Raw genomic sequence first — 112,513 nt, 5'->3', positions numbered from 1 at the left:
GGTGAGGTTGAGGCCGACCGACCGGCCGCCGTCGGGTCCGTCGTCGAAGGTCTTGGCCTCCAGTCGCGTCAGCAGCCGCAGGGTCTGGGCGTTGCCCTCGAACCCGCCGCACGCCTGGCTCACCTCGGCCAGCGCCCGCTCGCCGTTGTGGCCGAACGGCGGGTGGCCGAGGTCGTGGGCCAGCGCGGCGGTCTCGGCGATGTCGGGCTGGCTGCCGAGGGCGCGCGAGAGGTCGCGCGCGACCTGGGCGACTTCCAGGGAGTGGGTGAGCCGGTTGCGCACGAAGTCGTCGGACTGGGGCCCGACCACCTGGGTCTTGGCCGCAAGGCGCCGCGAGGACGCGGCATGGACGACGCGCGCCCGGTCGCGCTCGAAGGGCGTGCGGACGGGGGCGTCGACGCGCTTGGGTGGCTCGACGACGACGCGCTCCGCAGCGGCGGCGTCGTAGCGGTCGTCAGGGATCATCGAGACCAGCCTAGGGACGCCCACCGACCGCCGGGCCCGGGGTCGGGTCGATGGCTGGCACGTCGGCTGCGGTCGCGCGGTCTCGAGACGGCCGCGGGCGGCCTCCTCGACCACCGTGCGCGAGTGTGATCTCCCGGACCACCGTGGGGAGCGGGTCACCCGGCGCCCCGAGCACAGCAGGACCGGGCCACACGGCGCTCGGAGCGCAGTGGTCAGCCGCCGCGCCGGCCCGGCCCGCCGGACCAGATCGGCGGCAGTCCTACGAGAGCGGTGCGGGAACGCGGCGCGAGCCACCACGGAGCGACCAGATCAATAGACGGTGACGTGGACGTGGTCGTAGTGGTTGGCGGTCACCGAGCCGCGGTCCTCCATGGCCCGCCAGCCCTCGCTGGACCGGTCGACCGACCAGATGTGCTGGGAGAAGATCACGTAGTTGACTCCGAGCTCGGCGTAGTACTTGCGCACGAAGTCGGCGACGGCCTGACCCTCGGAGCCGGAGACCATGATGTCGACGGCGATGCCCTGGGCGTGCTCGCCGTCGCCGCGGAAGGTGCCGTAGACGGTGATGTCGGGGAACTCGGCACAGACGGCCTCGTGCACCTTGACGATGTTGGGGCTGACCCCGGACGGGACCGAGGTGCCGTTGGTGCAGTCGCCACCGAGCGTGAAAGGCTCCTGGTCGGTGAGGTAGCCCGCGGTCACCCAGCGGGTCTGCGTCTTCTCCCACACGATCTCGACGCGACCGAACAGCTCGCGGCCGGTGACGAGGACCTGCTCGCCCGCGTCGACCTCGCCGGTGTTGACCGCCCGCTTGCCGGGCTCGGTCCACAGGTTGAGGGACTCGGTGGTCCAGCGCTGGGTCGTGGCGCCGGCGATGGCCTTGCGGATCGCGGCCGGGGCCATCGTCTGCGCGAGCAAGGTCTGCGGGGCCGGCGTGACCGGCGTGGCCGCCACCTCGTCGGCGGCCGGGACGCCCGCGCGGTCGCCCGAGCCGCGGGACAGGCGCTGCTCGCGCAGCACCCGGCCGGCGAGGTCGCCGGCCGGTGCGGCGGTGTCACCCACGACGGGGCGGGCTGCGGCGCCGGTAGCGAGGTCGACGCTGCGCACGTCGGCCCCGAGGACGCCGAGGGAGACGACGCCGACGGTGGCCACGACCGCCAGAGGGGCGGCCAGGGTGGTGGCACGAAGCTGGGTGAGTCGGGTTCCGGGGAACCGGCGGGCATTGGTCTCCCGCTTGTGGCGATGATGAGCCACAGCGCTGAATCCTTTGCTGTAGAAGGCAGGACGGTGCCCGCCGGGTTGGCGGCGGGCACGAAGCATCGAGGATGGCACAGCCCGAGGGTCGCCACTCAATCTCTACCGGTTCGGTTGACAGTGCGTTGGGTCACCACGGTAAAAACCCCAGGTCAGCGGCCTGCGGGACGCCGAGCCGCTCGGCGAGCTTTTACCCGCCGGTGGTCTCCGCAGCGTCCTCGCGCAGCACGCAGCCGGTCCCGTCGGTGTCGTCGAGCCATCCCTCGGGGAGCACGACCTTGCCGCGGGGGCTGCCCTGGCGACCACGCGGCGTACCGAGCTCGGAGGCGGGGAACTCCTCGTCGGGGTCGAGCCCGGCGAGCAGCCCGTCGAGGTCGGCGAGGGTGGAGACCAGGCCCAGCGAACGGCGCATCTGACCACCCGCGGCGAAGCCCTTGAGGTACCAGGTGACGTGCTTGCGGAACTCCTTGCAACCCCGCTCCTCGCCCATGTGCTGGCACAGGAGCTCGGCGTGGCGGCGCATCATCGTGGCGACCTCGCCGAGCGTGGGCAGGGTGCGCACCTCCTCACCGGCGAAGGCGGCCGCGAGGTCGCGGAACAGCCACGGGCGACCCAGGCAGCCCCGGCCGACGACGACGCCGGCCACGCCGGTTTGCTCGACCATCCGCAGCGCGTCGCGCGCCTCCCAGATGTCGCCGTTGCCGAGGACGGGGATGGTGTCGACGTGGTCGACCAGCGCGGCGATCGCGTCCCAGTCGGCCTGGCCGCTGTAGGCCTGGGCCACGGTCCGCCCGTGCAGGGCGATCGCCGCGCAGCCGGACTCCTCGGCGATCCGGCCTGCGTCGAGGTAGGTCAGGTGGTCGTCGTCGAGACCCTTGCGGGTCTTCATCGTGACGGGGACGTCGTAGGGCGCGGCCGCGGCGACGGCCTGCTCGAGGATGAGGCCGAGCAGGTTGCGCTTCCAGGGCAGCGCGCCCCCGCCGCCCTTGCGGGTCACCTTGGGCACCGGGCAGCCGAAGTTGAGGTCGACGTGGGCCACGCCGTACTCGCCGCAGAGGATCTCGGTGGCCTTGCCGACGTAGACGGGGTCGGTGCCGTAGAGCTGCACGGAGCGGACGGTCTCGAGCTCGTCGAACACCAGCATCTTCATGGTCGTGTCGTCGCGCTCGACCAGGCCGCGGCTGGTGATCATCTCGCAGACGTAGAGGCCGGCGCCCTGCTCGGCGCACAGCCGGCGGTAGGCGGCGTTGGTGATGCCGGCCATCGGGGCGAGCACCACGGGGGTGTCGACCGTGAGGGAGCCGAGGCGCAGTGGTGCGGTCACCCGTCCATGATGGACCGGCCGACCGCCAGCCGGGAAACTGCGGAGCGACCGCGGGAGAACGCGTCGTCGTCCGGGTCCGGTCAGCCGCTGTCGCGCTTGTCCTTCTTGTCCTTCTTGTCCTTCGCGCCCGACGAGCGGCCGACGACCTCGACCTTCCCGGACCAGGTGATCGGCACGACGCCCTCCGGGGGGCGGAACATCACCGAGACGAGCTTGGCACCCTTCGGCACCAGGAAGATCAGGCACGAGCGGGCCTCGTCACCGGGAGCGAAGATCGCCGGCAGGGCCGAGCCCGGACACGGCTCGAAGGCCTGGTCGATGCCGGTCGGTGGGATCAGCCGGCCGTCGCTGTCGACGACGTAGAGAGGGAGCTGGCGACCCCCGAGGTCGGTGTCGCCGCCGTTGCCGACCTGGGTGGAGACGAAGTAGGGCGTCGACGCCGCGGCCACCGGGTCGAGGTCGAAGCCCGGCAGCGACTTCTTCACGGTGGTGCGCTGGACCTTGAGCACGGTGACGCCGACGACGCCGACGAGGTCCTGACGGGGCTTCCACGCCGCGAGGGCGGCCTCGCGGAACGCCAGCTCGGTGCCGGGCGCGGTGAGCTCGACACCGTCGGGGACCGGGAGGTAGGCGGCCGGATCACCGGCGCCCGCGCTGTCGGTGGCCGTCGGGACCGACGACGCAGACGACGACCCGGACGACCCCGGCACGGGGCCAGGCTGCGGGTCGTCGGACCCGCCGCCGCACCCGGTGAGCAGCGCGCTCACCACCGTGCCCGCGAGCACGACCGCGACCCCACGGCGTGGCATGTCGGCTCAGACCCCGACGAGGCGCTCGGCGAGGTAGGCGGTGACGCCCGACAGCGGGATCCGCGACTGCGCCATCGAATCACGCTCGCGGATGGTCACCGCGTCGTCCTCGAGGGTCTCGAAGTCGACGGTGATGCAGAAGGGGGTGCCGATCTCGTCCTGGCGGCGGTAGCGCTTGCCGATCGCACCGGCGTCGTCGAAATCGATGTTCCAGCCGCGGCGCAGCTCGGCGGCGAGGTCACGGGCCTTCGGCGACAGGTCGGCGTTGCGGCTCAGCGGCAGCACCGCAGCCTTGATCGGGGACAGCCGCGGGTCGAGGCGCAGGACGGTTCGCTTGTCGACGCCGCCCTTGGTGTTGGGGGCCTCGTCCTCCTCGTAGGCGTCGACGAGGAAGGTCATCAGGCTGCGGCTCAGGCCGGCCGCGGGCTCGATGACGTAGGGCACGTAGCGCTCGTTGTTGGCCTGGTCGAAGTAGCTGAGGTCCTTGCCGGAGGCCTTGCCGTGGGTGGACAGGTCGAAGTCGGTGCGGTTGGCGATGCCCTCGAGCTCGCCCCACTCCGACCCGGCGAACCGGAAGCGGTACTCGATGTCGACGGTGCGCTTGGAGTAGTGGCTGAGCTTCTCCTGGGCGTGTTCGTAGTGACGCAGGTTGTCCTTGTCGATGCCGAGGTCGACGTACCAGCGGGTGCGCTCGTCGATCCAGTACTGGTGCCACTCCTCGTCCTCGCCGGGCTTGACGAAGAACTCCATCTCCATCTGCTCGAACTCGCGGGTGCGGAAGATGAAGTTGCCGGGGGTGATCTCGTTGCGAAAGCTCTTGCCGATCTGGGCGATGCCGAACGGCGGCTTGGCGCGGCTGCTGGTCACCACGTTGGCGAAGTTGAGGAAGATGCCCTGCGCGGTCTCGGGGCGCAGGTAGTGCAGGCCCGACTCGTCCTCGACGACGCCGAGGTAGGTCTTGAGCAGCCCCGAGAACTGGCGCGGCTCGGTCCAGGCGCCGCGGGTGCCGCAGTTGGGACAGGCCAGCGCCGACAGGTCGATGGTGTCGGGGTCGATGTCGGCCTCGCCGTCCTTCGACTTCTTCTCGGCGGCCGCTTCCTGGAGGTGGTCGGCGCGGAAGCGCTTGTGGCACGACTGGCACTCGGTCAGCGGATCGCTGAAGGTCGCGACGTGACCGCTGGCCTCCCAGGTCTGGGTGGGCAGGATGATCGAGGAGTCGAGGCCGACCACGTCGTCGCGCATCTGCACCATGGACTTCCACCACTGGCGCTTGATGTTGTCCTTGAGCTCGACGCCGAGCGGGCCGTAGTCCCAGGCCGAGCGGGTGCCGCCGTAGATCTCGCCGCACGGGTAGACGAATCCGCGGCGCTTGGCGAGGGAGACGACGTTGTCAACTGCGGACGGGGGCGGCTTGGCCACGGGGTTGCTCCTGGTGCGGGGTCCGGTCGGCTGGCTGCCGATCGTGGAGCCGTCAGCCTAACGAGCGTGTCTGCCGGATATTGAGGTCGGTGCCGGGGTCGGCGACCTCGTAGGCACTGGGCTCGTCGAGCGCACGGCTCAACGTGGCCACCGCGTGCAGCTTGACGTCGTACGACGACAGCGCGCGGCGGTAGGCGCCGACGTGCTCCCAGGTGGTGGTGAGCACCCACAGCTCGGGGTCGTCGACGTTGCGGCCCATGGTGCCGGTGAGGTACCCGGGTCGGGCGGCCAACGCCTCGCGGGCCCGCTGGAGGTCGGCGCGGAAGGCCGCGCCGTCGGGTTCCGGCACGCGGAAGCGGTTCACGACGATCACGTGCTCACCCTAGGGTCGGGCCATGACCGCCTCCTCCGAGCTTCCCTACGTCAAGCCCGCCGGGATCACCTATCCCGACGCCCCCTGGCAGATGGTGGGGTCGATGTGGCTCACGGTGTTCCGCTTGGGCCACGACGCCCGACTGCCCGACGGTGCCGTGCGTCCCCGGGGCGTCTACGGCGCCACCTTCGTGTCCTACGAGGAGGGCAGCCCGCTCACCTACTCCGAGCTGCTGGTCGCGCGGGCGCTCCCCTCGAGCGCGGGCAAGGGCCGCAAGGTCTCGATCACCGACATCTGGGTCGACTCCCCCGCGTCGGTCGCCGGTGGACGCGAGCTGTGGGCGATCCCGAAGGGGTTGTGCGACTTCGACCTCGAGACCAGCCACCGCGGCCCCCTGTCGCACACCGAGTGGTCGGCCTCGCTCGAGCGGCGTCCGATCGCGAGCGCGTCCTTCACCGACGTCTCGCGCGCCGCACCCCGGCTGCCGTTCAAGGGCAGCACGTGGCAGCCCGAGCTGCCCGAGGGCGGCGGCGAGAAGGGGGCCGTGCTGAAGGGGTCGTCGAAGGCCCTGCCCGCCCGGGCGCGCTGGGACTTCGCCCCCGACGGGCCGCTCGGCTTCATGCGCGAGGCCCGACAGCTGGCGTCGTTCCGGATGGCGTCGTTCCGGTTGTCCTTCGGCTGACTGGTCAGGCCCAGAACCCCCGGTGGGCGGCGGCCGCGTCGTCCTCGAGGTGGGGGCCTGAGACCTCGACCCGGCGGTTGCCCGCCCCCAGGACCAGGCGGCAGGGGTGCGCGAGCGTGGGGACGTCGGCGCGGTCGCCGGTGAGGTCGCGCAAGCCCGACTCGGACAGGGCGAACACGACCCGTCCGACGCCGGCCCAGTAGATCGCTCCCGCGCACATGGCGCAGGGCTCGCACGACGTGTAGAGGGTGTAGGCCCCCAGCTCCTCGGGTGGGTGGGCCCGACCCGCCTCGCGCACGAGGTTGGTCTCCGCGTGACCGGTCACGTCGCGCTCGGTGACCACGGTGTTCTCCGCCTCGAGCACGGCGGCGCCGTCGGGCCCGACGAGGACGGCGCCGAAGGGATGGTTGCCGGCGGCGCGCGCGGCGTGGGACACCTCGATCGCGCGGCGCAGGTGGTCGAGGTCGGTGGCGACGGTCATGCGGCGATTGTCGACGAGCCTGTGTGTGAGGGTGGTGCGTGGCCATCGGGACCCAGTCTGCGGAGAGGTCGCCGGAGTTCCGGCGGTTCTGGTGGGGCGAGGCCGTGTCGGGCATGGGCAGCGGCATCAGCAACCTGGCGCTGCAGACGGTCGTGCTGGTCACCCTCGGCGGCAGCGCGGTCGAGGTGGGCTGGCTCAACTCGGCGCGTCTGCTGCCCTACCTGCTGCTCGGGTTGGTCGTCGGCGCCCTGGTCGACCGCGTGCGCCGCCGTCCGGTGCTCGTCGCCACCGATCTCGCGCAGGCCGCGCTGCTGGGCCTGGTCCCGTTGGCGTGGGCGCTCGGCGCTCTGTCGTTCCCGCTGCTTCTGGTCGTGGTCGTGCTCTTCGGCACCGCGTCACTGGTCGACGCCGCGGCCTCCATGTCGTTCGTCCCGCGTCTGGTCCCCCGCGACCGCCTGCAACGGGCACACGCCCGGCTGGACAGTGCCGACGCGGTGGCGCAGACCGCGGGTCCGGCGATGGCCGGCGCGCTCATCCGGGTGCTGGGCGCGCCGCTGGCGGTGGTGGTCGACGCGGCGACGTACGTGTTCTCGGCGGTGATGATGGCGTCGCTGAAGGACGTCGCGGAGCCCGAACCCACCAAGCCGGACCTCCCCGGCGTACGCGGCCTCGCCCGCGAGATCGGCGAGGGCGCGCGCTGGGTCTACGGCGGGTCGGGGCTGCGGCGCCTCGCGGTCTCGACGCACGTGTGGTTCGCCGCGCAGGCCGTGCTGACCGTGGTGGTCGTTCCCTACGCCTACCTGCGGCTCGACCTCTCGCCGGTGCAGGTGGGCCTCGTCTTCGCCGTGGCCGGCGTCGGGGCGCTGGTCGGGGCGGCGACGAGCACCCGGCTGGGCCTGCGCGTGGGCACCGGCGGGGCGATCATCAGCACCCGCGTGGCGTCGTCGGTCGGCGTCGTGGTCATGATGGCCGCGACTGTCGTGCCGGTGGGATGGGCCGCAGGTGCGGTGCTCGCCGCCGGCCAGCTGTGCCACGGCTGGGCGATGGGCACCAGCAACTCCCACGAGATGGCGTTCCGCCAGGCGATGACACCGGACGCGCTCCAAGCGCGTACCAACACCACGATGCGGTCCCTCAACCGCGGGGTCGTGGTCGTGGTCTCGCCGTTGGCAGGCCTCCTGGCCGATCGCGTCGGGTACGGGCCGGCGCTCGCCGTCACCGCCGCCGTCTTCGCGGGGTCGGCGCTGCTGCTGATCTTCTCGCCGTTGCGTCACGCCCGCATCGACTGAAGCCGCCTTCATCCACAGGTCCTGGCCGACCCGTCGCGTAGACGCGACGGGTCGCCGTAGTTGTCCACAGATCCTGGTCGACCCGTCGCGTAGACGCGACGGGTCGGCGAGGGGTCAGTTGGCGAGGGGTCAGTCGTCGAGGTGCTCGTCGGCGGCCCGGCGGGCGGAGTCGCGGATCTCGAAGACCTCGGTGGCGAAGCCGCCGATGGCCGAGGCGACGTCCTTGACGGCCGTGGTGATGATGGTGGCCACCTCGCCGACGGTGGTCGCGGCGGCCTCGGCGGCGGCCTGGATGGAGTCCTTGCCGATCTCGGCCTTGGACAGGTGGTCCTGGCGGTCGGGGTCGCTCATGCGACCAGTGTGCCGGGTGCGCGGGGCACCGTGACAGTTGGGCGCTGTCGGTGGGGCCGTCGTAGCCTGCGACCCCCATCTCGCACCTCTCTCGGATCGGCACCATGCACCGCACTCTCGGGCTCGTCCTCGCCGCCCTCGCCCTGGTCGTCACGACCGTCCTCGCACCCGCACCCGTGCCTGCGTCCACGCCCTCGGCTGCGGCAGCCACGTCGGGCATCACCGGCACGATCACCTCCCCCGGCAGCGGACCGTTCACGGCGATGGCCCGCGTCGTGCCTGTCGAGCAGGTCGCCGGCTGGCCGGCCGGGGGCCGTGTCTACCGCAGCGACGACGAGACCTTCACCGTCTCGCTGCCCCCGGGTCGTTACCGGGTCCAGTTCTTCGGTGCCCCCGACTACGCCCACGAGTGGTGGGGCGACGCCGTCACGCGCGGCCTCTCGACCGAGGTCCTCGTGACCGAGGGCACGTTCGTCACCCTCGACCCGGTCCTCGAGCGGGGCGGTTCGATCAACGGCACCGTGCCGGAGGCGGTCGGCGCCGACGGTGTCGACCCGGTCGGCCGCGTCGAGGTGTGGGCGGCCGATCCGTCACGTCCCGACGGGCGGGAGCTCGTCGAGACCGTGACGGTGGACCCGACCACCGGCGCCTTCGCCGCGACGGTGCTGCACACCGGCACCTACCTGCTGCGCGCGACCACGGAGCGCACCAAGCTGGAGGGCTGGCATGCCGTCACGACCGGCGTGGCGTCCTCGGCGACGACATCGCAGGGCGCGACCCCGGTCGACGTCGTGGCCCCCGACGACGTGAGCGGGATCGAGATCCGTGGCCTCCACCAGCAGGGCTACCTCGCGGGACGGCTGACCCGGGCCGACGGCGCCGGGCTGAGCGGTGCCAGCATCACGGTCTATCCGCGCGACCACGCGGGTGTCTTCGGCGGCGTCCTCCACGGCGTCGCCACGGTGGGCGGTGGGCGGTGGGCGATCCAGCTGCCGGCCGGGACCTACCGCATCTACGTCGCCGGCACGATCCGCGACGACGTCACCACCAAGCCCGAGTACTCCCACGACGCGACCACGCTCGCCGGCGCCGACGACACGACGATCACCGTCGGCACCGTCACGGCCGTCGACGAGGCCGTCGAGCCCACCTCGGTCGTCGTCAGCACGCCACCCCGGCAGCGCGGGACGACGCAGGTCGGCCGCACCCTGTCGTTGGTCGATGGTTCCTACTACCCGTCGACCACCCAGGTGGGCCTCCAGTGGCTGCGCAACGGGCGGCCGATCGCGGGCGCCACGGGGTCGTCGTACCGGCTGCGGGCCGTCGACGCCGGCCGCTACGTCACCGTGCGGGCCACCTTCACCGGGGCCGGCTACGAGACCACGGTCCGCACGATCGCCCCGCCGGGCCAGGACCTGGTCGACCGAGCCTTCCTGCACCGGGTGGCCCGGCCGACCTTCAGCGGCCGGCTCCAGGTCGGTCAGACCCTACGCTCGACGCCCCCGCGCACCAGCCCGACCTCGACCCCGTCCTACCAGTGGCGGCGGGGCGGCAGGCCCATCCGCGGTGCCACGCACCGGACCTACACGATCACGCGCGCCGACATCGACGGCTACCTCTCGCTCTGCGTCGTCAGCCGACGTCCGGGTCACGGGCCGGTGCGTTGGGTCGTGGACCGCTTCGACGCGGTCTCTCCACGCTGACCGACCGTCGTCGTCGCCGTCAGTGCTCGCGGTCGGCGGCCCGGCGGGCCGCGTCGCGCAGCTCGAACACGTCGGTGGCGAAGCCGCCGATCGTCGCGGCGACGTCCTTGACCGCCGTGGTGAGGATGACGGCCACCTCACCGACCGTCGTGGCCGCCGCCTCCGCGACGGCCTGCACGGTGTCCTTGCCGATCTCTGCTCGCGAGAGCCGGTCCGGCGTCACGCGCCGGCGGTCTTCGGGGGCAGGGCCATCTTGCAGATCTTCCTGGCGACGCTGAAGAGCTGCTTGCCGAGCGGGCCGGTGTTGTACTGCAGGCCGTAGCGCTCGCAGATCTCCTGGACCTCCTCGGCGACCTGGGGGTAGCGGCGCGCCGGCAGGTCGGGGAAGAGGTGGTGCTCGATCTGGTGCGACAGGTTGCCGGTCATCAGGTGGAAGAGCTTGCCGCCGGTGATGTTGGCCGAGCCGAGCAGCTGGCGGTAGTACCAGTGGCCGCGCGACTCGTTCTCGCACTCCTCCTCGCTGAAGGTGGCGACGCCCGCCGGGAAGTGGCCGCAGAAGATGATGTTGAACGCCCAGATGTTGCGCACCAGGTTGGCCGTGGCGTTGCCGACCAGGGTCAGCGGGAACAGCGGTCCGGTCAGGGCCGGGAAGAGCAGGTAGTCCTTGATCGCCTGGCGCTTGACCTTGCGCATGATGCCCGCGTGCAGGGCCTTGTTGTCCTCGAGCGTGCGGGTGCCCTTGACGATGTTCTCGACCTCGAGGTCGTGCATCGCGACGCCCCACTCGAAGAACACCATCAGCAGGAACGCGTAGAGCGGGTTCCCGAGGTAGTAGGGGTGCCACGGCTGGTCCTCGTCCATGCGCAGGATGCCGTAGCCGATGTCGCGGTCCTTGCCGAGCACGTTGGTGAACGTGTGGTGGATGTAGTTGTGGCTGTACTTCCACTGCTCGCCCGGGCACACGTTGTCCCAGTCGTACATGCGCGAGTTGAGGCCGGGGTCGCCCATCCAGTCGTACTGGCCGTGCATGACGTTGTGGCCGATCTCCATGTTCTCGAGGATCTTGGAGACCGAGAGCGACGCGACCGCGAGCGGCCAGGCCGGCGGCAGGTAGAACAACGCACGGCCGGCGACCTCGAAGCCGCGCTGGAGCTTGACGACCCTGCGGATGTAGGCGGCGTCCTCCTCACCGAGGTCGGAGAGGATGCGCTGGCGGATGGCGTCCATCTCGGCGCCGAAGGCGTCGAGCTGCTCGGCCGTGAGCTTCTTGGTGGTCTCGACGTCGAGGGTCTCCAGGACGTCTTCGATGTGTGCAGCGGACATGTCGTGTCTCCTTACAGCTCGACGGCGCAGTCGCCCTCGGGGGCGGTCACGCAGATCTGGATGTCCTCGCCGGGGAGCGACGAGGTGACGCCTGTGAGCACGTTGCGGACGGTGCCCTCGGTCTTGCGGGTCGTGCAGGAGAAGCAGATGCCCATCCGGCAGCCGAACTCGGGCTTGAGCCCGAGCGCCTCGGCCTGCTCGAGCAGGGTCGCGCCCGTGTTGGCGGCCTCGGCGAGGGTGGTGCCGGACCGGGTGAAGGCGACGTCGCCCTCCGTGGAGCCGGCAGCCGGCCGGGGGGCCTTGAAGAACTCGGTGCGCAGCCGGTGCTCGCCGCCCCCGTCGTACGCCGCCACGACGAGCTCCATCAGCCCGGCGGGGCCGCACGCCCACGTGTCGGTGTCGCGGTAGCCCGGGACGAGCCGGCGCAGCTCGAACTCGGAGAACACGTGGTCGCCGTGGCGCAGGTGGACCGTGACGTCGTTGTCGGCCGCGGCGATCTCGGCGAGCTCGGCGGCGAAGATCTGGTCCTCGGCCGAGCGGGCGTAGTGCAGGAAGGTGACCTTGCGGCCCGCCCTGCCGTCGTAGCCGTCGCGCAGCAGGGTGCGCACGATCGACATGGCCGGGGTGATCCCGGAGCCACCGGTGATGAAGAGCAGGTGGTTGTTGGTCGGGGTGGCCGGGCTCTCGTCGAGGGTGAAGTCGCCCTGGGCCTGGCTGAGGTGGACGATCAGTCCGGGCTCGGCCGCGACCAGGTGCTTGGAGACCTGGCCCTCGTCGTGCGCGCGGACCGTGAGGGTGATCTGCTCCCCCGGCACCGAGGCGGCCGACGACACGGTGAAGCACCGGGTCATCCGCTTGGCCGAACCGGGCAGGTCGACGCCGACCTGGACGTACTGGCCGGCGCGGTGCCCGCGCCACGTCGAGGTGGGCTGCAGGGTGATGGTGGCGACGGCAGCACTGCCGGGGCCGTCGGCCAGCGGGTTCTCGCGCGTCACCGAGACGACCCGGGCGCGCACCTCCTCGGCCGCCCACATGGGGTTGACCATCTCGAGGTAGCGGTCGACGCCGTGCGGCGTCGTCAGGGCGGCCAGGACGCGCGAACGCAGGATGCGCCGTCCGAGCGCCGGCAGTGGGGCGGTGGTGCTCATGTCGCCTCCGGAAGTTTGAGTGTACGTCTGTACACCCAAAGCATGGTGTCATCGTCACGAGTGGTCAACCGGGCTGGCCCGTGAGGGTGGACACACGTGCACCGAGACCGTCGGAACCGGTCGCCCCTAGAATCGCCTGATGACCGAGAGCACGCAGACGCGCGTCGAGCGCAAGGAGCGCACGCGGCGCGCCATCCTCGACGCGACGCTGGTGCTCTGCGAGGAGAGCAGCCTGGTCGCGCTGTCGCTGCGCCAGGTCGCCAAGCAGGTCGGCATCGTGCCGACGGCGTTCTACCGCCACTTCGACTCCATCGAGTCGCTGGGCCTGGCCCTGGTCGACGAGTCGTTCGTCTCGCTGCGCGCGATGCTGCGCGACGTACGACGCCACGACCCGACCTACCGCGACATCGTCGACCAGTCCGTCGACACCCTGGTCAGCCACGTGCAGAAGGAGCGCCAGCACTTCCTGTTCATCGTGCGTGAGCGCGCCGCCGGGCCGCTCACGGTCCGCGCCGCGATCCGCCACCAGATCGAGCTGTGCGAGCGCGAGCTGGCGACCGACCTGGCGCGCCTGCCCGGCACCGAGCCGTGGAGCCCCGAGGACCTGCAGGTGCTCTCCAACCTCATCGTGACCGCGATGGTCGCCACCGCCGAGGACATCCTGGTGGCCACCGGCCGCGCCGACGCCGAGAAGGCTGTCGCGGAGCGCGCCCGCACCCAGCTGCGGATGGTGATCATCGGCGCGCTGGGCTGGCGGTCTCGCACCTGAGCGGAAGCCCCACGGGGGTGGTCCGACCTCAGTAGGGTCGCGCCATGGAGCACAAGGACTACGCCGCCCACGACGCCGTCGGGCTGGCTGAGCTGGTCAGGACCGGGGACGTCACGTCGCAGGAGCTGGTCGACGCCGCCCGCGCCCGCATCGCCGAGGTCAACGGCCGTCTCAACGCCGTCGTCGTCGACGTCGACCCGCCGGCGGTCGGCGACCACGAGGCCACGAGCGGAGGCCCGTTCACCGGCGTCCCGTTCCTGGTCAAGGACCTGCACCAGGACGTCGTCGGCTACCCGACCAGCGGCGGCTCGCGCTCCCTGGCGACCACCGTGGCGACCCAGAACGCCGACGTGGTGCAGCGCTGGCTCGACGCCGGCCTGGTCGTGCTGGGCAAGACCAACACCCCGGAGTTCGGGGCCAAGGGCGTCACCGAGCCCGCGCTGTTCGGTGCCGCGCGCAACCCCTGGAACACCGACCACACCCCCGGCGGCTCGTCGGGCGGCACCTCCGCCGCGGTCGCGGCCGGCATCGTGCCGTGCGCCGGCGCCAGTGACGGGGGCGGCTCGATCCGCATCCCGGCGTCGGCCTGCGGCCTGTTCGGGCTCAAGGCGACCCGGGGACTGGTGCCGTCGGGTCCCCTGCACGGCGAGCCGCTCGGTGGCACGTCCACCGACGGCGTCATCTCCCGCAGCGTGCGCGACTCCGCGGCGATGCTCGACGTGCTCGCCGGGCCGACCGCGCGCTCGCCCTACCTGCCGGCGCTGCCGGTGACGTCGTACGCCGACGAGGTGGGCCAGGACCCCGGCACCCTGCGCATCGGCCTGTGCACGGCGAGCTCGATCAACCCCTCCCCCGACCCCGAGGCCGTCGCTGCGGCCACCGCGACCGCCGAGCTGCTCGAGAGCCTGGGCCACCACGTCGAGCTGCTCGACACCCAGCCCTTCGACGACGCCGCGCTGGCCAAGGACTTCCTCACCAGCTGGTTCGTCTACTGCGCCCACTCCGTCGACGAGGCCAAGCGGCTCACGGGCAGCGGCGACAGCGGCTTCGAGGACGACACCCTCACCATGGCCGCGCTCGGTCGCGCGACGAGCCCGGTCGACCTGGTGCGGGCGATCGAGGACCGCCACCACCACGTACGCCGCCTGGCTGCGTTCCACGAGACCTACGACCTGCTGCTGACCCCGACGACGGCCACCCCGCCGCCGCGCATCGGCGCCTTCGACGCACCGCTGCCGGTGCGTCTGGCCCAGAAGGCCCTGCTCACCGCACGCGCGGCGAGCGTGCTGCGGCTGACGCCGATCGTCGACCAGATGATCACCGAGAACCTCGGGTGGGTGCCCTACACCCAGCTCGCCAACCTCACCGGCCGCCCCGCGATGAGCGTGCCGCTGCACTGGACCGCCGACGGCCTGCCGATCGGCAGCCAGCTCGTCGGCCGCCTCGGCGCCGACGGCCTGCTGCTGCGCCTGGCCGCGCAGCTCGAGGAGGCCCGGCCCTGGGCCGACCGGCGCCCGGCGCTGTAACTCACCGTCCGTCGCGCTTCCCCACCGGTCTACCGGTGGGGAAGTGCACGTAACGGTGAGTTACAGCTGACGCGTCAGGTCGCGCGCGGCACGACCGGCCGCACGGTCACCTCGGGGATGGTCGCGTCGCCGGGGAGGTCGAGCACGTGCAGGATCGTGTCGGCGACGGTGTCGGGGCTGATCCAGCGCGACGCGTCGTAGGTGCGGCCCTCCTGGGCGTGCACCCGCTCCTGCATCGGCGTGGCCGTGCGGCTCGGGAAGACGCTGGTGACCCGGACCCCGTGGTCGACCTCCTCGGCGCGCAACGAGTCGGCGAAGGCGCGCAGCCCAAACTTCGAGGCGGCGTACGCCGACCAGTCGGCGCTGGCACTGAGCCCGGCGGAGGAGTTGACGTAGACGAACAGGCCGCGGGCCCGGCGTACGGCCGGCAGCAGGAGCCGGGTCAGCACCATCGGCGAGACCAGGTTGACGTTGAGCTGCGCGCTCAGCGAGCCGAGCCCGAGGTCGGCCACCGGTGCGAGGTCGACCACGCCCGCCGACATGATCACCGAGTCGAGCCGGTCGGGAAGCGCCCCGGTGGTGTCGTCGACCAGCACGGGCGCGACCAGGTCGCACACGATCGTCGTGGCGCCGGGCCACCGGGCCCGCAGGGCGTCGGCCCGGTCCTCCGAGCGCGCGATCAGCACCAGGTCGTCGCCGCGGGCGTGCAACCGGTCCGCGACCGACCGACCGATGCCGGACCCGGCACCGGTGACGAGGTGGGTGGGCATCAGCGGGTGAAGACGATCTTGCCGAAGACGTCGCCGCCGGCCATGGCCTCGAAGCCCTCGCGGGCGTCGGTGAGCGCGATCTCGCGGTCGATGAGCGGCTTGGTGCCGGTGGCGTCGAGCAACGTCACCAGCGACGCGAGCTCGTCGCGGGTGCCCATCGTCGAGCCGACGACGGAGAGCTGGAGGAAGAAGATCCGGGTCAGCTCGGCGTCGTCGAGCCGGGGACCCGACGTCGTGCCGCTGATGACGATGGTGCCGCCGGGGCGCAGCGCCCGGATCGAGTGCGACCAGGTGGCACGACCGACGGTCTCCATGACGGCGTCGACCTTGACCGGCAGCCGCGCGCCGGACTCGAAGACCTCGTGGGCGCCGATCTCGAGCGCCTTGGCCCGCTTGGCCTCGTCGCGGCTGGTGGCGAGCACCTTCAGGCCGGCCGCGCGCGCCAGGATGATGCAGGCCGTCGACACGCCGCCGCCGGCACCCTGGACGAGCACGGTGTCGCCGGCCTTGAGGCCGCCGCGGGTGAACAGCATCCGATAGGCGGTCAGCCAGGCCGTGGGCAGGCAGGCCGCCTCGGCGAACGACAGCGACGCGGGCTTGGGCACCACGTTGCGGCGCGGCACGACGACCTTGTCGGCCAGGGTGCCCTGGTGGCGCTCCGAGAGCAGCGACCGCTGGGGGTCGAGGGTCTCGTCGCCGCGCCAGGTCGGGTCGCTGATCACGGCGTGGACGACGACCTCGTTGCCGTCCTCGTCGAGCCCGGCGGCGTCGCAGCCGAGGATCATCGGCAGCTGCTCCTGCTTGAGGCCGACGCCGCGCAGCGACCAGACGTCGTGGTGGTTGAGCGAGGCGGCCTTGACCGTGACGGTGGTCCACCCGTCGGGGGCGACCGGGTCGGGGCGCTCGCCCAGGACCAGGCCGTCGAGGGGCGACTCGGGCGAGAAGGACTCTGCATAGACGGCGAACATGGTGCGACAGTATCGGCGTCACGTTCCCGCAACCTGCGAGGTCTACCGTGGAAGACATGGACCAGCCGTACGTCGTCGTCCTGTTCGGCGCCACCGGCGACCTGGCGCGGCGCAAGCTCCTGCCCGGGCTGCTGCGCCTGTTCGAGGCCAGGCTGCTCTCCGACTGCCGGGTCATCGGCACCTCGCTCGAGGAGCTCGACGGGCCCGCCTTCGACGCCCTGGCCCGCACCGCGTGCGAGGAGTTCGGCAAGGGCGACATCACCGACGAGCGCTGGAGCCACTTCTCCAAGCGCCTCCACTACGTGCCGACCGGGGCCGGCCCCGACGCCCTCGCCTCGGCGGTCAAGGAGTGCGAGGCCGACCTGGCGGCCGCCACGGGGCTCGAGGTCGGCCGGCTGCATTACCTCAGCGTGCCTCCGAAGGCCGCGCTCGACGTGATCCACCAGCTCGACGACGCGGGCCTGGTCGAGCGGGCCAAGATCATCATGGAGAAGCCCTTCGGCACCGACCTCGCGTCGGCCAAGGCGCTCAACGACGAGGTGCACCAGGTCTTCGACGAGGACCAGGTCTTCCGCATCGACCACTTCCTCGGCAAGGAGGCCGCCCAGAACATCCTGGCCTTCCGCTTCGCCAACGGCCTGTTCGAGCCCATCTGGAACCGCAACTTCATCGACCACGTGCAGATCGACGTCCCCGAGACCCTGGGGCTCGAGGGCCGCACCAAGTTCTACGAGTCCACCGGGGCCTACCGCGACATGGTGGTCACCCACCTGATGCAGGTGCTGGCCTTCATGGCCATGGAGCCCCCGACGACGCTGGCCCCCGGGCCGATCGGCGAGGAGAAGCTCAAGGTCTTCCGCTCGATGCGCCCGATCGACCCCCACAACGTCGTGCGCGGCCAGTACCAGGGCTACCGCGGCAAGGAGCAGGTCGCCGACGACTCCGACACCGACACGTTCGTGGCGCTGAAGGTCGAGATCGACAACTGGCGCTGGGCCGGGGTGCCCTTCTACCTGCGCACCGGCAAGAAGCTCGCCGAGGGCGCCCGGATCATCTCGATCGCGTTCAAGGAGCCGCCGCTGTCGATGTTCCCGGCCGGCTCCAACGCCGGGACCCAGGGCCCCGACCACCTCACGTTCGACCTCGCCGACCAGTCACGCATGTCGCTGTCGTTCTACGGCAAGCGGCCCGGACCCGGCATGAAGCTCGAGAAGCTGTCGATGCAGTTCGCCACCGTCGACACCAGCAGCACCGGTCTGGTGCTCGAGGCCTACGAGCGGCTCATCCACGACGCCATGCGCGGCGACCACACGCTGTTCACCTCGGCCGCGGGCATCGAGACGCTCTGGGAGAAGTCACAGATGCTCCTCGACAACCCACCGCCGGTGCGCGGCTACGCCCCCGGGTCGTGGGGCCCCAACGCGATCCACCAGCTGATCGCCCCCCACGCCTGGCGGCTGCCGTTCGAGCGCGGGTGGCGCGACCGCAACACGAGCACGGGCCCGTAGCGCCGGGTCCTGCGGCGTACGACGTCAGGCGCGCGCGACCCCGTCGGCCCGCGCGGCCGCCGCCACCGCGGCCGATACCGCGGGGCCGACCCGCGGGTCGAACGGCGACGGGATGACGTAGTCCTCGGCCAGGTCGTCGCCGACGAGCTCGGCCAGGGCGTTGGCCGCGGCCAGCTTCATGCCCTCGGTGATCGCGGTGGCGTGCGCGTCGAAGGCGCCGCGGAAGATGCCGGGGAACGCGAGCACGTTGTTGATCTGGTTGGGGAAGTCGGAGCGGCCGGTGGCCACGACCCGGGCGTAGCGGTGCGCGACGTCGGGGTGCACCTCGGGAGTCGGGTTGGCCATCGCGAAGATGATCGCCTCGGGCGCCATCCGCGCGATGTCCTCCTCGGGGATGGTGCCGCCCGAGACGCCGAGGTAGACGTCGGCGCCGTCGAGGGCGTCGGCGAGCGACCCGGAGCGACCGGTCTTGTCGGCGGTGATCTCGGCGAGCGCCTTCTTGACCGGCGTGAGGTCGCTGCGACCGGAGTGGACGACGCCCTTGCGGTCGGTCACCGCGAGGTCGACGACGCCGGCCTCGATGAGGATCTTGGCGATGGCGACACCGGCCGCCCCGGCGCCGGAGATCACCACGCGCGTCGTGGCCGGCTCGCGGCCGGTGAGCGTGAGGGCGTTCTTGAGGGCCGCGAGCGCCACCACGGCGGTGCCGTGCTGGTCGTCGTGGAACACGGGGATGTCGAGCCGCTCCTTGAGGCGGTCCTCGATCTCGAAGCAGCGCGGGGCCGAGATGTCCTCGAGGTTGATGCCGCCGAAGCTCGGCGCGAGCCGGACGACGGTCTCGATGATCTCCTCGGTGTCGGTGGTGTCGAGGCAGATCGGGACGCCGTCGACGCCCCCGAACTGCTTGAAGAGCACGGCCTTGCCCTCCATCACGGGCATCGCGGCCGCGGGCCCGATGTCACCCAGCCCCAGGACGGCGGTGCCGTCGGTCACGACCGCCACGACGTTGGGCACCCAGGTGTAGAGCCGCGACAGCGACGGGTCGGCCGCGATCGCCTCGCAGACCAGGGCCACCCCGGGGGTGTAGGCGAGGGCGAGGTCGTCCTTGCCGTCGACCGCGACGGTCGAGACCGTCTGCATCTTGCCGCCGACGTGGAGGTCGAAGACGGGGTCACCCGCGCGGGGGTGCTGCGGAGTCTGGGGGGTCGTGTCAGCCACGGTCGGCGATACTTCCACAACCGACCTCACCCGGTCGGGGCGTCTCGGGAGAGACCTCTCACACCCGCCGGGGCCACGGCCAGAGTCGCCACCGGACCACGCCGAGCACGTCCTGCTCGGGCACCACGCCCCGCGCCCGCGAGTCAGCCAGCCCCTCGTCGGCGTTGTCGCTGAGCAGCCACCAGCCGGGCGCGCCGGACCTCGTCGTACGCCGCTCGGTGGCGCGCTTGACCGCCACCGTGCCGTCGACGAACCGGGCCACGACGACGTCACCGGGGCGCGGCGCGGCGGCGTACCGCACCAGGAGGCGGTCTCCGTCGCGCAGTCGCGGCAGCATCGAGCGGCCGCGGACGATCGCCACCCCCAGGGGTCTGGATCGGGCAGGGCTCACGCGGAGTAGTGTCGCAAGCGCCGTCCACCCACGTTCGAGAGGAACCACATGCTCTCCCGTCTCTTCGCTCCCACCGTCGAGGTCCAGGCCCACTGCGACCTGCCCTGCGGTGTCTACGACCCCGCCCAGGCCCGCATCGAGGCCGAGTCGATCAAGGGCATCATCGCCAAGGTCGCCGACAACGACGACTCCGACTTCCGCACCCGCGCGATCCTCATCAAGGAGCAGCGCGCCGAGATGGTCAAGCACCACCTGTGGGTGCTGTGGACCGACTACTTCAAGCCCCCGCACTTCGAGAAGTACCCCCAGCTGCACGTGCTGGTCAACGAGGCCACCAAGCTCGCCGGCGCCTCGGGCGCCAAGGGCGCGCTCGACGCCGACGTCGCCGACCAGCTGCTCGCCAAGATCGACGAGATCGCCGAGATCTTCTGGGAGACCAAGAAGGCCTGACACAGGCCGACCGCCTCGCGCGGTGACCGTCGACGGGCGCCCCTCCTCACGGAGGCGGCGCCCGTTCGTCGTGCTGGGCCGGCCGACTAGCCGCGAGCGATCGCGACCAGGTCGCGGACGGGGCCGGCCGGCGGCTGGGCGGAGCCGACCCAGATCGCGCGGAACCGGCGGCGCAGGTCGAGCTCGGTCGGTACGGCGACCAGGTGGCCGGACTCGAGGTCGCGGGTCACGACGCGGGTGCTGAGGAAGGCCGGGGCGCTGCCGGCGAGGACCGCCTCGCGGACCGCGGTCGTGGTGGTCAGCTCGACGACGGACGGGTGCATGAGCAGCCCTGCGGCGGCGAGCGCCCGCTCGACGACCTCGCGGGTGCCCGAGCCGGGCTCGCGCCCGGTCAGGCCCATGCCCGCGACCTCCTGCGCCGTGAGCGGCCTGCGGCGACGCCCGAGCGGGTCGCCCGCGGCGACGACGAGGACCAGCTCGTCCTCGGCGACCGTCGTGGAGCGCACGCGGCGGGGTGCGTCGACCCCCTCGACGAAGCCGAGGTGGGCGCTGCCGTCGACGACGGCCTCGACGACCTGGTGGCTGTTGCCCGCGGTCAGGCTCACCGAGGTCGGGGCGGCCCCGCCGGGCTGGTGCAGCTGGCGCTGGCGCAGCTGCACCAGCCAGCGGGGCATCAGGCTGTCGGCGATCGTCATGCTCGCCCACACCGACAGGTCGCGGGAGCGCTCGCCCCGCAGCCCCTCGATCGCCGTGTCGATCTCGTCGGTCAGGTCGATCAGGCGGGCCGCCCAGGCGGTGACCACGACACCCGAGGGCGTCAGCTCCGAGCCGCGCGGGCCCCGGCGTACGAGGGTGAGACCGGTCTGCGCCTCGATGCCGCGCAGCCGCTCGGAGGCCGCCTGCTGCGAGACCCCCGCCTCGCGGGCGGCGGCCCCGATGCTGCCGTGGCGGCCGATGGTCACCAGCAGGCGCAGTCCGGCCAGGTCGGGCACGCGGGAGGTCGACACAGCACCACCCTAGTCCGTCACCCACAGGTCTGCCCTGTGGCCGCACAGGGCCAAGCCGCCTACCGCGAGCGGTCGGCCCGACCCAGGCTGCAGCCGTGACCACCGCACTGCTCGAGGCCCCCCGCCGCACCGGCTTCCTCGCCGACCTCCGTGGCCCGGCGCTGGGCTTCGTCGGGCCCGGCTGGTTCACCCCGGTCATGGGCACCGGCATCGTCGCCAACGCCGCCGCCACGCTGCCGTGGCACTGCCCTGCGCTGCTCGTCCTCGCCCGGGGCGTGTGGGTGCTCGACGTCGTCCTGCTGCTCGTGGTCGCCGCCGCCACCGTCGCCCACTGGCGGCGCCACCCCACCACCGCCCGGGGCCACCTCGACGACCCCGCCACCGCGCCGGCGTACGGCGCCCCGGCGATGGCCCTGATGACCGTCGGCGCCGGGGCCCTGCTGGTCGGGCAGCCGGTGGTGGGGCGCACGACGGCCGTCGTCCTCGACGCCGTGCTCTGGACCGCGGGGACGCTCCTCGGGCTGTGGACGGCGTACGCCGTGCCGAAGCGTGCACTCACGCGCGGCCCCCAGGGGCGGCCCGTCGGTCGCCACGAGGCCCACGGGTCGTGGCTGATGCCCGTCGTCCCCCCGATGGTCAGCGCGGCCACGGGCCCGCTGCTGGTGCCCCACCTGCCCCCGGGCGGGTGGCGGCCGGCGCTGCTGCTGGCGTGCGCCGCGATGTTCGGCCTCGCCCTGCTCGCGAGCCTCGTCGTCATCGCCCTGGTCTGCGACCGGCTCGTGCGCCACGGCCCCGGCCCCGCCGCCGGGGTGCCGACCCTGTGGATCGTGCTCGGCCCGCTCGGGCAGTCCGTGACCGCGGCCCACACGATCACCGCCGCCGGGGCCGGGCACACCGGGCTCGGTGTCGCCTACGGCGTGCCGGTCTGGGGCCTGGCCCTGGCCTGGCTGGCCCTCGCCGCCACGACCACGGTCCGGACCGCGCGCCGGGGCCTGCCCTTCTCGCTGGCGTGGTGGTCGTTCACCTTCCCCGTCGGCACCGTCGTGACCGGCAGCTCGGCCCTCGCAGCCGCGACCGGGTCCCGCGGCTTCGGCGTCGCCGCCGCCGCGCTGTACGCCGGGCTCGTCGTCGCCTGGCTGGTGGTGGCGACCCGCACCGCCCACGGGGTCTACCGCGGCCACCTGCTCGACGCGCCGATCGCCCGCCGGCAGCCGCTCGCGGTGGGATGATCGAAGCGGCCGGCGCGACCGCCGGTCGACGGCGAAGGAGGGACCGTGCTGGTGCTGCCCGGCTTCGTCGCCGGCGCGAGCTCGACCAGCTTCGTGCGCTCCTTCCTGCGGTCGAAGGGCTACCGCGTCTACGACTGGGGCCAGGGCGTCAACCGGGGCGTGCGCGACGGGTTGCGGGGGCGCCTGACCGACCGGCTCGACCACATCACCCAGCGCAACCAGGCGACCATCAGCCTGGTCGGCTGGAGCGCAGGCGGCATCTACGCCCGCGAGATCGCGCGCGTGCGCGGCAACCTGCGCGCCACGTCGGCGTGGCCGGCGTACACCCTGCTCAACCGGGGCCGCCACGCCGTCGACCTCACGCCCGAGGTGCTCGGCAGCCGCGCGGAGCCGCTGTCGACCCCCACGACCTGCCTCTACAGCCGCTACGACGGCATCGTGGCCTGGCACCTGTGCACCAGCCTGCCCTCGCCGACGACCGAGAACATCGAGGTGCGGTCCACCCACCTCGGGTTCGGCCACCACCGCCGCACCCTCGGCATCGTCGCCGACCGGCTGGCCCTGCCCGAGGGCGCCTGGCGGCCCTACGCCTGCTGAGCGGGGACGGCGTGGCAGTAGGGTCGCAGCAGTCGTGCCTCGTGAGCGAAGGACCACCCTGATGTCACTGCCGTCCCACCCCGTCGACCAGCCCGTCGACAAGCCCGGCGGGCGACCCGAGGTCGAGCTGCGGCTCCCGGCCGACAGCGCCTACGCCTCCGTGCTGCGGACGACGACCGCGGGCCTGGCCGCGCGGCTCGACTTCACCATCGACGACATCGAGGACCTGCGGATCGCCGTGGGCGAGGCCAACGCCATGGTGCTCGACCACGCCGACGTCGGCAGCGACCTCACCGCCGCCTTCCACCTGACTCCCGGGTCGATGGTCGTCTCGATCACCGTCGACGCCTCGCACACCCCCGAGCCCGACCTCGACAGCTTCGCCTGGCAGGTGCTCACGACCCTGGCCTCCTCGGCCGAGATCGAGGCGGGCGGCGGCCGGTTCGGCATCGTGATGACGATGACCTCGTCGGCCGTCGGAGCCGGTGGCTGACCATGGCGGTCGACCAGGCTCGGGAACCGGCCGACACCCCCGACGAACCCCCGCTCACCGCGGAGCAGCTCGAGCGTCAGGCGCGCGTCGCCAGGACGCGCGCGACGAGCGCCGACCTCTTCGTCGAGCTGCGCGACGACCTCGGCTCCGAGGCGAGCCGGGCGCACGCCCGCGACTCGCTGGTCCACCTCCACCTGCCGCTGGTCGAGCACTGCGCCCGTCGCTTCCGCAACCGCGGTGAGCCCTACGAGGACCTCGTGCAGGTCGGCACGATCGGGTTGATCAAGTCGATCGACCGCTTCGACACCGACCGCGGCGTCGAGTTCTCGACCTACGCCACCCCCACGATCATCGGCGAGATCAAGCGCTACTTCCGCGACAAGGGCTGGGCGATCCGGGTGCCGCGCCGGCTGCAGGAGCTGCGCATGCAGATCGGCGCCACCACCGCCGAGCTCACCCAGACCCTGGGCCGCTCCCCCACCCCGCGCGAGCTCGCCGAGTCGATCGGGTGCACCGTCGAGGAGATCGTCGAGGGCATCGAGTCGAGCAACGCCTACTCGACGCTGTCGCTCGACGCCACCGACGACTCCGACGAGGGCGGCTCGAGCATGCTCGACGCCATCGGCATCGACGACGCCGGTCTCGAGCACGTCGAGGTCCGCGAGTCCCTCAAGCCGCTGCTCGAGGAGCTCGCCCCGCGCGAGAAGCGGATCCTGTTGCTGCGGTTCTTCAAGAACATGACCCAGTCGCAGATCGCCGAGGAGATCGGCGTCTCCCAGATGCACGTGTCCCGGCTGCTGACCCGCACCCTCGACCAGCTGCGCACCTCCCTCGAGGCGCCCGACCCGGACTGACGCCCCGGACCGACGACCCGGACCGACGACCGCGGGGACCGACGACCGCGGGGACCGGTACGTTCACCCGGCCGGGGCGGCGTCCTCGGGCTCGCCGAGCAGGGCCCGGATGCTGGCCGGCTGGAGCACGGCGACCAGCGTCACCAGCGCTACGACGGCCAGGGGTACGGCGAGGAGCAGGTTGCCCCGGACGTTCCAGGCGATCCCGAGCTGGATGAGCTGGGTCAGCAGCACCGGGCCCCGCGCCCAGCCGTGCCGCCGCGTGAGCGCCCACGCGCAGGCCAGCAGCGTGGCGCCGTAGACCGCGAAGAACACCGCGACCGACACGCCGACCTCGACGCGCGACGAGACGACGTCGAGCAGTCCGACCACGGCCAGGACGACCAGTCCGACCCCCTGGAGCGCGACGAGCACGGCGGCCACGAGCAGGGGCGTCGGCGGTCGGGGTACGGTCTCCGGGACACCTGCGGGCACACTCATGGCCTCGACCCTACGGGCCCCTGTGATCCAACTGACCACCGCAAACACTTGATCCGGGCATCGATAGTTGCCACAGTGGGCGGGCGTTCGTGAATTCCTTCACACACAGGAGCACACGCACGCCCGCAGGCCTGAGCATCCCTGCCTGCACGTCTCTACTTCGAAGGATCCACCTGCCATGGATTGGCGCCACCGTTCCGCCTGCCTCGACGAGGACCCGGAACTGTTCTTCCCGATCGGCAACACCGGACCGGCCATCCTCCAGATCGAGGAGGCCAAGCAGGTGTGCCGACGCTGCGACGTGCGCGAGCAGTGCCTCGCCTGGGCGCTCGAGGCAGGACAGGACCACGGCGTCTGGGGTGGCCTGAGCGAGGACGAGCGCCGCGCGCTCAAGCGCCGCAACGCCCGCGCCCGGGTACGCACCGCCTGACCGGCCCCACTCTCCGGGCCCCACTCTCCGGACCCCGCTCTCCGGGCCCCGCTCGTCAGCCCTCGACGGCTAGGCCTCAGGCACGTCGATCGCCACCCGCGTCCCCCCGTCGGCACGGGTGTGCATCTCCAGCTGACCGTCGAGCTCCGACTCGACGAGCGTGCGCACGATGGACAGGCCCAGGTTGGTCGACCCGTCGAGGCTGAAGCCCTCGGGGAGGCCGCGGCCGTCGTCGTCGACCAGCACGTGCAGGCGGCCGACCAGGTGGTCGACGCTGACCACGATGGTGCCCCGCACCTCGGGGTCGGCGTCGTCGTAGCCGTGCTCGACAGCGTTCTGCAGCAGCTCGGTGAGCACCATCGCGAACGCGTTGGCCGCTTGGGACGGGAGCACCCCGAAGCTGCCCTCGCGACGTACGCGCACGCGCCCGGTGAAGGCGCTGACGTCGGTGACCATCGCGCCGAGCCGGTCGGCTATCTCGTCGAACTCGACGGTCTCCTCGACCGCCTGGCTCAGGGTCTCGTGCACGATCGCGATCGAGCCGACGCGGCGCACGGCCTCCTCGAGAGCGAGCTTGGCGGTCTCGTTGTCGATGCGGCGCGCCTGCAGCCGCAGCAGCGCGGCCACCGTCTGCAGGTTGTTCTTGACCCGGTGGTGGATCTCGCGGATGGTCGCGTCCTTGGTGACGAGCTCGCGGTCACGCCGGCGCAGGTCGGTCACGTCGCGGACCAGGATCAGCCCCCCGATGTGGCGCCCGCCGGGTCGCAGCGGGATCGAGCGCACGATGATCGACACGCCCTCGTTGCCGTCGGTCCCGATCTCGACGTCGCGGTGGGCCCGACCCCCGAGGACCGCGCTGAGGGTCTCCTCGTCGGGCCGGCGCCGCGGCGGCACCAGCTCGCGGACCAGGTCGGCCAGTAGCAGGCCGGCCAGGTCGCCGGAGAGCCCGAGCCGCCGGTAGACCGACTGGGCGTTGGGGCTGGCGTAGACGACGTGCCCGGCCTCGTCGACGCGCAGGAAGCCGTCACCGACGCGCGGTGAGTCGGCGTGGTCGCTGCGTTGCCCGGTCGCCGGGAAGTAGCCGGTGGCGATCATCTGGGTCAGGTCGGCGGCCGTCTGCAGGTAGGACAGCTCGAGGCGGCTGGGGGTGCGGACGCCGAGCAGGTTGGTGTGGCGACCGATCACGCCGATCACCCGACCGGCCCTCACGACCGGGATCGACTCCATGCGCACCGGCACCTCGTCGCGCCACTCCGGGTCGCCCTCGCGCGCGGTGCGGCCCTGCTCGTAGGCCGCGTCGAGCAGCGGCCGGCGGCCGCGCTCGACGAACGTGCCGACCACGTCGTCGACGTAGGCCGTGGGGCCCGTCGTGGGCCGCATCTGCGCGGCCGCCCAGAACCCCGTGCCGGCGCGGTCGGGCAGCCAGAGCACCAGGTCGGCGAAGGAGAGGTCGGCGATGATCTGCCAGTCGGCCTGCAACAGCTGCAGCCAGGCGACGTCGTCGGGCCCGAGATCGGTGCTGGTGCGGACGATCTCGGTGAAGGACAGCACATCGCGAGCCTAGTGCCGTCACCCGTGTGGGTAGATGTCCCCCGCCTCTGCCAGGATGCTGCGCGTGCCTCGGGTGAACTGGAAGCAGGTCCACGACGACGACTTCCGCGTGCCCGAGGGACTCCCGCTCGCCGACCTCACCCAGGAGCTCACGGTGATGCTCGGTGACGTCGACCCCCAGCTCCGCGACGGCACCGCCTACCCCACGCTGGCCACCTGGATCTCCCGGGGGATCTACGACGACCTGCTGCCGGGCCTGGGCGACGGCATGGTCGCCGGACTGTCGGCCGGCCTCGGCGAGCGCGACACCGACAGCGTCTTCCGCCGGGCCTTCTCGGTGCTCGTCCTGGCCGAGTGCATCGAGCGCGACAACAGCCGGCCGCTCGTGCTGGGCGGCAAGGTGCTGCAGTGGGGTGACGCGATCGCGACCTGGCTGCTGCGCGAGCAGGACCTGCGCGGCTACGTCGACGGCAAGGGCTGGGCCCACGCCGTGGCCCACGGCGCCGACGCCCTGGCCGCCCTGGCCGCCTCGCCCCACCTCGGTCACGCCGAGCTCACCGTGGTCCTCGACGTCATCGCCGACCGGCTGCTGCTGCCGGTCGAGCAGCCGCTGGTCCACGGTGAGCCCGACCGCCTGGTCGGCACGACCATGGCGGTGCTGCGCCGCGGGTCGGTGCCGTTGACGGTCCTCGAGCCGTGGCTCAACCGGATCGCGGCCGGCGCCTCCCCCTACACCCGCGCCGCCGGGACCGACCCGTTCCTGCCGACCAACACCGCCCAGGCGTTCCTCCGCTCGCTCTACCTCCAGCTCGCCGTCGGCAGCCGCCCACCCGCGGTGCGCGCCGACCTCATGCTGGTCCTGGTCGGCCTGCTGCGCGAGACCAACCCCGCCTTCCAGCACCCCTGAGGTCGTCGTCGGTAGCCTGCCAGGCATGACCGACCTCACAGACGTCCAGCCCACCGGCGCCCAGGATCCTGCCGAGCAGGTGCCCGGCCAGGTGTCGGGCCACTCCGGCGAGCTGGCCGTGGCGGCGGCCCGCGCCCACGGGGTCGAGACGATGTTCACGCTGTCCGGGGCCCACGTGTTCCCGATGTACGACGGCGCGGTCAAGACGCAGCAGGAGGGCCAGGGACCGCCGGTGCGGCTGCTCGACGTGCGTCACGAGCAGACCGCGGCCTTCGCCGCCGAGGCCACCGGCAAGCTGACCCGGGTGCCCGGGCTGGCGGTGCTCACCGCCGGGCCCGGGGTCACCAACGGCGTCAGCGCGATCGCGCAGGCCCAGTTCGCCGGGTCGCCGATGGTCGTGGTCGGCGGCCGGGCGCCGCAGAACCGCTGGGGCACCGGCAGCCTCCAGGAGCTCGACCAGCCGCCCATCGTCGCCTCGATCTCCAAGCACGCCGCCACGCTGCCCACCGCCGGCGACGTGCTCGGCGGGATGGACGAGGCGTTCCGGCTGGCCGGGTCGTCGCACCGGGGCCCGGTCTTCGTCGACGTACCGATGGACGAGTTCTTCGCCTCCGCCTCCGGCCCCGCACCGACCGGCGAGCGGGTCCGCGGCGCCGAGCCCGACTCCGACGCCGTGGCCCGCGTCGCCGCCCTGCTCGCGAAGGCTGCCCGCCCGACCCTGATCCTCGGCACCGACGTGTGGGCCGACGGCGCCGAGGTCGCGGCCCTCCGGCTGGTCGAGACCGTGGGTCTGCCGACGATCACCAACGGGATGGGCCGCGGCATCGTGCCCGGCGGCCACCCGCTGCTGGTGACCAAGGCCCGCGGCCAGGCGCTCAAGGAGCCCGACCTCGTCGTGGTGGTCGGCACGCCCCTGGACTTCCGGCTCGGCTACGGCGTCTTCGGTGACGCCCAGGTCGTGCACGTCGCCGACTCCCCCGCCCAGGTCTCGAGCCACGCGACCCTCGCCGCCTCGGTGTGCGGCGACCTCACGACGTTCTTCGACACGCTGCTGGCCGCGCTCGAGCGTGGGCCCAAGCCCGCGTGGGGCCCCTGGGTCTCCTCACTGCAGGACGGCGTGACCGCGGGCGTCGAGCGCGACCGTGCCCTGCTCACGGCCGAGGCGGACCCGATCCACCCCGCCCGCATCTACGGCGAGCTGGTGCCCCGCCTGGCCGACGACGCCGTGGTCATCGGCGACGGCGGCGACTTCGTGAGCTTCGCCGGCAAGTTCGTCGAGCCCCAGCGCCCCGGCGGCTGGCTCGACCCCGGCCCGTACGGTTGCCTCGGCGCCGGTCTCGGCGCCGCCATCGCGGCCCGGATCGCGCGGCCGTCGGCCCAGGTCTGCCTGCTGCTCGGCGACGGCGCCGCGGGGTTCTCGCTGATGGACGTCGACACGCTGGTGCGTCACGACCTGCCGGTCGTGATGGTGATGGGCAACAACTCCGCCTGGGGCCTGGAGAAGGGCCCCATGCAGATGCTCTACGGCTACGACGTCGTCGCCGACCTCGCGCCCCGCACGGCCTACGACGGCGTCGTCAAGGCCCTCGGCGGCGCCGGGGAGACCGTGACCGACCCGCGCCAGATCGGCGCAGCGCTCGATCGGGCCTTCGCCTCGGGGGTGCCCTACCTGGTCAACGTGATCACTGACGTCGACGCGGCCTACCCGCGCGCGACCTTCGGCATCTGAGGGTGCCGGTGCTGCTGCGCCGCGCCCGGCCGGACGAGCACGAGGCCGTCGGACGGGTCACCGTGGCCGCCTACGAGCCCTTCCTCGACGGCCCCCACGACCCCTACCGCGTGCGGCTGGCCGACGTCGCGGGGCGCGACCGCGACGCCGAGGTCTGGGTGGCCGTCGAGGGCGGGCAGGTGCTCGGCAACGTCACCGTCTGCCCGCCGGGGTCGCCGTGGCGGGAGGTGGCCCGCGACGGTGAGGGCGAATTCCGGATGCTCGCGGTCGCCCCTCAGGCCCAGCGACGGGGCGTGGGCGCCGCACTGGCGACGATGGTGGTCGACCGCTTCCGCAGCGACGGCGCCCGGGCCGTGGTGCTGTCGTCGCTCGAGGCGATGGCCGGGGCGCACCGCCTCTACGAGCGCCTGGGCTTCGTCCGCGCCCCTGACCGCGACTGGTCGCCGTACCCCGGCGTCAGCCTCGTCGCCTACACCCTGGAGCTGTGATGACCGACCGCCCGAGCGAGCCCCTGACCGCCACCCTGCGCTTCACCGTGACCGACGACGACACCGCGCTGGCCGTGGGCTCGGGCTCGTTGCCCGTGCTCGGCACCCCGCGGCTGCTCGCCTGGCTCGAGGCCGCCACCTGCGCGGCCCTCGAGCCGACCCTGGCCGAGGGATCGACCAGCGTCGGCACCCGGGTCGCCCTCGAGCACCTCGGCGCGTCGGCGGTCGGCCAGGTCGTGGAGGTGTCGGCCTCCCCGGCCTACACCGACGGCCGGCTGCACCGCTTCGCCGTCGCCGCGCAGCACGTGGGCGGGACCGGCGCCGGCAAGGTCGTTGCCAGCGGCGAGATCACCCGGGTCGTGGTCGACGCCGCACGCTTCCTCGGGCGTCTGTGAGCAGCGCGATTTCACCCGCGCCCGGCGACCTGAGAGGATGGCACGATCGAGATCCCAGGAGGACACCATGGGCAAGACCGGACGCAAGCGTCGCGCGCGACGCAAGAAGGCCGCCAACCACGGCAAGCGCCCCAACAGCTGATCACGGCTGACGCGACGAACCCCCGGCCATCGGCCGGGGGTTCTCTCGTCCTACAGGCTGCGTGCCGGTGTCGCCAGAGGCGCTCAGCGCTCGGGCGAGACCTGGATCTGCACCTGGACCTCGCGGATGCGGACCCGGACGCGCTCGCGCAGGTCGGCGGGCGCGACCTCGCTGCACGAGCGGGCCACGACGGCCTTGACCGTGCGCTGCAGGTCGTACTTGACCAGGCAGGGGTTGCACGAGTCGAGGTGGAGCCGCACGTCGGCGCAGTCGGCGTCGTCGAGCTCGTTGTCGAGGAAGTAGACGATGCGCTCGAGGAAGTCGGCGCACTCGGCGTCGGCGGCGTGGTCGGCGTGCTCGCCGTGAGCGTGGGTCATCGGTCCTTCGCCTCCTTGGCGTCCACGGTGCCCGCGGGCAGCAGGTCGTTGCTGCGCACGTAATCGGAGAGCATGTCACGCAGCTGCCGGCGTCCGCGGTGCAGACGCGACATCACGGTGCCGATCGGCGTCTCCATGATCTCGGCGATCTCCTTGTAGGCGAACCCCTCGACGTCGGCGAGGTAGACCGCCAGGCGGAACTCCTCGGGCAGACGCTGCAGCGCGTCCTTGACCTGCGAGTCGGGCAGGTGCTCCAGCGCCTCCATCTCCGCGGACTTCAGGCCCGACGAGCTGTGTGACTCGGCACGGGCGAGCTGCCAGTCCTCGACGTCCTCGGACATCGACTGCTGCGGCTGGCGCTGCTTCTTGCGGTAGTTGTTGATGAAGGTGTTGGTCAGGATCCGGTAGAGCCAGGCCTTGAGGTTGGTGCCGGGCCGGAACTGGTGGAAGGCGGAGTAGGCCTTCGCGAAGGTCTCCTGCACCAGGTCCTCGGCGTCGGCCGGGTTGCGGGTCATCCGCATCGCGGCGGAGTAGAGCTGGTCGAGGAACGGCAAGGCGTCGCGCTCGAAGCGCAGCGACCTCTCGGCCTCGGTCTCGGTCTCGAGGTCGACGACCTCGGGTTCAGCGTCAGTCACGTCAGTCATCAGGTCCCAGCGTACGTCGCTGGCGGGACGTTCCATCACAGCCATCACGTTGGGGTGAACCGTTCAGCGCCGGGTGGCATTCCCCACGACCTCGCGCACGACCCACTCCAGGACGGACTCGACGAGGATCTCTAGGGCCTCCTCCTGCGACACCGAGCCCTTGCGGGGCACCACGAAGGAGTGGTCGCCGCCGGGTACGACGACGAGGTCGAGGTCGTCGGGGAACTCCTCGGGACGACCCATCGGGTCGCGCTCGCCCTGGACGACGAGGGTCGACACCCGGGCGCCCCGCAGCTCGTCGAGACGCGACTTCTCGGGCCTGCCCGGCGGGTGCAGCGGGAACGCGAGCGCCAGGCAGCCGACGGCGCCGAGGCTCTTGGCGGTGCGCGCGGCCGAGCGGGCCCCGGCGGAGCGCCCGCCGACGACCAGCGGCGAGCGCGTGCGCAGCTTGTTGGCGCCGGCGACGAACGCCTCGTCGAGGGTGGTGGGCGCCGTCGCGACCTGGCGGCCGGCGCGCTTCCAGGGCTGCTCGAAGCGGACCACCGTGATGTCGTTGCGGGGCAGCGCGTCGGCCAGGGCCTCGAGGTCCGGGGTGTCGATACCCGCCCCCGCGCCGTGGCTGAGCAGCACCGTGGCGATGGGCCTGCGGGAGCGGTCGGTGACCAGCAGCCCCTCACCGTGGGGCGTCTCCACCACCAGTTCGTGACGGGTCATAGGAGCGTCTCCTGGTCGTCGGGGCCCTCCAGGGCCAGTGGCTCGAGCAGCCCGGGGCCGTTGTTGCGGACGTTGCCGACCGCGGCCGACACAGGGTAGGCCTCGAGGCGTCCGGGGACGGCCGGCACGAGCAGCGCCAGCAGGTCGTCCTGGTCGGTGCGCGGGTCGAGCCAGGTGTGCCAGCGATCGGGCTCGACCATCAACGGCATGCGGTCGTGGATGCGACCCAGGTCGTCGGCGGCGTCGGTGGTGATCACGGTGCAGGTCCAGCGGAACTGCTCGGGGTCGTCCTCGTCGCGGGTGGGGTCGCGCCAGATCTCGTAGAGGCCGGCCATCGCGAGGGTGCCGCCGTCGGCGGGCCGGATGAAGAACGGCTGCTTGCGGGGCTTGCCCTTGGCGGTCAGCTCGGCGGTCTCGTACCACTCGTAGTAGCCGTCGGCGGGCAGCAGGCAGCGGCGCTTGGCGAAGGCCCGACGGAAGGCGGGCTTGTCTGCCACGGTCTCCATGCGTGCGTTGATCATCCGGCTGCCGATCGCGGGGTCCTTGGCCCACGAGGGCACCAGCCCCCACCGCACCACCCGCAGCTGGCGAACCGGGTCGACCGGGTCGGGCCCGGCGTCGCGGACGTCGCCGCCGTCGGAGGCGGACGGGACGCGCTCGAGGACGGCGTAGACGTCCTTGGTGGGAGCCACGTTGTAGTCGGGCTCGAGCGCCTGCGTGACGTGGGAGTCGAGGACGTCGAACTCCTCCACGAGGTCGTCGGGGCGCCGGCTCGACGCGTACCTGCCGCACATGGGTTCAACACTAGGGGTGGCCAGGGACGGCGACGGATCACCTAGGTTGGTCGACATGAGCCTCAGCCGACGTATCGCCCGTCCCCTCATCGCCGTCGGGATCATCTACGCCGCGCAAGGCGTCCTCCGTGACCCCGCCCAAGCCGTGCCGCGCGCCAAGAAGGTGACCGACCGTGTCGTGCCGCTGGCCCGCAAGGCCGGCGTCCCGCTGCCCGACGACACCGCGACCCTGGTGCGCCTCAACGCCGCCGCCCAGGTCACCGGCGCCCTCGCCCTGGCCACCGGTCGCGGCCCGCGTCTGGGGGCCTCGGTCATCACCGCCTCCCTGCTGCCGACGACCGTCGCCGGGCACTCCTTCTGGAACGAGACCGACCCCGCCGCGAAGAAGGCGCAGAGCATCGCGTTCTTCAAGAACCTCTCGCTCTTCGGCGCCATGCTCATCGTGTCCGGCGACACCGACGGCAAGCCGGGCGTCGCCTGGCGAGCCCGCCGCGCCGCCAAGGACGCCCGCCGCCAGTCCAAGCACCTCGCCACCTCCGCCCGCCGCGAGGCGCGGCTGGCGAAGGCCCGGGTCGCCTGACTGACACGCTGCCGACCGCCGGACTGGGATAGTCCCTGACGAAAATCAAGGATCTGAAGCAGAGTCCCTTGATCTACGTCAGGGACTATCGCGACCTGCGGGCTCGATAGGGTGCGCGGGTGACCGCTGATCCCTGGCCCGCCCCCCGCGTGCGCGACCCGGTCGACGTGGTCGTCTCGCTGCCGGGCAGCAAGTCGCTGGCCAACCGGGCGCTGGTGCTCGCGGCGATCGCCGACGGCCCATCCGTCGTACGACGGGCCCTGCGGTCGCGCGACACCCTGCTGATGGCCGCGGGGCTGGGTGCGCTGGGGTCGCAGGTCGACACCTCCGGCGACGACTGGGTCGTGACCCCGGAGCCGTTCGTCGGCGACGCCACGATCGACTGCGGCCTGGCCGGCACCGTGATGCGGTTCGTGCCGCCGGTGGCGGGGCTCTCGACGGGCGCGGTGTCGTTCGACGGCGACCCCCACATGCGCGCGCGTCCGGTGGGCGAGGTGCTCGTCGCGCTGCGGACGCTGGGCGTGGAGGTCGACGACGGCGGCAGGGGCGCGCTGCCGTTCACGGTGCTCGGCACCGGTACGGTGCCGGGCGGCACCGTCGTGATCGATGCCTCGGCGTCGTCCCAGTTCGTCTCGGCGCTGCTGCTCGCCGGCGCCCGTTACGAGCGTGGGGTCGACGTGCGCCACGACGGCAAGCCGGTGCCCTCGGTGCCCCACATCGACATGACGGTCGCGATCCTGCGCGAGCACGGCGTCGAGGTCGACGACAGCGAGGCCAACCGGTGGGCGGTGGCATCCGGACCGGTCCGGGCCGTCGACCACGTGATCGAGCCCGACCTCTCCAACGCCGCGCCCTTCCTGGCGCTGGCCGCGGTCAGCGGCGGTCGGGTGACCGTGCGCGACTGGCCCGAGGCGACCACCCAGCCCGGCGACCAGCTGCGCACGATCCTGGCGCTCATGGGCTGCGAGGTCACCCGCACCGACGACGGGCTGCAGGTCACCGGTCCCGACCGGCTGCAGGGCGTCGACCTCGACCTCCACGATGTCGGCGAGCTGACGCCGGCCGTGGCCGCCCTGTGCGCGCTGGCCGACGGACCGTCGCACCTGCGCGGCATCGCCCACATCCGCGGCCACGAGACCGACCGCATCACCGCCCTGGCCACCGAGCTCGCGGCCCTGGGCGCCGAGGTGACCGAGCACCCCGACGGCCTCTCGATCTCCCCGGCGCCCCTGCACGGCGGGGTCTGGCACACCTACGCCGACCACCGGATGGCCCACGCGGGCGTCATCATCGGCGCGGGTGTCGACGGGGTCCTGGTCGAGGACGTCGCCACCACCAGCAAGACCTTCCCCGGGTTCGCCGGCTTCTGGTCGAGCCTGCTCTGATGTCCGGACGCCGCTACACCGACCAGGACGTCGAGCACTACGACCGTCCCCGTCGGCGCACGCGGCCCCGCACCAAGGACCGGCCGACCTACGACGACGCGGTCGAGGGCGTCGTGGTCACCGTCGACCGCGGTCGCTTCACCCTGCTCATCGACGGTGACGTCGTGCTCGCGGTGAAGGCCCGCCCGCTGGGGCGCAAGGGGGTCGTCGTCGGTGACCGGGTGCGCGTCGTCGGCGACACCTCCGGCGCCGACGGGGCCCTGGCCCGGATCGTCGAGGTCGTCGAGCGCACCACGACGCTGCGCCGCACCGCCGACGACGACGACCCCGTCGAGCGCGTCATCGTCGCCAACGCCGAGCAGCTGGTCATCGTGACGGCCCTGGCCGACCCCGAGCCCCAGCCGCGCATGATGGACCGCGCCCTCGTCGCGGCGTACGACGCCGGCATGACGCCCCTGCTGTGCCTGACCAAGGCCGACCTCACCCCGCCCGACGAGCTGTTGCTGACCTACCGGTCCCTGGGCGTGCCGTGGGTGGTCACCGAGCGCGGTGGCGACCTGACCGAGGTCCGCGAGCGGCTCGCCGGCCGCACCAGCGTCCTGGTCGGCTCCAGCGGCGTCGGCAAGTCGACGCTGGTCAACGCCCTGGTGCCCGACGCGTTGCGCGAGGTCGGGGTCGTCAACGCGGTGACCGGCCGCGGCCGCCACACCTCGACCTCGGCCTACCTGCTGCCGCTGCCCGACCACGACGGGGTCACCGGGGGCTGGATCATCGACACCCCCGGCATCCGGTCCTTCGGCCTTGCGCACGTGCGTCCCGAGGACCTGATCGGCGCCTTCCCCGACCTCGACGAGATGACCGAGGACTGCCCGCGCGGCTGCACCCACGGTGACGACGAGCCCGAGTGCGGCCTCGACGAGGCCGTCGAGCGCGGCGAGGCCGACCCCGACCGGGTGCAGTCGTTCCGGCGCCTGCTCGCCGCCCGGTCGGTCAGCGAGTACTGACCGGCGACGCGTCCGCGACCGGCCGGTCGGGGCGGGTGCGGCGCAGCCAGCGACAGGGGTGGACCTCGGATCGGACCGCTCCCCCTAAGGTGTGGCCGTGGCGCACAAGAGCACCGACTACACCGACGACCTGCGCCTGGCGCACGTGCTGGCCGACGACGCCGACGCCCTGACGACCGGGCGGTTCAAGGCGCTCGACCTGCACGTGATGAGCAAGCCCGACCTCACGCCGGTCACCGACGCCGACCAGCAGGTCGAGGAGGGCATCCGGCGCACCCTGTCGCGGGTGCGCAGCCGCGACGCCGTCACCGGCGAGGAGCAGGGCAGCAGCGGCACCTCCCAGCGCCGGTGGATCGTCGACCCCATCGACGGCACCAAGAACTTCGTGCGCGGCGTGCCGGTGTGGGCGACCCTGATCTCGCTGGTCGTCGACGACGAGGTCGTGCTCGGGGTGGTGTCGGCCCCGCTGCTGCAGCGGCGCTGGTGGGCCTCGAAGGGCCACGGCGCCTGGACGGGCCGCTCGCTGCTCAAGGCCACCCGGATCCAGGTCTCCGACGTACGCCGCCTCGAGGACGCCCACCTGGCCTACTCCTCGCTCAGCGGGTGGGAGGAGCGCGGCCGGCTCGAGGACTTCCTGTCGCTGATGCGGCGCTGCTGGCGCACCCGCGGGTTCGGGGACTTCTGGTCCTACATGCTGCTGGCCGAGGGCGCGGTCGACGTGGCCGCCGAGCCCGAGCTCGAGGTCTACGACATGGCGGCCCTCGACGTCATCGTGCGCGAGGCGGGCGGGCGGTTCACCTCGCTCGGCGGCACCGACGGCCCCTGGGGTGGCAACGCCCTGGCCACCAACGGCCACCTCCACGAGGCGGCGCTGTCCTTCGTCGGCGGGCTCCCCGACGACCACGAGGGCGACGCCGACTGGCCGACCTCGGGTCCGGGCACCGTCAGCGACCTGCGATCGCGACGCCCGCGTCCGGTCGTGGACGAGTGACCCTGGTCACGGGGGCACCGGCGCAGTAGCGTCCGGCGCATGCGCATCGGCACCATCCTCCAGGCCAAGGACACCGCTCGACGCGACGTCGTCACGATCACCCCCGACGCCGGGGTCCGCGAGCTGATCGCCCTGCTCGCCGAGCACAACATCGGAGCCCTCGTCGTCAGCGTCGACGGGTCGCGGGTCGACGGCATCGTCAGCGAGCGCGACGTCGTGCGCCACCTCCACCACGACGGCACCGTCATCCACAACACGGTGGCAGCGATCATGACCGCCGCCGTCGAGACCTGCGCGCCCGACGACGACCTCGACGAGGTCATGACCACGATGACGACCCGGCGCTTCCGCCATGTCCCGGTCCTCGACGGCACCACCCTGGTCGGGATCGTCTCGATCGGTGACGTCGTCAAGCACAAGATCGGGCAGCTGCAGTTCGAGCGCGACCAGCTCGACTCCTACGTGCACCAGCAGTAGGGGCCCGCGGCGTCCGCCCCCTCCCGCGGACCCGCTCGGCGGGCTAGCCTGCGCGTCGTGACCTCGACGCCCGACCTGTCGCTCGCCACCGGCGCCGGGCGTTGGGTACTGCTCGCGACGATCCTGGGCTCGGCCCTCGCCGGCATCGACGCCACCGTCGTCAACGTCGCCCTGCCGGCGCTCGGCGAGGCCCTCGACGCCGAGTTCTCCGCCCTGCAGTGGACCGTCTCCGCCTACGCCCTGACGCTGGCGTCGTTCATCCTCCTCGGCGGCACCCTCGGCGACCGGTTCGGGCGCCGACGGGTGTTCGTGGTCGGCGTCGTGTGGTTCGCGGTCGCCTCGCTGGCCTGCGGCCTGGCCCAGGACGTCGGCACCCTCATCGCGGCCCGCGCCGTGCAGGGCGTCGGCGCCGCGCTGCTGACCCCGGGCAGCCTGGCCCTGCTGCAGGTGAGCTTCCGCACCGAGGACCGCGCCCGCGCCATCGGTGCGTGGTCGGGGCTCGGCGGGGTCGCGACCGCGATCGGGCCGCTGCTCGGTGGCTGGCTGGTCGACGTCGCGTCGTGGCGGTGGGTGTTCCTGATCAACCTGCCGCTGGCCGCGGTGGTCGTGTGGATCGCCGCGCGCCACGTGCCCGAGACCCACGACGACGCCGCTGACGGCACGGCCGTCGACTGGGCCGGGGGGATCCTCGGCGCCGTCGCCCTGGCCGGTCTGACCTTCGCGCTCATCGAGTCCTCGCGCGGGCCGGTCGTCGTGATGGCCGCACTCGCGGTCGGGCTCGCGGGCGCCGTCGGGTTCGTCGTGCGCGAACGCCGAGCGGCCTACCCGGTGCTGCCGCTGGGGGTCTTCACCTCGGCGCAGTTCAGCGCGGTCAACGGGGTGACCTTCCTGGTCTACGGCGGCTTCGGCGTGGTCTTCTTCCTGCTCGTCGTCCAGCTGCAGGAGGTCACCGGCTTCGGCCCCGTGGCCGCCGGCTCGGCCCTGCTGCCGGTGACGGCGCTGATGCTCGTGCTGTCGGCCCGGTCCGGGGCGCTCGCCGCACGGATCGGCCCCCGCCTGCAGATGTCGGTGGGACCGCTGGTCTGTGCGACCGGCCTGTTGCTGCTGGCCCGCGTCGGCGCGGGCGACACCTACCTGGCCGACGTCCTGCCCGGCGTGGTCGTCTTCGGGCTCGGGCTGGCCATCATGGTCGCGCCGCTGACCGCGGCCGCCCTCGGCGCGGCCCCCGACGAGCACGCCGGCATGGCCTCGGGCGTCAACAACGCCGTCGCCCGCACCGGCGGCCTGCTCGCCGTCGCCGCCATCCCGGTGCTGGCGGGCGTCACCGACGGCGCGGCACGAGGCTTCGAGCGCGCCCTGTGGGTCTCCGCCGCGATCCTCGTGGTCAGCGGCCTCGTGGCCGCGGTGACCGTGCGCAACGACGTGCTCGCGCCCGACTCGCCCTCCGACGCCGCCGACGAACCGACGCAGCACCTGAGCCACTGCGGGGTGGGCGCACCGCCCCTGGCCTCGGCCTGCGACGACGAGGGGCACACGACCACCCGACGTGCGGTGCCGGACGGGACGTGACGCAGGTCGGCGCAGGTCGGCTCGGGGGAGAACAGCGCGACGTCTAGGCTGGCGCGCATGGACAAGCCCGAGATCGACTTCCCCGCCTTCGACCCGCCCGCCGACCTCGAGGTCACCGACCTGACCGTCGGCGACGGCCCCGAGGCGGCCGCCGGCCAGACCGTCAAGGTGCACTACGTCGGCGTCGCCCACTCGACCGGCGAGGAGTTCGACGCCTCCTACAACCGCGGCGAGCCGCTGCAGTTCCGCCTCGGCATCGGCCAGGTCATCGCCGGCTGGGACCAGGGCGTGCAGGGCATGAAGGTCGGCGGCCGCCGCCAGCTCGTCATCCCGCCCCACCTCGGCTACGGCGACCGCGGCGCCGGCGGCGTCATCAAGCCCGGCGAGACGCTGATCTTCGTGGTCGACCTGCTCGAGGTGCGCTGACCGCGCGTGCTGACCTTGGTGGGAGTTTCACCGCCTCAGCGGTGAAACTCCCGCCCGGCTCACCAGGGGAAGTCGTCGGGCGTGCTGCCGTCGGAGACCCGGGCGGACTGGGCGGCGAGGGTCACCAGGTCGCCGTTGACGAGCTGACGGCCGCGTCGGGTCTCGGGGACGCCGTTGACCTTGACCACGCCTGCGGCGAGCAGGTCCTTGGCCGCGGAGCCCGACTCGACGAGGTTGGCCAGCTTGAGGAACTGGCCGAGCTTGATCGACGCGTCCTCGATCGGGACGTTCACGGGATCTGCCATGAGGCCTAGTGAATCACTACCGAGGCGGCGTGGATCAACACCCCCACGAGGCCGCCGACGATGGTGCCGTTGATCCGGATGAACTGCAGGTCGCGTCCGACGTGCAGCTCGATCCGCTCGGCCGCCTCCTTGCCGTCCCACCGCTCGATGGTGTGGGTGATGACGGCGGTCAGGTCGTTGCCGTAGCGCTCGACGACGAACACCGCCGCGTCGGCGGCGTGCCGGTCGAGCCGCTCGCGCAGCGCGGCGTCGGACCCGAGGCGGGCGGAGAAGGCCCGGACCTCGATCAGCAGCCGGCGGCGTACGGCGCCCTCGGGGTCGGCCAGCGACGACTGCAGCGCCCGCTGCAGGGCCTGCCACAACGAGACACCGGTCTTGACCACCGCCGGGTGCTCGAGCAGCCGGTCCTTGAGCCGCTCGGCCCGCTCCTGGGTGCCGGCGTCGCTCAGCAGGTCCTCGGCGAGCCGGGCCAGCAGCGAGTCGAGCGCGCGGCGCGCGCGGTGCTGCGGGTCCTGACGGATGTCACCGACCCAGCGCACGATCTCGACGTGGGCACGCGCGGTGACGCGCTCGTTGAGGCTGTCGGGCGCCCACCACGGGGCACGCTCGCCCAGCACGTCCTGCACGGTGCGGGGGTTGGCCTCCAGCCAGTCGTGCAGCTCGCCGAGGGCCAGGTCGACCAGGCCGTGGTGGACGTCGTCGCGCACGGCCTCGGCGAGCAGCCCGCCGAGCAGCGGGGCGATCGGCTCCTCGCCGAAGCGCGGCACGAGGGCCTCGGTGACCAACGCCTCGACGTGCTCGTCGCGGACCTTGCCGAGCGCGATGCAGGCGACCTCGGCCACTTCGTCGACGACACGGCGGGCGTTGACGTCGTCGGCCAGCCACTGCCCGGCCCGGGCCGCGATACCGGCGGCGCCGAGTCGCTCGCGGATGATCGCCTCCTGCAGGAAGTTCTCACCGACGAAGTCCTGCAGCCCGCGCCCCAGCTCGTCCTTGCGCCGCGGGATCAGTGCGGTGTGCGGGATCGGCAGGCCCAACGGGTGCCGGAAGAGCGCGGTCACGGCGAACCAGTCGGCGATCGCGCCGACCATCGAGGCCTCCGCGCCCGCGTTGACGAACCCCAGCACCCCGTCGCGGTTGAGGGTGGCGACGTACACGGCGGCGGCGAACAGCAGCAGCGACACCGCCACCGTCCGCATCTGCCGCAGAGCACGACGGCGCACGTCGTCGGCCGTGCTGTCGACCTGGGGGCCGGGCGGTGAGGGGTGCGGCACGAGGAGAAGTGTCGCTCACCCCGACCGCGGGCCGGCGCCACGGGGCCCGACCGCGACCGCGTCGGGGCCCGGAGCGGGACACGGATCGGGTCCCCGTGCAGGGGCGTCGGTCCCCGGCACCACCGGCCCCACGTGGAACACTGGCCACCATGCCCGACCAGCCGATCGAGCCCGCAGCCGCGCGCCGTACCGTGATCACCTTCGGCACCTTCGACGTCTTCCACGTCGGCCACCTGAGGGTCATCGAGCGCGCCGCCGCCCTCGGCGACCGGCTGGTGGTCGGGGTCTCGGCCGATGCGCTCAACCTGCGCAAGAAGGGCCGCGAGCCCGTCTTCAGCCAGGCCGAACGGCTCGAGATCGTGGCCGCCCTCAAGCCCGTGGACGAGGTGTTCGTCGAGGAGAGTCTCGAGCTCAAGCGCGACTACATCACCCGCTACGCCGCCGACGTGCTGGTCATGGGCGACGACTGGGCCGGCCGCTTCGACGAGTTCCACGACATCTGCGAGGTCGTCTACCTGCCCCGCACGCCCGCCATCTCCACGACCGCGCTGATCGAGAAGATCTCCTCCGCGACCTGACCCTCCCGCCTCCTCTTCCCCGGAGCAGACCATCACCTTCCTACGCACCCTCCTCGCCGCCGTCCTGCTGGGCGGCATCCTGCTGGTCGCCTCCCCGGCCGGTGCGACCACCGCCGCCCGCGACAAGGCCCCCGACCCCCCGCTGCTCGCCGCCAGCAAGGCGCTGTACGGCGCCCCCGGCAGCGCCGGTCCCCGCGCCGCCGCACCGCTGGCCCGGCACGACCGCCCCGAGGCCACCCTCGCGCTGCGTGACCTGTTCCTGGCCCGGCCCACCCTGGGCGCGATCGGTGAGCAGTTCGCCGGCGGCCTGCTCGCCCGCCCGACGCAGGGGGCGACCGACCCGTTCGCCGACGGCTACGACGTGCCGTCGACGCGACGCTGCAGCACCCACTTCTGCCTGCACTGGGTGCGCACCGGCAACGACGCCCCCGCCGACGCCGCGTGGCCCACGACCTCGCTGCGCGTGCTCGAGCAGGTGTGGCGCCACCACGTCGACCTCCTCGGCTACCGCCGCCCGGCCACCGACGGCAAGCGCGGCGGCAACGCGAAGTTCGACGTCTACCTCAAGGACGTCGGCAACCGCGGCCTCTACGGCTACTGCGCCCCCGAGCGTCGCGTCCCCGGCCAGCCCCAGCAGGCCAGCGGGTTCTGCGTGCTCGACGACGACTTCGCCCGCACCCAGTTCGGGCGCGCCCCCCTGCAGACCCTCAAGGTGACTGCGGCCCACGAGTTCTTCCACGCGATCCAGTTCGCCTACGACTTCACCGAGGACCCCTGGCTGCTCGAGTCGACCGCGACCTGGATGGAGGAGCGCTTCGCCGACGGCGTCGACGACAACCGCGCCTACCTGCGCTTCGGCCAGCTCGCCCGGCCCCGGGTGCCGCTGGACCTGTTCGAGACCGGGGGCTACGCCCACTACGGCAACTGGACGTTCTGGGAGTTCCTGGGCCAGCGCTACGGCACCGACGTCGTACGCCGCGTCTGGGAGCGGGCCGGCACCGGCGACGGCCTGCCCGACGACTTCAGCACCCAGGCGCTCAGCAGGGTCCTCGCGAGCCGCGGGGGGCTGCCGCGGGCCTTCGCGGCGTACGCCGCCGGCAACACGATCCCCGCCGTGACCTATCCCGAGGGCTCGGTCTACCCGGCTGCGCCGGTGGCCAGGCGCCGGCTGTCGAGCGAGGTCCGCAGCACCAAGGTCACCATGCGCCTGGACCACCTCACCTCGCGCGCCGTGCGGCTGGTCCCCGACCCCTCGCTCGGGCGCGGGTGGCGCCTCACCCTGGCCGTCAACGCCCCGGACCGACGCCACGCCCCGGCCGCCCACCTGCTGCTCGAGCGCGCCGACGGCAGCCTCCAGCAGCGCCAGGTCCTGCTCAACCGCCGCGGGTTCGGCCGGGCCGTCGTCCGCTTCGACCGCTCGACGGTCGCGGTGACCGTCGTGATGGCCAACGCCTCGACGCGCTACCGCTGCGACGAGGGCACCACGCTCGCGTGCGAGGGCACCTCGCTCGACCAGCGGCAGCCCTTCGTGCTCCGGGCGTCCGTCGCTCGCTGACGCCGCCTGGTGTGCGCCTCGGTGCGCCTCGGTGTGCGCTGCTGACGTAACCCGCAGGGCGGGCCGTCGTTTGTCGGACGACCCGGACGAACGAAAGGCACCGCCCGCCATGACCTCCCTGCGCCGACGGATCGGCACGCTGACCTGCGTCGGCACGCTCACCCTGTCCCTCGGCGGTCTCGCTACCGGCCCCAGCGCCGCGACGACCGTCTCCGCGAGCTCCACGGTCCCTGCGACCTCCCTGGCCCAGCTGCGGCAGACCCACCCCGGACTGGACCGCCTGCTGTCGGGCGCGGCGGCCGGCAGCGGACGCCAGCGGGCGATCGTGTCGTTCGACGCCGTGCCCACCGGCGCCGAGGTCGCCGCGCTGCGGCGCCTGGGCCTGGTCGTGCAGCCGATGCGGCGGCTGCCGCTGGCACTCGTCGAGGGGTCGCTGGCCCAGGTCGTGGCCAGCGTCACCAGCGGTGTGGGCAACGACGTCCACCCCGACGACCCGCTGACCTATCTCGACACCGCGTCGAGCGACGTGATGTCCTCCAGCCTCGGGGCGGCCCAGGACCTGCGCGCGAGGGGCCTGACCGGCAAGGGGGTCACCGTGGGGGTCATCGACTCGGGCTGCGACGGCACCCACCCCGACCTCGCCGACCACATCTCCCACAACGTCACCCTGCTCAGCCCCGAGTACGTCAACGCCGGCACCTCCCCGACGATCGTCGTACCCGTCGACCGAGGCCCCTACGTCAACACCGACCTGGGCAGCGGGCACGGCACCCACGTGGCCGGCATCATCGCCGCCGACGGCCACACCGGGCCCGACCACCTCGGGGTCGCCCCCGACGCCACGCTGGCCTGCTTCGCCATCGGCGCCGTCATCACGACCACCGCGGTCGTGACCGCCTTCGACTACATCCTCGACCAGCCCGGGCACCTCTCGATCGACGTCATCAACAACTCCTGGGGCAACTCCTTCCGCCAGTACGACCCGTCGGACCCGGTCAACGTCGCCACGAGGGCGATCTCGCGCCGCGGCATCGTCACCGTCTTCGCCGCCGGCAACTCCGGCGCCGAGGAGGCCGAGGCGAGCGTCTCGCCGTTCAACCAGGCACCGTGGGTGATCTCGGTCGCCGCCAGCGACCTCGACCGGGTGCGCGGCGGCTTCTCCTCCAACGGACTGGCCTTCGACAACGGCGCGGCCAAGCCGATCGGCCAGGGCGGGCACACCGTCTTCGTCGGCGACCGGATCGGCAACACCCAGCCCGACGTCTCGGCGCCCGGCGTCGACATCTCCTCGACCTGCGACGGCACGGGCACGGTCATCGGTCCGTGCGCGCCGGGCGAGAACGCCTCGGCCAGCGGTACGTCGATGGCCTCGCCCCACGTCGCCGGTGCCGCCGCCGTGCTGCGGCAGGCCAACCCACGCCTGACCTACCAGCAGGTGCGCACGGCGCTGACCGCGACGGCCAGCCGGATGCGCACCGGCACGCGGGTCCTGCCGTCGTGGCAGGTCGGCTACGGCCACGTCAACCTCGACCGGGCCGTCGCCCTGGTCCGCTCCCCGCGCTACGCCGCCGCCCTGCGCACCGCGCAGGAGCGGGCCGACCGACGGCTGCGCACGCAGGACCGCTGGGCCGTCACGCGCGCGGACCTGTGGCAGGAGGCGTCGCCGCCGGTCTCGGTCGGGGGCAGCTTCACCCGCACCTACCCCGTCACGGTGGGGCGCGCGACCGACGCCCTCAAGGTGGCGATCGTCTACCCGACCCCGGGCACCGCCGCCAACCTCGCCAGCGTCACCGGCACCGTCCGCGACGCCGCGGGCCGGGTGGTGGCCCGCACGACGACCGACGTGCTCTACGCCACCGGTCTCGCCCACGTGATGGTGCCCCGGGTCCGTCCCGGCCGCTACACCGTCGAGGTCGTCGGCGACTACCTGGTCTCCGACCCCGACACCGTCGACAGCGACTCGGTCAACGGCCGGGTGGTGCTGACCCAGGTCGCGCAGCTGCGCCGGCGGCGGTAGGCGCCGCCGGCGGCAGCCGGGGCGTCAGCGGCGCGAGTAGTCGCGGAAGCCACGCTTGGTCTTGCGGCCCAGGTAACCGGCGGTCACCAGGTGCTCGAGCAGCGGCGCCGGCGCGAACCCGGGCTCGCGGAACTCCTGGAAGAGCTCGCGCTGGATGGCCAGCGAGACGTCGTTGCCCACGACGTCGAGCAGCTCGAAGGGGCCCATCGGCAGCGCGCAGCCCTGCTTCATCGCCAGGTCGATGTCGTCGGCGGTGGCGTAGTGGGCCTCGAGCATCTTGACCGCGTCGTTGAGGTAGGGGAACAGCAGCGCGTTGACGATGAACCCGGCGCGGTCGCCGCAGGACACCGCCACCTTGCCGACCTTGGCGCAGAGCGCGCGGGTGGTCTCGGTGACGTCGTCGTCGGTGGACACCGTCGAGACGACCTCGACCAGCTTCATGATCGTCGCGGGGTTGAAGAAGTGCATGCCGATGACGTCCTGCGGGCGGCTGGTCACCTTGGCCATCGAGATGATCGGCAGCGAGGAGGTGGTGGTGGCCAGGATCGCACCGGGCTTGCAGATCTCGTCGAGGTTCTCGAACAGCGTCGTCTTGATCGCGAGGTCCTCGGCGATCGCCTCGACCACGATGTCGACGGTGCGCAGGTCGTCGAGCGCGGTGGTGCCGGTGACCCGGGCGAGCACCTCGGCCTTGGCCTCCTCGGTGCTCCTGCCGCGCTGGATCTGCTTGTCGAAGTTCTTGGTGATCGCGCTGACGACGCCGTCGACCTTGTCCTGGCTGCGCCCGACGTAGAGCACGTCGTAGCCGGCCTTGGCGAAGACCTCGACGATGCCCGAGGCCATCGTGCCGGTGCCGACGACGCCGACCTGGCGGATGTCGTGCTTGAGCTGCGGGGCCTCGTCGGCCGACGGCGTCTTGTCGTCGGCGACGACGACCGGGCTGTCCGGGCCCTCGTAGGTGTAGAAGCCGCGGCCGGTCTTGCGGCCGAGCAGCCCGGCGGTGACCATCTGCTTGAGGATCGGGGTCGGGGCGTGCAGCCGGTCGCGCCCCTGGCGGTACATCGTCTCGAGGATCTCGTAGGCCGTGTCGAGACCGATCAGGTCGAGCAGCGCCAGCGGGCCCATGGGGTAGCCGCAGCCGAAGCGCATGCCGGCGTCGATGTCCTCGCGGGTGGCGTAGCGGCCCTCGAACATCGACGCCGCGTGGTTGAGGTAGCCGAACAACAGGGTGTTGGCGATGAAGCCGGCCTTGTCGCCGCACACGACGGGGCTCTTGCCCAGCGTGCCGAGCAGGGCCTGGACGTCGTCGAGCACGACGGGCTCGGTGACCACGGTGCGCACGACCTCGACGAGGTTCTGCACCGGGGCGGGGTTGAAGAAGTGCACGCCGATGACGCGGCCCGGGCCGGAGGTCGCCGAGGACAGCTCGGTGACCGAGAGCGACGAGGTGTTGGTCGCCAGCACCGTCTCGGGACGCACGATGCCGTCGAGCTCGCGGAAGATGGCCTTCTTGGTGTCCATCGACTCCACGACCGCCTCGACCACGAGGTCGGCGTCGGCGAGGTCCTTCAGGGAGGTCGAGTAGGTGATGCGCCCCAGGAGCTCGGCCTGCTCGGCCTCGGTCATCTTCTCGCGCTTGACCGCACGGCCCGTGGAGTGGGTGAGGTACTGGCGCCCGCGCGCGACGGCCTCGTCGTTGAGCTCGACGCCGATCACGGCGTAGCCGTTGCGGGCGAAGACCTCGGCGATGCCGGCACCCATGGTGCCGAGACCGACGACGCCGATCGTGGTGAAGGTGCGGGCGGCGGGCTCTGCGGACTCGGCAGACAGGGTGGCGGGGCTCGTCATGCTGCGGATCATTCCACGGCCGGAGCCGTGCTCCCGGACATGTTCACTCACCGGTAACTTGGCGGGTCGTGGGGCGCCGCAACGGCTGCTCCATGACCACCCGGACACCCGGTTCGTCGAGCCCGAGCGCGCGTTCGCGGTCGCGCAGGTCGCGCTGGAACGGCTCGAGCCGGGCGGGCTCGACCTCGACGAACCCGAGCCCGGCGTAGAACGGCCCGTTCCACGGCACGTCGCGGTAGGTGCACAGCGACATCCGGTCGAAGCCGGACCAGCGGGCCTCCTCCATCGCTGCCCGCACCAGCGCCGTCCCGATGCCCCGGCGCTGGTAGGCCGGCAGCACCGACAGCTGCTGGAGGTGGGCGTGCACGTCGTAGGGCATGACGTGGGCGAAGCCCACGAGGCGCCGGTCGTCGACCGCGACGAGCAGGAACCCCCGGCCGTCGCGCTCGGCCCCGCTCGGCGCCCGGGCCGTGAGCGCGGGCACCACCCGGTCGCCGAAGTGCTCGACGTACATCGGCCCGCCGGCGTCCTCGACCGCAGCGATGCGGCGCAGGTCGGAGGGCCGCGCGGGTCGGACGGTGATCGCCATGGTCTCGCGACCCTAGGGCATGGCGGCAGCGGCGCCCCCGCACGGCCCGGCACCGGTGCACGGTAGATTCCACGCCCGTGAGACTCGTCGTGGCCCGCTGTCAGGTCGACTACGCCGGCCGGCTCACCGCCCACCTGCCGATGGCGACCCGGGTCCTGATGATCAAGGCCGACGGGTCGGTCCTGGTGCACTCCGACGGCGGCTCCTACAAGCCGCTGAACTGGATGAGCCCGCCGTGCACCCTGCGCGAGGGCCTGACCGACGACGGCGCCGTCGAGTGGACCGTCACCGCCAAGGCGACGTCGAAGGGGCCGGCCGACACGCTGCGGATCCTGATCGAGGAGGTCCTGCACGACTCGGCCCACGAGCTCGGCATCGACCCCGGGCTGCAGAAGGACGGCGTCGAGAAGCACCTGCAGGAGCTGCTCGCCGAGCACCCCGCCACCCTGGCCGAGGGCCTGACCCTCGTGCGCCGCGAGTTCCCGACTGCGATCGGTCCGGTCGACCTGATGTGCCGTGACGGCGCCGGGGCCAGCGTGGCCGTCGAGATCAAGCGCCGCGGCGACATCGACGGGGTCGAGCAGCTCACCCGCTACCTCGAGCTGCTCAACCGCGACCCGCTGCTCACCGGCAACGGCGCGGTCCGTGGCATCTTCGCGGCCCAGGAGATCAAGCCGCAGGCACGCGTGCTCGCCACCGACCGGGGCATCGCCTGCGCCGTGGTCGACTACGACGCCCTGCGCGGCATCGACGACTCCGAGCACCGCCTCTTCTGATGCGCATCTTCCACCTCGCGACGCTCGCCGACTGGGAGGCGGCGCGCGCGAGTGGTCGCTACACGACCTCCACCCGCGGTCGGACCCTCGCCGAGGAGGGCTTCATCCACGCCAGCCGGGGCGACCAGTGGCAGGGCGTGCGCGAGCGCTACTACGCCGACGTGACCGAGCCCCTGGTGCTGCTGGTGATCGACACCGAGCGGCTCACCTCGCCGGTGGTCGACGAGGAGGTGCCGGGCTCGGACGAGACGTTCCCGCACGTCTACGGCCCGATCGAGGTCGACGCCGTCGTGCGCACGATCCCCCTCGACGTTAGGGCGCAGCCCGAGCCCCCGCAGCCCGTGGCCCCGGCAGCCGTCCCCCCGCCCTCGCTCCCGCCGTCGCCCTCGTCGTCGCCCTCGTTCAGCCGGCTGTTCCTGGAGGAGATGTTCCGCAACGTCGCCGTGGCCAGCGCGGTCCTGGCCACCGTGGTCGTCACCGCCCTGGTGGGCCGCGCCGTCGACGAGCAGTGGGGTCCGGTGACCGGGGCGCTGCTCGGCCTGGTCGGCGCGATCCTCGTCGTCCGTCGCTCACGGCGGGGGCACCGGGCACAGGGCTAGACCGCCGCGGACCACGCGTCTGCTCAGGCAATCCTCAGGATAGGGTGCGCCGCGTGACCCTCGACAAGACCCTCCTCCCCGCCCACCTCCGCCCGCGTCGTACGGCGCTCGGCCTCGTGCTCGCCTCGGTCGTGCTCAGCGGCGCCCTGACCGCGTGCGGCTCCGACGCCGACAACACCACCTGCGGCGAGCTCAAGGGCAAGTCGACCGACGAGGTCATCGACCTGTTCAAGGACGCCGCCAAGGACGAGGACGGCCAGGACGTCAAGGACGCGGTCGAGGCCGTCGACGGCTTCGACGACGAGAAGCGCGACGCCTTCGCCAACTCGATCAAGGCCGGCTGCGCGGGCGAGGACGACGACACCAAGCTCAAGGACATCGGCAACTGACACCGGCGACCCGCTGGCCCGCGCGGGCCGGGTGGTCCGCTCGGGCCGGGCGGGTCGTGGGCGTGGGACGTGGGCGTTACGTTGGTCGGGTGACGACCATCCCCTCGCGTCCCGTGCTGCGGGCCGGTCTCGCGACCGCGGTGCTCCTCACCCTGGCCGCCTGCGGTGGCATCGCCGACGACGCGCCGACCGACGCCGATCAGACCGAGTTCTGCGCGGCCTACTACGACGAGACGGCCACGGCCCAGGACGTCGCCGACCGCCTCGCCGAGATCGGCACCCCCGCCGGCATCTCCGAGTCGGAGCGCAACGGCTTCGAGAGCTACGTCGACGCCCTCGCCGACGAGGGCGACACGCCCTACAAGGACGTCGAGACGGTCAAGATCCCGGCAGACGACAAGGCCGACGGCACGGCCTTCATCGACTACGCCCAGGACCTCTGCCCGCCCCTGCTCGAGCCCACCAGCCCGGTCTCCCCCACCACCGGGCCCAGCACCGAGCCGACGACCCCCTAGTCCTGCAGGAGCCCGACCACGTCGTCGGCGCAGCCCCACGACAGCGTCACCCCGGACCCGCCGTGGCCGTAGCAGTGCACGACCCGGCCGCGCCGTTCGAGCCGTACGACGGGTCGCGCGGGGCGCAGCCCGACCCGGTGGCGCAGTACGCGTGCGTGCGCGAGGGCCGGCACCAGCGCCGTGGCCCGCTCCACGATGTCGGCCGCGACCTGCGGCGAGGGGGTGCGGCTCCACTCCCCCGCGTCGTCGGTCCCGCCCAGGACGATCTCGCGCTCGCGTGGCACGACGTAGGTCGGGGGCCGCCCGTCGCGCCCGTCGAGCGCCCACCGCTCGAGACCGACCTGCTCGACGACGACGACCTGACCCGCCACGGGGACGACGGTGTGGTCGCCGCCCAGCAGGCGCGCCCCGAGGCCCGAGCAGTTGACGACCACGTCGCCGTGGTCGGGCAGTGCGGCGAGGTTGAGCCTGGTCACGGTGCCGCCCAGCGCCTCGACGCGGGCCACGAGCCACGGGAGGTAGCGGGGCATGTCGACGACCGGGGCGACGGCGTCGCCATGACCGACGTCGGTGCCGGGGAGCACCCGGACGCCGGCCCGGTCGTCCTGGGCCGCGAGCGCCGTGAAGACCGCCTGCGAGCGCGCCGTCCAGCGCTCGACGAGGTCGACCGGCCCGGCGAGGTAGGGGTGGACCAGGGCTGCGGCCACCACCGACGTCGTCTCGAGCGGCAGGTCGCGCGCGACGACGTCGACGCGGTGCCCCGCCTCGAGCAGGCGGACCGCGCAGGTGAGCCCCACGACCCCTGCCCCGACGACGATCACGCGACTCACGCCGACCCACCCACGACCGTCAGGCGCCGCCGGCGATCCGGGGCGCCGTGGCGTCGGTGCCCTCGCCGCCGCGCTCGCGGGCGACGTAGTCCTCGATGTCGTCGATGGCGCTGCGGCGTACGACGGTGAGCAGGTCGCTCATCGAGGCGACCTCCTCGACCTGCTCCTTGATGAACCACTGCATGAACTGCTCGGAGGCGAAGTCGCCCTCCTCGCGGGCGGTGCGCAGCAGGCCGTTGATCTGGTCGGTGACCCGCTTCTCCTGGCTCAGCGCGAGCTCGACCGGCGCGACGACGCCCTCGAAGCACGGCACCGGCGCGGCGACACCGGGGATGACCACGTCGACGTCGGTGTCGAGGAGGTACTGGACCATCATCATCGCGTGGTCGCGCTCCTCGAGGGCCTGGCCGTAGAACAGGGCCGCCATCTGGGGCATGGTCAGCGCGTCGTAGTGCACCGCGATGGCGACGTACTGGTTGTGGGCGGCGAGCTCGTTGCCGATCTGGGCGTTGAGCTGCTCGGCGAACCGGGTTCCGGGCACGGTATCTCCTGCTCGAGCCGACCAGGCGCCCGTCAGGCGGCCTTGGCCAGCTTCTTCTTGGTGACCTTGCTGCCGTCGAGCCGGACCAGCTGACGACGCTTGACGGTATACCCCGACGGGAGCGTGCCCTCCTTCAGCATGCGCAGCGGGCAACGGCCGCACTTGCTGCGCGACGCGCAGCACTTGGTCTTCGGCAGCTTGGCCACGGTGCCCTTGCCCGACTTGCCCTTACCCTTGCCCATGTAGGCAAGCCTAACATCACTGAGGGCAGCCTGACCTGATGAACAGGTCAGGCGGGCGGGTCAGGCGGGCGGGTCACACGGGCAGGTCGTTGGCCTTGCGGATCACGTCGACGATGCCGCCCATGATCTCGGTGAGGCCGAAGTCCTTGGGCGTGTAGACCGCCGCGACGCCGGCCTGCAGGAGCCGCTTGCCGTCGGAGTCGGGGATGATCCCGCCGACGATCACCGGTACGTCGTCGAGCCCGGCGGCGCGCAGGCCCTCGAGCACGGCGGGCACCAGCTCCATGTGGCTGCCGGACAGGATCGACAGGCCCACGCAGTGGACGTCCTCGGCGACGGCGGCCGAGACGATCTGGTCGGGCGTCAACCGGATCCCCTGGTAGATGACCTCGAACCCGGCGTCGCGGGCCCGTACGGCGACCTGCTCGGCGCCGTTGCTGTGGCCGTCGAGCCCGGGCTTGCCGACCAGCAGGCGCAGGCGGCCACCGAGCTCCTCGCCGGTGGCCCGGACCCGCTCGCGGACCTCGGTGAGCTCGGCACCGGCCTCGGCCACGCCGACCGCGCCGCTCACCCCGGTCGGGGCGCGGAACTCGCCGAAGACCTCGCGCAGGGTGCCCGCCCACTCCCCCGTGGTCGCGCCGGCGCGGGCGGCCACCAGGGTCGCGGCCATCAGGTTGTCGTCGGTCTTGGCCGCGGCGGCCAGGGCCGCGAGCGCGGCGGCGACGGCGTCCTCGTCGCGCTGCTGCTTCCAGGCCTCCATCGAGGCCAGCGCCGCGGCCTCGGCCTGCGGGTCGGCGACCATGATGGCGTCATCGAGGTTGGCGGTCAGCGGGGACGGCTCGGTGGTCTCGTAGCGGTTGACGCCGACGATGACCTCGTCGCCGCTCTCGATGCGGGCGCGACGCGCGGCGTGGGCCGAGACCAGCTCCTGCTTCATGTAGCCCGACTCGACGGCGGCGATCGCGCCCCCCATCGCCTGGACGCGGTCGATCTCGGCCCGGGCGCTCGCGACGAGCTCGGCCACCTTGGCCTCGATGACGTGGCTGCCGTCGAAGATGTCGTCGTACTCGAGCAGGTCGGACTCGAACGCGAGCACCTGCTGCAGCCGCAGCGACCACTGCTGGTCCCACGGCCGCGGCAGGCCCAGCGCCTCGTTCCAGGCCGGCAGCTGCAGGGCGCGGGCGCGGGCGTTCTTGCTGAGCGTGACGCCGAGCATCTCGAGCACGATGCGCTGCACGTTGTTCTCGGGCTGGGCCTCGGTCAGGCCGAGGGAGTTGACCTGGACGCCGTAGCGGAAGCGCCGCATCTTGGGGTCCTGCACGCCGTAGCGCTCGCGGGTGATCTCGTCCCACAGCTGCACGAAGGCCCGCATCTTGCAGGTCTCCTCGACGAAGCGCACCCCGGCGTTGACGAAGAACGAGATCCGGCCGACGACCTTCTCGAAGTCGCCCTCGTCGACCTGGCCCGAGGCCTTGACCTGGTCGAGCACGGCGATCGCGGTGCACAGCGCGTAGGCGAGCTCCTGCGTCGGCGTCGCGCCGGCCTCCTGCAGGTGGTAGCTGCAGATGTTGATGGGGTTCCACTTCGGGATCTGGTGGACCGTGTAGGCGATCATGTCGCTGATCAGGCGCAGCGAGTGCTCGGGCGGGAAGACGTAGGTCCCCCGCGAGAGGTACTCCTTGATGATGTCGTTCTGGGTGGTGCCGGCCAGCTGGCGGGCCACCTCGTCGGGGTCGAGGTCGGGGTTCTGCTCCTCGGCGGCGACCTGGTAGAGCGCGAGCATCCACATGGCGACCGCGTTGATCGTCATCGAGGTGTTCATCTCGGTCAACGGGATCTGGTCGAACAGCTTGCGCATCTCACCCAGGTGCGGGACCGGGACGCCGACCTTGCCCACCTCGCCGCGCGACATGACGGAGTCGGGGTCGTAGCCGGTCTGGGTGGGCAGGTCGAAGGCGACCGACAGCCCGGTCTGCCCCTTCGCCAGGTTGCCCCGGTACAGCGCGTTGGACGCCTCGGCGGTCGAGTGGCCGGCGTAGGTCCGCATCACCCAGGGCTTGTCCTTGGCGGGCTTGTCGGTCGTCATGGCCGCAGCCTAGAACGGTGGTTACGGGTTGGTAACCGTTGTCCGAGTGGGATATCACACGGAGCGGACCCGACCAGGCCCCGAGTCAGGCCCCGAGTCAGGCGCTGACGGGCTGCCTGACGGCCTGTCGCTCGATCGCGACCACCCGGATCAGGTGGGTCATGTGCAGCAGCCGTCGTACGGCGCCGTTGCAGCCGCGCAACGTCAGGTGCTGGCCACTGAGGGCCGCGTGGCGCGACGCGGCCGCGAGCACCCGCAGCGCGGTCACGTCGACCGAGTCGACCCGGCCCAGGTCGACGACCACGTGGTCGTGGGCCGCGAGCGCCTCGTAGACCGCCAACCGCACCCGCCAGGTGCTGCGCACGTCGAAGTCGCCGGCGAGCGTGACCAGGGATCCGCCGGTGATGACGTCCACGTGGGTCTCCTCGCGCTGGGTGGTGACCAGGGTTCCGGGCCCCGGTACCCACTAGGACGCGCTCGACCTGCTCCAGGTTGCGTCCGACGGCCGACCTCTTTCGGCGGGCGCGGTGAGGTTGAGGCCTAGCAACCCCGTGGCCACGCCGATCAGCAGCATGCCGACGACCCCACCGGGACTGAAGATGTGGTCGGTGTGCACCAGCCAGGCGCCCGGCACCAGCGCCAGCGCCGGCAGACCGGCGAGCCGGTGGCGACCGACCTGGTCGACCACGAGGGCCACGGCGCAGACCAGGAGCGACCACGACCCCACCTCGCCCAGGTCGACGCCGACCCGCAGCATGGCGCTGAAGTCGGCACTGCGCCGGTAACCGCTCTCCATCGCCCGGGTCACGTCACCGGCCGCGACGCCGTAGACCACGTCGAGCGCGGTGTAGAACACGGCGTAGGTGAAGGCCGCGACCCGCACGACCCAGGCCAGCGGGTCGCTGCGGTGACGCACCAGGGTCATCAGGGCCACCCCGACCAGGGGGAACACCACGAGGCCGGCCAGGTGCAGCACGTACCAGCGGTCGGCGGTCTCGGGCAGCAGCCGGTGCGGGTGGAGGAGGCCGGACACGCCGAGGGCCACGCCGGGCACGGCCAGCACCACCGGGAGGAGGTCGTCACGTTTCACCCTCGCTACTGTGCCCCCATGGTCAACCTCACCCGGATCTACACCCGCACCGGCGACGGCGGCGAGACTCGTCTCGGCGACATGAGCGTCACGACCAAGAACGACCTGCGCCTGCACGCCTACGCCGACGTCGACGAGGCCAACGCCCAGCTCGGCCTGGCGGTGGTCGCCGGCGGGCTCGACGACGACGTGGTCGCCGTCCTCACCCACGTGCAGAACGACCTGTTCGACGTCGGGGCCGACTTCTGCACCCCGGTCGTCGCCGACCCCGAGTACCCCCCGCTGCGGATCACCCAGGACTACGTCGACCGGCTCGAGGGCTGGTGCGACCACTACAACGAGTCGCTGTCGCCGCTGCGCTCGTTCATCCTCAACGGCGGCACGGTCGGCGCCGCCCACCTGCACGTGGCCCGCACCGTCACCCGCCGCGCCGAGCGCTCCGCGTGGGCGGCCTACGAGCAGCACTCCGAGACCATGAACAAGCTCGCCATCACCTACCTCAACCGGCTGTCCGACCTCGTCTTCATCCTGGCCCGCCACGCCAACCGCGAGCAGGGCGACGTCTTGTGGGTGCCGGGCGGCGAGCGCTGAGAGCCCGCGGACGGCGGGGGCCTGTGGAGAGCGGACCGCGGCGTCGGTGCCGCGTGCCACGATGTCGACGTCATGAGCATCCTGCGTCGTCTCACGCCCGCTGAGCTCTCCGGGCAGTTCCCCCGCGACACCCTGCACCGCGCGCGCGGCTACGCCGCTGACGGCTCGGTGGTGTCCCCCGAGGTCGGCGACCTCGACGCCACGAGCGTGTCGGCCTCCGCCGAGGTCTGGGGCACCTCCTACGTCCCCTACGTCGTCTCGCTGCGCGCCTCCTCCCACGGCCAGCGGCTGTCGGTCGCGACGACGTGCACGTGCCCGGTGCACTTCCAGTGCAAGCACGGAGCGGCCCTGGCCCTGGCGCTCGGCTCGATGTTCGTGGCCTCGGCCCCCACGACGTGGGAGCAGCAGCTGGCCAGGCTCACCGACGTGCTGGTCGACCTCGCCCCGCCCGACGACGACCCGGTCCCCCTCGCGCTGCAGCTGACCTACGACGAGGGCAAGGGCCACAAGATGTACTACCAGACCGGTCCCCTGCTCCGGCTGCGCCCGATGCGACCGGGCAAGAAGGGCGGGTGGATCAAGTCCGGCATCTCCTGGTCGCTGGTGCCGACGGCCGCCCTGGGCCGCGACCACGCCCCGGCGCAGGTCGCGGTGCTCCAGGCGCTGCACGCAGCCCTGGAGCGCCACGGCGGCTACTGGTACGCCGGTCGCGAGCCCACCGTGGGCGACTTCGGACCCGACGTGGTGCCGCTGCTGCTCGAGGCGGAGGCGGCCGGCTTCCCGCTGCTGCTCCAGCAGCTCTCGGTGCTCCACCTGGCCGAGAAGCCCGTCGCCATGGGCGCCGACGTCCGTACCGGCGACCAGGGGCCGCAGGTGGTCGTCGGGCTCGACCACGAGGGGCGGCTGTGGCACGGCGCCGACGTCGGGCTGTGGGGCGACCCCGCCCACACCGCGCTGCTCGACCACGGTGGGGGTGAGCTGACCCTGGCCCGCCTCGAGCGACGCCTGGCCCGCGGGCCCGCGCGCGTGCTCGCGGAGCCACCCCTGCAGCTGCCTGCGGAGGCGGTCGAGCGGTTGCCCGACGAGCTCGCGCGGCTGCGCCGCCTGCTGCCGCTCGGCTCCAGCGACGGCACGGTCGAGCTGCCCGCCCCCGTCGCGCCGCGCGTGCGCCTCACGGTCCGCTGGAGCACCGCCGACGCCGCGACCCTGGTGTGGGAGTGGGTCTACGGCGACCACGTCCTGCCCTGGTCCTCCGGCGACCGGCTGCGCGACCGGCGCGCCGAGCGCGAGGTCGTCGACCGGCTCCCCCAGCCCCCCACCCCCGAGCGACGCGAGGTCAGCGGCGTCGACGTGCTCCACCTCGCCCTGCTCGAGCTGCCGGTGTGGCGCGCCTGCGACGACGTCGAGCTGGTCGAGATCGACGCACCGGAGTTCCGAGAGTCCGAGGCGTCGCCCCAGATCAGCTTCGAGGTTCCCGACGACGTCCCCGACGACCACACCGACTGGCTCGACCTCGAGGTGACGGTCACCGTCGAGGGCGAGAAGGTGCCGCTGCCGTTCGTGCTGGCCGCCCTGACGCTCGAGCAGGAGTTCGTCGTCCTGCCCAGCGGGCTCTTCTTCCGCGCCGACCGCCCCGAGTTCGCTCGGCTGCAGTCACTGGTCCGCGCGGCGGCCGAGCTGCGCGAGCCCGACGGCGAGCGGATGAGCGTCGGCCGCCACGACCTCGGGCTGTGGGCGCAGCTCGACGAGCTCGGCATCGTCGACGCCCAAGCCGACGAGTGGGTACGCCGGGCGCGCGCCCTGCGCGACCTGGTCGACATCCCCCGGCCCGAGCCGACCGGCGTGGTCTCCCAGCTGCGCTCCTACCAGCGCGACGGGTTCCACTGGCTGGCGTTCCTCTGGCAGCACGGCCTCGGCGGCATCCTGGCCGACGACATGGGCCTGGGCAAGACGCTGCAGGTGCTCAGCCTGGTCGCCCACACGCGCGCCACCACCGACCGGCCGTTCCTCGTCGTCGCCCCCACCAGCGTCGTCCCGGCGTGGGCGGACCAGGCGGCACGACACACGCCGGGGCTGCGGGTCCGGGCGATCACGGCCTCCGCTGCGCGGCGCGACCAGAGCATCGCCGAGATCGCCGCCGACGCCGACGTGGTCGTCACCAGCTACACCCTGCAGCGCCTCGAGACCGAGGCCTACGCCGAGGTCGCCTGGGCCGGGCTCGTGCTCGACGAGGCCCAGCAGGTCAAGAACCACCGCAGCCAGGCCTACTCGTCGGTGCGCAAGGTCGAGGCGCCGTTCCGCCTCGCCGTCACCGGGACGCCCTTCGAGAACCGCCTCCTCGAGCTCTGGTCGCTGCTGTCGATCGTCGCGCCCGGTCTCTACCCCCAGCCCCGGTCCTTCATCGAGCACGTCTCCCGCCCGGTCGAGAAGCACGGTGACGACCAGGCGCTGCAACGCTTCACCCAGCGCATCAAGCCGTTCGTGCTGCGCCGTACCAAGGACCTCGTCGCAGCCGACCTGCCCCCCAAGCAGGAGCAGACCCTCGCGGTCGCGCTGCACCCGCGCCACCGCAAGCTCTACGACACCCACCTGGCCCGCGAGCGCCAGCGGATCCTGGGTCTGGTCGACGACTTCGACCACAACCGCGTGGCGATCCTCGCGGCCCTCACCAGGCTGCGCCAGCTCGCCCTCGACCCCGGGCTCGTCGACCCCGCGCACGGCGCGGTCGGCTCGGCCAAGCTCGACGTCCTGGTCGAGCACGTCGCCGAGCTGGTCGCCGAGGGGCATCGGGCGCTGGTGTTCAGCACGTTCACCGGGTTCCTGCGCCGCGTCCGCGACCGGCTCACCACCGCCGGCATCGCCACCAGCTACCTCGACGGCGCCACGACCAGGCGCGCCGAGGTGGTCCAGGACTTCCGCGACGGCGCGGCCCCGGTGTTCCTCATCAGCCTCAAGGCCGGCGGCGTAGGGCTCACCCTCACCGAGGCCGACTACGTGTTCGTCCTCGACCCCTGGTGGAACCCCGCCGCCGAGGCCCAGGCGGTCGACCGTGCCCACCGCATCGGCCAGACCCGCTCGGTGATGGTCTACCGGTTGGTGTCGACCGACACGATCGAGGACAAGGTGATGGCGCTCAAGGCCCGCAAGGCTGAGCTCTTCGCCCAGGTCATCGACGGCGACGGCGCCACGTCGCAGTCGATCACCGCCGACGACATCCGCGCACTGTTCGACTGAGCGAGGGGCGAGCGGTCCGTCAGCGGTTCCAGTCGGTGCCCGGCGGACGGGCCTCGAGCCACGATTGGAAGCCGGTCAGGGAGCCGGCGCTCATGGCCAGCTCGACCTCACCGGTCGACGACTGGCAGCGGATCACCAGGTGGTCGGGGTACAGCGACATCTGCTCGGCGCCGAAGGCCTCACGACGCCCGTCGTAGCTCAGGGACTCCCGCGCCCAGGAGCGCTTGGGGCGCGGGGCCAGGGAGAACAGCCGGAACCACTCCAACCGCTCACCGGAGTAGCGACCGACCCCGAGAACCCAACCGCGCCCGTCCCCGGAGGGACGGACGCGGTGGCTGAGCTCGAAGGTGCCGCCGTGGCGGGTGATCAGGCGACGACGTACGACGAGCGCGAGGGCGTAGAGCAGGGCGAGGAGCAGCAGGGCACCGGCAGCGTCCAGAGTCCACGCCCACCACGCCATCTGTTCTTCTCGCTCCTTGTCCTGGAGCGATCACCCTAGCGGTGCTGGGAGATCCCTCGGTGAGGGGGCCGTCAGCGGGCCTTCTCCGCTGCGCGGATCCGGACCTCGGCCCGGCGGATGCGGCGCTCGGTCTCGCCCTCGGCGATCTCACCGTCGGGCACGCGCTCGAGCTCGGCGCGGGCGGCGTCGATGTCGATCTCCTCGGCGAGCACCGCGCGCTCGGAGAGGATCGAGACCCGGTCGGCCGCGACGGACAGGAAGCCCCCGTCGACCGCGGCCACGACCACGTCGCCCTCCTCGTCGGTGATCTCGACGACCGCGTCGGTGAGCAGCGACAGCAGCGGCGCGTGTCCGCGCAGGATGCCGACGTCGCCCTCGACCGTGCGGGCGATCACCATCGTGGCGTGCCCGGACCACACGGTCCGGTCGGCCGCGACGAGCTCGACCTGCAGAGCGCCCTCAGAACCGGCCATCTCAGAGGTTCTTCTGGATCTCGGCCCACTTGGCCTCGACGTCGTCGAGACCGCCGCACATGAAGAACGCCTGCTCGGCCACGTGGTCGTAGTCACCGTCGGCAATCTTGTTGAACGCCTCGATGGTGTCGGCCACGGGCACCGTGGAGCCCTCGATGCCGGTGAACTGCTTGGCCACGTAGGTGTTCTGCGACAAGAAGCGCTGGATGCGGCGCGCCCGGCTCACGATGACCTTGTCCTCCTCGGACAGCTCGTCGACACCGAGGATCGCGATGATGTCCTGCAGCTCCTTGTTGCGCTGCAGGATCTGCTTGATCCGGATGGCGCAGTCGTAGTGCTCCTGACCGATGTACTCGGCCGACAGGATGCGCGACGTGGAGGTCAGCGGGTCCACCGCCGGGTAGATGCCGAGTGAGGCGATCTCACGCGACAGCTCGGTGGTGGCGTCGAGGTGGGCGAACGTCGTGGCCGGCGCGGGGTCGGTGTAGTCGTCGGCCGGCACGTAGATCGCCTGCAGCGAGGTGATCGAGTGACCGCGCGTCGAGGTGATCCGCTCCTGGAGCGTGCCCATCTCGTCGGCGAGGTTGGGCTGGTAGCCCACGGCGGAGGGCATGCGACCCAGCAGGGTCGAGACCTCGGAGCCGGCCTGGGTGAACCGGAAGATGTTGTCGATGAACAGCAGCACGTCCTGGCCCTGCACGTCGCGGAAGTACTCCGCCATCGTCAGCGCGGACAGCGCGACCCGCAGGCGGGTGCCCGGCGGCTCGTCCATCTGGCCGAACACGAGGGCCGTCTGCCCGAGGACGCCGGCCTCCTCCATCTCGACGATGAGGTCGTTGCCCTCGCGGGTGCGCTCGCCGACACCGGCGAACACCGACACACCACCGTGGTCCTTGGCGACGCGGGCAATCATCTCCTGGATGAGCACCGTCTTGCCGACGCCGGCACCACCGAACAGGCCGATCTTGCCGCCCTGCACGTAGGGGGTCAGCAGGTCGATGACCTTGATCCCGGTCTCGAACATCTGGGTCTTGGACTCCAGCTGGTCGAACGCCGGCGCCTTGCGGTGGATGCCCCAGTAGTCGGTGGGCTCGAAGGTCTCGCCCTCCTCGAGGTTGAGCACGTCGCCGGTGGCGTTGAACACCTTGCCGAGAGTCGCGTCGCCCACGGGCACCGAGATCGGCTTGCCCGTGTCGGTGACCAGACCGCCGCGGACCAGGCCGTCGGTCGGCTTGAGCGAGATCGCACGGATCATGCCGTCACCGATGTGCTGGGCCACCTCGAGCGGCAGCGTCGTGGTCTCGCCGCTGAGCGTGACGTCGACGAGCAGCTTGTTGTAGATCTCGGGCATCGAGTCGACGGGGAACTCGACGTCCACCACCGGGCCGATGACGCGAGCGATGCGGCCGACGCCCTGGGCGCCCACCTGGTTGGTCTCTTCAACCGTTGCGGTCATGGTCTACTCACTCCCTGCATTCGCATCGGCGAGCGCGTTGACGCCACCGACGATCTCACTGATTTCCTGGGTGATGCCAGCCTGGCGGGCCTGGTTGGCGATGCGCGTGTACTTCTTGATCAGCTCGGTGGCGTTGTCGGTCGCCGACTTCATGGCGCGCTGGCGCGCCGCCAGCTCCGAGGCCGAGGCCTGGAGCATCGCGAAGAAGATCCGGCTCTGGACGTACTGCGGGAGCAGCCCGTCGAGGACGGCCTCGGCCGACGGCTCGAACTCGTAGAGCGGCAGGACGTCGCCCTCCTCGGGAGCCGCCGTGCCCTCGACCACCTCGAGGGGAAGCAGCCGGATCGCGGTCGGCTCCTGGGTCAGCATCGAGCGGAACCGGGTGTAGACGACATGGACCTCGTCGACGTCGCGCTCCTCACCCTGCTCCTTGAGGAAGGCGTCGATCAGCGCGTGCCCGACGTCGGAGGCGATGTCGTAGGACGGCTGGTCGGAGAAGCCGGTCCAGGACCGCACGATGGAGCGCTTGCGGAACCGGAAGTAGGCCTCGCCCTTGCGGCCGCAGACGTACCAGTCGATCTCCTTGCCCTCGTCGCGCAGCTTCTCGGCGAGGCGCTCGGCCTCCTTGAGCACGCTCGAGGAGTAGGCACCCGCGAGACCCCGGTCGCTGGTGACGATGAGGACGGCGGCCCGCTGGGGGTCGTCGGCCTCGGTGGTCAGCGGGTGGTCGACGTTGGAGAACGTCGCCACCGCCGACACCGCTCGGGTCAGCTCGCGGGCGTAGGGCGCTGAGGCCTGCGCCCGCTGCTGCGCCTTGATGATGCGGGACGCAGCGATGAGCTCCATGGCGCGGGTGATCTTCTTGGTCGACTCGACCGACTTGATCCGGGCGCGGTACTCACGCAGCGAGAGGGCCATGTGTCGTCAGCCCCGCTTCTGCTTGACGATGGTCTCCTGGTCCTCGTCCTCCAGCGCCTCGACCTCGGGCTCGTGCCCGACCTTGATCGAGTTGCCGTCGGAGGTCTCGAACTGGTCGAGGAACGAGTCGTAGGCCTTCTCGAGCCCGGCCTCGTCCTCGAACTTGTTCGACTCGCGGATCGCCGCGAGCAGGCCCTCGTGGGAGCGACGCAGGTAGTCGAGGAACTCCTGCTCGAAGCGGAGCACGTCACCGACCGGCACCTTGTCGAGGCGACCGGTGGTGCCGATCCACAGCGAGACCGTCATCTCCTCCAGCGGGTAGGGCGAGTAGGCGGGCTGCTTGAGCAGGGCCATCAGGCGCTGACCACGGTCGAGCTGCTGGCGCGAGGCCGCGTCGAGGTCGGAGGCGAACATGGCGAACGCCTCCATGGCGCGGAACTGCGCCAGGTCGACCTTGAGCGAGCCGGTGACGGCCTTCATCGCCTTGGTCATGGCGGCGCCTCCCACGCGCGAGACCGACACACCGACGTCGATCGCCGGGCGCTGGTTGGCCGCGAACAGGTCGGACTGCAAGAAGATCTGACCGTCGGTGATCGAGATGACGTTGGTCGGGATGAACGCCGAGACGTCGTTGGCCTTGGTCTCGATGATCGGCAGGCCGGTCATCGAGCCGGCACCGAGCTCGTCGGAGAGCTTGGCGCAGCGCTCGAGCAGCCGGCTGTGCAGGTAGAACACGTCACCCGGGTAGGCCTCGCGGCCCGGCGGACGGCGCAGCAGCAGCGACACGGCGCGGTAGGCCTCGGCCTGCTTGGTCAGGTCGTCGAACACGATCAGGACGTGCTTGCCGTCGTACATCCAGTGCTGGCCGATGGCCGAGCCGGTGTAGGGGGCGAGGTACTTGAAGCCCGCGCTGTCGGACGCCGGGGAGGCGACGATCGTGGTGTACTCGAGCGCGCCGGCCTCCTCGAGAGCACCGCGGACGGCGGCGATCGTGGAGCCCTTCTGACCGATGGCGACGTAGATGCAGCGCACCTGCTTGTCGGGGTCGCCCGACTCCCAGTTCTGCTTCTGGTTGATGATCGTGTCGATCGCGATCGTCGACTTGCCCGTGGCGCGGTCGCCGATGATGAGCTGACGCTGCCCGCGGCCGATGGGGGTCATCGAGTCGATGGCCTTGATGCCGGTCGCGAGCGGCTCGTGCACCGACTTGCGCTGCATCACCGAGGGCGCCTGCAGCTCGAGCGCGCGGCGCGCCGACGACTCGATCTCGCCGAGGCCGTCGATCGGGGTGCCGAGCGGGTCGACGACGCGGCCGAGGAACTTGTCACCCACGGGCACCGAGAGGATCTCGCCGGTGCGACGAACCGTCTGGCCCTCCTCGATCTTGTCGAAGTCACCGAGCACCACGACGCCGATCTCGCGCGTGTCGAGGTTGAGGGCCAGGCCGAGGGTGCCGTCCTCGAACTCGAGGAGCTCGTTGGCCATGCAGGAGGGCAGGCCGCTGACGCGGGCGATGCCGTCGGCCGTCTGGGCGACCGTGCCGACCTCTTCCTTCGACGCCGCGTCGGGCTTGTAGTCGGCGACGTACTTCTGCAGCGCGTCCCGGATGTCGTCCGGACGGATGGAGAGCTCCGTCATCGTTTCCTTCTCTCTTGGTTCGTACGTCGTGGGTGAGGCGTGGGGCGGGGCGTGGGTGAGGCGGGGTGTGGCTCAGCCGGCGATGCGGCGGCGGGCGTCGTCGAGCCTGCTGACGACGGTGCCGTCGATGACGTCGTCGCCGATCTCGACACGGATGCCCCCGAGGACGCTGGGATCGACGAGCAGGTTGAGGTGCACCGGACGGCCGTACTGCGCCGACAAGACGTCGGTCAGCCGGCGGACCTCGGTGTCGCTGAGCTCGCGCGCGACGTGGACCGTCGCGACGCCCTCACCGTGGACCTCGGCCACCGTCTTCTGGTACGACGCCAGGGCCGAGGTGACCGTCCGGTAGCTGCCCGAGAGGGCCTGGACGGCCAGGGTCACCGTCGAGGGCAGCGTCTTGCCCTCGAGCAGACCCGAGATGAGCGCGGCCTTGTCGTCGTTGCTGCGCGCGGGGTCGGACAGGGCGTCGCGCAGCGCGTGGTTGTCGGTGACGGCCTGGGCCCAGGTGAACAGCTCGTCGGCCAGGCGACCCGAGTCGCTGCCGGCGGCCTTGACCAGGGCGACGACGCTCAGGTGCTCGAGCGAGTCGGCCAGGTCGCGGGTCGCCGTCCAGCGGTGGGTGACGGCGGTGCGCAGGACCGCGAGGGCACCGTCGGCGACCTTGCCGCCGAACACCTCCCCGACCAGGCCGGACTTGGCCTCGGGCGGGATCGAGCCGTCGGTGGCGAAGCGCCGCAGCGCCCCCTCGGCGCGCAGGGTGGTGGCGACCGAGAACAGGTCGGCGGCCAGGCGTGCCGTCACCTCGCCCGACCCCAGGTGGGAGTCGAGCTCTGCGGTGAGGGCAGCGAGCGCCTCGGCTGAGGCTCCGCGCAGGTCCATCGGTGTCCCCTTCTAGTTCTGACCGGGCGTGCCGGCCTCGAGGTCGGCGAGGAAGCGCTCGACGACCCGGCTCTGACGAGCGTCGTCGTCGAGGCTCTCGCCGACGATGCGGCCGGCCAGGGTGGTCGCCAGCGAGCCGACCTCGGCCCGCAGCGAGGTGACCGCCTGCTGGCGCTCGGCCTCGATCTGGGTCTTGCCGTGCTCGACGATGCGACCGGCCTCGGCCTGCGCCTGCTCGCGCATCTCGGCGATGATCACGGCACCCTGCTCACGGGCCTCCTCGCGGATGCGAGCGGCCTCGTGCCGGGCGTCGGCGAGCTGCTTCTCGAGCTCGGCGAGCTTGGCGTCGGCCTCGGCCTGCTTGGTCTCGGCCGCGGCCAGACCACCCTCGATCGCCTTGGTGCGCTCGGTGTAGGTCGCCTCGAAGTTGGGGACGACGAACTTCTTGATGGCGAAGAAGAGGATGCCGAACACGACGAGCGACAAGACGATCTCGACGAGGTGCGGGAGGAGCGGGTTGAGCTCCTCGCCCTCCTCGGCAGCCCGCACCACCAAGGGTGCGATCAGTGTGTGCATGCCAGGTCCTTCCGGTCCTACAGCTGCGGTGAGGTCAGAGGACGAAGGCGAGGGCGATACCGATGATCGCCAGCGCCTCGGCGAGCGCGAAGCCCAGGATGGCGATCGACTGCAGGCGGCTCTGGGCCTCCGGCTGGCGAGCGACACCGCTGATGTAGGCGGCGAAGATCAGACCGATGCCGATACCCGGACCGATGGCGGCCAGGCCGTAGCCGATCATGTTGAGGTTGCCGAGGTCGCCGAGCGTGCCTTCGATAGCCATGGGGAGGAACATCAGGTTTCCCTTTCGGTTGTGCTGCTAGGTGAAAATCGTGGAGTCGAGCAGGTGGAGCGGGACGAACGGGTCAGTGCTCGTCTGCCAGGGCGCCCTGGATGTACATGGCGTTGAGCAGGACGAAGACGTAGGCCTGCAGGAACTGGATCAGCACCTCGAGCAGGGCCACGGCGATGAAGAGGACCCAGGCCAGGATGCCGACCGGGGCGTAGCCGAGCGGCTGGTGGACCAGGATGTACTCGCCGCCGAGGGCGAAGAGGATCAGGAGCAGGTGGCCGGCGAACATGTTGGCGAACAGACGAAGCGCCAGCGTGACCGGCCGCACCAGGATGTTGGACATGAACTCCAGCGGGACCAGGAGCACCAGGATCGGCCCGCCGACGCCGGAGGGCACCGACTGGAGCTTGAAGTAGCCCACGAAGCCGTGCTTCTTGATGCCGACGGCGTTGTAGATCACCCAGCTCATCAGGGCCAGCGAGTAGACCATCCCCGAGCGGGAGAAGGTCGGGAACTGGATGAAGGGGATCGTGGCCATGAAGTTGTTGAACAGCACGAAGAAGAACAGCGCGAACAGGTAGGGCACGAAGCGCTGGAAGTCGTGACTGCCGATGATGTCGCGGCCCAGGGAGTTGCGGACGAACCCGTAGGCCTCCTCGCCGACGAACTGCAGCTTGCCCGGCACCATCGCCCGCTTGCGCGAGGCGAGGTAGAACAGGGCGAAGACGAGGATCGCCGCGAGCACGATCTGGATCATCGGCTTGGTGACACCGACGACCCAGGTCTGTCCGAACAGGTCGAAGGAGCCGAAGCCTCCGCCGATGGGGGGCAGGTCGAAGTCGGCCGGGCTCGGCGGGGTGAACTCCTCACCCTTGAGAGTCGAGACGAGACTCATCTCGGGCACTCCTTCTCGTCTAGTTGGGGTCTGCGGGCGCCCGGAAACGGGCGAAGGTCTGGAAGAGCGCCAGGCCGGCGCCCAGCAGGATGCCGATGACGACCATGAAGCTGGTGCCCCACCATCGGTCGAGCACCCAGCCGACGAAACCGTAGAGCAGGACGCCGGCCACGAGGTAGCCGAACGCGAGCCACGGATCGCCCCGGGGGGAGTCCCGCGCTCTGTCGTCGGACTGGCTCATCGCGTGCCGGACAATAGCAGCCGGGGGAGGTCATCGCTCACTCACCTCGGACGGGGAGACGGCCTCGTGCACGGGCAGGTCGTAGAGCGGGATCCGGGCACGCATCGCGTGCCAGACCAGGCACACGGTCCAGGCGAGGGCCACGGTGATGACACCCCCGGCGAACCAGCCCGGGGCGAGGGTCTGCTCGAGACCGTCGGCACCGCGCAGCACGACGAGCAGGGCCGCCAGGAGCACGACCTGCAGGGTGTAGGTCAGCAGCGCGACCACCAGCGAGGCCGTCGGCATGAGACCGGCGACGAGGTCGACGGCGGCGAACCCGGTCGCCAGGACCAGCAGCGTGACCCCGGCCCCGGTGAGGGCGCCGACCAGTCCGGCCGAGCCGTCGAACACCGCCGCGAGCGCGGCCACGACCACCGCGGACGCGGACCCGGCGAGCACGGCGACCCCGAGCGCGGCGACGCCGTAGGGGCGTGCCGTGCGGCTCGTGGCGCCGGCGGCGTCACGGGTGTCGCGGGGGTCGGTCGTCATCGTTGGCGGCCGTTTCTGTCGTCGTCGTCGCAGTGCGGACGGGGGCGGGCAGACGGTTGTTCAGGTGTCTTTCAGGTGCTTGTGAACGCTATCACAAGGTCTCGTCGGTCAGCACACGGGGGCGGTGCAGGACGGGCAGCACGAAGGTGAGCAGCAGCGTCACGGCGAACGCGGAGGCGATCGCGACCCACACCGTCGTGCCGGTGCGCAGGCTCGCGAGCGCGGTCGAGAACGCGATGAGGCCGGCCCAGGCCCACATGATCAGCACCGCGCGCCGGTGGGAGTGGCCGATCTCGAGGAGCCGGTGGTGCAGGTGCATCTTGTCGGGCGCGAACGGCGAGCGCCCGGCCCGCGTGCGGCGTACGACGGCCAGCACCAGGTCGGCCAGCGGCACGATGAGGATCAGGATGGGCAGCGCCAGGGGCAGCAGCATCGGCAGGAAGCTGGCGTTGGCGCCGTCGGCCCCCAGCGAGATGTCCTCGGCGCTGAACTGGGTGGTGACGGTGATGGCGGTCGCCGACAGGACCAGCCCGATCAGCATCGACCCGCTGTCGCCCATGAACAGCCGGGCCGGGTGGAAGTTGTGCACCAGGAAGCCGGCACAGACCCCCGCGAGCGCCGCCGAGAGCAGCGCCCCCGTGGTGGCGCGGGTGACGGCGTTGGCGGCGCTCAGCTGGTAGCAGTAGAGGAAGAAGGCGAGCGCGGCGATGCCGACCACGCCGGCCGCCAGGCCGTCGAGCCCGTCGACGAAGTTGACCGCGTTGACGGTCGCCACGACGATCACGGCCGTCAGCAGCGCTCCCTGGCTCGCGTCGAGCGAGATCTGCTGCCCGTCGGGGGCGAAGAAGAAGTTGAACTGGACGCCGGAGTAGACCAGGAGGCCGACCGCCATCACCTGGCCGCCGAACTTGGTGAGCGCGTCGAGGTCGAAGATGTCGTCGAGCACGCCGACCCCGCAGATCAACGCGCCCGAGACGATCACCGCCCGGGCGTCGCTGAAGGTGAACGGGCCGCTGTTGGACAGGAACGGCAGCTCGTGGGCCACCACGTAGGCCGCGACGAGGCCGCCGAGCATCGCGATGCCCCCGAGGTAGGGGATCTCCTCGGTGTGCACGTCACGGTCGCGCACCTTGGCCCTGGCCCCCGTGCGCAGCGCGATCTCGCGCGCGACGACGGTCAGCAGGTAGGTGACCGAGGCGGCCACCAGGAAGACGACGAGGTACTCACGCATCGGCCTCCCTCTCGACCAGGGTCGCACCGAGGGGCTCCAGGACCTCGTTGAGCTGCTCGAGGCTGAGGGCGCCGTGGCGCAGGACCCGCCCCTGGGCGCTCGTGGCGTCGATGATGGTCGACGCCTCTCCGACCGGGGACTCGCCGGCGTCGACGATGACGGCCACCGACTCCCCCAGCATGTCCTCGGCCTGCCCCGCGTCGGTCGCGGCCGGGAGCCCGTGGGTGTTGGCGGAGCTCACCGCCAGCGGACCGGTGCGCTCGAGGATCTCGCGGGTCAGGTCGTCGTCGGGCATCCGGACCGCGACCGTGCCGCGGGTGTCGCCGAGGTCCCACATCAGCGACGTCTGCTGCTTGCACACGAGCGTGAGGGGGCCGGGCCAGAAGGCGTCGACGAGGGCGCGCGCGAACGCCGGCACCTCGCGGGCCAGCGCATCGAGGGTGCTGGCGCTGCTGACGAGCACCGGCGGCGGCATGTCGCGCCCGCGCCCCTTGGCGGCGAGCAGCACCGCGACCGCGTCGGCGTCGAAGGCGTCGGCCGCCACGCCGTAGACGGTGTCGGTGGGCAGCACCACGAGGTCGCCGCGCTGGATCGCCCTGGAGGCCGCCTCGATGGCGGCCTCGCGCTCCTCGGGTGTCGTCGTCGGGTATCGCTCGGCGGTCACGCTGCTCATCCTGCCAGGCCGGGCCGAGGGACCGGTCCCAACCTCGCCGTCAGGTAGCGGGGCCTTCCGGCCAGGTCGAGGTGGTCGCGCACGTCGCTCCAGCCGCCGGCCGCGACGAAGACACCCGGCGCCGAGGCGCCCTGGACGTCGGCGTGCTCGGCGCCCACCACTCCCCCGGGCCGCAGGAGCACGCGCGCACGCTGCTCCAGGACCCGGATGGCGTCGAGCCCGTCGGCCCCCGAGAACAGCGCCAGGTGGGGGTCGTGGTCGCGCGCCTCGGGCGCCACGGACTCCCACGCCTCCAGGGGGATGTAGGGGGGGTTGCACACGACCACGTCGACGGTGCCGACCAGGTCGTCGAACGCGGTCGCCATCGACCCCGCGCGCAGGTCGACGCCGGTGCCCTCGAGGTTGCGCCCGGCCCACGCCAGCGCCTGCTCGTCGAGCTCGACGGCGTGCACCTGCGCGTGCGGCACCTCGTGGGCCACGGCCTTGGCGATCGCACCGGAGCCGGTGCACAGGTCGACCACGACCGGGTGCGCGAGCCCTGCGGCCGCCTCGACGGCCCAGCCCGCCAGCAGCTCGGTCTCGGGTCGCGGCACGAAGACGCCGGGCCCGACCCGGAGGTCGACGTGACGGAACCCGGCGACCCCGGTCAGGTGCTGCAGGGGCTCGCGCCCGGCCCGCCGGGCCACCAGGACGTCGTACGACGCCAGCGACGTCGCGTCGACCTCGTCGACCAGGGGCAGGGCGCCTCGCGAGGTGCCGAGGACGTGGGCCAGCAGCTCGGCGGCGTCGTGCTCGGGGCTCGCGACCCCGCCGGCCCGCAGCTGACGGGTCGCGGCCGCGAGCACGTCACGGCGGCTCGCCGGGCCGGTCACTGCTCGAGCGCCTCGAGCCGGGCGGCGAGGTCGGCGTCGACGCACGAGTCGAGCACCGGCTTGAGGTCGCCGTCGAGGACCTGGTCGAGGTTGTAGGCCTTGTAGCCGGTGCGGTGGTCGGAGATGCGGTTCTCGGGGTAGTTGTAGGTGCGGATCCGCTCGGAGCGGTCGACCGTGCGGACCTGGCTGCGCCGGGCGTCGCTGGCCTCGGCGTCGGCGGCCTCCTGCGCGGCGGCCAGCAGCCGCGCGCGCAGGATCCGCATCGCCGACTCCTTGTTCTGCAGCTGGCTCTTCTCGTTCTGGCAGCTGGCGACGATGCCGGTCGGCAGGTGCGTGATGCGCACGGCCGAGTCGGTCGTGTTGACGCTCTGACCGCCGGGTCCACTGCTGCGGTAGACGTCGATGCGCAGGTCGTGGTCGTTGATCTCGACGTCGACCTGCTCGGCCTCGGGCAGGACCAGGACCCCCGCGGCGCTGGTGTGCACGCGACCCTGCGACTCGGTCACGGGGACGCGCTGCACCCGGTGCACGCCGCCCTCGAACTTGAGCATCCCGAACGGCGCCCCGCCCGGCTCGACGGCGCCCTTGGCCTTGACCGCCACCGTGACCGACTTGTAGCCGCCGAGGTCGGACTCGGTGGCGTCGATGACCTCGACCGACCACCCGGCGCGCTCGGCGTAGCGCGAGTACATGCGCAGCAGGTCGGCGGCGAACAGTGCCGACTCCTCACCACCCTCCCCGGACTTGATCTCCAGGATCGTGTCGTTGGCGTCGGCCGGGTCGCGCGGCACCAGCAGGCGCCGCAGCCGCTCCTCGGCCACGGGCAGCCGGGCCTCGAGCGAGGCGGCCTCCTCGGCGAACGAGTCGTCCTCGCCGGCGAGCTCGCGCGCCGCCTCGAGGTCGTCGCCCAGCGCGGTCCAGTCGCGCCAGGCGCCGATGATCGCGCTCAGCTCGGCGTAGCGCCGGTTGAGCTGCTTGGCCAGGCGTGCGTCGGCGTGGGTCTCGGGCTCGCCGAGGCGCGCCTCGATGTCACGGTGCTCGGCGAGCAGGCCCTCGACGGCGTCGAACATGGTGATCTCCTGGGGTGGCACGGACGGGACCGGAAAAACGCCGACGCCGACCCCCGCCACGGCGGGGGTCGGCGTCGGGAGGTCGCTACTTCTCGGCGTCGGCCGGGGCCTTCTTCTTGTAACGGGCCTCGAAGCGGGCCACGCGGCCGCCGGTGTCGAGGATCTTCTGCTTGCCCGTGTAGAACGGGTGGCACTGCGAGCACACGTCGGACTTGATGACGCCGGAGGCGACGGTGCTGTGCGTGGTGAACGACGCGCCGCAGGTGCAGGTGACCTCGGTGACGACGTAGTCGGGGTGGGTGTCGGGCTTCATGATGTCCTCTCGGTCCGTCCCGGGTCGGCGCGCGGCGCGCGTCGTGAACCGGGACCAGGTGACATCGTAGTGAACCGGGGTGCCGGGGGGATAATTCCGCACCCCCGCTCGGCGACGTCCACGGCTCAGCGACCCGGCGCGCGACCCGCCTCGACCCCGGCCGGTCCGCCCTCGCCCGGCAGCGGTGCCGGCACCGCCGGTAGCCGTCCCCCGTCGAGGTCGGTGTCGAGGTCGGTGTCGAGGTCGGTGTCGAGGTCGGTGTCGCGCTCACCGTGCAGACGCAGCCGGACGAAGACGGTGGTGCCGTCGCCCTCGGCCGACTCGATGATGACGTCGCCCGCGTGCTTGTCGATGATCGTCTGCACGATGCGCAGGCCCAGGCCCGTCCCGGCGATCTCGTTGGTCATCGCGTTGGAGGCGCGGAAGAAGCGGGTGCCGAGCCGGTCGAGCTCGGCGCGCGGGATGCCGATGCCATGGTCGCGCACGGCGATCTCGACCCGGTGGCGGACCCGCTCGACGCGCACCTCGACCGTGGCCCCGTCGTGGCTGAACTTCACGGCGTTGGTGAGCACGTTGAGGAACGCGCGGTAGAGCATCGCGCGGTCGCAGACCACGAGCATCGGCTCGTCGGTGACCGAGACGTCGATGGTGATGCCGCGCCGTGCGGCGGTCATCCGGACGTCGGTGACGGCGTCGGTGACCATCTCGGTCACGTCGGAGGGCTCCAGCTCCGACGACCTGGTCTCGGCCCTGGAGAGCGCCAGCAGGTCGTCGATCAGGGCTCGCAGGCGTACGACGTTGCGCCGGGTGGCCTCGAGCATCCGCTCGTGCCGGGGCTCGAGCCGGCCCTCGAACTCGTCGGCCACCATCTCGAGGTAGCCGCTGATCGTCGTCAGGGGCGTCCGCAGCTCGTGGGACACGTTGGACACGAAGTCGTCCTTGGCGCTGTCGAGCACGTGCAGCTCGTCCTGGATGCGTCCCTCGACGGCGCGCGCCCGCGACCCGGCGTCGGCGAAGTCGTTGAGGGCACGCGCGATCGAGCGGATCTCCTTGGGGCCACGCTCGTCGGCCGCCCGGCCGTCAGGGTCGTTGCGGAGCATCCGCTGGACCACCTGCTCGAGGGCCAGGAGCGGCTCGGAGAGCTCGGCGAGCAGGCGGGTCCGCGCACGACCCACGAGCAGGGCCGTCCCCACCAGCACCAGCACGGCCGCGACGAGGGTCAGCCTCATCCGGAGCGTCGCTGCCGCCTCGGCCCGGTCGAGCTCGGCGGCCAGCGCCTCGCGGGTCACCTCACGGCGCGCCCGGTAGCCGTCACCCAGGTCCTCCCCGGCCGCGGAGCGAGCCGGCGTGAGCGGACCCGGGTCGTCCTCCACGACGGGGACGGCGTAGCCGCTGAGCCAGGTCGCGACGGACTCGAGCTCGGCCGCCACGGGCGCCTCGAGGTCGGTGCCACGGGCCTGCGCGACCAGGCGGGTGCTCGCCGCGTCGAGGTCGAGCCGGGCGCGCGCGTAGTCGTCGCGGGCGCGCTGGTCGCCGGAGAGCGCCCAGGCCGACACCGCGGAGTCCACCTCGGCCACCAGGTCGGTGACGTCACTGTGCGCGGTGGCCGCGGGCTCGACGTCCGACGAGATCCGGTCGACCGCGGCCTGGCTGCCCAGGACGCCGACGACACACACCACCACCGCCACCAGCACGGGGACCACCAGGCGCCAGACGAGGGGCGAGACCAGCCGGGCGACGGGTCGCCCCGCGTCAGCTCGTTGGACGACACCCGTCACCGCGAGACCCCTTCTGGCCCGAAGGCCCCCCCTCGGGCCCTCGCGGCGGATCCTACCGCCGCGCGCCGGCCCGCGGCGCGGCCCGGCGCGCGGAACCCTCCGGCACGGCGCCGTCGGGGCGACTCAGCCCGTGGGGCCCGCGTCGCGGCCGCCGGCGCGCCCGGCCAGCAGCGCCTCGACCCGGGAGGCGAGCTCGCGCGGGCTGAACGGCTTGGTGATGTAGTCGTCGGCCCCCGAGTCGAACCCGGTGCTCACGTCGGACTCCTGGGCCCGGGCCGTCAGCAGGATCACCGGCAGGTCGTGCAGGTCGGGGTCGGCCCGGATCATCCGGATGGCGTCCAGACCGGACACCCCCGGCATCATCACGTCCAGGACACAGAGGTCGGGACGCTCGGCGCGGCACGCCTCGATCGCCGCGGCACCGTCGCCCACGGCGACGATCACGTGACCCATGGTCGACAGCTTGAACTCCACCAGCTCCCGGATGTCGACGTCGTCGTCGGCCACCACGATGCGCGCCACGTCAGGCCCCCCGTCCGGTGAGCGACCCGCTCGGGCCGGCGTTGCCCACCTGCGTGAGCAGCTCGATGTTGCTGTGCGACGTGCGGAGCCGGTCGAGCAGCAGCTCGAGGGCCTGGTCGTTGTCGAGCGACGAGAGCGTCCGGCGCAGCTTCCACACGATCGAGAGCTCCTGCTCGCCGAGCAGCAGCTCCTCGCGACGGGTGCCCGACGACACCGCGTCGATGGCCGGGAACCGCCGGCGGTCGGCCAGCTCGCTGCGCAGGCGCACCTCCATGGTGGAGGTGTCGCGCAGCTCCTCGAAGAACACCTCGTCAGCCGCGGAGCCGGTCTCCACCAGCACCGTCGCCACGATGGTGAGCGAGCCACCGTTCTCGATGTTGCGTGCTGCGCCGAAGAACTTCTTGGGCGGGTGCAGCGCCCCCGCGTCGACCATGCCCGGCAGGGTCCGCCCCGAGGGCGGCAGCGAGAGGTTGTAGGCGCGCCCCAGGCGGGTCAGCCCGTCGAGCAGGACCACGACGTCGTGGCCCAGCTCGACCAGGCGCTTGGCGCGCTCGATCGCGAGCTCGGCGACCGTGGTGTGGTCGGCGGGCGGCCGGTCGAACGTCGAGGCGATCACCTCACCCTTGACCGAGCGCTCGAACTCGGTGACCTCCTCGGGGCGCTCGTCGACCAGCACGACCATCAGGTGGCACTCGGGGTTGTTGGTCGAGATCGCGGAGGCGATCGACTGCAGCAGCGTGGTCTTCCCGGCCCGCGGCGGTGACACGATCAGGCCGCGCTGGCCCTTGCCGATCGGGGCGGTCAGGTCGATCAGCCGTCCCGTGATGTTGGCGGCGTCGGTCTCCAGGCGCAGCCGCTCGGAGGGGTGGAGCGGCGTCAGCTTGGCGAACTCGACGCGGGTCTTGGCCTGCTCGGGGTCGTGCCCGTTGACGCTGTCGATGCGCACCATCGGGTTGAACTTCTCGCGCCGCTCCCCCTCGCGCGGGTGGCGGACCTGGCCCACGATCGCGTCACCGCGACGCAGGCCGAACTTGCGGACCATCGACAGCGACAGGTAGACGTCGTCGGGCCCGGGCAGGTAGCCGCTGGTGCGGACGAAGGCGTAGTTGTCGAGCACGTCGAGGATGCCGGCCGCGGGGACGACGATGTCGTCCTCGAGGATCGTCGTGTCGGGCTCGTGCCGGTTGCCCTGCCCGCCGCGCGCGGGACCCTGCTGACCGCCGCCCGACGGTGCCTGCGGCGCGCTCGACGTGCCCTGCTGCGCCGCGGGAGCCGCGCCGTCGCCGGCCTTGTTGCGGTCGCGCCCGCGACGGCGGCGGTTGCGCCCGGTCCGGCCCTCGCCGTCCTCCTGGTCCTGACCACCCTGGTTGCCCTGGCCGCCCTGGCCGCCCTGGCCGCCCTGGTTGCCCTGGCCGCCCTGGTTGCCCTGGCCGCCCTGGCCGCCCTGGCCGCCCTGGCCGCCCTGGTTGCCCTGAGCGCCCTGAGCGCCCTGAGCGCCCTGATGGCCCGAGCCGTCCTGACCGTCGTCGTCGGACGACGCGTCGCGCCTGGTCTCCGACCGCTTGTCGGCCCTCGCCGACCGCTGCTGCACCCTCGACCCCGACGGGTCCTGCGACCCGCGCTCGGGCTGGGACTCGGACCGGGCCTCGGACCGGGACTCGGGCTGCGGGTCCGGCTGCGGGTCCGGCTGCGCGTCGGACCTCGCGCCTCGCGCTGCGCGCGACGCCTGGTCCGAGGGCGGCTCGGACGAGTCCTGCGCCGGCGTCTGGTCCGGCTGCGGGGTCCGGCGCCGTTCGTCAGGGGCGGACGCCGCCTGGCCGTCGGCCTGACCGTCGCGAGCAGCGCTGCTGGGGCCGCTGGAGCCGCTGGGGGCGCTGGAGCCGCCGGCCTGGGCGCTCTTGATCGCGTCGACGAGCTGGGCCTTCTTCATCGACCCCGCGCCCTTGATCCCCATGCCGCCGGCCATCGCCTTGAGGTCGGCGAGCAGCATCGCGTTGAGGCCGCCGGTCCGCTTCTTGGGGGCCTTGTCAGCCGACTCGATGGTCTCGGTCACGTGAGGTCCTTCCCACGCTTCACCCGCCGTGGCACAGGCCCGTCGGCGTGATCGTCGCGGTGGTCGTTGCGCTCCCAGCAGGACGAGGGAGCGAAGGGGCGCCACGGAGGACCGCAGACGCCGCCCCGGAAAGCCCGGAGCGGGGCAAGGCTAGCACCCGGCGACCTGCGCACCGGCCACCCCGACCGCGAGGTAGGAGGAGCTCCAGCCGTCGGGGCAGCAGGCCTGCAGGGCGTCGACGTCGGTGGCGCCGTGGGTGAGCACCAGGACGGTCGGGCCCGCGCCCGACACCACGGCGGCGTGCCCTCGCTCGCGCAGGGCGCGCACGAGCGCGAGCGACCCCGGCATCGCCGGCTCGCGGTAGTCCTGGTGCAGCAGGTCACGCGTCGCCCGCAGCAGCAGCCGGGGCCGGCCCGCGAGCGCCGCGACCAGCAGCGCGGCCCGACCGGCGTTGGCCGCCGCCTCGGCGTGCGGGACGGTGGCGGGCAGCAGCCCTCGCGCCGCCTCGGTCGAGAGCCCGTCGGGAGGGACGAACACGACGGCCGCCACCTCGGGGGCGACCGGCGCACCGGTGCTCCAGAACGCCCCGTCGTCGTGCCCGGAGATCGTGAAACCGCCGTAAAGGGCCGGGGCGACGTTGTCGGGGTGGCCCTCGAGGCGTGCGGCGAGCCGGAACGCCTGGTCGTCGTCGAGGGTGCGGCCGCCGGCGACGAGCCCTCGGGCCAGGGTGATGCCCCCGACGATGGCCGCCGACGACGACCCGAGACCGCGGGCGTGCGGGATGACGTTGTGGCACCGCAGCCTCAGCCCGGCCGGCCGCTGACCCATCTGCTCGAACGCCGCACGCATCGAGCGGATCACCAGGTGGCGCTCGTCGAGGGGCACCTGCCCGGAACCCTCGCCCTCGACGTGGACCTCGAGACCCGCGTCGGGCAGGACCTCCGCCTCGAGCTCGTCGCGCAGGTCGAGGGCCAGGCCCAGGGTGTCGAAGCCCGGACCGAGGTTGGCCGAGGTCGCGGGAACACTGACCCGGACCGGGCCGGCGACCAGAGCCATCAGGCCACCCTCAGACCAGGCCGGCGGCCGCCGCCGCCTCGGTGACGTCGGCGTCGACGACGGTGTCGACCAGCGCGCCCGCGCCCTCGAGCGCTGTCGCGGTGTCCTTGAGGCCGTGACCGGTGACGGTGATGACGACGGTGCGTCCGGCGTAGGACTCGCCGTGGCTCAGCTCCTGCAGCAGCCCGGCCACGCCGGCGGCCGAGGCGGGCTCCACGAAGACCCCGTCGTGGGAGGCCAGGTCGCGCTGGGCGGCGAGGATCTGGTCGTCGGTGACCGAGGCGAACCGGCCCTGGGACTCCTTGGCGGCCTGCTCGGCCAGGTGCCAGGACGCGGGGTTGCCGATCCGGATGGCGGTGGCCTTGGTCTCGGGGTCGGGGAACGGCTCACCGGTGACCAGCGGAGCCGCGCCGGCCGCCTGGAAGCCCCGCATCACCGGCCGCTTCGTGGCCAGGCCGAGCTCGGCGTACTGGGTGTAGCCGAGCCAGTAGGCCGAGATGTTGCCGGCGTTGCCCACCGGCAGCAGGTGGTAGTCGGGGGCGTCGCCGAGGTAGTCGACGATCTCGAAGGCGGCCGTCTTCTGGCCCTCGAGCCGCACCGGGTTGACCGAGTTGACCAGGGCGACCGGGTAGTCGGCTGCGAGGCCGCGCGCCATGGAGAGGCAGTCGTCGAAGTTGCCGCGCACCATGATGACCTGGGCGCCGTGCACGATCGCCTGGGCCATCTTGCCGGCGGCGATCTTGCCCTCGGGCACGAGCACGAGCGGCTTGAGGCCGGCCTTGGCGGCGTAGGCGGCCATCGAGGCGGAGGTGTTGCCGGTCGAGGCGCACACGACGGCCTCGGCGCCCTGCGCCTTGGCGACCGAGATGGCCGCGGTCATGCCGCGGTCCTTGAACGAGCCCGTGGGGTTGTTGCCCTCGACCTTGAGGTGCACCTCGGCGCGGGTCAGGCCGGAGAGCCACTCGGAGAGGACCAGCGGGGTGCCGCCCTCGCGCAGCGTCACCGCGGGCACGCCCGGCGGGAGGTCGAGGAGCTCGCGGTACTCCTCGATCACCCCGCGCCACTGGTGGGTCCGGGTCACGAGGGTCATTCGTCGGCTCCTTCGACGCGCATCACCGAGGTGACGTCGCGGACGGTGTCCATGCCGCGCAGGTGCTCGACCGTCGCGCTCAGCTGGGCGTCGGTCGCGCCGTGCGACACGACCACGAGCTGGGCGTCGTCGTCACGGCCCTCCTGGCGCACGGTCTGGATCGAGACGCCGTGCTCGGCGAAGGCCAGGGCCACCGCGGCCAGCACCCCGGCGCGGTCGTCGACGTCGATGGCCACGTGGTAGCGGGTGCGGGTCTCTCCCATCGGCAGCACGGCACGGTCGGTGTAGGCCGACTCGCCGGCGCCGCGGGTGCCCGAGACGAGGTTGCGCGCCACGGTGACCAGGTCGCCCATGACGGCGCTGGCCGTCGGGGCGCCCCCGGCCCCGGGTCCGTAGAACATCAGCTGACCGGCGGCCTCGGACTCGACGAACACCGCGTTGTAGGCCTCGCGGACGCTGGCCAGGGGGTGGCTGCGCGGAATCATCGCCGGGTGCACGCGGACCGCGACCGCCTCCTCGGCGCCACCGTCGGTGCCCTCGGTCGTGCGCAGCTCGCAGATCGCGAGCAGCTTGACGACGCAGCCCATGTCCTTGGCCGAGGCGATGTCGGCCGCGCTGACCTCGCTGATGCCCTCTCGGTGGACGTCGGAGGCGGTGACCCGGGTGTGGAACGCCAGCGACGCCAGGATCGCGGCCTTGGCCGCGGCGTCGAAGCCCTCCACGTCGGCGGTCGGGTCGGCCTCGGCGTAGCCGAGGTCCTGGGCCTCCTCGAGCGCCTCGGTGAACCCGCTGCCCTGGGTGTCCATCTTGTCGAGGATGAAGTTGGTCGTGCCGTTGACGATGCCGAGGACCCGGGTGACCCGGTCGCCGGCCAGCGACTCGCGCAGCGGGCGCAGGATCGGGATGGCGCCCGCGACGGCCGCCTCGTAGTAGAGGTCGCGCCCGGCCTTCTCGGCAGCCTCGAAAAGGGTCGGGCCGTCCTCGGCCAGCAGCGCCTTGTTGGCCGTCACGACGCTCTTGCCGTGCTCGAGGGCCGACAGGATGAGGGTGCGGGCGGGCTCGATGCCGCCGATGACCTCGACCACGAGGTCGACGTCGTCGCGGGCCACCAGGGCGGCCGCGTCGGTGGTCAGCAGGCCCTCGGGCAGCAGCACGTCACGCGGGGCGTCGATGCGGCGTACGGCGACACCGGCGAGCTGCACGGGTCGCCCGACCCGGGCCGCGAGGTCGCCGGCCTGCTCGTCGAGCAGCCGGACGACCTGGGAGCCGACCACGCCGCACCCGAGGACCGCGACCTTCAGCGGCTGTCCGTCCATCACACACCCACATCCGTCGCCAGCAAGTCGTCCTCAGTCTCTCGTCGTACGAGGATCCGCGCCCGGCCGTCCCGCACCGCGATCACCGGGGGGCGCAGCGCGTGGTTGTAGTTGGACGCCATCGAGCGGCAGTAGGCACCGGTGCCGGGCACGGCGAGCAGGTCGCCCGGGGCGATGTCACCGGGCAGGAACTCGTCGCGCACGACGATGTCGCCGGCCTCGCAGTGCTTGCCGACGACGCGGGCCAGGACCGGAGGCGCCTGGGAGGCGCGCGCGGCGATCGTGCAGGAGTAGTCGGCGTCGTACAGGGCGGTGCGGATGTTGTCGCTCATGCCGCCGTCGACGCTGACGTAGGTGCGCACCGCGCCGCCGTCGAGCGTGACGGGCTTGACGGTGCCGACGGTGTAGACGGTGCAGACCGACGGACCGACGATCGCGCGGCCGGGCTCGATCGACAGCCGGGGCACCGCGATGCCGAGCCCGCGGCACTCGTGCTCGACGATCGCGGTCATCTCGCTGGCCAGCCGCGCGGGGTCGGACGGGTCGTCCTGGGTGGTGTAGGCGATGCCGAAGCCGCCACCGAGGTCCATCTCGGGCATCGTGACGCCGAGCTCGTCGGCGACCCGGGCGTGCAGGCGCAGCACCCGCTTGGCGGCGATCTCGAAGCCGGAGGAGTCGAAGATCTGGCTGCCGATGTGGCAGTGCAGGCCCAGCAGCTCGAGCCCGGGGGCATCGTGGACGCGGCGCACGGCCTCGAGGGCGTCGCCGCTGGTGATCGAGAACCCGAACTTCTGGTCCTCGTGGGCGGTGGCGATGTACTCGTGGGTATGGGCCTCGACGCCGGGGGTCACCCGGATCATCACGCCCTGGGTGGTGTCGAGCTCGGCGCTGATCTGGGCGAGGCGCTCGATCTCGACGAACGAGTCGACCACGACCCTGCCCACCCCGACCGCCACCGCTCGACGCAGCTCCGGGTGCGTCTTGTTGTTGCCGTGGTACTCGATCCGCGCGGGGTCGACCTCGGCCCGCAGGGCGACGGTGAGCTCCCCGTTGCTGCACACGTCCAGGTGGAGCCCCTCCTCGACGACCCAGCGCGCGACCGCGACGGAGATGAAGGCCTTGGCGGCGTAGTAGACGTCGTAGCCCGCGAACCCGTCGCGGAAGGCCCGCGCCCGGGCCCGGAAGTCGTCCTCGTCGAGGACGTAGGCGGGCGTGTTGTGCTCGGCGACCAGGTCGGCGACCGCGACGCCCCCGACCACGAGGTCGCCGTCGCGCTTGTGGGCGGTGCTGCTCCACAGCAGCGGCACCAGGGCGTTGGGGTCCTGGGGCGGCGACAACCAGGCGGGTCCGCGCAGGGCGCCTGGCGCGTGGGCCCAGCCGGCCTCGTGGGTGGTGCTCATCGGGACCCGGTCACATCCGCTCGGGCGCCGAGACGCCGAGCAGGCCCAGGCCGTTGGCCAGCACGACGCGCGTGGCGTCGACGAGCAGCAGCCGGGCGCGGTGGAGGTCGCCGGTCTCCTCGTCGCCCATCGGCAGCACCCGGCAGCTGTCGTAGAAGCGGTGGTAGGTGCCGGCGAGGTCCTCGAGGTAGCGGGCCACCCGGTGGGGCGCGCGCAGGTCGGCCGCGCTCGCCACGACCTTCGGGAAGTCGGCCAGCGACCGCAGCAGCACGCCCTCCTTCTCGTGGGTCAGCAGCTCGGGGTGGGACTCGGCGACGACGCCGAGGTCGGCGGCGTTGCGCAGCAGGCTGGAGACGCGGGCGTGGGCGTACTGGACGGTGAAGACCGGGTTGTCGTTGGACCTGCGGGCCCACAGCTCGAGGTCGAGGTCGATGGTGGAGTCGGAGGAGTAACGGGCCAGCGCGTAGCGGGCGGCGTCGACCCCGATCGCCTCGACGAGGTCGTCGATGGTGATGACCGTGCCGGCGCGCTTCGACATCCGCAGGGGCTCGCCGTCGCGCAGGAGGTTGACCATCTGGCCGATCAGGACCTCGAGGTTGACGTGGGGGGTGTCGCCGAACGCCTCGCACATCGCCATCAGGCGGGTGACGTAGCCGTGGTGGTCGGCGCCCAGCATGATGAAGCAGCGGTCGAAGCCGCGGCTGCGCTTGTCGAGGTAGTAGGCCAGGTCGCCCGACAGGTAGGCGCCCTGGCCGTCGGACTTGATGATCACGCGGTCCTTGTCGTCACCGAACTTCTCGGTGGCCAGCCACAGGGCGCCGTCCTTCTCGTAGGTGTTGCCGAGCTCGGTGAGCCGCTCGACGGCCCGGGCGACCGCGCCGCTCTTGTGCAGCTCGTCCTCGTGGAAGTAGACGTCGAAGTCGACCCCGAAGTCGTGCAGGGACTGCTTGATCTCGGCGAACATCATGTCGACGCCGACGGCGCGGAAGACCTCGTTGGCCTCGTCGCGCGGCAGGGTCAGCGCCTCGGGCCGCTGCGCCACCACGGCCGACGCGATCTCGTGTATGTAGTCGCCGCCGTAGCCGTCCTCGGGCGCCGGCTCCCCCATCGCGCTGGCCAGCAGCGACCGGCTGAACCGGTCGATCTGGGCGCCGTGGTCGTTGAAGTAGTACTCGCGGGTGACCTCGGCGCCGGTCATCGTGAAGATCCGGCCCAGCGCGTCGCCGACCGCGGCCCAGCGCACGCCACCGATGTGCAGCGGGCCGGTCGGGTTGGCCGACACGAACTCGAGGTTGATCCGCTCGCCGGCGAAGTGGTCGGAGGAGCCGAAGCGCTCCCCCGCGGCCACCACGTCGGCTGCGACCTGGCCCTGCGCGTCGGCCGCGACGGTGATGTTGATGAACCCCGGTCCGGCCACGTCGACCGCGGCGACGCCGTCGGACTCGCGCAGCCGCGCGGCGAGGAGGTCGGCGAACGCGCGCGGGTTGGTGCCGGCCTGCTTGGCGAGCTTGAGCGCCACGTTGGTGGCGTAGTCGCCGTGGCTGCGGTCGCGCGGACGCTCGACCGTGACCTCGGCCGGTATGCCGTCGGGCAGGGTGACGTGACCTGCGTCGACGAGCGACGCGAGGGCGTCGACGACGGTGGCGGACAGCTGGGCCGGATTCACCCGGCAAGCGTATCGGCGCCGACGACGTTGTCCCGCACCGGCGACGGCCCTGGACGGGCCTGGACGGACCTGGAACGGCCTGCGGTCGGCTCTGCGACGTGGTGCGCCTCCGGCAGGATTCGAACCTGCGGCACCTGGTACCGGAAACCAGTGCTCTATCCCCTGAGCTACGGAGGCCAGCGCCTCTCGGCGCGCTGCGGACACTACCTCACCCGCGGGGTCGCGGCGCACGTCGGTGCGTCCGGCTGCGGACGCCCGGGGTCCGACGAGCAGCAGGTGCCCTCAGCAGCGGCTGATCACCGCGTCCTTGCGGGCGTCGTCGCCGTAGCGCCGGGCGTCGGCGGTGTAGGGCAGCACGACCGAGGCGCCGCCCACGTCGGCGAAGCTGCCGTGGACCACGCAGCCGGTGATCCGGCCGGGCCGGACCTGGGCGACGACGTGCGCGAGGCGGAACAGCTCGGCGGGGCTGAGGTCGGTGTCGGTGTGCTCGAGCACGGTGAGCACGCCGCGGTCGATGAAGCCGGGCTGGTCGACGCGCTGCGCGATGCGGGCCTGGATGCCGGCGAGCACGCGCTGCTGGTTGGCCGAGCGGTCGAAGTCACCCCCGGGCAGGTCGTGGCGGATGCGGGAGAACGCCATGGCGTCGTAGCCGTCGAGGCGGATCCGGCCCGCCGGGAAGCCGTTGTCCTTGAGGTTGTCGTCGGCGAACGCCGTCGGGTTGCGCACCGTGATGCCGCCGATGTCGTCGACCATCTGCTCGAAGTAGGGGAAGCGGGTGACCAGGACGTAGTCGGGCTCGATGCCGGTCAGCTCGCCGACGGTCTCGCCGAGCAGCTGCGGACCACCGTAGGCGAGCGAGGCGTTGATGCGGTCGGAGCCGAAGCCGGGGATCGAGACGTAGGAGTCGCGCGGGATGCCGATGCTGGTCGCGGCGCCGGTGCGGGTGTTCATGCCGACGAGCTGCAGCGCGTCGCCCCGGGTCCGGGTCATGTCCTCGCCGGGCCGGGCGTCGGAGCCGACGCCCAGGATCCAGACCATGTCGTCCTCGAGGGCCACGCCCTCGGCGTGCTGGTACTTCACGAGCACCGCCTGCGTCGCGGCGGTGCCCGCGTCGGGCACGAGCACCGCGAGGCTGCTCAGCAGGGCCGCCAGGACGGCGTACCGGCGCAGGGTGGGGCGGGAGGGGCGCCTCACGCGAGGTCACCGCGCTGCACGTCGTAGCCGAAGACCTGCCAGCCGTCGCCCTTGCGGAAGGTCAGGAAGAGGTGACCGCTGACGCGTTCGCGGCGCTCGGCGCCGGACTCCCCCGCCCGGGCCATCCCGAGCCGGAACTGCACGGTGGCCGCGTCGGCGCGCCCTGCGACGGCCAGGACGTCGACCACCGCGCGGCGCGCGAGGGCGCGTACGGCGTACGTCGTGGTGCCGACGGCGGCGTTGCTCATCAGCTTGCGGTCGTCGACGGCCCGGGCCCGCGCCCCGGGGGTGAAGGCGTCGAACGCGTCGGTGAAGTCGGTGCGGGGGTAGTCGCCGCCGAGGTAGGCGCGCTCGAACCAGTCGTCGACCACGGCGGTGACCCGGTCGCGCACGGCCCCGCGCTCGGCCCGGGACAGGCGACCGCCGGTCACCGTGCGCAGGGTGGTCGTGGTGGCGAGCTGCTCGTCGGCGGTGGCGGGGCTCGGCGCGGCGCTCGTGCTCGGGTCGGTGGTGCCGGGCCGGGCGGCGTCGCCGTCGTCGCTGCACCCGGCGGCGAGGCTGACGACGACCGCCAGGGCGAGGACCGTGGCCGGAGCCTTGGCCCGGGCCGTGGTGAGGACGGGGGTGGGGGTCATGGTGTGGCGGGGGCTCCAGACAGCGGTCGCGGGTGGTGCAGGTGTGGCATCCGCAACAGGGTGCCGCAAGATGCACCCGCAGCGGCGCATTTGCGACGCAGTGGGTCTAGCCTTGACGACACATCAGCCACGTCATCACCCGGAAGAGGCGAACCCAGTCGTGCCGCAGTCGTCAGGCCACTCCCACAGCTCCACCCAACCGTCGGCCTCGGACTTCGGTCCCAACGACTGGCTGGTCGAGGAGATGCGGGAGGCGTACGACGCCGACCCCGCGAGCGTCGACGCCTCGTGGGCGGCCTTCTTCAGCAGCGGCGGCGCTCCCGCCACCAACGGCTCCGCCCAGGCGAGCAGCAACGGCGCCCCGGCCGCCGCCCCGGCCCCGACTCCCGCGAAGGCTCCGACGAAGGCTCCGGAGCCGGCCGCTGCCCCTCGGGCCGAGGCGTCCCCGGCCCCCAAGGCCGAGCCCCGCCCGGTCACCAAGGCGGCCGAGCCCGCCAAGGCGACCACCAACCCCACCCCCAAGGAAGCCCCGAAGGCCGAGCCGGCCGCGGCCAGCGACGAGCCGACCTACACCGTGCTGCGCGGCGCCCCGGCCCGCACGGTCGCCAACATGGACGCCTCGCTGAGCGTGCCGACCGCGACGTCGGTGCGCGCGGTGCCGGTCAAGCTCCTGTGGGACAACCGCATCGTCATCAACAGCCACCTGGCCCGTGCCCGCGGCGGCAAGGTGTCGTTCACCCACCTCATCGGCTACGCGATGGTCAAGGCCGTGCGCGCGATGCCCGAGATGAACAACGGCTTCGAGGTCGTCGACGGCAAGCCCAACCTGATCACCCCGGCCCACATCAACCTGGGCCTCGCGATCGACGTGCCCAAGCCCGACGGCAGCCGCCAGCTGCTGGTGCCGTCGATCAAGGCGGCCGAGACGATGGACTTCGCCGCGTTCTGGACCGCCTACGAGGACGTCGTCCGCAAGGCCCGCGACAACAAGCTCACCGTCGCCGACTTCCAGGGCACCTCGATCAGCCTCACCAACCCCGGCGGCATCGGCACCGTCCACTCGGTCCCGCGCCTGATGGCCGGGCAGGGCGCGATCCTCGGCGTCGGTGCGATGGAGTACCCCGCCGAGTGGCAGGGCGCCTCGGAGGAGGCCATCGCCCGCAACGGCATCAGCAAGGTCATGACGCTGACCTCGACCTACGACCACCGCGTCATCCAGGGCGCGCAGTCGGGCGAGTTCCTCAAGCGCATGCACGAGCTGCTCCTCGGCAAGGACGGCTTCTACGACGAGATCTTCCGCTCGCTGCGCATCCCCTACGAGCCGATTCGCTGGAACAACGACATCGCGACCTCGCACGACGACGAGATCGACAAGCAGGCGCGCATCCTCGAGCTCATCCACGCCTACCGCGTGCGCGGCCACATGATGGCTGACACCGACCCCCTCGAGTACCGCCAGCGCACCCACCCCGACCTGCAGGTCGAGTCGCACGGGCTCACCATGTGGGACCTCGACCGCGAGTTCCCGACCGGCTCGTTCGGCGGCGAGGGCCGGCGCTTCATGAAGCTGCGCCACATCCTCGGCATCCTGCGCGACTCCTACTGCCGCACCACCGGCATCGAGTACATGCACATCATGGACCCCTCGCAGCGCCGCTGGATCCAGGAGCGCGTCGAGCAGCCGCACACCAAGCCCCCGCGCGAGGAGCAGCTGCGAATCCTGCTCAAGCTCAACCAGGCCGAGGCCTTCGAGACGTTCCTGCAGACCAAGTTCGTCGGCCAGAAGCGCTTCAGCCTCGAGGGCGGCGAGACCACCGTCCCCGTCCTCGACGAGATCTGCGAAGCGGCCGCCAAGGCCGGCCTCGACGAGGTCACCATCGGCATGGCCCACCGTGGCCGGCTCAACGTGCTGGCCAACATCGTCGGCAAGAAGTACTCCCAGATCTTCCGCGAGTTCGAGGGCAACATCGACCCGCGCACGGTCCAGGGCTCCGGCGACGTCAAGTACCACCTCGGCGCCGAGGGCGAGTTCGTCGCCGGGTCCGGCGACACGATCAAGGTCTCCGTGGCCGCCAACCCGTCGCACCTCGAGGCGGTCGACCCCGTGCTCGAGGGCATCGCCCGGGCCAAGCAGGACGTGCTCGACAAGGGCGCCGACTACCCCGTGCTGCCGCTGCTGGTGCACGGCGACGCGGCCTTCGCGGGCCAGGGCGTCGTGGCCGAGACCCTCAACCTGAGCCAGCTGCGCGGCTACCGCACCGGCGGCACCATCCACGTGGTCGTCAACAACCAGGTCGGCTTCACCACCTCGCCCGGCTCCTCGCGCTCCTCGCTGTACTGCACCGACGTCGCGCGCATGGTGCAGGCGCCGATCTTCCACGTCAACGGCGACGACCCCGAGGCCTGCATCCGCGTGGCCCAGCTGGCCTTCGAGTACCGCCAGGCGTTCAAGAAGGACGTCGTCATCGACCTGGTCTGCTACCGCCGCCGCGGCCACAACGAGGGTGACGACCCGTCGTACACCCAGCCGCTGATGTACGACCTGATCGAGCAGAAGCGCTCGGTCCGCAAGCTCTACACCGAGTCCCTCATCGGTCGTGGCGACATCACGATCGAGGAGGCCGAGCAGGTCCTGGCCGACTACCAGCAGCAGCTCGAGCGGGTCTTCACCGAGGTCAAGGAGGCGACGACCCAGCCCAAGGAGTGGACCACCGTCCCCGACTACCCGGACAAGCCGGCGGCCGAGACGACCACGGCGGTCCCGTTCGAGTGCCTCAAGCGCATCTCCGACGCCTACGTCACGCCGCCCGAGGGCTTCACGGTGCACCCGAAGGTGATGCCGCAGCTGCAGCGGCGCGCGACGGCCATCACCGAGGGCCCGATCGACTGGGGCACCGGCGAGATCCTCGCCTTCGGCTCGCTGCTGATGGACGGGCGCCCGGTGCGCCTGGCCGGTCAGGACTCGCGTCGCGGCACCTTCGTGTCGCGCTTCGCCACGATCATCGACCGCAAGAACGCCGACGAGTGGACCCCGCTGGCCTCGCTCACCGAGGACCAGGGCAAGTTCTACGTCTACGACTCGCTGCTGTCGGAGTACGCCGCGCTGGGCTTCGAGTACGGCTACTCCGTGGCCCGTCCCGAGGCCCTCACGCTGTGGGAGGCGCAGTTCGGCGACTTCGTCAACGGCGCGCAGACGGTGATCGACGAGTTCATCTCCTCCGGCGAGACCAAGTGGCGCCAGCAGTCGGGCGTCGTCCTGCTGCTGCCCCACGGCTACGAGGGCCAGGGCCCCGACCACTCCTCGGCGCGCATCGAGCGGTTCCTGCAGATGGCGGCCGACGACGCGTTCACCGTGGCGCAGCCGTCGACCCCGGCGTCGTACTTCCACCTGCTGCGCAAGCAGGCGCTCGGCGAGGCCCACCGTCCGCTGATCGTCTTCACGCCCAAGTCGATGCTCAAGCGCAAGGAGGCCGCCTCGCAGCCCAGCGACTTCACCGAGGGCACCTTCCGGCCCTTCATCGGTGACGCCGACGCCGCGCAGGACCAGGTCGACACCCTGCTGATCTGCTCGGGTCGCGTGACCTGGGACCTCATGGTCGAGCGGGCCAAGCGCGAGGACGCCGGTCGTTTCGCGATCGCGCGCGTCGAGCAGCTCTACCCGCGGCCCGAGGACGAGATCAAGGCCGAGATCGCGCGCTACCCGCACCTGAAGGCGGTGCGCTGGGTCCAGGACGAGCCGGCCAACATGGGTCCGTGGTCGCACTACGCGATGAACCTGTGGCACGACGTCGACGCGAAGGTCGAGCCGATCACCCGGCCGCAGTCGTCGTCGCCGTCGGTCGGCACGGTCAAGCGTCACGTCGCGGAGCAGAAGGAGCTCGTCGAGCGGGCCTTCGCCTGAGTCGACCGCAGCAACCGATGTACTTCACCGACCGAGGGATCGAGGAGCTCGACAAGCGTCGGGGTGACGAGGAGGTCACCTTGGCGTGGGTCGCCGAGCAGCTGCAGGGCTTCGTCGACGCCCACCCCGAGTTCGAGACCGCGGTCGAGCGGTTCGCCACCTGGCTGGCCCGGCTCGACGACCCCGACGACTGAGTCGGTCGGTCGCTGGACGACGAGATCGGGCACGCCGACTGGGGCACTGCGTTCTTCGCAACCGCGGTGAGCGTCGAGCGGGTGCTGGCCGGCGTCAACGTGCTCGCCGGGCAGCCGATCGACGTCGCGCCGACGGGCGTCGGGCCCGGCCGGGTGGTCAAGGTGTCGGCCCGGGGGGCCATCGGCGAGGCCGACGGCGAGCGGGTGTCGGCCGAGCCGGCTCGGTTCGTGGTACGCGTCCCCGTCGCGCTCGACTTCACCGTCGACCTCGGCGTCGACAAGCACCGCTTCACCGCCGACGTCGTCGTGCCGCTGGTCATCACCGCGCGACCTCGTGCCGACCTCGCCATCGTCCTCGACGTCACCCCACCGGCGACCCACGCGGTCGTCGTACGGGTGCGGGCGCAGGGGCTGCGGGCCTCCCTCGTGCAGCGGGCCGCCAACGTCGAGGGCGAGCTGCGGCGCTTCGTGGCCACCTACGTCGCCCGCGAGGTCGAGGGCCCCGTGGTGAGCGCGGCCCGGGTCATCGACGTCACCGATGCGATCGACCGTGCGCTGGCCTCGCTGCCCTCGCCGACCCCCCAGGCGACCGCCGTCGCCACCGACCTCGACCAGGCGCTGCAGGCCGAGATCGTCGACCACGAGGAGCTGTTCGTCGACCCGACGACCCCACCGTGACGCCAGGTCGTGCCGTGACAGGATGAACCGTGGCTGAACTGCACTTCTTCACCGGCACCATGGACTCCGGCAAGAGCACCCTGGCCCTGCAGACCAACCACAACCACGCCGCCCGCGGTCGCCACGGCCGCATCTTCACCGCCCACGACCGTGCGGGCGAGGCGATCTTGTCGAGTCGGCTCGGCCTGACCCACGAGGCCACCGAGGTGCCGCCCGACTTCGACTTCTGGCGCTACGTCGTGGACTCCCTCACCCGGGGGGGCCGCATCGACTACCTGGTCTGTGACGAGGCGCAGTTCTACACCGCCGCCCAGATCGACCAGCTGGCCAAGGTGGTCGACGAGCTGCAGATCGACGTGTTCGCCTTCGGGATCCTCACCGACTTCCGCACCGTGCTCTTCGCCGGCAGTCGCCGGCTGGTCGAGCTGGCCGACCGGATGCACGTGCTCCAGGTCGAGGCCCTGTGCTGGTGCGGCAAGCGTGCCACCCACAACGCCCGCACCGAGGACGGGGTGATGGTCGTCGAGGGCGAGGTGATCGTCGTCGGGGACGTCGACGGTCCCGACGGCCCCCCGGCCGAGGTGGCCTACGAGGTGCTGTGCCGCCAGCACCACCGCCGCAGGCTCACCGCCGCCCGGGCCCACGCGGTCAGCCTGGCGCCGGACCCGCTCCCGTTCGGCTGACCCTCCCCCACCGGTCGACGACGTCGCGCCACCGACCTGACCCCACGGTGGTCGAGGAGGTCGCGCTAGCGACCGTCACGAGACCCACCCACCCCCACCGACCCTCGAAAACCCATCCACCAACCCGTCGATCACACTGTCGAATATGCGCAACCGGGCGTAGAATGAACCCATGAGCACCCGCACCCGGACCCCGAGCAGCGACCCGCTGCTCGAGTCCGTGCGCGCGAGCCGCGACGAGGACTCCCGCGTCCAGGTCCAGACCCTCAACGCGGTCCTCGACTGGGCGGCGGTCAACACCGCTGCCCCTGCTGAGACCGCAGCACTGCTCGACCCCATGGAAGAACCCGCCCTGCACCTGGGCGGCCCCGGCTGCCCCGTGATCGGCGAGTACGCCGCCCTCGACCTCGCCCTGTCGCTGGGCATGTCGACCGACGGCGGCCTGGCCTACCTCGGCAAGGCGTTGGAGCTGCGCTACCGCCTCCCACGGCTGTACGCACGCGTGGTCAAGCTCGAGGTGGCGGTGTGGAAGGCGTTCCGCGTCGCCGAGCACACGATGTCCCTGCCTGCGGTTGGTGCCACTGACGTGGACAAGGACATCGCCCCGTTCCTGCACACCTGCTCCTGGGCGCAGGTCGACCGGGCCGTCGACGCCGCGCGGGCCAAGCACGACCCCGACGAAGCCGAACGCCGCCGCAAGAAGGCCGCCGAGCACCGTCACGCCGACGTCCACCTCGGCGACGCTTCGACGTCGGGCACCGTCGAGATGACCGCCACCCTCGACTTGGCCGACGCGATCGACCTCGACGCCGCGCTCAAGAACGGGGCCCAGGCGCTGGCCGACCTCGGGTCCACCGAGTCGTTGGACGTCCGCCGCTCCCAGGCCCTGGGTGAGATGGGCCGCCAACAGCTCGCCCTCGACCTGCTCACCGGCGAGATCACCAGTGGCACTGGGCGTGGGGTCACGTTGTACGCGCATCTCGACGCCGAGCACCCCGACCTGCCCGGGTTCCTGGACAACACCTGGTCCCCGGTCCTCATCCAGCAGATCCGCGCCTGGTGCCAACAAGCCGGCACCAAGGTCACCGTCAAACCCGTCGTCGACCTCGCCACAGACCCGGTCACCGAGGCCTACGAGCCCACCGACGCCATCCGTGAGCTCGTACGCCTCAGGGACCACACCTGCGTGTTCCCCGGCTGCACCAGGCGCCGCGTCGACCTCGACCACATCATCCCGTTCACCGCCGGCGGGCCCACGTCAGCGCACAACCTCGCCATGCTCTGCAGGCGCCACCACCGAGCCAAGACCCACTCCCGCTGGCGCTACGTCATGCTCCGCCCCGGGCTCTACCACTGGACCAGCCCCACCGGCGCCACCTACCTCGTCGACCGCAGGCCCCCCACACTCCGCCCACCCCGCCCATCGCGCCGACAACCCTGACCGCCCCAAAGACCCCGCCCACCACCACCACAGCGGGGTCACCGGCACGCCCAGCGGTCCTCACCCCACCCCACCGTCCCGTCGAGCAGGCCGCACCACACGGAGGTTGAGGAGGCCGCCCGCGGCCGTCACGAAACCACCCGGCCACACGACCTCGTACGACGACCGGGCCCCACGGAGGTTGAGGAGGTCGCCCGCGGCCGTCACGAAACCACCCCGGCCGCAGGGCCCAGTGCAGGCCGCCCACGTCGGCTGCGGTTGGCAGGGGTCTCGAGACGGTCGCGGGCGACCTCCTGGACCACCGTGTGCTGCGGTCGCGGCGACCTCCTCGACCCCGTGGGGTCGGGCTGGTCGCACTGGGCGAGCCCGGCTCGGCTCCGTCGAGGACCAGGCGGAGATGACCCGATCGTGTCCCTCCTCGGCCTCGCCAGCATCGCGAGCATCACGACATGTCCACTCCCCGCCTGCTCCGCCACGTCACCTTCGCCAACACCTGCCCGGCCCTCGCGCTGCTCGTGCCACCGGGACGGGCACGGCGTACACCGCCAACACGATCCGGTCCCAGGACATCGTCAACGGCCAGGTGAAGACCGTCGACGTGGGTTTCCGTGCGGTCACCTCGATCAAGATCAAGAACGGCACGGTAGGGCTGGCCGACCTCGTCGCCGGCGCGGTGGACTCCAGCCGGCTCAAGGACGGCTCGGTGACCGGGGTCGACCTCGCGGACGGATCGGTGAGCGCCGTCGACCTGGTGGCCGCCTCCATCACCGCGGCCCAGATCGCCGACGACACGATCACGGCGAAGCAGATCGCCCCCGACTCAGTCGACCAGGACCGGGATGAGCATCTCGTCGGGGGTCAGGGAGCCGTGCAGGCCCACGAGGGTCTTCTCGTAGGCGAAGCGCTCGGTGGAGAAGATGCCGAGGTCGCCGTCGCAGGCGACGACGACGTCGCCGAGCCTGGGCAGGACCCGGGCGTCGACCGGCCCGAACCACCCGCGACGGATCGCGTCGCCGCGGGTGAGCACCGTGGCCCGGTCGCCGAGCACGGCGGTCCAGGAGGTCAGGACGTCGTCGACGGCCCCGCTGCGGCAGTAGAGGTGGCGGAAACGGGCCTCCCCACCCAGGAGCGCGACCCCGTCGAGCAGCTCGGCGTGCTCGTCGACGTCGATGCGGCTCGCGTCGGGTGAGTCGACCATGCCGTGGTCGGCGACGACGACCAGCCGGGTGTCTGCGGGCAGGGCCTCGCGCAGCTGCTCGGCCTCGGCGTCGACCATGGCGAGCTGCTGGAGCCACTGGCTCGAGGCGACGCCCCACCGGTGGCCGGTCCAGTCGAGGTCGCTGTCGTAGAGGTAGGTCATCGAGGGCCGGGTCGTCGAGGCCGTCACGGCGGCGGCGATGCGCTCCCCCACCTTGTCGGCGCCGACGAAGTCGCCGCCGCGGCTCGAGGCGACCGTCAGGCCGGACCCCCGGAACTCGCGCTTGTTGACCACGGTGACCGAGACACCGGCCGCGGCCAGCGTCGCGAACGCCGTGGGGTGCGGCTGCCACTCGAGCGGGTCGACGTCGGCGTCCCAGAACAGGTGGTTGAGCAGCTTGTCGGTGCCGGGGATCCGCGCGGTGAACCCCACCAGGCCGTGGGCGCCGGGGGTCAGCCCCGTGCCCAGCGAGGTCAGGCTCGTGGCCGTCGTCGACGGCACCCCGGCCGTGCCGGGCCCGCCGGAGGAGGCCAGCAGCCCCGAGAGGTACGGCGCGGCGTGGGCGTGCCTCTCGAGCAGCCGCGCGCCCAGCCCGTCGACCAGGAACACGACGTACGACGCCGCGTCGGGCAGCTCGAGGCCCGAGGGCGGCACGCCGACCCGCGCGCCGAGGGCCCGGGCGACCGCGGGCAGCACGTCGGCCAGCGACCGGCGGCCGTAGGCCGGTTCGACGAAGTCCACGAGGGCGTCAGTGCTGGGTGCGAGCCGACAGCGAAGCCGCGAAGGACAGCAGCCCCGCCACGGCGTCACCGCCGTCGGCGGCGGTCGAGACCCGCAGCGAGAAGTCGTCGGAGGCGAGCACCCCGGTGTAGCCGTGGTCGGCATCGCACTCGGGGTCGCTGCAGCCGGCCGGCTCGAGGTCGAGGCGCGAGACGCCGCCCCACCCGATCGTCATCACGGCCTCGGCCGGCGGCTGCGGGCCCCTGGTCGGGTTGGCGGTCATCCGGGTCACGACGACGGACTTGACCGACGTGAGGCTGATCGCCTCGGTCGAGGTCGAGGTGTAGGGCTCGGGCAGCAGGTCGTCACCGGCGTGCTCGTCGGTGTGGGCCAGGATCAGCCGCGAGGGGGTGAGCACGACGACGCTCTGGTGACGACGCACCTCGTCGTTCTCGAACGTCGGCTCGTGGTGCACGTAGAACGAGACCACCTGCTCGCCGGCCACGGCACCGTCGACGGCGTCGGCGACGACCTCGGGGTAGTAGCCGGTGCGGTCGATCGCCTTGCGGAGGTCGCGCGAGTGGTCGAGGTCGTCGAGCGGTCGGGGCATGCGTGGCACGCCCGTCAGTGTGTCACGGGGCGGCTGCTCACCGGTCGGCGAGCACCATCCCGGCGCCGAGGCCGATCATCATCACGCCGCCCGTGGCCCCCATCGCGTCGAGCCGCTGCGGCTTGCGCGCGAACCACGCACGGGCCCGGCCGGCCGCGGTCGCCCACAGGCTGTCGGAGGCGACGGCCATGGCCGCGAACGCCAGGCCCAGGACCACCAGCTGCGGCCCGGCGGCGTGGCCCGGGTCGATGAACTGCGGCAGGAACGCCAGGAAGAACACGATCGTCTTGGGGTTGGTCAGGCCGACCACGAAGCCCGTCGCGAGCGCGCGGCCGGGCCGCTCGCGCTCCGGGCGGGCCAGCCCCGCCGCGAGGGCCTCACGGGCGTCGCTGCGGTGCCGCACGGCCTGCAGCCCCAGCCACACGACGTACGCCGCGCCGACCAGCTTGACGGCCGTGTAGGCGGTGCTGCTGGCGGCGACGACGGCGCCGACGCCGACCGCGACGGCCACCACCTGGGCGAGCAGCCCCAGGGCGTTGCCCAGGACCGAGGTCAGCGCGGCCCGCAGGCTCACGGTCAGCGCCCGGCCCAGCGTGAAGAGCAGGCTCGGGCCGGGGACCTGGATGAAGAGGATCGAGGCGACCAGGAACGTCACCCACTGGCTGGCGCTCGGCATGCTCCGAGTGTGGCAGCCGGTCCGGTGCAGCGCCTGCGACTTCTACTCCGGGATGGTGTCGCCCATCGGGTGGTCGGTCATCCGGCGCACGAACAGGTCGGAGCGCGGCTCGGCGACCGGCGCCACCCGGCCCGAGGCCGTGAGCACCGTGGCGCCCTGGGCGCCGGCGAGCACCAGCGACAGCTCGAGAGAGCTCAGCTGGGGCAGGTCGTTCTGCATCTGCGCGACCCGGCTGATCAGCCGTTCGATGGCCTCGACGTCGACGGGCTCGGCGCCGCGGTAGCCGAAGAGGATCGGGGAGCTCTTGACCTCGCGCACCATGGTCGCCACGTCGCGCGCCCCCAGGGGCGGGATCCGGTAGGACCGGTCGGACAGCAGGTCGATGATCGGGCCCGAGATGCCGAACGAGACGACCGGGCCGAACAGCGGGTCCTCGATGCTGCGGATCGCGACCGGGACGCCGGGCGCGGAGTTCTTCTGCACCACGAAGTCGGCCCCGGCAGGGTCGCGCACCAGCGTGGTCAGCGACTCCCAGGCGTTGCGCATCTCGGCGGTGCTGTCGATGTTGCGCCACACGTGGGCCAGGTCGGGACGCTCGCGCAGGCCCTCGGCGGTCGCCTTGAGGACGACGTCCCACCCGAGCCGGCGCCCGGCCGACTGGGCCTCGCGCAGGGTGGCGACCGGGATGGACTCCCACAAGGTGATGTCGTAGGCCGCGAGCAGGGCGGTGACCTGGACGCGGTCGAGCTCGGCGCCCTCGGGGTGGGCCGACAGCACCTCGTTGACGACGCGCTGCGCCGCGACGGTGTCGACGTCGGCCGGGTCGGGCGGTGCGCCGTCGGGGGTACGCAGCCACACGGCGTAGTCGACGACGCTGGCCAGGGCCCGCACCGCCGCCTCGACCGCGGGGTACGACGGCACCGAGCCACGACCGGCCGAGGCACCGGCGACGTCGGGCACACGCAGCAGCTCGGGCACGCCCTCGGCGCCGAGGAACGAGGAGACCAGCGGCTTGTCGGACTGCTCCCCCACCGCGGCCAGCACGTTGGCGACGTCCTCGCCGGACACGTTGAGCGGCGGGATGTAGACCGCGATCACCGAGTCGACCTCGGGGTCGTCGATGACGTCGTCGAGGGCGTCCTCGAAGTCCTCGGCCGAGGGCTCGGCGCTCAGCGTCACCGACCGGGTCACCGTCAGCCCGACCGCCGCCGCGGCGTCGGCCGCGAGCAGGCCCAGGGCGTCGGAGTTGCCGACCACCGCGACCCGGCGTCCGCGCGGCAGCGGTTGGTGGGCGAGCAGCTGGGCGACGTCGAACATCTCCTCCAGCGTGTCGACCTGGATGATCCCGGCCTGCTTGAACATCGCGTCGAGGGCCTCGGGCGGCGCCACGATGCGGCGTACGGCGTGGCCCATCGGCACGCCCTGCGTGGTGCGCCCGGAGCGTACGGCGATGATCGGCTTGCGCAGCGAGACCCGGCGCGCGATGCGGGAGAACTTGCGAGGGTTACCGATCGACTCGAGGTAGAGCAGCACGACCTCGGTGGCGTCGTCCTCCTCCCAGTACTGCAGGAGGTCGTTGCCCGAGACGTCGGCGCGGTTGCCGGCCGACACGAACGTCGTCAGCCCCAGGCCCCGGTTGCGGACCTTCTCGAGGATCGCGGAGCCCAGGGCACCGGACTGGCAGAAGAACGCCGCACGCCCGCGCGGCGGCATCACCGGCGACAGGCTCGCGTTGACCGAGATCGCCGGGTCGGTGTTGATGACGCCGAGGCAGTTGGGCCCGATCAGGCGCAGCCCGTAGGAGCGCGACAGGCCGACCAGGTGCCGCTGGCGCTGACGGCCCTCGTCGCCGGTCTCGGCGAACCCGCTGGAGATCACGATCATCCCGTGCACGCCCTTGGCGGCGCAGTCGAGGACGACGTCGGTGACCGAGTCGGCGGGCACGGCGACGATCGCCACGTCGACCTCGTCGGGGATGTCGCCGACCGTCTTGAACGCCGGCAGCCCCGAGACCGCCGCAGCGCTCGGGTTGACGGCGTAGACCCGGCCGGTGAAGTCGCCGGTCACGAGGTTGCGCACGAGCGCCTGGCCGATGGTGTCCTGGCGGCGCGACGCACCGATGATCGCGATCGAGCGCGGGTTGAAGAACCGCTCGATCGACGCGGCCTCGGCGCGGTGCTCGCGGCCCCGCATGACCCCGATGGAGGTGTCGGTCGCCTCGATCGGGAACTCCAGCGTCAGCACGCCGTCCTCGTAGCCGCTGACCACCCGGTAGCCGGCGTCGCGGAAGGTGTGGATCATCCGGCTGTTGTCGGGCAGCACCTCGGCGACGAACCGCTCGATGCCCCGCTCGCGCGCGGCCTGGGCGAGGTGCTCGAGCAGCAGCTGGGCGATGCCACGGCCGTGGTGCTGGTCCTCGACCAGGAAGGCGACCTCGGCCTCGGCGTCGCCGACCACGTCGTAGCGACCGACCGCGATCATCTGGCCCTGCAGGATCAGCACCAGCGCGACGCGCTGGTCGTGGTCGACGCGCGTGAACCGGGCGACGTCGCGCTGCGACAGCGTCGGCATCGGCGAGAAGAAGCGGTAGTACTTCGACCGGTCGCTGACCCGGGAGTAGAAGGTGACGAGCAGGTCGGCGTCGTCGGGGCGGATCGGCCGGATGTGGGCGGTCCGACCGTCGCGCAGCAGGACGTCGGCCTCCCAGTGACGCGGCGGCGCGGCCGCGGGCGAGTCGGGGTCGACGGTCACAGGGTCAGGATAGGGGTGCTGGCGCAGCCCACGCGCCGCGCGCGCGTCCTCAGGCCCGTCCCGGCGCCGGGAGCGTCCACTCGATCCCGGTGCCGTCGACCGGGTCGTAGGTGTCGTCGTTGTCGAAGTAGGCGGCGTCGGGATCGTCCTCGCCGCTGGTGCGCACGTAGGTGAGGCAGTGCTCGCGACGCTCCCCCAGGACCCCGTCGCCGACCGCCGTCTCCTGGCAGGGGGCGAACGGGCGGGTGATCGTCAGGTGGTCCAGCGGCCGACCCCCGCCCCAGACCCGCAGGTAGTCGTCGAGCTGGAACGGGGACGACCCGGAGACGGGCGTGACCGCGACCCGCAGGTAGTAGGGGGTGACCTCGTCGGCCCGCTCGTAGCCGATCGCCCGCAGGTCGGCTGGGTCACCCTGCTCGATGCCGAGCACGGTGACCTCGATCGTCCCGGCGCCGGCCGTCCTGGTCACGGTGGCAGTCTCGCCCGCGGCCAGCACCGTGCCGGGCGCGGTGGAGCCGTCGGCCCGCTGCGACGGCGTCGCATCGGGGCCGTCGGGGCCAGCGGGCCCGTCGTCGTCCTGGCAGCCCGCCAGGGCTACGACGGCGAGCAGGGCCACCGCCGTACGCCGTGCCAGGGACGCTCGCGAGGACATGCCGACCATCGTGCCGGTCACGTCGAGCTGATGCTGGTGGGGTTGGTCGGGTCGTTGCCCAGCGCGAGGTCGTGGCGGTCGAACTGCTGACCCAGCCGGAGCAGCGCGGCCTCGCGCTCCGCGTCGGTCGACTCCATCCCGAGGACCATCTCGATCACCCAGTCGGCGACGCGCCGGGAGTTCTTGCCCTCCTCGACCAGCAGGTCGACGATGGCGTCGACCAGGGCGCGGTAGGACCAGTAGCCCCCGGCGAACGGGTAGCCGATGGTGCCCCCGACCGGCAGGGAGCCGCGCAGCCACTCGCCGTAGGCGTCGGACGAGGGTGCGCCGGCGGCGTCGCTGCCGCCGAGGATGCCGGCCAGGCCGATCTGGTGGTTGCCGATCGCCTCGCACGCGCCGGCCACCATGCGCAGCTTGGCCGGCTGGATGTCGATGGTGGTGCCGAGCATGCCCTCGAAGTCGTCGCCGGCGCCCTGCTGCGTGCCGCCGCGGGTCAGCGAGTAGTTGTCGGGGAAGCCGTTGACGTCGACGACCATCGCCCGGCAGGCGTCGGCCACCGCCTCCTCGGCCGTCCTGAGGTCGGCGGAGATGTCGCGGATCCTGCTGCGGAACGACTCCCACTTGGCCTCGTAGGTGTCGCCCTCGAGCAGCAGCGAGGTGTCGGCGACCGCGGGCGAGGCGGGATTGACCACCGTGTAGACGCCGATGCTGCTCGACAGCAGCCCCATCGCCAGCCCGAACGGCGGGAAGGCGACCCCGGCGGTGGCACCCAGCAGACCGGCGACCGCGGAGGTGGCTCCGAGGACCGCCGCCGCGTCTTCACCGCTGCCCTTGCCGCTGCCCGCGAAGGCGTTGAAGTCGGCGGCAGCGACCTTGAGGAACTCGCGCAGGCTCTTGTACGAGGCGCTCCACGCCGCCGCTTCCGCGGTCAGCGCGAGACCCGCGGAGTAGACCATCGCGTACTGGCCGCCGATGGTCTTGCCGATGTCGGTGGCGTAGGTGCGCTGGAACGCGTCGACCGCGAGCGAGGTGCTGTCCGCGCTGATGGCGACCTCGGTCAGCGCGTCCCACAGGTCGGGGTCGGCCGAGGTCGGCGGGGCGCCGACGCCCCCACCGGTCGGGGAGCTGCCGGCGTAGAGCTGTCGCGCGACGGTAGCGACGCTGTTGATCTGGTCGGTGAAGTCGTGGGGGTCGGGGCTGTCGTGGACCCAGGGGTAGACCCACGACTCGGCCTCGGCCCGGATCTCGGCCCACGTGGCCGGGGCGTCGAAGAGCCTGACGGCGTAGGAGTTCTCACCGGAGTCGACCAGGCCCTCGCCGGGGCCGAGGTCCTTGTCGAAGTAGAAGCGCTTGCGCTGGCGCCAGCTGCCCCCGGAGTCGCAGACGATCTCGGGGTCACCGGTCCCGCTCAGGGGCAGCCGGTAGACCCAGTCGTCGCCGTCCTTGCCGTCCCAGGTGAGGTTGCACGCACCGGACTCGATCGCGCCCTTGCGCATCCAGGCCTCGATCATCGCCTCGACGAGCGTGTCGCCGATCCCGTCGGCGAGGACGTCGTGCGGAGTGACGACTTCGTCGGTCATGGTGGTCTCCCGGTCGTGGTGGCCGCCCCCACCTCCCGGGAGCGACCTGCTCCGTGGGGATCCCCACGGAGCAGCACCGGCAAACCCGGCGCGCCCCCGACGGCGCACCGGACCGCCTCAGGGACAATGACCGCATGGCAAGGCGCACCACGACGAACGACGTTCCCGACGACTTCGAGGAGCACATCCTCGACATCGACGTCGGCGAGGAGATGCGCAACTCGTTCCTCGAGTACGCCTACTCCGTCATCTACTCCCGCGCCCTGCCCGACGCCCGCGACGGCCTCAAGCCGGTGCAGCGCCGGATCCTCTACACGATGAACGAGATGGGCCTGCGCCCCGACCGCGGCCACGTCAAGAGCGCCCGCGTCGTCGGCGAGGTCATGGGCCGCCTGCACCCCCACGGCGACGGCGCGATCTACGACGCGCTGGTGCGCACCGCCCAGGACTGGTCGATGCGGCTGACGCTGGTCGACGGCCACGGCAACTTCGGCTCGCCCGACGACCCGCCCGCGGCCATGCGCTACACCGAGTGCCGGATGGCGCCCCCGGCGGTGGCGATGACGGCCGACCTCGACGAGGACACCGTCGACTTCAAGCCCAACTACGACGGTCGCGAGACGGAGCCCTCGGTACTGCCGTCGGCCATCCCCAACCTGGTCGTCAACGGCACGACCGGCATCGCGGTCGGCATGGCCACCAACTGCGCGCCCCACAACCTCGTCGAGGTCGTCCAGGCGCTGCGCCACCTGATCAAGCACCCGGCGGCCACGCTCGACGACCTGATGCGGTTCGTGCCGGGCCCCGACCTGCCCACCGGCGGCAAGATCGTCGGCCTCGACGGCATCCGTGACGCCTACGAGACCGGCCGCGGCTCCTTCCGGATGCGCGCCACCGCCCGGGTCGAGACCATCGGACGCCGCAAGGGCATCGTGGTGACCGAGCTGCCCTACACCGTCGGCACCGAGAAGGTCGTCGAGCGCATCAAGACCCTGGTGCAGGGCAAGAAGCTGCAGGGCATCGCCGACATCAAGGACCTCACCGACCGCAGCCACGGGCTGCGCCTGGTCATCGAGGTCAAGAACGGCTTCGTGCCCGAGGCCCTGCTCGAGCAGCTCTACCGGTTGACGCCGATGGAGGACTCCTTCGGCATCAACAACGTCGCCCTGGTCGACGGCCAGCCGCGCACGCTCGGTCTCAAGGAGCTGCTCGAGGTCTTCCTGGCCCACCGCTACGACGTCGTACGCCGCCGCACGACGTTCCGGCGGGCTCGCGCCGCCGCGCGGCTGCACCTGGTGGAGGGCCTGCTCGTCGCCATCCTCGACATCGACGAGGTCATCCAGCTGATCCGGACCTCCGACAACGCCGGCGAGGCCCGCGAGCGGCTGATGACCGTCTTCGACCTGTCCGAGCTGCAGGCCGACTACATCCTCGACATGGCCCTGCGCCGGCTGACGAAGTTCTCGAGGATCGAGCTCGAGAAGGAGCAGGCCGCCCTGCTGGCCGAGATCGAGGCGCTCGACGCGATCCTCGGAGACGAGGCCCTGCTGCGCAAGGTCGTCTCCGACGAGCTCGCCGAGGTCGCCAAGACCTTCGGCACCCCCCGTCGTACGGTCCTGCTCGAGTCGGCCGGCACCCCCGTGGCCGCCAGCGCCGTCGCCCTGGAGGTGCCCGACGACCCGTGCTACGCGCTGATGTCGTCCAGCGGGCTGCTGGCGCGCACGAGCAGCGCGGAGCCGCTCGGGTCCGGCGAGGGACGGGCCAACCACGACGTCGTGGTCTCGGCCGTCGCCACCACCGCGCGCGGCGAGGTCGGGGTGCTCACCTCGGCCGGGCGGCTGGTGCGCCTGGGCGTGCTCGACCTGCCCACGCTGCCGCCCAGCGCCAACGACCCCACGCTGTCCGGGGGGCTGCCGCTCAGCGAGATGCTCTCGCTGGGAGCAGGCGAGCGCCCGCTGGCGCTCTGCACCCTGCGCACCGACGGCCCGGGTCTCGCGCTCGGCACGCGCGACGGCGTGGTCAAGCGGGTCAACCCCGAGGTCCTGGGGCGCGACGACTGGGAGGTGATCGGCCTCAAGGACGGCGACGAGGTGGTCGGTGCCGTCGAGCTGCGCACCGGGGAGGAGTCGCTGTGCTTCATCAGCACCGCAGCCCAGCTCCTGCACTTCCCCGCCTCGCTCGTGCGCCCGCAGGGCCGCTCCGGGGGCGGCATGGCCGGCATCAAGCTCGGTGCCGGCGAGACGGTCGCCTGGTTCGGTGCGATCGACCCGGCCGCGCCCTACGGCTCGGTCGTGGTCACGGCCTCCGGCGCCTCGACGGCCCTGCCCGGCACCGAGCCGGGTGCGGTCAAGGTGACGCCGTTCTCCGAGTACCCCGCCAAGGGCCGCGCCACCGGCGGTGTGCGCTGCCACCGCTTCCTCAAGGGCGAGGACACCCTCGTGCTGGCCTGGGCCGGCACGGCCCCGGCCCGCGCCGCCGCCGCCAGCGGGGCCCCGGTCGAGCTGCCCGCCGCCGACGGACGCCGCGACGGCTCGGGGGTGCCCGGCAGCCAGCCGATCGTCGCCGTGGCCGGGCCGCTGGCCTCCCGGCTGGCCTCGCCGTCGGCCTCCGCGCCGGCCGCAGCCCCGGCCCCCGACGATGTGACAGGCTGATCGCATGAGCTTCCTGCGCCGTACGACCGCGGTCGCGGTCATCGTCCTGACCTCGTCGTTGGGTCTGTCGGCGTGCAGCGGCGACAGCGCCTCGACCGCCAACGCCGCGGCCAACACCGACGGTGACGACACGGTCTCGCCCCAGGAGGCCCTGGCCTTCGCCAAGACCCGGCTCGACGAGACCAGCGGTGTGCGACTCACGCTCGCCACCGATGACGCACCCGAGGCCGAGGCCTACCTGTCGAAGGCCTCCGGGGTGATCACCGCCGACCCGCCGGCCTTCCAGGGCCTGGCGTCCGGCACCTTCGAGGGCATCCCCGCCAGCGACGTCGACATCGTGTCGGTCGGCGGCAAGGTCTACGCCCAGCTGTTCGGCAGCTACCAGGACTTCAAGCTGCCCACCTGCGTGCCCGACCCCGCCGGGCTCCTCGCCCCCGACACCGGGTTCGCCACGGTCCTCACCGCGGCCGAGGACGTCAGCGCCGGCGACCCGCAGCGTGGCGGGGCCGACAACGACGAGATCCTCACCCCCTACACCGCCGTGGTGCCGGGCGAGGCCGTCCAGAACCTCCTGCCCTGCGCACCGGGCGACCGGTTCGACGCGACGTTCACCCTCGACGCCGACGGCCGGCTCCAGGAGGCCGACCTCACCGGGCAGTTCTTCGAGGGCGCCGGCACGATCACCTACTCGATCACCATCGACGACTACGACGTCGACCAGGAGATCTCGAAGCCGTGACCACCGCGGGCGCGCGCGTCGAGGTCGACCGGCGGTCGCGGACCCTGCTCGTGTTCTGCGCGGCCGCGGTGATGTTCGCCGCCATCGACACCTACGTCGTGGTGCTCGCGCTGCCCGACATGATGGCCTCGGTCGACATCAGCGTCGACCAGCTGCAGCGCGCCGCCCCGATCGTCTCCGGCTTCCTGCTGGGCTACGTCGCGGTGCTCCCGCTGATCGGGCGGGTCGCCGACCTGCGCGGCCCCGTGCCCGTCCTGGCGGCCTCGCTGATCGCCTTCGCCGTCGGCTCCGCCGTCACCGCGGTCGCCTACGACCTGCCGAGCATCGTGCTGGGCCGGTTCCTGCAGGGCGTCGGCGGCGGCGGCCTCGTGCCGGCGACCATGGCGCTGGTCGCCGCGACGTACCCGGTCGAGCACCGCGGGCTGCCGCTCGGCCTCGTCTCGGCCGTCCAGGAGTTCGGGGCGGTCCTCGGACCTCTGTTCGGGGCCGCCGTGCTCGCGTTCACCTCCTGGCGGGGCATCTTCGCCCTCAACTGCGCCGCCGCCGTCGCCCTGTGGGCCGTGGTCCGGGTGCTGCGTCGCGCCGACGACCAGACGGGGACCGACGACGGCGCACCCGGGCGCCGTGGGCGCCGCGACGTGCCGGGCGCCCTGGCGCTCGTCGTCGCCGTGGCGGCGGCCCTCATGGCGATCAGCCCACCGCAGCGGCTCTACACCGACCTGACCTACGGCGAGCTCTTCGTCCCCGTCGTGCCCGGCGGCGGCCGCTGGGTGCAGCCGATGGGGCTGATCGCCGTCGTGGCGTTCCTGGTGTTCTGCGCGCGGTGCCTGCTGGCCCGCCGACCGCTCGTCGACGTGCGCTCCTGGGGCCGCAGCCTCGCCGAGGCCGACCTGGCGGGGGCCGCGCTGCTCGCGGTCGTCCTGGGCGGCATCGTCCTGGCCTTCGCCACCGCCGACCCCGAGGTCTCGGTCCTCTCCGCGCAGGGTCCGTGGTTCCTGCTCGGCTCGGCCCTGGCCCTGGTCGCCCTCGTGCTCCACCTGCGCCGTACCGAGGACCCGCTGGTCCCCCGCGGCACGCTCTCCGCGCGGCCGGCCTGGGGCTCGCTGGTGGTCAGCCTGCTCGTCGGCTGGGCGCTGATCGCCGCCCTGGTCGACATCCCGCTGTTCGCCCGCACGGCCGAGAAGGGCTACACCCAGCTCGACGCGGCCCTGGTGCTGCTCCGCTTCCTCGTCGCCCTGCCCGTCGGCGCCGTCGTGGGCGGCGTCCTGGTGCGCCACCTGCCGGCCGGTCTCATCACGGCGGCCGGGATGCTGGCCGCCTCGGGCTCGTTCTGGTGGATGTCGCACTGGGACCAGTCCACGCTCGACTCGGCCGCCACCCCCACCGTGGCGCTGGTCCTGGGCGGGCTCGGCTTCGGCCTGGCCCTCGCGCCGGTCAACGCGGCCATGCTGGCCTCCACGCGCGGCGACACCCACGGCCTCGCGAGCGCCCTCGTCGTGGTCGCCCGGATGGTCGGCATGCTCGTCGGGATCTCCGTGCTGACCACCTACGGCCTGGCCCAGCTCTACGCCGCCCGCCGCGACGACCCCGACCTGGGCGTCCGGGCGCTGGGGATCCTGCAGGAGCAGGCGGTGTTCGAGGGAGCCACGGTGGTGGCGCTCGCCGCAGCGGCCCTGGCGCTCGTGGTGCTGCGCGGCGCCCCCACCCGCGGCGTCGGGAGCGGACAGGTGCTCGGCGCGTCCGGCTAGGCCGATAGATTCCTCCCGTGCCTGACTTCGACGACCTTCTTGCTGCCAACCAGGAGTACGCCGCCGGCTTCACCCAGAGCGGCCTAGACGGTGTCGCCCGCCGGGGCGTCGCCATCGTCACCTGCATGGACTCCCGCATCGACCCCCTCGGCATGCTCGGCCTGAAGGCCGGCGACGCCAAGATCCTGCGCAACCCGGGTGGCCGGGTCGACCACATCACGCTGGAGGCCCTCGTGCTGGCCGTCCACCTGCTCGGCGTCGAGCGCGTGATGATCGCCCCCCACACCAAGTGCGCCGTGGCCTCCAACACCGAGGCCGAGCTGCGCTCCCGGATCGAGGAGTCGGCCGGCATGGACGCCAGCTGGCAGAGCATCCACGTCGTGCGCGACCAGCTCGACTCGTTGGCCGACGACGTCCAGAAGGTCCGCACCCACCCGCTGGTGCCCGAGACGGTGCAGGTCGGCGGCTTCATCTACGACGTCGACACCGGTCTGCTCGAGCGCCAGTACTGAGCCGGGGTGCGCGGCCTACGCGTACTTCTGCGCGTGGCCGCGCACCATCAGCGCCTCGAGCTGCGAGAACCGCAGCGCGATGAGCTGGACCGCCGGACCCATCAACGACAGCGGCGTCGTCACGTCGCCGTCGAGGCGGCCCTCCGGGCCCGTGTAGTGGTGCTGGGCCCCCAGCAGGTGGCCCACCTCGTGCGCCATCGTCTTGGCCGTGCCCTGGGGCACCCCGGGTGCTGAGACCGAGCCGAGCTCGCCGACGGCGAAGGCCCGCCGGGCGAACCGGATGCCGCCGATGCAGTCGGCCAGCCCGGCCAGCTGGCCGCCGGTCGCCGCGCCGTTGACGATGTCCTTGTCGGTGAGCACGTAGACGACGTCGGCGTCGGCGGGGCGCCGGCCGCCGTAGAGCTGCTTGGCTTGGGCGAGCAGCCCACCGGCGTCGCGACCGGCGAGCCGGACCGCGTCGTACGTCGCCACGACCGAGACCCCCAGCGGCGCGTAGGCCCGGCGCATGCCGGCCACCGCCGCCACCGCCTCGGTGCGACTCGCGCCGTCGAGCACGATGCGCAGGTCGAGCTGCACCTTCTCGGCGGTCAGCGCGACGGTGTGCGGGGTCAGCTGCAGGCAGCTGCCGAGCAGCGCATCGGTGTCGGGGAAGTCGATCGGCGACCGCTGCGGCTGCGCCACCACGCTCGGACCGGTCGCCGTCAGCGCCGTCGCGACCGCCGCGGCGAGCAGCACACGCACGCTCGTCCTCTTGCCCACGCAGGGACAACGGTCCGCCGGCGTCGGGGTTAGGCCCGACGCCCCATCACGACGGTGTGGTCGCCCACACCCGGCCCGAGGACCTGCCACCCCTGCGTCGCGTAGAGCCGGCGCGCGGGGTCGGCAGGGTCGTCGGTCGTCATCAGCAGCAGACGGTCGTGCGGCAGGCCCTCGACCACGGCCCGCAGGAGGCCGCGGCCGAGCCCCCGGCCCCGGGCGTCCGGCACGACACCGATGCTCACCATCTCGAAGTGCCCGCCCAGCCACGCGGCGGCCACGTCGGGCGCCAGGGCGGTGGCGACCTGGTCGGTCCACCACTGACCGTGCTCGCCGGTGTAGCCGTACGCGAGACCGACCAGCCGGTCCGCGTCCAGCGCGCTCGCGAGCCGGAACCCGGCACGCGCCAGGTGGCGCTCCCAGACCCGCGCCCGCCAGGTCGCCTCGTCGGGCTGGTCGCCGAAGACGGCGTCGTACGCCGGCCACACACCGTCACGATCGGCGTCGGTGACCTCGATCCGGACCGCCTCGGTCATCAGGCGTCCAGGGACTCCACGTCGACCTCGTAGGCACCCTGGACGATGAACTCCTTGCGGGGCGCGACCTCGGAGCCCATCAGCAGCTCGAAGACCGACGCGGCGACGTCGGCGTCGTCGACGGTGAGCTTGCGCAGGGTGCGGCGGCGGGGGTCCATGGTCGTCTCGGCCAGCTGGTCGGCGTCCATCTCGCCGAGGCCCTTGTAGCGCTGCACCGGGTCCTTCCAGCGGATGTTCTTCTTCTTCAGCTCGGCGAGCTTTCGTTGCAGCTCGTCGTCGGAGTAGGTGTAGAGGTACTTGTCCTGGCCCTTGCGCGGACTGGAGATCTCGATGCGGTGCAGCGGCGGGACGGCGGTGAAGACCCGGCCGGCGGTGATCAGGTCGGGCATGTACTTGAAGAACAGCGTGGCCAGCAGGCAGCGGATGTGGGCACCGTCGGAGTCGGCGTCGGCCATGAAGATGATCCGGCCGTAGCGGGCGGCGTCGAGGTCGAAGGTTCGCCCCGAGCCGGCGCCGACGACCTGGATGATCGAGGCGCACTCGGCGTTCTTGAGCATGTCGCCGACCGAGGCCTTCTGGACGTTGAGGATCTTGCCGCGGATCGGCAGCAGCGCCTGGAACTCGGAGTTGCGCGCCAGCTTGGCGGTGCCGAGCGCGGAGTCGCCCTCGACGATGAACAGCTCGGTGCGCTCGTTGTCGGCGGCCCGGCAGTCGGCCAGCTTGGACGGCAGCGACGACGACTCGAGGGCGTTCTTGCGGCGCTGGGTCTCCTTGTGCTGGCGAGCCGCGATGCGGGTGCGGGCCGCACCGTAGACCTTGTCCATCAACGGTCGCGACTGGCGCTTGTCGGCGGCCTTGGTCGAGGTGAGGAACTCGGTGAAGTGCGCGGCCACGATCTTGCGGACCTCGGAACGCACGGCGGGGGTGCCGAGGATCTCCTTGGTCTGGCCCTCGAACTGCGGCTCGGCCTGGCGCACGGTGACCACGGCCGTCATGCCCTCGAGGATGTCGGACTTCTCGACGTCGGGGTCGTTGACCTTGAGCACCTTGGCCGCCCGCATGGCCTCGTTGAACGGCTTGACGAGCGCGGCCTCGAAGCCCGCGACGTGGGTGCCGCCCTTGGGGGTGGCGATCACGTTGACGAAGGAGCGCAGCTCGGTGTCGTAGCCGGTGCCCCAGCGCACCGCGATGTCGACGCCGAGGGTGCGGTCGACGTCCTGGGGGGTCATGTGGCCCTGGGAGTCGAGCATGGGGACGGTCTCGGTGAACGAGCCCGAGCCCTGGATGCGCAGCACCTCGGTGACCGGCTCGTCCTTCGCCAGGAAGTCGGTGAACTCGGCGATGCCGCCGTCGTGGCGGAACTTCTCCTCGGTGGGCGTCTCGCCGCGCAGGTCGCGGATGACCAGCTCGAGACCGGGCACGATGAACGACGTCTGCCGGGCCCGGCCGACCAGGCCGTCGCGTTCGAACGTCGCGTCCTTGGTGAAGATCCGACGGTCGGGCCAGAACCGGATCCGGGTGCCGGAGGTGTTCTTGGCGACCCGCTTGCCCTTGCGGGTCATCCCGCTCTGCTCGACGAACGGCGCGTCGGGACCCTCGCCGTCGAACACGCCCGGGGCACCGTGACGGAAGCTGATGCCCAGGCTGCTGGGCGACCGGTCGACGTCGATGTCCATGCGCGCCGACAAGGCGTTGACGACCGACAGACCGACCCCGTGCAGGCCGCCGGTCGCGACGTAGGAGCCGCCGCCGAACTTGCCGCCGGCGTGCAGCTTGGTCGCGACCACCTCGACGCCGGGCAGCCCGGTCTTGGGCTCCTTGTCGGTCGGGATGCCGCGACCGTCGTCGTGCACCTCGGCCGAGCCATCGGGGTGCAGCGTCACCTCGACGCGGTGGGCCGCGCCCGCCAGGGCCTCGTCGACCCCGTTGTCGATGATCTCCCACAGGCAGTGCATCAGGCCACGCGTGTCGGTCGAGCCGATGTACATGCCAGGACGCTTGCGCACCGCCTCGAGGCCCTCCAGCACGAGCAGGTGGGCAGCGTTGTAGGTGTTGTCGACGATCGGGGGGCTCCTGAGCGGTGTGCGGAGGGGTGGTGCGCCCGCGACGGTCGCCGGGCACACTCGAATCTACTAGCGACACGCCGTGCACCGATGCCGCCACGCCCCGACCGCCCGCGTCACGATGAGGACAAGATCCGCATCTCGTCTTCGTATTTCGCACCCAGACGGCCTTCTCGGCGTCACACTTGACGAGAGGGCCACCCCACCCGACCGGGGCGGCCACGGCACCGAACCACCACAGCTCGACCGCACGACAGGCACCGACCAGCACCAGCCAGGCACCACGACCGGCCCCCATCGGCGGTTCGCCAACTGAACACCCCGACGGCCCGCCACGACGACGACGTCATGGCACCGCACCGCACCAACCGGGGACATCCTGCGTGAGGACGAGTGGCGTGTGCCACGTGGGAGCGGGAATCTTGCCCCCGCTCGCTACGTTGGACACAGCACCGACTGCAATGAGAAAGAGGCCTCAAGTGACGACTGCAACCGCCCCCAGCACCACCATGACTGCTGAGGACCGCTGCGACCGCTGCGGTGCCCAGGCCTACCTCCGCGTTGAGCTCCAGAGCGGCGGTGAGCTGCTCTTCTGCGCCCACCACGCCAGGGAGCACGGAGACAAGCTCAAGGAGATCGCCGCGACCGTGGTCGACGAGACGCACAAGCTGTCCGCGACGCCGAGCCGCCCCTCCGACGACTGAGCACCGCACCCACCCCCTAGCCCACGACGGCCCCGGACCTCGGTCCGGGGCCGTCGTCGTGTCCACAGCACCGGTCTGCGAACCTCTCCCCCGTGGTCGTCGTGCTGTCCCTCCTCGCCGCGGCCGCCTACGGGTTGTCGGACTTCGTCGGGGGCGTCGTCTCGCGCCGGGTCAGCCCCTGGACCATCGCCCTGACCTCGCAGGTCGGCGGGGCCGCGGGCGCCTGGTCCTCGGACTGGTCCTCGGGGGCACCCCGCAGCGCGAGGACCTGGGGTGGGCGCTCCTGGCCGGCCTCGGCAACGGGGTCGGCACGGCGTTCCTCTACCGGGGGCTGGCGGCCGGTCGGATGGGCGTCGTGGCCCCGGTCTCCGGCGTCGGTGCCGCCCTCGTGCCGCTGGTCGTCGGGGTCTCGACCGGCGACCGGCCCGGCCTGCTGGCCTGGTGCGGCATCGCCGCCGCGCTGCCGGCGATCTGGCTGGTCGCCCGCGAACCCGCGCACGACACCGCCCCCGAGGCGGGCCCGGTGTCCGCCGGCCTGGTCGACGGACTGCTCGCCGGCCTCGGTTTCGGGGTGCTCTTCGCCGCCCTGGCCCAGATCCCGGAGGAGTCGGGCTTGCTGCCCCTGGCCCTCAACTCGGCCGTCGGGGCGGTCGTCGTCGTCGCGGTGGCCACCGCCCTGGGCCGGCCCTGGGCCCCCCGGGAGCCCGCGGCGTACGCCGGGGGGTTCAGCGGGCTGCTCGGGGCGGGCGCCGTCGCCCTCTTCCTGGTCGCGACCCGGACCGGCTACCTCACGATCGCGGCGGTCCTGACCTCGCTCTACCCGGCCTTCACCGTACTGCTGGCCACCGCGCTGCTGCGCGAGCCGGTGCACCGTCACCAGGTCGCGGGACTGGCCCTGTGTGCCGTCGCCGTGGGCCTCATCGCCGCTGCGTGAGCAGCACCCGGACCCGGCGCGTCCGCGCGACCCACCGCCGCGCCGTGACATGATGGGCCCCACACCAGGTCGCTCCGACCGACTGCCCCCCAGCTGTCGGAGCGACCTGGTGCTCTGCTTCCCCGCCGCCTCGTGCCCCGCTGCGTGCCCTGCCTCCTGCCTGCACCTGAGGGCACCGGCCGCCGACGGGACCTTCGGTCCTGGTGGCGCGCCCGGAGCGGGATGAGCATCGGCGGGGGTCGTGATCATCGGGGTCGCGGCCACGCTCACGAGAGGGAGACGTCACGATGAGGGATCTGAGGAGCATGGGTGTGGCGGCCGCGCTCGCGGCCGCCGTGGTGCTGGTGCCCGGCACCGCTCACGCCGACGAGTCACCGACCATCAACGACACGGCCACGCTCGGCCAGGCCAAGCTGGCCGGCCCCGACGAGGTGCGCGCGCGGTTCCGCCTGACGTGCCCGCGGGGCGACACCTTCAGTGCGTTCATGGTCGGGCTGCAGGCGGTGCCGGCGAGCTGGCCCGTCCCCGTCACCAGCGACGTCGCCGCTTCCGGTGACGCGACAGGGACCTGCCGGGGCACGCCGCAGCAGGTGACGATCAGCCTGGTCAACCACGGCACGGACTACTTCGGCGAGCCGGTCTACGTCGCGCTGCACAAGGGCTGCAGCATCGAGTACGGCGTCACCTTCACCGGCCCCGACTGGTTCGTCGCCTTCGACCGGGGCGGGGCCGACGGCGGACCCGACGGACCCGGACCTGCCCTCTGCTACCGCTAGTCGCAGGCTGAGACACGCCGGCGCAGACGCGACGGGGCCCCGGGACCGATGCGGTCCCGGGGCCCCGTCGTCGAACGAGGAGCAGTGGCGCTCAGTCGAGGTAGTCGCGCAGGACCTGCGAACGGCTCGGGTGACGCAGCTTGGACATCGTCTTGGACTCGATCTGACGGATCCGCTCGCGGGTCACGCCGTAGACCTTGCCGATCTCGTCGAGGGTCTTGGGCTGGCCGTCGGTGAGACCGAAGCGCATCGAGACCACGCCCGCCTCGCGCTCCGACAGGGTGTCGAGGACGGCGTGGAGCTGCTCCTGCAGCAGGGTGAAGCTCACCGCGTCGGCCGGGACGATCGCCTCGGAGTCCTCGATGAGGTCACCGAACTCGGAGTCGCCGTCCTCGCCCAGGGGCGTGTGCAGCGAGATCGGCTCGCGGCCGTACTTCTGGACCTCGATGACCTTCTCGGGGGTCATGTCGAGCTCCTTGGCGAGCTCCTCGGGCGTGGGCTCGCGGCCGAGGTCCTGCAGCATCTGACGCTGGACGCGGGCGAGCTTGTTGATGACCTCGACCATGTGGACCGGGATCCGGATGGTGCGGGCCTGGTCGGCCATGGCGCGGGTGATCGCCTGGCGGATCCACCAGGTGGCGTAGGTCGAGAACTTGTAGCCCTTGGTGTAGTCGAACTTCTCGACCGCGCGGATCAGGCCCAGGTTGCCCTCCTGGATGAGGTCGAGGAAGAGCATGCCGCGGCCGGTGTAGCGCTTGGCCAGCGAGACGACCAGGCGCAGGTTGGCCTCGAGCAGGTGGTTCTTGGCGCGACGGCCGTCCTCGGCGATCCACTCGAGCTCCTCGAGGACCTTGGCGCTGATCTTGCCGCCCTTGGCGAGCTTCTCCTCCGAGAACAGGCCCGCCTCGATCCGCTTGGCGAGCTCGACCTCCATCTCGGCGTTGAGGAGCGGCACCTTGCCGATCTGCTTGAGGTAGTCCTTGACGGGGTCGGCGGTCGCGCCGGCCACCATGACCTGCTGGGCCGGCTCGTCGGTGTCGTCGGCGGCGGAGACCACGAAGGTCGAGGTGGAGGTGGCCTCCTCCTCCGCCTCCTTGATGGTGGGGTCGGCCTCGACGTCCTTCTCGAACTGGTCGTCGGGCAGGTCGGGCAGGATCTTCTTGCCGTCGGGTCCGACGACGGCCGGGGGCTCGGCGACGGCCGGCGCCGCAGCGGCCTTCTTGGCCGCGGCCTTCTTGGCGGGGGCGGCCTTCTTGGCCGGGGCAGCCTTCTTGGCCGCAGGTGCCGGCTCGGCCGGCTCGGCCACCGGCGTCGCCGCAGCCTTCTTGGCGGCGGGGGTGGCCGTCTTCTTGGCGGCCGCGGTGGCGGTCTTGCGGGTGCCGGTGGCGGCGGCGGCGACCCGGGTGTCGGCCGGCAGCTTGACGCTGAGGCCCAGGCCGCTCAGGTGCTCGAGCAGCGACTTGAGGTGGCGCGGCTCGACGCCGGCGTCGTCACTGGCGCGCCGCACCTGGTCGGGACTGAACGTCCCGGTCGGGGCGGCCCGCTCGATGAGGTCGACGACGGCGGGGTGCGCGAGCACCTCGGTGGGGATCTTGCGTGCGTTCGAGGACACGAACACCTCTCGTCAGGCAGGTTGTGGCAAGGGGAGCTGAAGTGGGGCTGGGCGGTTCGGGGCGCGACAAGGACCGCTGTCGTCAAGAGCCGCTCGGCTCATTCTGCCACGCCCCCGGTGACGGCCCGACCACGGCCCACGAGGGGGTCGAGGGGCCTCAGGTCGCGGGGCTGTGGCGCAGGCTCAGGCGGTGGCCGCCTTGGCGGCGGCCTTGGCCTGCTTCTTGAAGTCGCGGACCTTCTGCAGGCTCGCCGGGTCGACGACGTCGGCCACCGAGCGGTAGCCGTCGAGGGCATAGTCGCCGGCGACCTTCTCCCAGCCCTGCGGGCGCACGTCGAGCTGCTTGGCCACCAGCGCCACGAAGATCTTGGACTTCTGGGCACCGAACCCGGGCAGGACCTGCAACCGCCGGGCAAGGTCCTTGCCGTCGGCGGCCTCGGTCCAGATCCGCTCGGCGTGCCCGTCGTACTGCTCGACGACGACGCGGGCCAGCTCCTGCAGCCGCGTGGCCATCGAGCCCGGGAACCGGTGGATCGCCGGCGTGGTCGAGCACAGCGCGGCGAAGGCCTCGGGGTCGGCGTTCGCGATCGCGTGGGGGTCGAAGCTCCCGAACCGCTCGACGACCTTGGCCGGCCCGCGGAACGC

Annotated in this window: 114 protein-coding genes and 1 tRNA gene (2 of these 115 only partly in view); 45 read left to right on the top strand and 70 right to left on the bottom strand. The window is 72.3% G+C overall.

The features are described from left to right. From FZC61_RS14440 to FZC61_RS14415, 6 genes are all read right to left on the bottom strand, one after another. Positions 1-465, bottom strand: partial view of a deoxyguanosinetriphosphate triphosphohydrolase gene (locus FZC61_RS14440; RefSeq protein WP_148614866.1) — the 5' portion only. It extends 783 nt beyond the left edge of the window; the window shows 465 of its 1,248 coding nt (coding positions 1-465); its start codon is at positions 463-465; its stop codon lies off the left edge, out of view. A gap of 309 nt (positions 466-774) precedes the next feature. Beyond that, complete coding sequence (locus tag FZC61_RS14435) at positions 775-1,719, bottom strand: VldE C-terminal domain-containing protein (RefSeq protein WP_148614865.1); 945 nt, start codon at positions 1,717-1,719, stop codon at positions 775-777. A 190-nt stretch (positions 1,720-1,909) separates the two neighbouring features. Beyond that, positions 1,910-3,043, bottom strand: coding sequence for a tRNA dihydrouridine synthase DusB (gene dusB, locus FZC61_RS14430; protein ID WP_281289826.1), 1,134 nt, complete (start codon positions 3,041-3,043; stop codon positions 1,910-1,912). Positions 3,044-3,123: 80 nt separating this feature from the next. After that, the gene (locus FZC61_RS14425; protein ID WP_148614864.1) at positions 3,124-3,852 is read right to left on the bottom strand and encodes a hypothetical protein; all 729 of its coding nucleotides are present in this window, start codon (positions 3,850-3,852) and stop codon (positions 3,124-3,126) included. A gap of 6 nt (positions 3,853-3,858) precedes the next feature. Beyond that, the gene (locus FZC61_RS14420) at positions 3,859-5,271 is read right to left on the bottom strand and encodes a glycine--tRNA ligase (protein WP_148614863.1); all 1,413 of its coding nucleotides are present in this window, start codon (positions 5,269-5,271) and stop codon (positions 3,859-3,861) included. A gap of 52 nt (positions 5,272-5,323) precedes the next feature. Beyond that, a complete protein-coding gene (locus FZC61_RS14415; protein WP_148614862.1) occupies positions 5,324-5,644 on the bottom strand; it encodes an antibiotic biosynthesis monooxygenase family protein in 321 nt (106 codons plus the stop codon). A gap of 22 nt (positions 5,645-5,666) precedes the next feature. On the opposite strand from FZC61_RS14415, the gene FZC61_RS14410 reads away from it, so the two are divergent. Then, positions 5,667-6,326: an acetoacetate decarboxylase family protein gene (locus tag FZC61_RS14410; protein ID WP_148614861.1), complete on the top strand. Its 660-nt coding sequence runs from the start codon at positions 5,667-5,669 to the stop codon at positions 6,324-6,326. A gap of 4 nt (positions 6,327-6,330) precedes the next feature. Here the strand turns inward: FZC61_RS14410 and FZC61_RS14405 are convergent, their stop codons facing one another. Further along, positions 6,331-6,807, bottom strand: coding sequence for a nucleoside deaminase (locus tag FZC61_RS14405; protein ID WP_148614860.1), 477 nt, complete (start codon positions 6,805-6,807; stop codon positions 6,331-6,333). A gap of 38 nt (positions 6,808-6,845) precedes the next feature. Between FZC61_RS14405 and FZC61_RS14400 the strand changes: the two genes are divergently transcribed. After that, positions 6,846-8,096, top strand: coding sequence for an MFS transporter (locus tag FZC61_RS14400; RefSeq protein WP_246142697.1), 1,251 nt, complete (start codon positions 6,846-6,848; stop codon positions 8,094-8,096). A 129-nt stretch (positions 8,097-8,225) separates the two neighbouring features. Here the strand turns inward: FZC61_RS14400 and FZC61_RS14395 are convergent, their stop codons facing one another. Beyond that, positions 8,226-8,447, bottom strand: coding sequence for a hypothetical protein (locus tag FZC61_RS14395; RefSeq protein ID WP_148614859.1), 222 nt, complete (start codon positions 8,445-8,447; stop codon positions 8,226-8,228). Positions 8,448-8,551: 104 nt separating this feature from the next. On the opposite strand from FZC61_RS14395, the gene FZC61_RS14390 reads away from it, so the two are divergent. Beyond that, positions 8,552-10,150 carry a hypothetical protein gene (locus FZC61_RS14390; protein WP_148614858.1) on the top strand — a complete coding sequence of 533 codons (1,599 nt, stop codon included), beginning with the start codon at positions 8,552-8,554 and terminating at the stop codon, positions 10,148-10,150. 19 nt (positions 10,151-10,169) lie between these two features. On the opposite strand, the gene FZC61_RS14385 is transcribed toward FZC61_RS14390, so the two are convergent. Genes FZC61_RS14385 through FZC61_RS14375 form a run of 3 tightly spaced genes read right to left on the bottom strand, consistent with a single transcriptional unit; the run spans position 10,170 to position 12,621 of the window. Then, a complete protein-coding gene (locus tag FZC61_RS14385) occupies positions 10,170-10,373 on the bottom strand; it encodes a hypothetical protein (RefSeq protein ID WP_148614857.1) in 204 nt (67 codons plus the stop codon). Then, positions 10,370-11,473, bottom strand: coding sequence for a fatty acid desaturase family protein (locus FZC61_RS14380; protein ID WP_148614856.1), 1,104 nt, complete (start codon positions 11,471-11,473; stop codon positions 10,370-10,372). Before FZC61_RS14380 ends, FZC61_RS14385 begins: the two co-directional genes overlap by 4 nt. A gap of 11 nt (positions 11,474-11,484) precedes the next feature. After that, positions 11,485-12,621, bottom strand: a complete 1,137-nt coding sequence (locus FZC61_RS14375; protein WP_148614855.1) for a flavin reductase family protein — start codon at positions 12,619-12,621, stop codon at positions 11,485-11,487. 139 nt (positions 12,622-12,760) lie between these two features. Between FZC61_RS14375 and FZC61_RS14370 the strand changes: the two genes are divergently transcribed. Both FZC61_RS14370 and FZC61_RS14365 read left to right on the top strand, forming a co-directional pair. Then, entirely contained in the window at positions 12,761-13,390 is a 630-nt protein-coding gene (locus FZC61_RS14370; protein ID WP_148614854.1) for a TetR family transcriptional regulator, read from the top strand. Between the two features lie 44 nt (positions 13,391-13,434). Beyond that, complete coding sequence (locus FZC61_RS14365) at positions 13,435-14,916, top strand: amidase (protein WP_148614853.1); 1,482 nt, start codon at positions 13,435-13,437, stop codon at positions 14,914-14,916. A gap of 74 nt (positions 14,917-14,990) precedes the next feature. Here the strand turns inward: FZC61_RS14365 and FZC61_RS14360 are convergent, their stop codons facing one another. Continuing rightward, positions 14,991-15,686, bottom strand: coding sequence for an SDR family oxidoreductase (locus tag FZC61_RS14360; protein WP_148614852.1), 696 nt, complete (start codon positions 15,684-15,686; stop codon positions 14,991-14,993). Continuing rightward, positions 15,686-16,654: a zinc-binding dehydrogenase gene (locus FZC61_RS14355; protein WP_148614851.1), complete on the bottom strand. Its 969-nt coding sequence runs from the start codon at positions 16,652-16,654 to the stop codon at positions 15,686-15,688. The genes FZC61_RS14360 and FZC61_RS14355 overlap by 1 nt, the downstream gene beginning before the upstream one ends. A gap of 56 nt (positions 16,655-16,710) precedes the next feature. Between FZC61_RS14355 and zwf the strand changes: the two genes are divergently transcribed. Continuing rightward, a complete protein-coding gene (zwf, locus tag FZC61_RS14350) occupies positions 16,711-18,162 on the top strand; it encodes a glucose-6-phosphate dehydrogenase (protein WP_148614850.1) in 1,452 nt (483 codons plus the stop codon). A 24-nt stretch (positions 18,163-18,186) separates the two neighbouring features. On the opposite strand, the gene FZC61_RS14345 is transcribed toward zwf, so the two are convergent. Together FZC61_RS14345 and FZC61_RS14340 are read right to left on the bottom strand one after the other, a co-directional pair. Next, the gene (locus FZC61_RS14345; RefSeq protein ID WP_148614916.1) at positions 18,187-19,302 is read right to left on the bottom strand and encodes an NAD(P)-dependent malic enzyme; all 1,116 of its coding nucleotides are present in this window, start codon (positions 19,300-19,302) and stop codon (positions 18,187-18,189) included. A 136-nt stretch (positions 19,303-19,438) separates the two neighbouring features. Next, positions 19,439-19,819, bottom strand: coding sequence for a S24/S26 family peptidase (locus tag FZC61_RS14340; RefSeq protein ID WP_246142696.1), 381 nt, complete (start codon positions 19,817-19,819; stop codon positions 19,439-19,441). On the opposite strand from FZC61_RS14340, the gene sodN reads away from it, so the two are divergent. Further along, the gene (gene sodN, locus FZC61_RS14335) at positions 19,820-20,221 is read left to right on the top strand and encodes a superoxide dismutase, Ni (protein ID WP_148614849.1); all 402 of its coding nucleotides are present in this window, start codon (positions 19,820-19,822) and stop codon (positions 20,219-20,221) included. Positions 20,222-20,307: 86 nt separating this feature from the next. Here the strand turns inward: sodN and FZC61_RS14330 are convergent, their stop codons facing one another. Further along, the gene (locus tag FZC61_RS14330; RefSeq protein WP_148614848.1) at positions 20,308-21,228 is read right to left on the bottom strand and encodes a LysR family transcriptional regulator; all 921 of its coding nucleotides are present in this window, start codon (positions 21,226-21,228) and stop codon (positions 20,308-20,310) included. Between the two features lie 95 nt (positions 21,229-21,323). Between FZC61_RS14330 and FZC61_RS14325 the strand changes: the two genes are divergently transcribed. The 4 genes from FZC61_RS14325 to FZC61_RS14310 all read left to right on the top strand — a co-directional run bounded on the left by FZC61_RS14325 (position 21,324) and on the right by FZC61_RS14310 (position 24,401). Then, positions 21,324-22,457, top strand: a complete 1,134-nt coding sequence (locus FZC61_RS14325) for a TDT family transporter (RefSeq protein WP_211357258.1) — start codon at positions 21,324-21,326, stop codon at positions 22,455-22,457. Positions 22,458-22,502: 45 nt separating this feature from the next. Continuing rightward, complete coding sequence (locus tag FZC61_RS14320; protein WP_148614846.1) at positions 22,503-23,054, top strand: lipase family protein; 552 nt, start codon at positions 22,503-22,505, stop codon at positions 23,052-23,054. 61 nt (positions 23,055-23,115) lie between these two features. Further along, positions 23,116-23,547, top strand: coding sequence for an ATP-binding protein (locus tag FZC61_RS14315; protein ID WP_148614845.1), 432 nt, complete (start codon positions 23,116-23,118; stop codon positions 23,545-23,547). Positions 23,548-23,549: 2 nt separating this feature from the next. After that, positions 23,550-24,401 carry an RNA polymerase sigma factor SigF gene (locus FZC61_RS14310; protein ID WP_148614844.1) on the top strand — a complete coding sequence of 284 codons (852 nt, stop codon included), beginning with the start codon at positions 23,550-23,552 and terminating at the stop codon, positions 24,399-24,401. Positions 24,402-24,464: 63 nt separating this feature from the next. On the opposite strand, the gene FZC61_RS14305 is transcribed toward FZC61_RS14310, so the two are convergent. Next, entirely contained in the window at positions 24,465-24,881 is a 417-nt protein-coding gene (locus FZC61_RS14305) for a hypothetical protein (RefSeq protein WP_148614843.1), read from the bottom strand. Between the two features lie 178 nt (positions 24,882-25,059). Here FZC61_RS14305 and FZC61_RS14300 point away from each other — a divergent pair, with 178 nt between their 5' ends. Next, entirely contained in the window at positions 25,060-25,311 is a 252-nt protein-coding gene (locus FZC61_RS14300; protein WP_027863177.1) for a WhiB family transcriptional regulator, read from the top strand. 69 nt (positions 25,312-25,380) lie between these two features. Here the strand turns inward: FZC61_RS14300 and FZC61_RS14295 are convergent, their stop codons facing one another. Beyond that, the gene (locus tag FZC61_RS14295) at positions 25,381-26,862 is read right to left on the bottom strand and encodes a PAS domain-containing sensor histidine kinase (RefSeq protein WP_148614842.1); all 1,482 of its coding nucleotides are present in this window, start codon (positions 26,860-26,862) and stop codon (positions 25,381-25,383) included. Between the two features lie 64 nt (positions 26,863-26,926). Between FZC61_RS14295 and FZC61_RS14290 the strand changes: the two genes are divergently transcribed. The 5 genes from FZC61_RS14290 (at position 26,927) to FZC61_RS24080 (ending at position 30,523) form a co-directional block, all read left to right on the top strand. Beyond that, a complete protein-coding gene (locus FZC61_RS14290) occupies positions 26,927-27,769 on the top strand; it encodes a DUF2785 domain-containing protein (protein ID WP_342780328.1) in 843 nt (280 codons plus the stop codon). A 25-nt stretch (positions 27,770-27,794) separates the two neighbouring features. Continuing rightward, positions 27,795-29,498, top strand: coding sequence for an acetolactate synthase (locus tag FZC61_RS14285; RefSeq protein ID WP_211357257.1), 1,704 nt, complete (start codon positions 27,795-27,797; stop codon positions 29,496-29,498). Positions 29,499-29,506: 8 nt separating this feature from the next. After that, on the top strand, positions 29,507-29,986 hold the full coding sequence (locus FZC61_RS14280) for a GNAT family N-acetyltransferase (RefSeq protein WP_246142695.1): 480 nt from the start codon (positions 29,507-29,509) through the stop codon (positions 29,984-29,986). Beyond that, on the top strand, positions 29,986-30,381 hold the full coding sequence (locus FZC61_RS14275; protein ID WP_148614839.1) for a thioesterase family protein: 396 nt from the start codon (positions 29,986-29,988) through the stop codon (positions 30,379-30,381). Before FZC61_RS14280 ends, FZC61_RS14275 begins: the two co-directional genes overlap by 1 nt. A 67-nt stretch (positions 30,382-30,448) precedes the next feature. Further along, the gene (locus tag FZC61_RS24080) at positions 30,449-30,523 is read left to right on the top strand and encodes a 50S ribosomal protein bL37 (protein ID WP_370692322.1); all 75 of its coding nucleotides are present in this window, start codon (positions 30,449-30,451) and stop codon (positions 30,521-30,523) included. An 83-nt stretch (positions 30,524-30,606) separates the two neighbouring features. Here the strand turns inward: FZC61_RS24080 and rsrA are convergent, their stop codons facing one another. The 4 genes from rsrA to FZC61_RS14255 form a co-directional block, all read right to left on the bottom strand. Further along, positions 30,607-30,900 carry a mycothiol system anti-sigma-R factor gene (gene rsrA, locus FZC61_RS14270; protein ID WP_148614838.1) on the bottom strand — a complete coding sequence of 98 codons (294 nt, stop codon included), beginning with the start codon at positions 30,898-30,900 and terminating at the stop codon, positions 30,607-30,609. Beyond that, positions 30,897-31,544 carry a sigma-70 family RNA polymerase sigma factor gene (locus FZC61_RS14265; protein ID WP_148614837.1) on the bottom strand — a complete coding sequence of 216 codons (648 nt, stop codon included), beginning with the start codon at positions 31,542-31,544 and terminating at the stop codon, positions 30,897-30,899. The genes rsrA and FZC61_RS14265 overlap by 4 nt, the downstream gene beginning before the upstream one ends. 63 nt (positions 31,545-31,607) lie before the next feature. Beyond that, the gene (locus tag FZC61_RS14260; protein ID WP_148614836.1) at positions 31,608-32,258 is read right to left on the bottom strand and encodes an alpha/beta hydrolase family protein; all 651 of its coding nucleotides are present in this window, start codon (positions 32,256-32,258) and stop codon (positions 31,608-31,610) included. Continuing rightward, positions 32,255-33,052 carry an SOS response-associated peptidase gene (locus tag FZC61_RS14255; protein ID WP_148614835.1) on the bottom strand — a complete coding sequence of 266 codons (798 nt, stop codon included), beginning with the start codon at positions 33,050-33,052 and terminating at the stop codon, positions 32,255-32,257. Before FZC61_RS14255 ends, FZC61_RS14260 begins: the two co-directional genes overlap by 4 nt. 55 nt (positions 33,053-33,107) lie before the next feature. Here FZC61_RS14255 and FZC61_RS14250 point away from each other — a divergent pair, with 55 nt between their 5' ends. The 7 genes from FZC61_RS14250 (at position 33,108) to FZC61_RS14220 (ending at position 39,484) form a co-directional block, all read left to right on the top strand. Next, positions 33,108-33,632, top strand: coding sequence for a DoxX family membrane protein (locus FZC61_RS14250; protein WP_148614834.1), 525 nt, complete (start codon positions 33,108-33,110; stop codon positions 33,630-33,632). A 119-nt stretch (positions 33,633-33,751) separates the two neighbouring features. Then, positions 33,752-35,017 carry a 3-phosphoshikimate 1-carboxyvinyltransferase gene (gene aroA, locus FZC61_RS14245; protein ID WP_148614833.1) on the top strand — a complete coding sequence of 422 codons (1,266 nt, stop codon included), beginning with the start codon at positions 33,752-33,754 and terminating at the stop codon, positions 35,015-35,017. Beyond that, a complete protein-coding gene (rsgA, locus tag FZC61_RS14240) occupies positions 35,017-36,021 on the top strand; it encodes a ribosome small subunit-dependent GTPase A (protein ID WP_148614832.1) in 1,005 nt (334 codons plus the stop codon). The genes aroA and rsgA overlap by 1 nt, the downstream gene beginning before the upstream one ends. A gap of 97 nt (positions 36,022-36,118) precedes the next feature. Next, positions 36,119-37,012 carry an inositol monophosphatase family protein gene (locus FZC61_RS14235; protein WP_211357256.1) on the top strand — a complete coding sequence of 298 codons (894 nt, stop codon included), beginning with the start codon at positions 36,119-36,121 and terminating at the stop codon, positions 37,010-37,012. 39 nt (positions 37,013-37,051) lie between these two features. After that, on the top strand, positions 37,052-37,489 hold the full coding sequence (locus FZC61_RS14230) for a CBS domain-containing protein (RefSeq protein ID WP_148614830.1): 438 nt from the start codon (positions 37,052-37,054) through the stop codon (positions 37,487-37,489). A 48-nt stretch (positions 37,490-37,537) separates the two neighbouring features. Further along, positions 37,538-39,058 (top strand): MFS transporter, encoded by a 1,521-nt coding sequence (locus tag FZC61_RS14225; protein ID WP_148614829.1) that lies wholly within the window; start codon positions 37,538-37,540, stop codon positions 39,056-39,058. A 57-nt stretch (positions 39,059-39,115) separates the two neighbouring features. Beyond that, on the top strand, positions 39,116-39,484 hold the full coding sequence (locus FZC61_RS14220) for an FKBP-type peptidyl-prolyl cis-trans isomerase (protein WP_148614828.1): 369 nt from the start codon (positions 39,116-39,118) through the stop codon (positions 39,482-39,484). Positions 39,485-39,543: 59 nt separating this feature from the next. Here FZC61_RS14220 and FZC61_RS14215 read toward each other — a convergent pair whose 3' ends face one another. Next, positions 39,544-39,789, bottom strand: coding sequence for an RNA-binding S4 domain-containing protein (locus FZC61_RS14215; protein WP_148614827.1), 246 nt, complete (start codon positions 39,787-39,789; stop codon positions 39,544-39,546). A 5-nt stretch (positions 39,790-39,794) separates the two neighbouring features. Then, positions 39,795-41,063: a DUF445 domain-containing protein gene (locus FZC61_RS14210; RefSeq protein ID WP_246142694.1), complete on the bottom strand. Its 1,269-nt coding sequence runs from the start codon at positions 41,061-41,063 to the stop codon at positions 39,795-39,797. 149 nt (positions 41,064-41,212) lie between these two features. Between FZC61_RS14210 and FZC61_RS14205 the strand changes: the two genes are divergently transcribed. The 3 genes from FZC61_RS14205 to FZC61_RS14195 all read left to right on the top strand — a co-directional run bounded on the left by FZC61_RS14205 (position 41,213) and on the right by FZC61_RS14195 (position 45,213). After that, positions 41,213-41,641, top strand: coding sequence for an FAD synthase family protein (locus FZC61_RS14205; protein WP_148614826.1), 429 nt, complete (start codon positions 41,213-41,215; stop codon positions 41,639-41,641). Between the two features lie 361 nt (positions 41,642-42,002). Further along, positions 42,003-43,196: an MXAN_6640 family putative metalloprotease gene (locus FZC61_RS14200; RefSeq protein ID WP_148614825.1), complete on the top strand. Its 1,194-nt coding sequence runs from the start codon at positions 42,003-42,005 to the stop codon at positions 43,194-43,196. A 109-nt stretch (positions 43,197-43,305) separates the two neighbouring features. Continuing rightward, positions 43,306-45,213 carry a S8 family peptidase gene (locus FZC61_RS14195; protein ID WP_148614824.1) on the top strand — a complete coding sequence of 636 codons (1,908 nt, stop codon included), beginning with the start codon at positions 43,306-43,308 and terminating at the stop codon, positions 45,211-45,213. 24 nt (positions 45,214-45,237) lie between these two features. Here FZC61_RS14195 and FZC61_RS14190 read toward each other — a convergent pair whose 3' ends face one another. Continuing rightward, positions 45,238-47,061 carry a 3-hydroxyacyl-CoA dehydrogenase family protein gene (locus FZC61_RS14190; protein WP_148614823.1) on the bottom strand — a complete coding sequence of 608 codons (1,824 nt, stop codon included), beginning with the start codon at positions 47,059-47,061 and terminating at the stop codon, positions 45,238-45,240. A gap of 43 nt (positions 47,062-47,104) precedes the next feature. Then, positions 47,105-47,650, bottom strand: coding sequence for a GNAT family N-acetyltransferase (locus FZC61_RS14185; protein ID WP_148614822.1), 546 nt, complete (start codon positions 47,648-47,650; stop codon positions 47,105-47,107). A gap of 77 nt (positions 47,651-47,727) precedes the next feature. On the opposite strand from FZC61_RS14185, the gene nucS reads away from it, so the two are divergent. The 4 genes from nucS (at position 47,728) to FZC61_RS14165 (ending at position 49,929) form a co-directional block, all read left to right on the top strand. Then, entirely contained in the window at positions 47,728-48,426 is a 699-nt protein-coding gene (nucS, locus tag FZC61_RS14180) for an endonuclease NucS (RefSeq protein WP_148614821.1), read from the top strand. Beyond that, positions 48,426-49,025 (top strand): DUF952 domain-containing protein, encoded by a 600-nt coding sequence (locus tag FZC61_RS23450; protein ID WP_211357254.1) that lies wholly within the window; start codon positions 48,426-48,428, stop codon positions 49,023-49,025. The genes nucS and FZC61_RS23450 overlap by 1 nt, the downstream gene beginning before the upstream one ends. Positions 49,026-49,078: 53 nt before the next feature. Further along, entirely contained in the window at positions 49,079-49,414 is a 336-nt protein-coding gene (locus FZC61_RS14170; RefSeq protein WP_148614820.1) for a hypothetical protein, read from the top strand. Between the two features lie 89 nt (positions 49,415-49,503). Then, on the top strand, positions 49,504-49,929 hold the full coding sequence (locus tag FZC61_RS14165; protein ID WP_148614819.1) for a hypothetical protein: 426 nt from the start codon (positions 49,504-49,506) through the stop codon (positions 49,927-49,929). Here FZC61_RS14165 and FZC61_RS14160 read toward each other — a convergent pair. The 6 genes from FZC61_RS14160 to FZC61_RS14135 all read right to left on the bottom strand — a co-directional run bounded on the left by FZC61_RS14160 (position 49,926) and on the right by FZC61_RS14135 (position 54,718). Continuing rightward, positions 49,926-50,759, bottom strand: a complete 834-nt coding sequence (locus tag FZC61_RS14160) for an FAD-dependent oxidoreductase (RefSeq protein ID WP_148614818.1) — start codon at positions 50,757-50,759, stop codon at positions 49,926-49,928. The two genes, FZC61_RS14165 and FZC61_RS14160, sit on opposite strands and share 4 nt — an antisense overlap. A gap of 19 nt (positions 50,760-50,778) precedes the next feature. Beyond that, on the bottom strand, positions 50,779-51,300 hold the full coding sequence (locus FZC61_RS14155; RefSeq protein ID WP_148614817.1) for a ferritin: 522 nt from the start codon (positions 51,298-51,300) through the stop codon (positions 50,779-50,781). Positions 51,301-51,332: 32 nt separating this feature from the next. Next, positions 51,333-51,542, bottom strand: coding sequence for a hypothetical protein (locus FZC61_RS14150; RefSeq protein ID WP_148614816.1), 210 nt, complete (start codon positions 51,540-51,542; stop codon positions 51,333-51,335). A 73-nt stretch (positions 51,543-51,615) separates the two neighbouring features. After that, positions 51,616-53,628: a protein meaA gene (locus FZC61_RS14145; protein WP_148614815.1), complete on the bottom strand. Its 2,013-nt coding sequence runs from the start codon at positions 53,626-53,628 to the stop codon at positions 51,616-51,618. 97 nt (positions 53,629-53,725) lie between these two features. Further along, a complete protein-coding gene (locus FZC61_RS14140) occupies positions 53,726-54,043 on the bottom strand; it encodes an STAS domain-containing protein (RefSeq protein ID WP_148614814.1) in 318 nt (105 codons plus the stop codon). 51 nt (positions 54,044-54,094) lie between these two features. Continuing rightward, positions 54,095-54,718, bottom strand: coding sequence for a hypothetical protein (locus tag FZC61_RS14135; protein ID WP_148614813.1), 624 nt, complete (start codon positions 54,716-54,718; stop codon positions 54,095-54,097). Positions 54,719-54,736: 18 nt separating this feature from the next. On the opposite strand from FZC61_RS14135, the gene FZC61_RS14130 reads away from it, so the two are divergent. Together FZC61_RS14130 and FZC61_RS14125 are read left to right on the top strand one after the other, a co-directional pair. Continuing rightward, positions 54,737-55,309 (top strand): cob(I)yrinic acid a,c-diamide adenosyltransferase, encoded by a 573-nt coding sequence (locus tag FZC61_RS14130; protein WP_148614812.1) that lies wholly within the window; start codon positions 54,737-54,739, stop codon positions 55,307-55,309. A 72-nt stretch (positions 55,310-55,381) separates the two neighbouring features. Beyond that, on the top strand, positions 55,382-58,543 hold the full coding sequence (locus FZC61_RS14125) for a DEAD/DEAH box helicase (RefSeq protein ID WP_148614811.1): 3,162 nt from the start codon (positions 55,382-55,384) through the stop codon (positions 58,541-58,543). A 19-nt stretch (positions 58,544-58,562) separates the two neighbouring features. On the opposite strand, the gene FZC61_RS14120 is transcribed toward FZC61_RS14125, so the two are convergent. From FZC61_RS14120 to FZC61_RS13990, 27 genes are all read right to left on the bottom strand, one after another. Next, a complete protein-coding gene (locus tag FZC61_RS14120) occupies positions 58,563-59,003 on the bottom strand; it encodes a DUF2550 domain-containing protein (protein ID WP_148614810.1) in 441 nt (146 codons plus the stop codon). Positions 59,004-59,074: 71 nt separating this feature from the next. Further along, positions 59,075-59,476 (bottom strand): F0F1 ATP synthase subunit epsilon, encoded by a 402-nt coding sequence (locus FZC61_RS14115; RefSeq protein WP_148614809.1) that lies wholly within the window; start codon positions 59,474-59,476, stop codon positions 59,075-59,077. A gap of 1 nt (position 59,477) precedes the next feature. Then, positions 59,478-60,932 (bottom strand): F0F1 ATP synthase subunit beta, encoded by a 1,455-nt coding sequence (gene atpD, locus FZC61_RS14110; RefSeq protein WP_148614808.1) that lies wholly within the window; start codon positions 60,930-60,932, stop codon positions 59,478-59,480. Positions 60,933-60,935: 3 nt separating this feature from the next. Then, on the bottom strand, positions 60,936-61,850 hold the full coding sequence (locus FZC61_RS14105; RefSeq protein WP_148614807.1) for a F0F1 ATP synthase subunit gamma: 915 nt from the start codon (positions 61,848-61,850) through the stop codon (positions 60,936-60,938). Between the two features lie 6 nt (positions 61,851-61,856). Then, positions 61,857-63,488, bottom strand: a complete 1,632-nt coding sequence (gene atpA / locus FZC61_RS14100) for a F0F1 ATP synthase subunit alpha (RefSeq protein ID WP_148614806.1) — start codon at positions 63,486-63,488, stop codon at positions 61,857-61,859. Between the two features lie 72 nt (positions 63,489-63,560). Further along, positions 63,561-64,370: a F0F1 ATP synthase subunit delta gene (locus FZC61_RS14095; protein WP_148614805.1), complete on the bottom strand. Its 810-nt coding sequence runs from the start codon at positions 64,368-64,370 to the stop codon at positions 63,561-63,563. Between the two features lie 12 nt (positions 64,371-64,382). Next, positions 64,383-64,946 carry a F0F1 ATP synthase subunit B gene (locus tag FZC61_RS14090; protein WP_148614804.1) on the bottom strand — a complete coding sequence of 188 codons (564 nt, stop codon included), beginning with the start codon at positions 64,944-64,946 and terminating at the stop codon, positions 64,383-64,385. A 34-nt stretch (positions 64,947-64,980) separates the two neighbouring features. Continuing rightward, positions 64,981-65,220, bottom strand: coding sequence for an ATP synthase F0 subunit C (gene atpE, locus FZC61_RS14085; RefSeq protein WP_425465820.1), 240 nt, complete (start codon positions 65,218-65,220; stop codon positions 64,981-64,983). 70 nt (positions 65,221-65,290) lie between these two features. Next, positions 65,291-66,112 (bottom strand): F0F1 ATP synthase subunit A, encoded by an 822-nt coding sequence (gene atpB / locus FZC61_RS14080; RefSeq protein ID WP_148614803.1) that lies wholly within the window; start codon positions 66,110-66,112, stop codon positions 65,291-65,293. A gap of 19 nt (positions 66,113-66,131) precedes the next feature. Then, entirely contained in the window at positions 66,132-66,353 is a 222-nt protein-coding gene (locus FZC61_RS14075) for a hypothetical protein (protein WP_148614802.1), read from the bottom strand. A gap of 30 nt (positions 66,354-66,383) precedes the next feature. Then, positions 66,384-66,884 carry a hypothetical protein gene (locus FZC61_RS14070; RefSeq protein ID WP_148614801.1) on the bottom strand — a complete coding sequence of 167 codons (501 nt, stop codon included), beginning with the start codon at positions 66,882-66,884 and terminating at the stop codon, positions 66,384-66,386. Positions 66,885-66,975: 91 nt separating this feature from the next. Then, positions 66,976-68,115 carry a glycosyltransferase family 4 protein gene (locus FZC61_RS14065; protein ID WP_148614800.1) on the bottom strand — a complete coding sequence of 380 codons (1,140 nt, stop codon included), beginning with the start codon at positions 68,113-68,115 and terminating at the stop codon, positions 66,976-66,978. Then, a complete protein-coding gene (locus FZC61_RS14060; RefSeq protein ID WP_246142693.1) occupies positions 68,108-68,779 on the bottom strand; it encodes an L-threonylcarbamoyladenylate synthase in 672 nt (223 codons plus the stop codon). Before FZC61_RS14060 ends, FZC61_RS14065 begins: the two co-directional genes overlap by 8 nt. A gap of 5 nt (positions 68,780-68,784) precedes the next feature. Next, the gene (prmC, locus tag FZC61_RS14055; protein WP_148614798.1) at positions 68,785-69,660 is read right to left on the bottom strand and encodes a peptide chain release factor N(5)-glutamine methyltransferase; all 876 of its coding nucleotides are present in this window, start codon (positions 69,658-69,660) and stop codon (positions 68,785-68,787) included. Continuing rightward, the gene (gene prfA / locus FZC61_RS14050) at positions 69,657-70,730 is read right to left on the bottom strand and encodes a peptide chain release factor 1 (RefSeq protein WP_148614797.1); all 1,074 of its coding nucleotides are present in this window, start codon (positions 70,728-70,730) and stop codon (positions 69,657-69,659) included. The genes prmC and prfA overlap by 4 nt, the downstream gene beginning before the upstream one ends. Before the next feature lie 85 nt (positions 70,731-70,815). Further along, positions 70,816-71,043, bottom strand: a complete 228-nt coding sequence (rpmE, locus tag FZC61_RS14045) for a 50S ribosomal protein L31 (RefSeq protein ID WP_148614796.1) — start codon at positions 71,041-71,043, stop codon at positions 70,816-70,818. Positions 71,044-71,168: 125 nt separating this feature from the next. Continuing rightward, positions 71,169-72,821 carry a sensor histidine kinase gene (locus FZC61_RS23945; RefSeq protein ID WP_148614795.1) on the bottom strand — a complete coding sequence of 551 codons (1,653 nt, stop codon included), beginning with the start codon at positions 72,819-72,821 and terminating at the stop codon, positions 71,169-71,171. Between the two features lie 123 nt (positions 72,822-72,944). After that, the gene (locus FZC61_RS14035) at positions 72,945-73,343 is read right to left on the bottom strand and encodes a response regulator transcription factor (protein WP_148614794.1); all 399 of its coding nucleotides are present in this window, start codon (positions 73,341-73,343) and stop codon (positions 72,945-72,947) included. Between the two features lies 1 nt (position 73,344). Next, a complete protein-coding gene (gene rho, locus FZC61_RS14030; RefSeq protein ID WP_148614793.1) occupies positions 73,345-75,396 on the bottom strand; it encodes a transcription termination factor Rho in 2,052 nt (683 codons plus the stop codon). Between the two features lie 150 nt (positions 75,397-75,546). Then, complete coding sequence (thrB, locus tag FZC61_RS14025) at positions 75,547-76,452, bottom strand: homoserine kinase (RefSeq protein ID WP_148614792.1); 906 nt, start codon at positions 76,450-76,452, stop codon at positions 75,547-75,549. Positions 76,453-76,462: 10 nt separating this feature from the next. Continuing rightward, positions 76,463-77,542 carry a threonine synthase gene (thrC, locus tag FZC61_RS14020; RefSeq protein ID WP_148614791.1) on the bottom strand — a complete coding sequence of 360 codons (1,080 nt, stop codon included), beginning with the start codon at positions 77,540-77,542 and terminating at the stop codon, positions 76,463-76,465. Continuing rightward, complete coding sequence (locus tag FZC61_RS14015; protein ID WP_148614790.1) at positions 77,539-78,858, bottom strand: homoserine dehydrogenase; 1,320 nt, start codon at positions 78,856-78,858, stop codon at positions 77,539-77,541. Before FZC61_RS14015 ends, thrC begins: the two co-directional genes overlap by 4 nt. Beyond that, on the bottom strand, positions 78,858-80,258 hold the full coding sequence (gene lysA / locus FZC61_RS14010) for a diaminopimelate decarboxylase (protein WP_148614789.1): 1,401 nt from the start codon (positions 80,256-80,258) through the stop codon (positions 78,858-78,860). Before lysA ends, FZC61_RS14015 begins: the two co-directional genes overlap by 1 nt. Before the next feature lie 10 nt (positions 80,259-80,268). Continuing rightward, a complete protein-coding gene (gene argS / locus FZC61_RS14005; protein ID WP_148614788.1) occupies positions 80,269-81,924 on the bottom strand; it encodes an arginine--tRNA ligase in 1,656 nt (551 codons plus the stop codon). 104 nt (positions 81,925-82,028) lie between these two features. Then, a tRNA-Arg gene (locus FZC61_RS14000) sits at positions 82,029-82,101 on the bottom strand. A gap of 105 nt (positions 82,102-82,206) precedes the next feature. Then, positions 82,207-83,118, bottom strand: a complete 912-nt coding sequence (locus tag FZC61_RS13995) for an LCP family protein (protein WP_246142692.1) — start codon at positions 83,116-83,118, stop codon at positions 82,207-82,209. Next, entirely contained in the window at positions 83,115-83,753 is a 639-nt protein-coding gene (locus FZC61_RS13990; protein WP_148614787.1) for a hypothetical protein, read from the bottom strand. The genes FZC61_RS13995 and FZC61_RS13990 overlap by 4 nt, the downstream gene beginning before the upstream one ends. Positions 83,754-83,997: 244 nt before the next feature. Here FZC61_RS13990 and FZC61_RS13985 point away from each other — a divergent pair, with 244 nt between their 5' ends. The 5 genes from FZC61_RS13985 to FZC61_RS13970 all read left to right on the top strand — a co-directional run bounded on the left by FZC61_RS13985 (position 83,998) and on the right by FZC61_RS13970 (position 90,650). After that, positions 83,998-87,654 carry a multifunctional oxoglutarate decarboxylase/oxoglutarate dehydrogenase thiamine pyrophosphate-binding subunit/dihydrolipoyllysine-residue succinyltransferase subunit gene (locus FZC61_RS13985; RefSeq protein WP_246142702.1) on the top strand — a complete coding sequence of 1,219 codons (3,657 nt, stop codon included), beginning with the start codon at positions 83,998-84,000 and terminating at the stop codon, positions 87,652-87,654. Between the two features lie 17 nt (positions 87,655-87,671). Beyond that, entirely contained in the window at positions 87,672-87,848 is a 177-nt protein-coding gene (locus tag FZC61_RS23130) for a DUF6104 family protein (protein ID WP_170286112.1), read from the top strand. A 66-nt stretch (positions 87,849-87,914) separates the two neighbouring features. Beyond that, positions 87,915-88,526: a hypothetical protein gene (locus tag FZC61_RS13980; protein ID WP_148614785.1), complete on the top strand. Its 612-nt coding sequence runs from the start codon at positions 87,915-87,917 to the stop codon at positions 88,524-88,526. A 29-nt stretch (positions 88,527-88,555) separates the two neighbouring features. Beyond that, positions 88,556-89,209, top strand: a complete 654-nt coding sequence (locus FZC61_RS13975; RefSeq protein ID WP_148614784.1) for a thymidine kinase — start codon at positions 88,556-88,558, stop codon at positions 89,207-89,209. A 172-nt stretch (positions 89,210-89,381) separates the two neighbouring features. Then, on the top strand, positions 89,382-90,650 hold the full coding sequence (locus FZC61_RS13970; protein WP_148614783.1) for an HNH endonuclease signature motif containing protein: 1,269 nt from the start codon (positions 89,382-89,384) through the stop codon (positions 90,648-90,650). An 820-nt stretch (positions 90,651-91,470) separates the two neighbouring features. Here FZC61_RS13970 and FZC61_RS13965 read toward each other — a convergent pair. Genes FZC61_RS13965 through FZC61_RS13945 form a run of 6 tightly spaced genes read right to left on the bottom strand, consistent with a single transcriptional unit; the run spans position 91,471 to position 98,837 of the window. Continuing rightward, positions 91,471-92,589: an alkaline phosphatase family protein gene (locus FZC61_RS13965; RefSeq protein ID WP_211357253.1), complete on the bottom strand. Its 1,119-nt coding sequence runs from the start codon at positions 92,587-92,589 to the stop codon at positions 91,471-91,473. Between the two features lie 7 nt (positions 92,590-92,596). Then, positions 92,597-93,178 carry a DUF5998 family protein gene (locus FZC61_RS23445; RefSeq protein ID WP_211357269.1) on the bottom strand — a complete coding sequence of 194 codons (582 nt, stop codon included), beginning with the start codon at positions 93,176-93,178 and terminating at the stop codon, positions 92,597-92,599. Positions 93,179-93,215: 37 nt separating this feature from the next. Next, a complete protein-coding gene (locus tag FZC61_RS13960; RefSeq protein WP_148614781.1) occupies positions 93,216-93,854 on the bottom strand; it encodes a LysE family translocator in 639 nt (212 codons plus the stop codon). 42 nt (positions 93,855-93,896) lie between these two features. Continuing rightward, positions 93,897-96,605: a bifunctional acetate--CoA ligase family protein/GNAT family N-acetyltransferase gene (locus FZC61_RS13955; RefSeq protein WP_148614780.1), complete on the bottom strand. Its 2,709-nt coding sequence runs from the start codon at positions 96,603-96,605 to the stop codon at positions 93,897-93,899. Between the two features lie 49 nt (positions 96,606-96,654). After that, positions 96,655-97,257 (bottom strand): hypothetical protein, encoded by a 603-nt coding sequence (locus tag FZC61_RS13950; protein ID WP_148614779.1) that lies wholly within the window; start codon positions 97,255-97,257, stop codon positions 96,655-96,657. A gap of 17 nt (positions 97,258-97,274) precedes the next feature. Beyond that, on the bottom strand, positions 97,275-98,837 hold the full coding sequence (locus tag FZC61_RS13945; protein ID WP_148614778.1) for a hypothetical protein: 1,563 nt from the start codon (positions 98,835-98,837) through the stop codon (positions 97,275-97,277). A 134-nt stretch (positions 98,838-98,971) separates the two neighbouring features. On the opposite strand from FZC61_RS13945, the gene FZC61_RS13940 reads away from it, so the two are divergent. Genes FZC61_RS13940 through FZC61_RS13925 form a run of 4 tightly spaced genes read left to right on the top strand, consistent with a single transcriptional unit; the run spans position 98,972 to position 104,487 of the window. Further along, entirely contained in the window at positions 98,972-101,488 is a 2,517-nt protein-coding gene (locus tag FZC61_RS13940) for a DNA gyrase/topoisomerase IV subunit A (RefSeq protein WP_148614777.1), read from the top strand. A gap of 4 nt (positions 101,489-101,492) precedes the next feature. Next, entirely contained in the window at positions 101,493-102,227 is a 735-nt protein-coding gene (locus tag FZC61_RS13935) for an LppX_LprAFG lipoprotein (protein ID WP_148614776.1), read from the top strand. Further along, positions 102,224-103,975, top strand: a complete 1,752-nt coding sequence (locus FZC61_RS13930) for an MFS transporter (RefSeq protein WP_246142691.1) — start codon at positions 102,224-102,226, stop codon at positions 103,973-103,975. Before FZC61_RS13935 ends, FZC61_RS13930 begins: the two co-directional genes overlap by 4 nt. A 17-nt stretch (positions 103,976-103,992) precedes the next feature. After that, positions 103,993-104,487 carry a beta-class carbonic anhydrase gene (locus tag FZC61_RS13925; RefSeq protein ID WP_148614775.1) on the top strand — a complete coding sequence of 165 codons (495 nt, stop codon included), beginning with the start codon at positions 103,993-103,995 and terminating at the stop codon, positions 104,485-104,487. A 15-nt stretch (positions 104,488-104,502) separates the two neighbouring features. On the opposite strand, the gene FZC61_RS13920 is transcribed toward FZC61_RS13925, so the two are convergent. The 3 genes from FZC61_RS13920 to FZC61_RS13910 are packed head-to-tail and all read right to left on the bottom strand — an operon-like array spanning position 104,503 to position 107,842. After that, positions 104,503-105,228, bottom strand: coding sequence for a zinc-dependent metalloprotease family protein (locus FZC61_RS13920; RefSeq protein ID WP_148614774.1), 726 nt, complete (start codon positions 105,226-105,228; stop codon positions 104,503-104,505). Between the two features lie 47 nt (positions 105,229-105,275). Beyond that, complete coding sequence (locus tag FZC61_RS13915; RefSeq protein ID WP_148614773.1) at positions 105,276-105,779, bottom strand: GNAT family N-acetyltransferase; 504 nt, start codon at positions 105,777-105,779, stop codon at positions 105,276-105,278. Then, positions 105,779-107,842, bottom strand: a complete 2,064-nt coding sequence (locus tag FZC61_RS13910; RefSeq protein WP_484214015.1) for a DNA gyrase/topoisomerase IV subunit B — start codon at positions 107,840-107,842, stop codon at positions 105,779-105,781. Before FZC61_RS13910 ends, FZC61_RS13915 begins: the two co-directional genes overlap by 1 nt. 461 nt (positions 107,843-108,303) lie before the next feature. Between FZC61_RS13910 and FZC61_RS13905 the strand changes: the two genes are divergently transcribed. The 3 genes from FZC61_RS13905 (at position 108,304) to FZC61_RS13895 (ending at position 110,256) form a co-directional block, all read left to right on the top strand. Continuing rightward, a complete protein-coding gene (locus FZC61_RS13905; protein WP_211357268.1) occupies positions 108,304-108,546 on the top strand; it encodes a DUF7455 domain-containing protein in 243 nt (80 codons plus the stop codon). 355 nt (positions 108,547-108,901) lie between these two features. Then, on the top strand, positions 108,902-109,480 hold the full coding sequence (locus FZC61_RS13900; RefSeq protein WP_246142690.1) for a DMT family transporter: 579 nt from the start codon (positions 108,902-108,904) through the stop codon (positions 109,478-109,480). 287 nt (positions 109,481-109,767) lie between these two features. Beyond that, on the top strand, positions 109,768-110,256 hold the full coding sequence (locus FZC61_RS13895; RefSeq protein WP_148614771.1) for a hypothetical protein: 489 nt from the start codon (positions 109,768-109,770) through the stop codon (positions 110,254-110,256). 91 nt (positions 110,257-110,347) lie between these two features. On the opposite strand, the gene FZC61_RS13890 is transcribed toward FZC61_RS13895, so the two are convergent. After that, complete coding sequence (locus FZC61_RS13890) at positions 110,348-111,874, bottom strand: RNA polymerase sigma factor (protein ID WP_148614770.1); 1,527 nt, start codon at positions 111,872-111,874, stop codon at positions 110,348-110,350. Between the two features lie 177 nt (positions 111,875-112,051). After that, positions 112,052-112,513 carry the 3' portion of an HhH-GPD-type base excision DNA repair protein gene (locus FZC61_RS13885; protein ID WP_148614769.1) on the bottom strand. It continues 108 nt past the right edge of the window, so 462 of the gene's 570 nt are visible here — the last part of the coding sequence; the start codon falls outside the window, past its right edge; the stop codon is at positions 112,052-112,054.

It is taken from the genome of Nocardioides rubriscoriae (genome assembly GCF_008087085.1).
GTDB lineage: Bacteria > Actinomycetota > Actinomycetes > Propionibacteriales > Nocardioidaceae > Nocardioides > Nocardioides rubriscoriae.
The sequence above is the reverse complement of the archived record's forward strand: the minus strand, read 5'-3'. Positions and strand labels throughout refer to the sequence as shown.

Excerpts from the sequence above, each read along its gene's own strand:
- FZC61_RS14425 (WP_148614864.1), bottom strand. The coding sequence starts at position 3,852 with ATGCCACGCCGTGGGGTCGCGGTCGTGCTCGCGGGCACGGTGGTGAGC.
- FZC61_RS14410 (WP_148614861.1), top strand. The coding sequence starts at position 5,667 with ATGACCGCCTCCTCCGAGCTTCCCTACGTCAAGCCCGCCGGGATCACC.
- FZC61_RS14405 (WP_148614860.1), bottom strand. The coding sequence starts at position 6,807 with ATGACCGTCGCCACCGACCTCGACCACCTGCGCCGCGCGATCGAGGTG.
- FZC61_RS14395 (WP_148614859.1), bottom strand. The coding sequence starts at position 8,447 with ATGAGCGACCCCGACCGCCAGGACCACCTGTCCAAGGCCGAGATCGGC.
- FZC61_RS14390 (WP_148614858.1), top strand. The coding sequence starts at position 8,552 with ATGCACCGCACTCTCGGGCTCGTCCTCGCCGCCCTCGCCCTGGTCGTC.
- FZC61_RS14380 (WP_148614856.1), bottom strand. The coding sequence starts at position 11,473 with ATGTCCGCTGCACACATCGAAGACGTCCTGGAGACCCTCGACGTCGAG.
- FZC61_RS14375 (WP_148614855.1), bottom strand. The coding sequence starts at position 12,621 with ATGAGCACCACCGCCCCACTGCCGGCGCTCGGACGGCGCATCCTGCGT.
- FZC61_RS14370 (WP_148614854.1), top strand. The coding sequence starts at position 12,761 with ATGACCGAGAGCACGCAGACGCGCGTCGAGCGCAAGGAGCGCACGCGG.
- FZC61_RS14365 (WP_148614853.1), top strand. The coding sequence starts at position 13,435 with ATGGAGCACAAGGACTACGCCGCCCACGACGCCGTCGGGCTGGCTGAG.
- FZC61_RS14360 (WP_148614852.1), bottom strand. The coding sequence starts at position 15,686 with ATGCCCACCCACCTCGTCACCGGTGCCGGGTCCGGCATCGGTCGGTCG.
- FZC61_RS14355 (WP_148614851.1), bottom strand. The coding sequence starts at position 16,654 with ATGTTCGCCGTCTATGCAGAGTCCTTCTCGCCCGAGTCGCCCCTCGAC.
- zwf (WP_148614850.1), top strand. The coding sequence starts at position 16,711 with ATGGACCAGCCGTACGTCGTCGTCCTGTTCGGCGCCACCGGCGACCTG.
- FZC61_RS14345 (WP_148614916.1), bottom strand. The coding sequence starts at position 19,302 with ATGCAGACGGTCTCGACCGTCGCGGTCGACGGCAAGGACGACCTCGCC.
- sodN (WP_148614849.1), top strand. The coding sequence starts at position 19,820 with ATGCTCTCCCGTCTCTTCGCTCCCACCGTCGAGGTCCAGGCCCACTGC.
- FZC61_RS14315 (WP_148614845.1), top strand. The coding sequence starts at position 23,116 with ATGTCACTGCCGTCCCACCCCGTCGACCAGCCCGTCGACAAGCCCGGC.
- FZC61_RS14310 (WP_148614844.1), top strand. The coding sequence starts at position 23,550 with ATGGCGGTCGACCAGGCTCGGGAACCGGCCGACACCCCCGACGAACCC.
- FZC61_RS14305 (WP_148614843.1), bottom strand. The coding sequence starts at position 24,881 with ATGAGTGTGCCCGCAGGTGTCCCGGAGACCGTACCCCGACCGCCGACG.
- FZC61_RS14300 (WP_027863177.1), top strand. The coding sequence starts at position 25,060 with ATGGATTGGCGCCACCGTTCCGCCTGCCTCGACGAGGACCCGGAACTG.
- FZC61_RS14285 (WP_211357257.1), top strand. The coding sequence starts at position 27,795 with ATGACCGACCTCACAGACGTCCAGCCCACCGGCGCCCAGGATCCTGCC.
- FZC61_RS14275 (WP_148614839.1), top strand. The coding sequence starts at position 29,986 with ATGACCGACCGCCCGAGCGAGCCCCTGACCGCCACCCTGCGCTTCACC.
- rsrA (WP_148614838.1), bottom strand. The coding sequence starts at position 30,900 with ATGACCCACGCTCACGGCGAGCACGCCGACCACGCCGCCGACGCCGAG.
- FZC61_RS14265 (WP_148614837.1), bottom strand. The coding sequence starts at position 31,544 with ATGACTGACGTGACTGACGCTGAACCCGAGGTCGTCGACCTCGAGACC.
- FZC61_RS14260 (WP_148614836.1), bottom strand. The coding sequence starts at position 32,258 with ATGACCCGTCACGAACTGGTGGTGGAGACGCCCCACGGTGAGGGGCTG.
- FZC61_RS14255 (WP_148614835.1), bottom strand. The coding sequence starts at position 33,052 with ATGTGCGGCAGGTACGCGTCGAGCCGGCGCCCCGACGACCTCGTGGAG.
- FZC61_RS14250 (WP_148614834.1), top strand. The coding sequence starts at position 33,108 with ATGAGCCTCAGCCGACGTATCGCCCGTCCCCTCATCGCCGTCGGGATC.
- rsgA (WP_148614832.1), top strand. The coding sequence starts at position 35,017 with ATGTCCGGACGCCGCTACACCGACCAGGACGTCGAGCACTACGACCGT.
- FZC61_RS14230 (WP_148614830.1), top strand. The coding sequence starts at position 37,052 with ATGCGCATCGGCACCATCCTCCAGGCCAAGGACACCGCTCGACGCGAC.
- FZC61_RS14220 (WP_148614828.1), top strand. The coding sequence starts at position 39,116 with ATGGACAAGCCCGAGATCGACTTCCCCGCCTTCGACCCGCCCGCCGAC.
- FZC61_RS14215 (WP_148614827.1), bottom strand. The coding sequence starts at position 39,789 with ATGGCAGATCCCGTGAACGTCCCGATCGAGGACGCGTCGATCAAGCTC.
- FZC61_RS14205 (WP_148614826.1), top strand. The coding sequence starts at position 41,213 with ATGCCCGACCAGCCGATCGAGCCCGCAGCCGCGCGCCGTACCGTGATC.
- FZC61_RS14195 (WP_148614824.1), top strand. The coding sequence starts at position 43,306 with ATGACCTCCCTGCGCCGACGGATCGGCACGCTGACCTGCGTCGGCACG.
- FZC61_RS14190 (WP_148614823.1), bottom strand. The coding sequence starts at position 47,061 with ATGACGAGCCCCGCCACCCTGTCTGCCGAGTCCGCAGAGCCCGCCGCC.
- FZC61_RS14185 (WP_148614822.1), bottom strand. The coding sequence starts at position 47,650 with ATGGCGATCACCGTCCGACCCGCGCGGCCCTCCGACCTGCGCCGCATC.
- FZC61_RS23450 (WP_211357254.1), top strand. The coding sequence starts at position 48,426 with ATGCGCATCTTCCACCTCGCGACGCTCGCCGACTGGGAGGCGGCGCGC.
- FZC61_RS14150 (WP_148614816.1), bottom strand. The coding sequence starts at position 51,542 with ATGGGCAAGGGTAAGGGCAAGTCGGGCAAGGGCACCGTGGCCAAGCTG.
- FZC61_RS14145 (WP_148614815.1), bottom strand. The coding sequence starts at position 53,628 with ATGACGACCGACAAGCCCGCCAAGGACAAGCCCTGGGTGATGCGGACC.
- FZC61_RS14130 (WP_148614812.1), top strand. The coding sequence starts at position 54,737 with ATGGTCAACCTCACCCGGATCTACACCCGCACCGGCGACGGCGGCGAG.
- FZC61_RS14125 (WP_148614811.1), top strand. The coding sequence starts at position 55,382 with ATGAGCATCCTGCGTCGTCTCACGCCCGCTGAGCTCTCCGGGCAGTTC.
- FZC61_RS14120 (WP_148614810.1), bottom strand. The coding sequence starts at position 59,003 with ATGGCGTGGTGGGCGTGGACTCTGGACGCTGCCGGTGCCCTGCTGCTC.
- FZC61_RS14115 (WP_148614809.1), bottom strand. The coding sequence starts at position 59,476 with ATGGCCGGTTCTGAGGGCGCTCTGCAGGTCGAGCTCGTCGCGGCCGAC.
- atpD (WP_148614808.1), bottom strand. The coding sequence starts at position 60,932 with ATGACCGCAACGGTTGAAGAGACCAACCAGGTGGGCGCCCAGGGCGTC.
- FZC61_RS14105 (WP_148614807.1), bottom strand. The coding sequence starts at position 61,850 with ATGGCCCTCTCGCTGCGTGAGTACCGCGCCCGGATCAAGTCGGTCGAG.
- atpA (WP_148614806.1), bottom strand. The coding sequence starts at position 63,488 with ATGACGGAGCTCTCCATCCGTCCGGACGACATCCGGGACGCGCTGCAG.
- FZC61_RS14095 (WP_148614805.1), bottom strand. The coding sequence starts at position 64,370 with ATGGACCTGCGCGGAGCCTCAGCCGAGGCGCTCGCTGCCCTCACCGCA.
- FZC61_RS14090 (WP_148614804.1), bottom strand. The coding sequence starts at position 64,946 with ATGCACACACTGATCGCACCCTTGGTGGTGCGGGCTGCCGAGGAGGGC.
- atpE (WP_425465820.1), bottom strand. The coding sequence starts at position 65,220 with ATGTTCCTCCCCATGGCTATCGAAGGCACGCTCGGCGACCTCGGCAAC.
- atpB (WP_148614803.1), bottom strand. The coding sequence starts at position 66,112 with ATGAGTCTCGTCTCGACTCTCAAGGGTGAGGAGTTCACCCCGCCGAGC.
- FZC61_RS14075 (WP_148614802.1), bottom strand. The coding sequence starts at position 66,353 with ATGAGCCAGTCCGACGACAGAGCGCGGGACTCCCCCCGGGGCGATCCG.
- FZC61_RS14070 (WP_148614801.1), bottom strand. The coding sequence starts at position 66,884 with ATGACGACCGACCCCCGCGACACCCGTGACGCCGCCGGCGCCACGAGC.
- FZC61_RS14065 (WP_148614800.1), bottom strand. The coding sequence starts at position 68,115 with ATGCGTGAGTACCTCGTCGTCTTCCTGGTGGCCGCCTCGGTCACCTAC.
- prfA (WP_148614797.1), bottom strand. The coding sequence starts at position 70,730 with ATGTTCGACGCCGTCGAGGGCCTGCTCGCCGAGCACCGTGACATCGAG.
- rpmE (WP_148614796.1), bottom strand. The coding sequence starts at position 71,043 with ATGAAGCCCGACACCCACCCCGACTACGTCGTCACCGAGGTCACCTGC.
- thrB (WP_148614792.1), bottom strand. The coding sequence starts at position 76,452 with ATGGCTCTGGTCGCCGGCCCGGTCCGGGTCAGTGTTCCCGCGACCTCG.
- thrC (WP_148614791.1), bottom strand. The coding sequence starts at position 77,542 with ATGACCCTCGTGACCCGGACCCACCAGTGGCGCGGGGTGATCGAGGAG.
- FZC61_RS14015 (WP_148614790.1), bottom strand. The coding sequence starts at position 78,858 with ATGGACGGACAGCCGCTGAAGGTCGCGGTCCTCGGGTGCGGCGTGGTC.
- lysA (WP_148614789.1), bottom strand. The coding sequence starts at position 80,258 with ATGAGCACCACCCACGAGGCCGGCTGGGCCCACGCGCCAGGCGCCCTG.
- FZC61_RS13990 (WP_148614787.1), bottom strand. The coding sequence starts at position 83,753 with ATGACCCCCACCCCCGTCCTCACCACGGCCCGGGCCAAGGCTCCGGCC.
- FZC61_RS13985 (WP_246142702.1), top strand. The coding sequence starts at position 83,998 with ATGCGGGAGGCGTACGACGCCGACCCCGCGAGCGTCGACGCCTCGTGG.
- FZC61_RS23130 (WP_170286112.1), top strand. The coding sequence starts at position 87,672 with ATGTACTTCACCGACCGAGGGATCGAGGAGCTCGACAAGCGTCGGGGT.
- FZC61_RS13970 (WP_148614783.1), top strand. The coding sequence starts at position 89,382 with ATGAGCACCCGCACCCGGACCCCGAGCAGCGACCCGCTGCTCGAGTCC.
- FZC61_RS23445 (WP_211357269.1), bottom strand. The coding sequence starts at position 93,178 with ATGCCCCGACCGCTCGACGACCTCGACCACTCGCGCGACCTCCGCAAG.
- FZC61_RS13960 (WP_148614781.1), bottom strand. The coding sequence starts at position 93,854 with ATGCCGAGCGCCAGCCAGTGGGTGACGTTCCTGGTCGCCTCGATCCTC.
- FZC61_RS13950 (WP_148614779.1), bottom strand. The coding sequence starts at position 97,257 with ATGTCCTCGCGAGCGTCCCTGGCACGGCGTACGGCGGTGGCCCTGCTC.
- FZC61_RS13945 (WP_148614778.1), bottom strand. The coding sequence starts at position 98,837 with ATGACCGACGAAGTCGTCACTCCGCACGACGTCCTCGCCGACGGGATC.
- FZC61_RS13940 (WP_148614777.1), top strand. The coding sequence starts at position 98,972 with ATGGCAAGGCGCACCACGACGAACGACGTTCCCGACGACTTCGAGGAG.
- FZC61_RS13935 (WP_148614776.1), top strand. The coding sequence starts at position 101,493 with ATGAGCTTCCTGCGCCGTACGACCGCGGTCGCGGTCATCGTCCTGACC.
- FZC61_RS13915 (WP_148614773.1), bottom strand. The coding sequence starts at position 105,779 with ATGACCGAGGCGGTCCGGATCGAGGTCACCGACGCCGATCGTGACGGT.
- FZC61_RS13905 (WP_211357268.1), top strand. The coding sequence starts at position 108,304 with ATGAGAAAGAGGCCTCAAGTGACGACTGCAACCGCCCCCAGCACCACC.
- FZC61_RS13895 (WP_148614771.1), top strand. The coding sequence starts at position 109,768 with ATGAGGGATCTGAGGAGCATGGGTGTGGCGGCCGCGCTCGCGGCCGCC.